At 71.5% G+C, this 110,719-nt stretch carries 110 protein-coding genes (2 of these 110 only partly in view); 52 read left to right on the top strand and 58 right to left on the bottom strand.

Annotated features, from left to right (window positions below):
* The 4 genes from DEJ48_RS14695 to DEJ48_RS14680 form a co-directional block, all read left to right on the top strand.
* Window positions 1-164 carry the end of a cytidine deaminase gene (locus DEJ48_RS14695; protein WP_150216552.1) on the top strand. 238 nt of this gene lie to the left of the window's left edge, so 164 of the gene's 402 nt are visible here — the last part of the coding sequence; its start codon lies off the left edge, out of view; it ends in the stop codon at window positions 162-164.
* A gap of 122 nt (window positions 165-286) precedes the next feature.
* A complete protein-coding gene (locus tag DEJ48_RS14690) occupies window positions 287-1,564 on the top strand; it encodes a thymidine phosphorylase (protein ID WP_150216551.1) in 1,278 nt (425 codons plus the stop codon).
* Between the two features lie 152 nt (window positions 1,565-1,716).
* Window positions 1,717-2,301: a Uma2 family endonuclease gene (locus tag DEJ48_RS14685; protein ID WP_150216550.1), complete on the top strand. Its 585-nt coding sequence runs from the start codon at window positions 1,717-1,719 to the stop codon at window positions 2,299-2,301.
* Window positions 2,302-2,365: 64 nt separating this feature from the next.
* Entirely contained in the window at window positions 2,366-2,737 is a 372-nt protein-coding gene (locus tag DEJ48_RS14680) for an STAS domain-containing protein (RefSeq protein WP_223832047.1), read from the top strand.
* Here DEJ48_RS14680 and DEJ48_RS14675 read toward each other — a convergent pair.
* Together DEJ48_RS14675 and DEJ48_RS14670 are read right to left on the bottom strand one after the other, a co-directional pair.
* Window positions 2,648-3,631, bottom strand: coding sequence for a sigma-70 family RNA polymerase sigma factor (locus DEJ48_RS14675; RefSeq protein ID WP_150216548.1), 984 nt, complete (start codon window positions 3,629-3,631; stop codon window positions 2,648-2,650). The genes DEJ48_RS14680 and DEJ48_RS14675 overlap by 90 nt on opposite strands.
* Window positions 3,632-3,759: 128 nt before the next feature.
* Entirely contained in the window at window positions 3,760-5,046 is a 1,287-nt protein-coding gene (locus DEJ48_RS14670) for an MFS transporter (protein ID WP_150216547.1), read from the bottom strand.
* Window positions 5,047-5,109: 63 nt separating this feature from the next.
* Here DEJ48_RS14670 and DEJ48_RS14665 point away from each other — a divergent pair, with 63 nt between their 5' ends.
* A complete protein-coding gene (locus DEJ48_RS14665) occupies window positions 5,110-6,105 on the top strand; it encodes a LysR family transcriptional regulator (RefSeq protein WP_150216546.1) in 996 nt (331 codons plus the stop codon).
* A gap of 46 nt (window positions 6,106-6,151) precedes the next feature.
* On the opposite strand, the gene DEJ48_RS14660 is transcribed toward DEJ48_RS14665, so the two are convergent.
* Window positions 6,152-6,916, bottom strand: a complete 765-nt coding sequence (locus DEJ48_RS14660) for an alpha/beta hydrolase (protein WP_150216545.1) — start codon at window positions 6,914-6,916, stop codon at window positions 6,152-6,154.
* Between the two features lie 102 nt (window positions 6,917-7,018).
* Here DEJ48_RS14660 and DEJ48_RS14655 point away from each other — a divergent pair, with 102 nt between their 5' ends.
* Window positions 7,019-8,188 carry an adenosine deaminase gene (locus tag DEJ48_RS14655; protein WP_150216544.1) on the top strand — a complete coding sequence of 390 codons (1,170 nt, stop codon included), beginning with the start codon at window positions 7,019-7,021 and terminating at the stop codon, window positions 8,186-8,188.
* A gap of 163 nt (window positions 8,189-8,351) precedes the next feature.
* Window positions 8,352-8,678 (top strand): ATP-binding protein, encoded by a 327-nt coding sequence (locus tag DEJ48_RS14650; protein ID WP_150216543.1) that lies wholly within the window; start codon window positions 8,352-8,354, stop codon window positions 8,676-8,678.
* An 89-nt stretch (window positions 8,679-8,767) separates the two neighbouring features.
* On the opposite strand, the gene DEJ48_RS14645 is transcribed toward DEJ48_RS14650, so the two are convergent.
* The 5 genes from DEJ48_RS14645 to afsQ1 all read right to left on the bottom strand — a co-directional run bounded on the left by DEJ48_RS14645 (window position 8,768) and on the right by afsQ1 (window position 12,495).
* Complete coding sequence (locus DEJ48_RS14645; protein WP_150216542.1) at window positions 8,768-8,968, bottom strand: PspC domain-containing protein; 201 nt, start codon at window positions 8,966-8,968, stop codon at window positions 8,768-8,770.
* Between the two features lie 90 nt (window positions 8,969-9,058).
* Entirely contained in the window at window positions 9,059-9,607 is a 549-nt protein-coding gene (locus tag DEJ48_RS14640) for a VanZ family protein (protein WP_223832046.1), read from the bottom strand.
* A 52-nt stretch (window positions 9,608-9,659) separates the two neighbouring features.
* Complete coding sequence (locus DEJ48_RS14635) at window positions 9,660-10,259, bottom strand: hypothetical protein (protein WP_150216540.1); 600 nt, start codon at window positions 10,257-10,259, stop codon at window positions 9,660-9,662.
* Window positions 10,256-11,920, bottom strand: coding sequence for an ATP-binding protein (locus DEJ48_RS14630; RefSeq protein ID WP_411757455.1), 1,665 nt, complete (start codon window positions 11,918-11,920; stop codon window positions 10,256-10,258). Before DEJ48_RS14630 ends, DEJ48_RS14635 begins: the two co-directional genes overlap by 4 nt.
* Window positions 11,818-12,495 carry a two-component system response regulator AfsQ1 gene (gene afsQ1, locus DEJ48_RS14625; protein WP_030779097.1) on the bottom strand — a complete coding sequence of 226 codons (678 nt, stop codon included), beginning with the start codon at window positions 12,493-12,495 and terminating at the stop codon, window positions 11,818-11,820. The genes DEJ48_RS14630 and afsQ1 overlap by 103 nt, the downstream gene beginning before the upstream one ends.
* Window positions 12,496-12,720: 225 nt before the next feature.
* Between afsQ1 and DEJ48_RS14620 the strand changes: the two genes are divergently transcribed.
* Complete coding sequence (locus DEJ48_RS14620) at window positions 12,721-13,452, top strand: SigE family RNA polymerase sigma factor (protein ID WP_150216538.1); 732 nt, start codon at window positions 12,721-12,723, stop codon at window positions 13,450-13,452.
* Window positions 13,453-13,611: 159 nt separating this feature from the next.
* On the opposite strand, the gene DEJ48_RS14615 is transcribed toward DEJ48_RS14620, so the two are convergent.
* The gene (locus DEJ48_RS14615) at window positions 13,612-14,253 is read right to left on the bottom strand and encodes an ATP-binding protein (protein WP_150216537.1); all 642 of its coding nucleotides are present in this window, start codon (window positions 14,251-14,253) and stop codon (window positions 13,612-13,614) included.
* Window positions 14,254-14,476: 223 nt separating this feature from the next.
* Here DEJ48_RS14615 and DEJ48_RS14610 point away from each other — a divergent pair, with 223 nt between their 5' ends.
* Window positions 14,477-14,866, top strand: coding sequence for a hypothetical protein (locus DEJ48_RS14610; RefSeq protein WP_150216536.1), 390 nt, complete (start codon window positions 14,477-14,479; stop codon window positions 14,864-14,866).
* Window positions 14,867-15,067: 201 nt separating this feature from the next.
* Here the strand turns inward: DEJ48_RS14610 and DEJ48_RS14605 are convergent, their stop codons facing one another.
* Together DEJ48_RS14605 and DEJ48_RS14600 are read right to left on the bottom strand one after the other, a co-directional pair.
* Complete coding sequence (locus DEJ48_RS14605; protein WP_150216535.1) at window positions 15,068-16,630, bottom strand: MDR family MFS transporter; 1,563 nt, start codon at window positions 16,628-16,630, stop codon at window positions 15,068-15,070.
* A gap of 27 nt (window positions 16,631-16,657) precedes the next feature.
* On the bottom strand, window positions 16,658-17,263 hold the full coding sequence (locus tag DEJ48_RS14600) for an NADPH-dependent FMN reductase (protein ID WP_150216534.1): 606 nt from the start codon (window positions 17,261-17,263) through the stop codon (window positions 16,658-16,660).
* A gap of 95 nt (window positions 17,264-17,358) precedes the next feature.
* On the opposite strand from DEJ48_RS14600, the gene DEJ48_RS14595 reads away from it, so the two are divergent.
* Window positions 17,359-18,099 (top strand): TetR/AcrR family transcriptional regulator, encoded by a 741-nt coding sequence (locus DEJ48_RS14595; protein ID WP_150216533.1) that lies wholly within the window; start codon window positions 17,359-17,361, stop codon window positions 18,097-18,099.
* Between the two features lie 240 nt (window positions 18,100-18,339).
* Here the strand turns inward: DEJ48_RS14595 and DEJ48_RS14585 are convergent, their stop codons facing one another.
* The 3 genes from DEJ48_RS14585 to deoC are packed head-to-tail and all read right to left on the bottom strand — an operon-like array spanning window position 18,340 to window position 21,597.
* Window positions 18,340-19,224 carry an aldehyde dehydrogenase family protein gene (locus tag DEJ48_RS14585; RefSeq protein ID WP_150216531.1) on the bottom strand — a complete coding sequence of 295 codons (885 nt, stop codon included), beginning with the start codon at window positions 19,222-19,224 and terminating at the stop codon, window positions 18,340-18,342.
* Window positions 19,217-20,653, bottom strand: coding sequence for an aldehyde dehydrogenase family protein (locus DEJ48_RS14580; RefSeq protein ID WP_150216530.1), 1,437 nt, complete (start codon window positions 20,651-20,653; stop codon window positions 19,217-19,219). Before DEJ48_RS14580 ends, DEJ48_RS14585 begins: the two co-directional genes overlap by 8 nt.
* A 5-nt stretch (window positions 20,654-20,658) precedes the next feature.
* Window positions 20,659-21,597: a deoxyribose-phosphate aldolase gene (gene deoC / locus DEJ48_RS14575; protein WP_150221182.1), complete on the bottom strand. Its 939-nt coding sequence runs from the start codon at window positions 21,595-21,597 to the stop codon at window positions 20,659-20,661.
* Between the two features lie 99 nt (window positions 21,598-21,696).
* Between deoC and DEJ48_RS14570 the strand changes: the two genes are divergently transcribed.
* Complete coding sequence (locus tag DEJ48_RS14570) at window positions 21,697-22,332, top strand: PH domain-containing protein (protein ID WP_150216529.1); 636 nt, start codon at window positions 21,697-21,699, stop codon at window positions 22,330-22,332.
* Window positions 22,333-22,532: 200 nt separating this feature from the next.
* On the opposite strand, the gene DEJ48_RS14565 is transcribed toward DEJ48_RS14570, so the two are convergent.
* The 4 genes from DEJ48_RS14565 to DEJ48_RS14545 all read right to left on the bottom strand — a co-directional run bounded on the left by DEJ48_RS14565 (window position 22,533) and on the right by DEJ48_RS14545 (window position 27,813).
* Window positions 22,533-23,756 carry a hypothetical protein gene (locus DEJ48_RS14565; protein WP_411757454.1) on the bottom strand — a complete coding sequence of 408 codons (1,224 nt, stop codon included), beginning with the start codon at window positions 23,754-23,756 and terminating at the stop codon, window positions 22,533-22,535.
* Window positions 23,757-23,963: 207 nt separating this feature from the next.
* Window positions 23,964-25,628, bottom strand: coding sequence for a phospho-sugar mutase (locus tag DEJ48_RS14560; protein WP_150216528.1), 1,665 nt, complete (start codon window positions 25,626-25,628; stop codon window positions 23,964-23,966).
* Window positions 25,629-26,438: 810 nt separating this feature from the next.
* Entirely contained in the window at window positions 26,439-27,263 is an 825-nt protein-coding gene (locus DEJ48_RS14550; RefSeq protein ID WP_150216527.1) for a purine-nucleoside phosphorylase, read from the bottom strand.
* A gap of 112 nt (window positions 27,264-27,375) precedes the next feature.
* Window positions 27,376-27,813 (bottom strand): gamma-glutamylcyclotransferase, encoded by a 438-nt coding sequence (locus DEJ48_RS14545; RefSeq protein WP_055568517.1) that lies wholly within the window; start codon window positions 27,811-27,813, stop codon window positions 27,376-27,378.
* A 121-nt stretch (window positions 27,814-27,934) separates the two neighbouring features.
* Between DEJ48_RS14545 and DEJ48_RS14540 the strand changes: the two genes are divergently transcribed.
* Both DEJ48_RS14540 and DEJ48_RS14535 read left to right on the top strand, forming a co-directional pair.
* A complete protein-coding gene (locus tag DEJ48_RS14540; protein WP_150216526.1) occupies window positions 27,935-29,383 on the top strand; it encodes an NAD(P)H-quinone dehydrogenase in 1,449 nt (482 codons plus the stop codon).
* A gap of 176 nt (window positions 29,384-29,559) precedes the next feature.
* On the top strand, window positions 29,560-30,531 hold the full coding sequence (locus tag DEJ48_RS14535; RefSeq protein ID WP_150216525.1) for a DeoR/GlpR family DNA-binding transcription regulator: 972 nt from the start codon (window positions 29,560-29,562) through the stop codon (window positions 30,529-30,531).
* Between the two features lie 105 nt (window positions 30,532-30,636).
* Here DEJ48_RS14535 and DEJ48_RS14530 read toward each other — a convergent pair whose 3' ends face one another.
* The 4 genes from DEJ48_RS14530 to DEJ48_RS14520 form a co-directional block, all read right to left on the bottom strand.
* The gene (locus DEJ48_RS14530) at window positions 30,637-31,254 is read right to left on the bottom strand and encodes a TetR/AcrR family transcriptional regulator (protein ID WP_150216524.1); all 618 of its coding nucleotides are present in this window, start codon (window positions 31,252-31,254) and stop codon (window positions 30,637-30,639) included.
* A 52-nt stretch (window positions 31,255-31,306) separates the two neighbouring features.
* Window positions 31,307-31,480, bottom strand: a complete 174-nt coding sequence (locus tag DEJ48_RS39725; protein ID WP_190537408.1) for a hypothetical protein — start codon at window positions 31,478-31,480, stop codon at window positions 31,307-31,309.
* A gap of 5 nt (window positions 31,481-31,485) precedes the next feature.
* A complete protein-coding gene (locus DEJ48_RS14525) occupies window positions 31,486-32,376 on the bottom strand; it encodes a hypothetical protein (RefSeq protein WP_150216523.1) in 891 nt (296 codons plus the stop codon).
* Window positions 32,377-33,214: 838 nt separating this feature from the next.
* Complete coding sequence (locus DEJ48_RS14520) at window positions 33,215-34,987, bottom strand: acetyl/propionyl/methylcrotonyl-CoA carboxylase subunit alpha (protein WP_150216522.1); 1,773 nt, start codon at window positions 34,985-34,987, stop codon at window positions 33,215-33,217.
* Window positions 34,988-35,360: 373 nt separating this feature from the next.
* Here DEJ48_RS14520 and DEJ48_RS14515 point away from each other — a divergent pair, with 373 nt between their 5' ends.
* Complete coding sequence (locus DEJ48_RS14515) at window positions 35,361-35,792, top strand: hypothetical protein (protein ID WP_223832045.1); 432 nt, start codon at window positions 35,361-35,363, stop codon at window positions 35,790-35,792.
* 1 nt (window position 35,793) lies between these two features.
* Here DEJ48_RS14515 and DEJ48_RS14510 read toward each other — a convergent pair whose 3' ends face one another.
* The 4 genes from DEJ48_RS14510 to DEJ48_RS14500 form a co-directional block, all read right to left on the bottom strand.
* Window positions 35,794-36,402 carry a nucleoside triphosphate pyrophosphatase gene (locus tag DEJ48_RS14510; RefSeq protein WP_150216521.1) on the bottom strand — a complete coding sequence of 203 codons (609 nt, stop codon included), beginning with the start codon at window positions 36,400-36,402 and terminating at the stop codon, window positions 35,794-35,796.
* A 94-nt stretch (window positions 36,403-36,496) separates the two neighbouring features.
* Window positions 36,497-36,625, bottom strand: a complete 129-nt coding sequence (gene mmpB, locus DEJ48_RS40760) for a morphogenic membrane protein MmpB (RefSeq protein WP_263399443.1) — start codon at window positions 36,623-36,625, stop codon at window positions 36,497-36,499.
* An 88-nt stretch (window positions 36,626-36,713) separates the two neighbouring features.
* The gene (locus tag DEJ48_RS14505) at window positions 36,714-36,920 is read right to left on the bottom strand and encodes an acyl-CoA carboxylase subunit epsilon (protein WP_150216520.1); all 207 of its coding nucleotides are present in this window, start codon (window positions 36,918-36,920) and stop codon (window positions 36,714-36,716) included.
* A 17-nt stretch (window positions 36,921-36,937) separates the two neighbouring features.
* On the bottom strand, window positions 36,938-38,566 hold the full coding sequence (locus tag DEJ48_RS14500; protein WP_190537405.1) for an acyl-CoA carboxylase subunit beta: 1,629 nt from the start codon (window positions 38,564-38,566) through the stop codon (window positions 36,938-36,940).
* A gap of 126 nt (window positions 38,567-38,692) precedes the next feature.
* On the opposite strand from DEJ48_RS14500, the gene DEJ48_RS14495 reads away from it, so the two are divergent.
* From DEJ48_RS14495 to hutH, 6 genes are all read left to right on the top strand, one after another.
* The gene (locus DEJ48_RS14495; RefSeq protein WP_150216519.1) at window positions 38,693-39,556 is read left to right on the top strand and encodes a biotin--[acetyl-CoA-carboxylase] ligase; all 864 of its coding nucleotides are present in this window, start codon (window positions 38,693-38,695) and stop codon (window positions 39,554-39,556) included.
* 244 nt (window positions 39,557-39,800) lie between these two features.
* Window positions 39,801-41,018, top strand: a complete 1,218-nt coding sequence (locus DEJ48_RS14490; protein ID WP_150216518.1) for an adenylate/guanylate cyclase domain-containing protein — start codon at window positions 39,801-39,803, stop codon at window positions 41,016-41,018.
* 76 nt (window positions 41,019-41,094) lie between these two features.
* Window positions 41,095-41,892 (top strand): enoyl-CoA hydratase/isomerase family protein, encoded by a 798-nt coding sequence (locus DEJ48_RS14485; RefSeq protein WP_150216517.1) that lies wholly within the window; start codon window positions 41,095-41,097, stop codon window positions 41,890-41,892.
* A gap of 85 nt (window positions 41,893-41,977) precedes the next feature.
* Window positions 41,978-43,144: a GGDEF domain-containing protein gene (locus tag DEJ48_RS14480; RefSeq protein ID WP_150216516.1), complete on the top strand. Its 1,167-nt coding sequence runs from the start codon at window positions 41,978-41,980 to the stop codon at window positions 43,142-43,144.
* Window positions 43,145-43,245: 101 nt separating this feature from the next.
* Entirely contained in the window at window positions 43,246-44,184 is a 939-nt protein-coding gene (locus DEJ48_RS14475) for a hypothetical protein (protein WP_150216515.1), read from the top strand.
* Window positions 44,185-44,268: 84 nt separating this feature from the next.
* Window positions 44,269-45,807: a histidine ammonia-lyase gene (gene hutH / locus DEJ48_RS14470; protein ID WP_411757538.1), complete on the top strand. Its 1,539-nt coding sequence runs from the start codon at window positions 44,269-44,271 to the stop codon at window positions 45,805-45,807.
* A 12-nt stretch (window positions 45,808-45,819) separates the two neighbouring features.
* Here the strand turns inward: hutH and DEJ48_RS14465 are convergent, their stop codons facing one another.
* Both DEJ48_RS14465 and DEJ48_RS14460 read right to left on the bottom strand, forming a co-directional pair.
* Window positions 45,820-46,593, bottom strand: coding sequence for a polysaccharide deacetylase family protein (locus DEJ48_RS14465; RefSeq protein WP_150216514.1), 774 nt, complete (start codon window positions 46,591-46,593; stop codon window positions 45,820-45,822).
* Between the two features lie 203 nt (window positions 46,594-46,796).
* Window positions 46,797-47,600, bottom strand: a complete 804-nt coding sequence (locus DEJ48_RS14460) for an inositol monophosphatase family protein (RefSeq protein ID WP_150216513.1) — start codon at window positions 47,598-47,600, stop codon at window positions 46,797-46,799.
* 55 nt (window positions 47,601-47,655) lie between these two features.
* On the opposite strand from DEJ48_RS14460, the gene DEJ48_RS14455 reads away from it, so the two are divergent.
* Window positions 47,656-48,066 (top strand): MepB family protein, encoded by a 411-nt coding sequence (locus DEJ48_RS14455; protein WP_150216512.1) that lies wholly within the window; start codon window positions 47,656-47,658, stop codon window positions 48,064-48,066.
* Here the strand turns inward: DEJ48_RS14455 and DEJ48_RS14450 are convergent.
* Complete coding sequence (locus tag DEJ48_RS14450; protein ID WP_190537403.1) at window positions 48,060-48,356, bottom strand: LPXTG cell wall anchor domain-containing protein; 297 nt, start codon at window positions 48,354-48,356, stop codon at window positions 48,060-48,062. The genes DEJ48_RS14455 and DEJ48_RS14450 overlap by 7 nt on opposite strands.
* 110 nt (window positions 48,357-48,466) lie before the next feature.
* On the opposite strand from DEJ48_RS14450, the gene DEJ48_RS14445 reads away from it, so the two are divergent.
* Both DEJ48_RS14445 and DEJ48_RS14440 read left to right on the top strand, forming a co-directional pair.
* Complete coding sequence (locus DEJ48_RS14445; protein WP_150216510.1) at window positions 48,467-48,796, top strand: hypothetical protein; 330 nt, start codon at window positions 48,467-48,469, stop codon at window positions 48,794-48,796.
* A gap of 250 nt (window positions 48,797-49,046) precedes the next feature.
* Window positions 49,047-50,309: an Ig-like domain-containing protein gene (locus DEJ48_RS14440; RefSeq protein ID WP_150216509.1), complete on the top strand. Its 1,263-nt coding sequence runs from the start codon at window positions 49,047-49,049 to the stop codon at window positions 50,307-50,309.
* Window positions 50,310-50,378: 69 nt separating this feature from the next.
* On the opposite strand, the gene DEJ48_RS14435 is transcribed toward DEJ48_RS14440, so the two are convergent.
* Window positions 50,379-51,977 (bottom strand): InlB B-repeat-containing protein, encoded by a 1,599-nt coding sequence (locus tag DEJ48_RS14435; protein WP_150216508.1) that lies wholly within the window; start codon window positions 51,975-51,977, stop codon window positions 50,379-50,381.
* Between the two features lie 300 nt (window positions 51,978-52,277).
* Between DEJ48_RS14435 and DEJ48_RS14430 the strand changes: the two genes are divergently transcribed.
* Complete coding sequence (locus DEJ48_RS14430; protein WP_223832044.1) at window positions 52,278-55,625, top strand: S8 family peptidase; 3,348 nt, start codon at window positions 52,278-52,280, stop codon at window positions 55,623-55,625.
* Here the strand turns inward: DEJ48_RS14430 and DEJ48_RS14425 are convergent.
* Window positions 55,613-56,020, bottom strand: coding sequence for a YybH family protein (locus DEJ48_RS14425; protein ID WP_150216507.1), 408 nt, complete (start codon window positions 56,018-56,020; stop codon window positions 55,613-55,615). The genes DEJ48_RS14430 and DEJ48_RS14425 overlap by 13 nt on opposite strands.
* Window positions 56,021-56,044: 24 nt before the next feature.
* On the opposite strand from DEJ48_RS14425, the gene DEJ48_RS14420 reads away from it, so the two are divergent.
* Complete coding sequence (locus tag DEJ48_RS14420; RefSeq protein WP_150216506.1) at window positions 56,045-56,431, top strand: winged helix-turn-helix transcriptional regulator; 387 nt, start codon at window positions 56,045-56,047, stop codon at window positions 56,429-56,431.
* Here the strand turns inward: DEJ48_RS14420 and DEJ48_RS14415 are convergent.
* Window positions 56,413-56,799 (bottom strand): VOC family protein, encoded by a 387-nt coding sequence (locus DEJ48_RS14415; RefSeq protein ID WP_150216505.1) that lies wholly within the window; start codon window positions 56,797-56,799, stop codon window positions 56,413-56,415. The two genes, DEJ48_RS14420 and DEJ48_RS14415, sit on opposite strands and share 19 nt — an antisense overlap.
* 149 nt (window positions 56,800-56,948) lie before the next feature.
* Window positions 56,949-58,001, bottom strand: a complete 1,053-nt coding sequence (locus DEJ48_RS14410) for an NAD(P)-dependent alcohol dehydrogenase (RefSeq protein ID WP_150216504.1) — start codon at window positions 57,999-58,001, stop codon at window positions 56,949-56,951.
* A gap of 138 nt (window positions 58,002-58,139) precedes the next feature.
* Here DEJ48_RS14410 and DEJ48_RS14405 point away from each other — a divergent pair, with 138 nt between their 5' ends.
* Complete coding sequence (locus DEJ48_RS14405) at window positions 58,140-59,024, top strand: helix-turn-helix transcriptional regulator (protein ID WP_150216503.1); 885 nt, start codon at window positions 58,140-58,142, stop codon at window positions 59,022-59,024.
* Window positions 59,025-59,109: 85 nt separating this feature from the next.
* Entirely contained in the window at window positions 59,110-59,496 is a 387-nt protein-coding gene (locus tag DEJ48_RS14400; RefSeq protein ID WP_150216502.1) for a helix-turn-helix domain-containing protein, read from the top strand.
* Here DEJ48_RS14400 and DEJ48_RS14395 read toward each other — a convergent pair whose 3' ends face one another.
* Together DEJ48_RS14395 and DEJ48_RS14390 are read right to left on the bottom strand one after the other, a co-directional pair.
* On the bottom strand, window positions 59,497-60,108 hold the full coding sequence (locus tag DEJ48_RS14395) for a ClpP family protease (protein WP_150216501.1): 612 nt from the start codon (window positions 60,106-60,108) through the stop codon (window positions 59,497-59,499).
* 18 nt (window positions 60,109-60,126) lie between these two features.
* Entirely contained in the window at window positions 60,127-60,774 is a 648-nt protein-coding gene (locus DEJ48_RS14390; protein WP_150216500.1) for a ClpP family protease, read from the bottom strand.
* Window positions 60,775-60,939: 165 nt separating this feature from the next.
* On the opposite strand from DEJ48_RS14390, the gene DEJ48_RS14385 reads away from it, so the two are divergent.
* Window positions 60,940-62,328 carry a CoA transferase gene (locus DEJ48_RS14385; protein ID WP_150216499.1) on the top strand — a complete coding sequence of 463 codons (1,389 nt, stop codon included), beginning with the start codon at window positions 60,940-60,942 and terminating at the stop codon, window positions 62,326-62,328.
* A gap of 66 nt (window positions 62,329-62,394) precedes the next feature.
* On the opposite strand, the gene DEJ48_RS14380 is transcribed toward DEJ48_RS14385, so the two are convergent.
* The 3 genes from DEJ48_RS14380 to ilvA form a co-directional block, all read right to left on the bottom strand.
* Window positions 62,395-63,258, bottom strand: a complete 864-nt coding sequence (locus DEJ48_RS14380; protein ID WP_190537401.1) for an ABC transporter permease — start codon at window positions 63,256-63,258, stop codon at window positions 62,395-62,397.
* Window positions 63,255-64,262, bottom strand: a complete 1,008-nt coding sequence (locus DEJ48_RS14375) for an ATP-binding cassette domain-containing protein (protein ID WP_150216498.1) — start codon at window positions 64,260-64,262, stop codon at window positions 63,255-63,257. Before DEJ48_RS14375 ends, DEJ48_RS14380 begins: the two co-directional genes overlap by 4 nt.
* Window positions 64,263-64,446: 184 nt before the next feature.
* Complete coding sequence (gene ilvA, locus DEJ48_RS14370; protein WP_150216497.1) at window positions 64,447-65,688, bottom strand: threonine ammonia-lyase; 1,242 nt, start codon at window positions 65,686-65,688, stop codon at window positions 64,447-64,449.
* Window positions 65,689-65,844: 156 nt separating this feature from the next.
* Between ilvA and DEJ48_RS14365 the strand changes: the two genes are divergently transcribed.
* The 3 genes from DEJ48_RS14365 (at window position 65,845) to DEJ48_RS14355 (ending at window position 67,158) form a co-directional block, all read left to right on the top strand.
* Entirely contained in the window at window positions 65,845-66,363 is a 519-nt protein-coding gene (locus tag DEJ48_RS14365; RefSeq protein WP_150216496.1) for a MarR family winged helix-turn-helix transcriptional regulator, read from the top strand.
* Between the two features lie 64 nt (window positions 66,364-66,427).
* Complete coding sequence (locus tag DEJ48_RS14360; RefSeq protein WP_150216495.1) at window positions 66,428-66,910, top strand: sigma factor-like helix-turn-helix DNA-binding protein; 483 nt, start codon at window positions 66,428-66,430, stop codon at window positions 66,908-66,910.
* Window positions 66,907-67,158: a hypothetical protein gene (locus tag DEJ48_RS14355; protein WP_150216494.1), complete on the top strand. Its 252-nt coding sequence runs from the start codon at window positions 66,907-66,909 to the stop codon at window positions 67,156-67,158. Before DEJ48_RS14360 ends, DEJ48_RS14355 begins: the two co-directional genes overlap by 4 nt.
* Window positions 67,159-67,171: 13 nt before the next feature.
* Here the strand turns inward: DEJ48_RS14355 and DEJ48_RS14350 are convergent, their stop codons facing one another.
* Window positions 67,172-68,326 carry a cystathionine gamma-synthase gene (locus DEJ48_RS14350; RefSeq protein WP_150216493.1) on the bottom strand — a complete coding sequence of 385 codons (1,155 nt, stop codon included), beginning with the start codon at window positions 68,324-68,326 and terminating at the stop codon, window positions 67,172-67,174.
* A gap of 101 nt (window positions 68,327-68,427) precedes the next feature.
* Here DEJ48_RS14350 and DEJ48_RS14345 point away from each other — a divergent pair, with 101 nt between their 5' ends.
* Together DEJ48_RS14345 and msrA are read left to right on the top strand one after the other, a co-directional pair.
* Entirely contained in the window at window positions 68,428-69,546 is a 1,119-nt protein-coding gene (locus DEJ48_RS14345; RefSeq protein ID WP_150216492.1) for a hypothetical protein, read from the top strand.
* Between the two features lie 66 nt (window positions 69,547-69,612).
* A complete protein-coding gene (msrA, locus tag DEJ48_RS14340; protein WP_150216491.1) occupies window positions 69,613-70,323 on the top strand; it encodes a peptide-methionine (S)-S-oxide reductase MsrA in 711 nt (236 codons plus the stop codon).
* 55 nt (window positions 70,324-70,378) lie between these two features.
* Here the strand turns inward: msrA and greA are convergent, their stop codons facing one another.
* Window positions 70,379-70,879 carry a transcription elongation factor GreA gene (greA, locus tag DEJ48_RS14335; RefSeq protein WP_150216490.1) on the bottom strand — a complete coding sequence of 167 codons (501 nt, stop codon included), beginning with the start codon at window positions 70,877-70,879 and terminating at the stop codon, window positions 70,379-70,381.
* A 177-nt stretch (window positions 70,880-71,056) separates the two neighbouring features.
* The gene (locus tag DEJ48_RS14330; protein WP_150216489.1) at window positions 71,057-71,500 is read right to left on the bottom strand and encodes a DUF4307 domain-containing protein; all 444 of its coding nucleotides are present in this window, start codon (window positions 71,498-71,500) and stop codon (window positions 71,057-71,059) included.
* A 116-nt stretch (window positions 71,501-71,616) separates the two neighbouring features.
* Here DEJ48_RS14330 and mca point away from each other — a divergent pair, with 116 nt between their 5' ends.
* Both mca and DEJ48_RS14320 read left to right on the top strand, forming a co-directional pair.
* A complete protein-coding gene (gene mca / locus DEJ48_RS14325) occupies window positions 71,617-72,498 on the top strand; it encodes a mycothiol conjugate amidase Mca (protein WP_150216488.1) in 882 nt (293 codons plus the stop codon).
* Window positions 72,499-72,517: 19 nt separating this feature from the next.
* Window positions 72,518-72,742, top strand: a complete 225-nt coding sequence (locus DEJ48_RS14320; protein WP_150221175.1) for a hypothetical protein — start codon at window positions 72,518-72,520, stop codon at window positions 72,740-72,742.
* 81 nt (window positions 72,743-72,823) lie between these two features.
* On the opposite strand, the gene DEJ48_RS39720 is transcribed toward DEJ48_RS14320, so the two are convergent.
* The 3 genes from DEJ48_RS39720 to DEJ48_RS14305 all read right to left on the bottom strand — a co-directional run bounded on the left by DEJ48_RS39720 (window position 72,824) and on the right by DEJ48_RS14305 (window position 76,818).
* On the bottom strand, window positions 72,824-73,012 hold the full coding sequence (locus DEJ48_RS39720; RefSeq protein ID WP_190537399.1) for a chaplin: 189 nt from the start codon (window positions 73,010-73,012) through the stop codon (window positions 72,824-72,826).
* Window positions 73,013-73,175: 163 nt separating this feature from the next.
* Window positions 73,176-73,421 carry a chaplin gene (locus tag DEJ48_RS14310; protein WP_150216487.1) on the bottom strand — a complete coding sequence of 82 codons (246 nt, stop codon included), beginning with the start codon at window positions 73,419-73,421 and terminating at the stop codon, window positions 73,176-73,178.
* 145 nt (window positions 73,422-73,566) lie between these two features.
* Complete coding sequence (locus tag DEJ48_RS14305) at window positions 73,567-76,818, bottom strand: tetratricopeptide repeat protein (RefSeq protein ID WP_150216486.1); 3,252 nt, start codon at window positions 76,816-76,818, stop codon at window positions 73,567-73,569.
* Window positions 76,819-76,932: 114 nt separating this feature from the next.
* Between DEJ48_RS14305 and DEJ48_RS14300 the strand changes: the two genes are divergently transcribed.
* The gene (locus tag DEJ48_RS14300; protein WP_190537397.1) at window positions 76,933-78,954 is read left to right on the top strand and encodes a thioredoxin domain-containing protein; all 2,022 of its coding nucleotides are present in this window, start codon (window positions 76,933-76,935) and stop codon (window positions 78,952-78,954) included.
* A gap of 21 nt (window positions 78,955-78,975) precedes the next feature.
* Window positions 78,976-79,293, top strand: coding sequence for a hypothetical protein (locus DEJ48_RS14295; protein ID WP_150216484.1), 318 nt, complete (start codon window positions 78,976-78,978; stop codon window positions 79,291-79,293).
* On the opposite strand, the gene DEJ48_RS14290 is transcribed toward DEJ48_RS14295, so the two are convergent.
* The 4 genes from DEJ48_RS14290 to trhA all read right to left on the bottom strand — a co-directional run bounded on the left by DEJ48_RS14290 (window position 79,265) and on the right by trhA (window position 83,094).
* Window positions 79,265-80,029, bottom strand: a complete 765-nt coding sequence (locus DEJ48_RS14290) for a Mut7-C RNAse domain-containing protein (protein WP_150221174.1) — start codon at window positions 80,027-80,029, stop codon at window positions 79,265-79,267. The two genes, DEJ48_RS14295 and DEJ48_RS14290, sit on opposite strands and share 29 nt — an antisense overlap.
* A 58-nt stretch (window positions 80,030-80,087) precedes the next feature.
* Window positions 80,088-80,732 (bottom strand): TetR/AcrR family transcriptional regulator, encoded by a 645-nt coding sequence (locus DEJ48_RS14285; protein WP_150216483.1) that lies wholly within the window; start codon window positions 80,730-80,732, stop codon window positions 80,088-80,090.
* 4 nt (window positions 80,733-80,736) lie between these two features.
* Window positions 80,737-82,254 (bottom strand): MFS transporter, encoded by a 1,518-nt coding sequence (locus DEJ48_RS14280; protein ID WP_150216482.1) that lies wholly within the window; start codon window positions 82,252-82,254, stop codon window positions 80,737-80,739.
* A gap of 123 nt (window positions 82,255-82,377) precedes the next feature.
* Entirely contained in the window at window positions 82,378-83,094 is a 717-nt protein-coding gene (gene trhA / locus DEJ48_RS14275; RefSeq protein WP_150216481.1) for a PAQR family membrane homeostasis protein TrhA, read from the bottom strand.
* A 253-nt stretch (window positions 83,095-83,347) separates the two neighbouring features.
* Between trhA and DEJ48_RS14270 the strand changes: the two genes are divergently transcribed.
* Both DEJ48_RS14270 and DEJ48_RS14265 read left to right on the top strand, forming a co-directional pair.
* A complete protein-coding gene (locus tag DEJ48_RS14270) occupies window positions 83,348-85,192 on the top strand; it encodes a phosphoenolpyruvate carboxykinase (GTP) (RefSeq protein ID WP_150216480.1) in 1,845 nt (614 codons plus the stop codon).
* Window positions 85,193-85,327: 135 nt separating this feature from the next.
* Entirely contained in the window at window positions 85,328-87,136 is a 1,809-nt protein-coding gene (locus tag DEJ48_RS14265; protein ID WP_223832043.1) for an Ig-like domain repeat protein, read from the top strand.
* A 76-nt stretch (window positions 87,137-87,212) separates the two neighbouring features.
* On the opposite strand, the gene DEJ48_RS14260 is transcribed toward DEJ48_RS14265, so the two are convergent.
* Together DEJ48_RS14260 and DEJ48_RS14255 are read right to left on the bottom strand one after the other, a co-directional pair.
* Window positions 87,213-87,623, bottom strand: a complete 411-nt coding sequence (locus tag DEJ48_RS14260) for a hypothetical protein (RefSeq protein ID WP_150216479.1) — start codon at window positions 87,621-87,623, stop codon at window positions 87,213-87,215.
* Between the two features lie 121 nt (window positions 87,624-87,744).
* Window positions 87,745-88,956, bottom strand: coding sequence for a pyridoxal phosphate-dependent aminotransferase (locus DEJ48_RS14255; protein ID WP_150216478.1), 1,212 nt, complete (start codon window positions 88,954-88,956; stop codon window positions 87,745-87,747).
* A 220-nt stretch (window positions 88,957-89,176) separates the two neighbouring features.
* On the opposite strand from DEJ48_RS14255, the gene DEJ48_RS14250 reads away from it, so the two are divergent.
* Window positions 89,177-90,028 carry a serine protease gene (locus DEJ48_RS14250; RefSeq protein WP_150216477.1) on the top strand — a complete coding sequence of 284 codons (852 nt, stop codon included), beginning with the start codon at window positions 89,177-89,179 and terminating at the stop codon, window positions 90,026-90,028.
* A gap of 89 nt (window positions 90,029-90,117) precedes the next feature.
* Here the strand turns inward: DEJ48_RS14250 and DEJ48_RS14245 are convergent, their stop codons facing one another.
* The 3 genes from DEJ48_RS14245 to DEJ48_RS14235 form a co-directional block, all read right to left on the bottom strand.
* Complete coding sequence (locus DEJ48_RS14245) at window positions 90,118-90,516, bottom strand: DUF2267 domain-containing protein (RefSeq protein WP_150216476.1); 399 nt, start codon at window positions 90,514-90,516, stop codon at window positions 90,118-90,120.
* A gap of 31 nt (window positions 90,517-90,547) precedes the next feature.
* The gene (locus tag DEJ48_RS14240) at window positions 90,548-90,967 is read right to left on the bottom strand and encodes an Hsp20/alpha crystallin family protein (protein WP_150216475.1); all 420 of its coding nucleotides are present in this window, start codon (window positions 90,965-90,967) and stop codon (window positions 90,548-90,550) included.
* Window positions 90,968-91,117: 150 nt separating this feature from the next.
* The gene (locus DEJ48_RS14235; protein WP_150216474.1) at window positions 91,118-91,495 is read right to left on the bottom strand and encodes a hypothetical protein; all 378 of its coding nucleotides are present in this window, start codon (window positions 91,493-91,495) and stop codon (window positions 91,118-91,120) included.
* A 409-nt stretch (window positions 91,496-91,904) separates the two neighbouring features.
* On the opposite strand from DEJ48_RS14235, the gene DEJ48_RS14230 reads away from it, so the two are divergent.
* The 3 genes from DEJ48_RS14230 to DEJ48_RS14220 all read left to right on the top strand — a co-directional run bounded on the left by DEJ48_RS14230 (window position 91,905) and on the right by DEJ48_RS14220 (window position 94,422).
* Window positions 91,905-92,252 (top strand): MerR family transcriptional regulator, encoded by a 348-nt coding sequence (locus DEJ48_RS14230; protein ID WP_150216473.1) that lies wholly within the window; start codon window positions 91,905-91,907, stop codon window positions 92,250-92,252.
* A gap of 305 nt (window positions 92,253-92,557) precedes the next feature.
* Complete coding sequence (locus DEJ48_RS14225; RefSeq protein ID WP_055568178.1) at window positions 92,558-92,761, top strand: cold-shock protein; 204 nt, start codon at window positions 92,558-92,560, stop codon at window positions 92,759-92,761.
* A 236-nt stretch (window positions 92,762-92,997) separates the two neighbouring features.
* Window positions 92,998-94,422, top strand: a complete 1,425-nt coding sequence (locus DEJ48_RS14220) for a DEAD/DEAH box helicase (RefSeq protein ID WP_150216472.1) — start codon at window positions 92,998-93,000, stop codon at window positions 94,420-94,422.
* 62 nt (window positions 94,423-94,484) lie between these two features.
* Here DEJ48_RS14220 and DEJ48_RS14215 read toward each other — a convergent pair whose 3' ends face one another.
* Window positions 94,485-95,024: a hypothetical protein gene (locus tag DEJ48_RS14215; RefSeq protein WP_150216471.1), complete on the bottom strand. Its 540-nt coding sequence runs from the start codon at window positions 95,022-95,024 to the stop codon at window positions 94,485-94,487.
* Between the two features lie 110 nt (window positions 95,025-95,134).
* Between DEJ48_RS14215 and DEJ48_RS14210 the strand changes: the two genes are divergently transcribed.
* Together DEJ48_RS14210 and DEJ48_RS14205 are read left to right on the top strand one after the other, a co-directional pair.
* Window positions 95,135-96,604 (top strand): cellulase family glycosylhydrolase, encoded by a 1,470-nt coding sequence (locus tag DEJ48_RS14210; protein WP_150216470.1) that lies wholly within the window; start codon window positions 95,135-95,137, stop codon window positions 96,602-96,604.
* A 99-nt stretch (window positions 96,605-96,703) separates the two neighbouring features.
* Window positions 96,704-97,588 (top strand): trypsin-like serine peptidase, encoded by an 885-nt coding sequence (locus tag DEJ48_RS14205; RefSeq protein WP_150216469.1) that lies wholly within the window; start codon window positions 96,704-96,706, stop codon window positions 97,586-97,588.
* Between the two features lie 18 nt (window positions 97,589-97,606).
* Here the strand turns inward: DEJ48_RS14205 and DEJ48_RS14200 are convergent, their stop codons facing one another.
* Window positions 97,607-99,808, bottom strand: coding sequence for an N-acyl-D-amino-acid deacylase family protein (locus DEJ48_RS14200; RefSeq protein WP_263399442.1), 2,202 nt, complete (start codon window positions 99,806-99,808; stop codon window positions 97,607-97,609).
* Complete coding sequence (locus DEJ48_RS14195; RefSeq protein ID WP_150216467.1) at window positions 99,771-101,048, bottom strand: amino acid deaminase; 1,278 nt, start codon at window positions 101,046-101,048, stop codon at window positions 99,771-99,773. Before DEJ48_RS14195 ends, DEJ48_RS14200 begins: the two co-directional genes overlap by 38 nt.
* Window positions 101,049-101,208: 160 nt before the next feature.
* Here DEJ48_RS14195 and DEJ48_RS14190 point away from each other — a divergent pair, with 160 nt between their 5' ends.
* The 4 genes from DEJ48_RS14190 (at window position 101,209) to DEJ48_RS14175 (ending at window position 105,041) form a co-directional block, all read left to right on the top strand.
* On the top strand, window positions 101,209-102,267 hold the full coding sequence (locus DEJ48_RS14190) for a sugar kinase (RefSeq protein WP_411757537.1): 1,059 nt from the start codon (window positions 101,209-101,211) through the stop codon (window positions 102,265-102,267).
* Entirely contained in the window at window positions 102,264-103,028 is a 765-nt protein-coding gene (locus tag DEJ48_RS14185) for an IclR family transcriptional regulator (protein ID WP_150216465.1), read from the top strand. Before DEJ48_RS14190 ends, DEJ48_RS14185 begins: the two co-directional genes overlap by 4 nt.
* Entirely contained in the window at window positions 103,025-103,435 is a 411-nt protein-coding gene (locus tag DEJ48_RS14180; protein WP_055570127.1) for a RidA family protein, read from the top strand. Before DEJ48_RS14185 ends, DEJ48_RS14180 begins: the two co-directional genes overlap by 4 nt.
* Window positions 103,436-103,550: 115 nt before the next feature.
* Window positions 103,551-105,041 (top strand): GntP family permease, encoded by a 1,491-nt coding sequence (locus tag DEJ48_RS14175; protein WP_150216464.1) that lies wholly within the window; start codon window positions 103,551-103,553, stop codon window positions 105,039-105,041.
* A 75-nt stretch (window positions 105,042-105,116) separates the two neighbouring features.
* Here DEJ48_RS14175 and DEJ48_RS14170 read toward each other — a convergent pair whose 3' ends face one another.
* On the bottom strand, window positions 105,117-106,460 hold the full coding sequence (locus DEJ48_RS14170) for a M14 family metallopeptidase (protein WP_150216463.1): 1,344 nt from the start codon (window positions 106,458-106,460) through the stop codon (window positions 105,117-105,119).
* Window positions 106,461-106,710: 250 nt separating this feature from the next.
* On the opposite strand from DEJ48_RS14170, the gene DEJ48_RS14165 reads away from it, so the two are divergent.
* Window positions 106,711-108,033, top strand: a complete 1,323-nt coding sequence (locus DEJ48_RS14165; protein ID WP_150216462.1) for an Nramp family divalent metal transporter — start codon at window positions 106,711-106,713, stop codon at window positions 108,031-108,033.
* Window positions 108,034-108,116: 83 nt separating this feature from the next.
* Here DEJ48_RS14165 and DEJ48_RS14160 read toward each other — a convergent pair whose 3' ends face one another.
* Window positions 108,117-109,127, bottom strand: a complete 1,011-nt coding sequence (locus tag DEJ48_RS14160; RefSeq protein WP_223832040.1) for a chitinase — start codon at window positions 109,125-109,127, stop codon at window positions 108,117-108,119.
* Window positions 109,128-109,377: 250 nt separating this feature from the next.
* On the opposite strand from DEJ48_RS14160, the gene DEJ48_RS14155 reads away from it, so the two are divergent.
* Window positions 109,378-110,349 (top strand): hypothetical protein, encoded by a 972-nt coding sequence (locus DEJ48_RS14155; RefSeq protein WP_317850914.1) that lies wholly within the window; start codon window positions 109,378-109,380, stop codon window positions 110,347-110,349.
* 105 nt (window positions 110,350-110,454) lie between these two features.
* Window positions 110,455-110,719 carry the start of a Flp pilus assembly protein CpaB gene (gene cpaB, locus DEJ48_RS14150; protein WP_150216461.1) on the top strand. 446 nt of this gene lie beyond the right edge of the window, so 265 of the gene's 711 nt are visible here — the first part of the coding sequence; it begins with the start codon at window positions 110,455-110,457; the stop codon falls past the right edge of the window.

Genomic DNA, 110,719 nt, shown 5'->3' with positions numbered 1-110,719 from the left:
TCACGTGCGTGGACGGCAAGGGCGAGATCCTGATGCCGTGCGGCCGCTGCCGCCAGCTCCTGTACGAGTTCGGGGGCGCCGACCTCGTCATGGAGACGCCATCGGGCGTGCGGACGCTCGGCGACATGCTCCCGGACGCGTTCGGCCCGCAGCACCTCAACTGACCGACGGCCCCGCCCCCTTGATGATCTCGGGTGCGGGGCCGCCTTCATCTCCCGGCTCTATGCGCGTAGAGTCGCCGCATATCCACGTACGTACGCTGTCGTACCGCCGGAAGGACATGCCAATGGACGTCATCTCCGTCATCCGCACCAAGCGCGACCGGGGCGAGCTGAGCGACGAACAGATCGACTGGGTCATCGACGCGTACACGCGTGGCACGGTCGCCGACGAACAGATGTCGTCCCTCGCGATGGCGATCCTCCTCAACGGCATGAACCGCAAGGAGATCGCCCGCTGGACCGCCGCGATGATCGCGTCCGGCGAGCGCATGGACTTCTCCTCGCTCTCCCGCCCCACCGCCGACAAGCACTCCACCGGCGGCGTCGGCGACAAGATCACGCTGCCGCTCGCCCCGCTGGTCGCCGCGTGCGGCGCGGCCGTACCGCAGCTCTCGGGCCGCGGCCTCGGCCACACCGGCGGCACGCTCGACAAGCTGGAGGCCATCCCCGGCTGGCGGGCGCTGCTCTCCAACGAGGAGATGCTCAACGTGCTGGAGGGCGTCGGCTCGGTCATCTGCGCGGCGGGCGACGGCCTGGCCCCGGCCGACAAGAAGCTGTACGCGCTCCGTGACGTGACCGGCACGGTGGAGGCGATCCCGCTCATCGCCTCCTCCATCATGTCCAAGAAGATCGCCGAGGGGACCGGCTCTCTCGTCCTCGACGTGAAGGTCGGCACCGGCGCCTTCATGAAGAACCTGGACGACGCGCGCGAGCTGGCCTCCACGATGGTCGAGCTCGGCACGGACAGCGGCGTCCGCACGGCGGCGCTCCTCACCGACATGTCGACGCCGCTCGGCCTGACGGCCGGCAACGCCCTTGAGGTCCGCGAGTCGGTGGAGGTCCTCGCGGGCGGCGGCCCGGCGGACGTCGTCGAGATCACCCTCGCCCTGGCCCGCGAGATGCTGGACGCGGCGGGCCTCAAGGACGCCGACCCCGCGAAGGCGCTCGCGGACGGTTCGGCGATGGACGTGTGGCGTCGCATGATCGCGGCGCAGGGCGGCGACCCGGACGCGGCGCTGCCGGTGGCACGCGAGACGCACGTGGTGACGGCTCCGTCGTCGGGCGTGCTCACCCGCCTCGACGCGTACGACATCGGCGTCGCCGCCTGGCGGCTCGGTGCGGGGCGTGCGCGGAAGGAGGACGTGGTCCAGGCGGGCGCGGGCGTCGAACTCCATGCCAAGCCGGGGGACTCCGTCGAGGCGGGCGCGCCGCTGCTCACCCTCCACACGGATACGCCGGAGCGGTTCGCGTACGCGCTCCAGTCCGTGGAGGGGTCGTTCGACATCGCCCCGGCGGGCACGGACTTCTCGGCGACGCCGATTGTCCTGGACCGCATCGGCTGATCCGTCTGATTCGTCTGCTGCGGGCGCGTGGGGGCTGGTCGCGCAGTCCCCGCGCCCCTGACGGGACTCGTACGGGTGAACGGGATCGGTGGACCGCCGCCGGTCCCGTTCGGCATGCTGGGATCGGCGACGCACCGAAAGAGGAGACCGCCATGAGCGCACTCACCGTCGGCCATGACTCCGGTCAGAGCTGGGACGACCTCGTCCGTCTCTGGGAAGAGATGGACTGGCCCGAGGGCAGCAAGGTGGAGATCGTCGAGGGGGTCGTCACCGTGTCGCCCAGCCCGTCGAATGAACACAACGTCATCGCGGAGAAGGTTCAGCGCTGCCTCTACTCCGTGCTCCCGGACGACTGGGGCATCTACCAGACGCTGTCCCTCGCCGTACCGTCCAGGCTGGGCATGTTCATCCCCGACCTGGTCGCCCTGCCCGTCGCGGAGGTCGAAGGCCCGGGTACACACGTCCCGGCCGGCGCCGCCGAACTCGTGGTCGAGGTGACTTCGCCGTCCAACGCCCGTCATGACCGCGTCAGCAAACCCGCCGCGTACGCCGCCGCAGGCATCCCCCTTTACCTGCTCATCGACCGGTGGGCCCCCGGCGGCCCGACCATCACGCTCTACGGCGAACCTCGCGGAGACGTCTACCGCACCCTGCGGGCCTGCAAGTTCGGCGAGCCGATCACCTTGCCCGCCCCCTTCGACCTGGACTTCGACACCAGCGCGTTCCCCTGCGACTGAGCCCCGGGCGCGTTGCTGAACCGCCCCACCGATGAGTTCTGGCCGCCCGGCCGGTCACCCTTGCGTGGCTGCTGACGAAGAGAACCTCATCCGCATCGCGGGCCCACTGGGCCCCGCAGACGTCCCGCACCTGAGCGAGCGCGTGGCCGCTGCCCGGCACGGGCCGCACGGGGGCGACGTGATCTGCGACGTCGCCGCCGTCACCACCGCCGACCTGCCGACCGTGGACGCCGTCGCCCGCCTGCACCTCGCCGCCCGCAGAGCCGGGGGCCGGATCCGCCTCAGGAACCCCACCCCCGCCCTGCTGGCCCTGCTCGGTCTCGTGGGTCTCGTCGAGCTCCTCGGTCTAGTCGTCGAGATGGAGGGGCATCCCGAACAGCGGGAACCACCGGGGCGTGTCCAGGAAGCAGTGGAAGCCGGTGATCCGGCCCTCTGAGATCTCGATGACCTGGATCGCCCAGGGAGCGAAACCGCCGTTGTCGGGGTCCGGCTTGTAGTGCGCGAAGCCCGGTGTGCCGTTCACGTTCACCGGGACCAGGCGGCTGTTGGCACACGACGCGCCGATCGTGGTCATGAAGCCCGTGATGTCGTCCGTGCCGCGCAGCCACAGGTCGAACGGCGGCATCGTCATGACGGCGTCCTCGGCGAGCAGCGCGGTCAGCGCCGCCATGTCATAGCCCTCGAACGCGGCGACGTACCGCTCCAGGAGCTTCTGCTGCTCCTCGTCGAGCGGGTCGGAGACGGCCGTGTCGTCCTCCGGCCGCTCGGCGAGGGTGGCGCGGGCCCGTTGCAGCGCGCTGTTCACCGAGGCGACGGACGTGTCGATCAGCTCGGCGACCTCGCTGGCCTTCCAGGCGAGGACCTCGCGCAGGATGAGCACGGCGCGCTGCTTGGGCGGCAGGCTCTGCAACGCGGCGACGAACGCGAGGCGCACCGACTCCTTGGCGACGGCCGCCTCCGCGGGGTCACCGACGGTCGGCAGGACACGGGCGTCCGGGATCGGCTCGAGCCAGGTGTTGTCCGGGCGCGGATTGAGCGCGGCCTGTGCCAGCGGCGCCGCGGCGGTCAGGTCCATGGGGCGGGCGCGGCGGTTGCCCGCGTTCAGCATGTCGAGGCAGACGTTCGTCGCGATGCGGTACAGCCAGGACCGGACGCTGGAGCGGCCCTCGAACTTCTCGAAGCTGCGCCAGGCCCGCACCATCGTGTCCTGCACGGCGTCCTCGGCCTCGAAGGCCGAGCCGAGCATGCGGTAGCAGTACCCGGTCAGTTCGACCCGGTGTTTCTCCAGCGTGACGTCCAGATCGGTCGTCGTCCCTGCGATGTCGCTCATCCCAACCCACCCCTGCGCTGCGAGAGAGCCCTATGTGAGGCCCAACACATCGGAAGCTACCGCAGCCCACTGACAACGGCCCCCGGAGTGGGAAAACCCGCAGGTGAAAACAGGGGGCGGGCCAGGAGTCAGCAGGAGCGGGCCACGAGCGTGCGCCGCTCCTGCGCCCGCGCCGCGCGCGACCCCCACACCGTCACCGACACGACGCCGAGCACCGCGAGGAGGCCGAGCCCGACCGTCCCGGCCCAGCCGCCCGCGTGGAAGGCGACCGCGCCGAGCGTGCCGCCGGCGCTGGAGCCCAGGTAGTACGCGGACTGGTAGAGCGCGGACGCCTGCGCGCGCCCGGCCGTCGCCGTCCGGCTCACCGACGAGGACGCGACCGCGTGCCCCGCGAAGAACCCGGCCGTGATCAGAACCAGCCCCAGCAGCACCAGGACCAGCGAAGGGGAGAGGGAGAGCAGCAGCCCGCCCGCCGTCGTGCTCACCGCCAGGTACAGCGCGCCGCGCCGCCCGAGTCGCGTCACGAGCCGCCCGGCGGCGGCCGACGAGACCGTGCCGACGAGGTAGACCAGGAAGATCGAGCCGATGACGCCCTGCGGCAGTGAGAACGGTGCCTCCGTGAGGCGGTACCCGATCACCGTGTAGACCGCGCCGAACACGGTCATGAACAGCGCCCCGATCGCGTACAGCCTGCACAGGAGCGGGTTCGACAGATGCGTGCGCACCGTGCGCGCGAGCGACCTGGGGCTGAGCGGGCCCGGGGCGAAGTGCCGGGGCGCGGGCAGCAGTACGCGGAAGGCGACCGCGCACAGCACCGCGACGACGCCGACCACACCGACGGCCGCGCGCCACCCCCAGGCCTGCGCCACCCAGCCCGTGACGATGCGCCCGCTCATCCCGCCGATGGAGTTGCCCGCCACGAACAGGCCGATCGCGGCGACCAGAGCCTTGGGCCGCACCTCTTCGGCGAGGAACGCCATGGCGGACGCGGGGAGCCCCGCGAGGGCCGCGCCCTGCACCGCGCGCAGCGCGATCAGCACCTCGACCGACGGGGAGAAGGGGACGAGGAGCCCGACGGCGACGGCGACGGTGAGGGAGGCGGTCATCATCGTGCGCCGCCCGTAGCGCTCGCTGAGCGCGCTCAGCGGCAGGACGAACAGGGCCAGTGCGCCCGTGGCACCCGACACCGTCCAGCTCGCCGTGCTCGCGCTCACGCCGAAGTCGGCGGAGACGAGGGGGAGGAGAGCCTGCGTGGAGTAGAGGAGGGCGAAAGTGGCGACGCCGGCGAGGAAGAGCGCGAAGCTCATCCGGCGGTAGCCGGGCCCGCCCGGGGTCAGTCGGGTATCGGCATCGGGGGACGGCGGGGCGGGGGCGACCGCATGGGTGACGGACGCCCCGCTACTGGCAGCAGGCATGTCCAGAAACGTACGACTGGATTTTTGATGCGTCCAATGCATGGAAACCCCATAATCGTTCCCATGCAGCATCAGCACAGGTCACAGCCGCATGTGTCACAGAACAGTGACGCGCAGGACATCGTGACGCTGCTCGCGCCACGCCTCGCGTACTTCGCGGGGGTCGCCCGCACCGAGCACGTGACACGCGCCGCCGAGCAGCTGCGGATCCCCCAGTCGACGCTGTCCCGCGCCCTCGTCCGGCTCGAACGCGACCTCGGCGTCGACCTGTTCGCGCGCCGCGGCCGCACGGTCTCGCTCACCCCGGCGGGCCGCACCTTCCTCACCTCGGTCGAGCGGGCCCTCGGCGAGGTGGAGCGCGCCGCCGAGTCCGTCCGCGCCGACGCCGACCCGGCCTCAGGCAAGGTCGCCTTCGGCTTCCTGCACACCATGGGCTCGGAGACGGTCCCGGGACTGATCCGCGCCTTCCGCGCCGACCACCCGCGCATCCGCTTCAGCCTCGTCCAGAACTACGGCGAGGCGATGCTGGAGCGGCTGCGCGCGGGCGAGCTCGACCTCTGCCTCACCTCACCCGTGCCCGACGCACCCGACCTGGTCGCCCGCCGCCTCGACGAGCAGCGCCTGCGCCTGGTCGTCCCCGACGACCACCGCCTCGCGTCCCGCAAGCGGGTCCGCCTCGCCGAGACCGCCGAGGAGGCGTTCGTGACCCTGGAGCCCGGGTACGGCCTGCGCCGCATCACGGACGACCTCTGCCGCGAGGCGGGCTTCAAGCCCCGTATCGCCTTCGAGGGCGAGGAGGCGGAGACGCTGCGCGGCCTGGTCGCGGCGGGCTTGGGCGTGGCCCTGCTGCCGCCGCCCGCGGTGCCGCGCCCGGGGGTGGTGGAGCTGACGGTGACGGGGCAGCGGGCGGTGCGCGAGATCGGCGTGGCCTGGCTGGACGGCCACCCGGACACGCCACCGGTGGCGGCGTTCAAGCAGTTCCTGCTGAGCAGGAAGGGCAAGCTGCTGCCGCAGATGGGATCGGACCCGGAGGCGGATGTCAGCCCGTCCGGCGCTTGAGGACGAACTCGGCGGAGCCGGTGATCGACGGAGCTCCGTCGCCGGGTCACCTTCGAAGCGACCGTCCAAAGCCGGAGGCCAACGGCATGCGCAGCCCCAGCGGCGGCGGAGCCGCCAACGCGTCCTCCAAGGGGCGGGCGAAGTCCGCACCGAACAGCGTCCCCATCACGAAGTCCGAGGCGAGCGCCAGGACTTCGGCCTGATGCTGGTGCAGCCGGTGCCCGTCCGAGTGCACCTCGAAGCGGCACACGTCCCGGTTCGCCTTCTTCGCCCGCTCCGCGAGCCGGAACGACAGCTCGGGATCGGTCCGTTCGTCGTTCGTGCCGTGCACGATGAGCACCCGCCGCCCCGCGAGCTGCTTCACCGGCTCGGGCGGTGCCGCCACATCGTCCTCGGGCAGCCAGGGCGCCATCGCCAGAACGGAGTTGACGGCCGCGTGCCCGCCCGCGCGCAGCGCCGCCCGGCCGCCCATGTCCACGCCGGCCAGGCAGACGGGGACGTCGCCGTAGAGACGTACGATTTCGTCGGCCGCCCAGGTCGTGTCGCGGGCCAGCTCCGCCTGCGCGCCGTTCCACCCCCGGCAGCGGTAGTGCACGACGTGCGTGACGAGCCCCGCCTCCCGGCCGTCCTGGGCCAGCCTGCGGCCCAGCGCGCGCACCCCGGTCCCCGCCAGCGGCGACGGCCTGCGGCTGGAGGACTCCGCGCCGCCGGGGAGCAGGAGCACCACTCCGCCCACCGCCGAAGGCGCCGTACCGATCACACGCCCGAGCCTGGCCGCGCCCGCCGGCCCCGCGGTCCCTTCCTGTGCCATGACAGAACAGTGTCAGAAGCCATGGTGTACGCCACCCTTCCGCAGGGTCACTGTTACGTATCGACCAGTGAGTTCTACGCGCGTAGGCGCTAGAGTGCCGAAATGACGAGCCAGACACACACGACCGGTCACACGGACCGTGAAACGCCCAGCGCCGAGCAGATCCGCCGCGCCCCCAAGGTGCTCCTCCACGACCACCTCGACGGCGGCCTGCGCCCCGGCACGATCGTCGACCTCGCCCGCGAGAACGGGTACGGGGGCCTGCCCGAGACCGACCCCGACAAGCTCGGGATCTGGTTCCGCGAGGCTGCCGACTCCGGCTCCCTGGAGCGGTACCTGGAAACCTTCGCCCACACCTGCGCGGTGATGCAGACGAAGGACGCCCTCAAGCGCGTGGCCGCCGAGTGCGCCGAGGACCTCGCCGAGGACGGCGTCGTCTACGCCGAGATCCGGTACGCCCCCGAGCAGCACCTGGAGCAGGGCCTCACCCTCGAAGAGGTCGTCGAGGCCGTCAACGAGGGCTTCCGCGAGGGCGAGCGCCGCGCGAAGGAGAACGGCCACCGCATCCGCGTGGGCGCCCTCCTCACCGCGATGCGGCACGCCGCCCGCGCCCTGGAGATCGCCGAACTCGCCAACCGCTACCGCGACTCGGGCGTCGTCGGCTTCGACATCGCGGGCGCCGAGGCCGGGTTCCCTCCCACCCGCCACCTCGACGCCTTCGAGTTCCTGAAGCGCGAGAACAACCACTTCACGATCCACGCGGGTGAGGCCTTCGGCCTGCCGTCGATCTGGCAGGCCCTGCAGTGGTGCGGCGCCGACCGCCTCGGCCACGGCGTGCGCATCATCGACGACATCCAGGTCGCCGACGACGGCACCGTCCGCCTCGGCCGCCTCGCGTCGTACGTACGGGACAAGCGCATCCCGCTGGAGCTCTGCCCCACCTCCAACCTGCAGACGGGCGCCGCCACTTCCTACGCGGAGCACCCCATCGGCCTGCTGCGCAAGCTGCACTTCCGCGCGACCGTGAACACCGACAACCGCCTGATGTCCGGCACCAGCATGAGCCGCGAATTCGAGCACCTGGTCGGCACGTTCGGCTACTCGCTCGACGACATGCAGTGGTTCACAGTCAATGCGATGAAATCAGCATTCATTCCTTTCGATGAACGACTGGCCATGATCAACGACGTGATCAAGCCCGGTTATGCCGAGCTGAAGTCCGAATGGCTGTTCCGCCAGACCGTCTCGACCAGCGCTTCTGTGGAGAGCTGACGGAATGACGTCCGCGTCGTACGACGCGTGAGCGGCCGGGGTGCGCACACCCCGGCCGCTCTCCTTTTTGCGCCCGGCCCGTGATTCGGACTGCTTACGGTCGTTGAACCGCTCAAACCCCCCTCCCCACATCCGTAAGCAAAGACGCAAGGACGCATTGAAGATGAAGCAGTCTGCCGCCAAGTCCCTCGGTGTCGCCGCTCTCGGCGCCGCTTTCGCCGCCGCGGGCGCCGGTGCCGCGAACGCCGCCCCCGCCGTCGCCGACCCCGCGGCCGCGCTCGGCCCCGTCTCCTCCGTGGTCCCGGCCGCCGGCGCCACCGAGTCCCTGTCCGCCGGACAGAACGCCATCGGCAGCGGCCTGAACGCCGCCCAGCCCGTGCTCGAGAACGTCTCGGGCCCCAAGCCGGGCGGCCCGACCTCGCCCGTCTCCGGCCTGCTCGGCGGCCTGCCCCTCGGCGGCAGCGGCGTCAACGGCCTGCCGCTCGGCTGACCGGACCCCGTCCGAACGCCCGATGGGGCGTCCCCTCCGCGGAGGGGACGCCCCATCGTCGTGTCGCGGTCATCCGGCCGCGGCCGAGGTCACCAGGCCTGACGGGCCTTATCCTCCGAGGGCAGCAGGAACCACAGCGCGATGTAGAGCAGGAACTGCGGGCCGGGCAGCAGGCACGAGACCACGAAGATCACGCGCATCGTCGCCGCGGACGTGCCGAAGCGCTTGGCGAGGGCTGCGCACACTCCGCCGATCATCCGGCCGTGGGTGGGGCGGGCAAGGGCGGTCATGTCGGGCTCCTTCGTGAACCGTAGGTCTGGGGACTTCCGTGTACCCCGATAGGACGACAGTACGTTCACGAACCGGGTCAAAGCATCGCTCTACGGTGCGATACCGACCCTGGGAATCGTCGGGGTCGGACCCTGAGACGTGTCCTCCCGGTGGAGGGCCACACAGGTCCTGCCGTCGCCACCGCGACGGAGCCGCGCCCTGGCCGCGGGCACGACCGCGACATGCGCGAGGGCCACCCCGAAGGTGTTCAGGAGCAGCGAGTCGATGTCGACGACCTGACCGGGCACCCCGGTCTGCAGCAGCTCGATGCCGAGCGACAGCATCGCCCCGGCCGCGACCGTGCGCACCAGCGAACCCCACGGCGATACCACGAGCCGGCCGCCGGCCAGCGGAAGCAGCACCCCGAGCGGGGCGAGCAGCAGCACGCTCTCGCCGATCCGGCGGGCCGCCTGCAGACCGCCCAGCGCCAGGTCCGCCTTGATCCCGGCGAGCGGCTCCATGTTCGCGGCGCTCACCCAGGGCACGTCCAGCGGGCGCAGCGTGATCCACCCGACGAGCAGAAGATGTGCGACGAGGAGGAGTCCCCCCGCCGCACGGAAGCGGATGGCGGCACCGTGGCCGCCCGAGCCTTGAAGCACGCCCCCCAAGACGCCGCGGGCGGCAGGATCGGTTCCGTGTACCCGGCGCCGGTTACTCGACGGTTTGCACAGGCGGAGCCACGGTCCCGGGCCGGGAGCGCACCTCCGGAGTGCACTCGTAGCGCCGCAGGGGGCTGTCTCCGGGGCCGCCCATGGCCACCGTGCCGTCGTCCGACGACGCGTTGTCGGCCAGCGTGCACACGGTCTGCGCGAGCGCGAACGTCGACAGGTTCTCCGGCGCCGTGCTCAGCCGCAGCGCCTCGGCCGGGTCGCCCTTGCGGGGCCCGGAGGCGGTGGTGCCGCGGCGCACGTCCGTGGCGAAGCCCGCCTGCTTCTCCTCGTCCGACGGGGCCTTCGCCAGCTCGTCGAGGAGCGCCTGCGCGATGCGCACCCGGTCGGTGGTCGCCTTGTCCGTGGGCAGCTGCACGGTGCGGTCGACGGTCACCAGCTGCGCCGCGCACACCAGGAAGACCTCCACCGGCACCCCGCTGCCCGCCTGCGACGCGATGGTCGAGCCCGACATCACACACGGCACCCGCGAAGGCGCCGCACCGTAGTCCGTCGGCACCTCGGTCGTCCTGATCCCGCACCCCGCGAGCACGGCGGCGAGCCCCACGACGGCGGCCGCGGCACGGATACGACGCCCCTTCACGCCTGGCCCCCTTCCGTACGCCCGTCCTCGTCGCCCGCCTCGTCCTCGGCCCGCTCCCCGTCGCGCGGCAGCCACAGCGTGAAGACCGCGCCGCCCTCCGGCGAGTTGGCGGCGGTGATCTCGCCGCCGTGGATGTGCGCGTTCTCCAGCGCGATGGACAGGCCGAGGCCACTGCCCTCGGACCGCGGCCGGGACGCGGACGCCTTGTAGAAGCGGTCGAAGACGTGCGGCAGCACGTCCTCCGGGATACCGGGGCCGTGGTCGCGTACGGCGATGACCAGCTGCGCGTCCTCCAGCCGGACCGACACCTCCACCGGGGAGCCGCCGTGCTTGAGGGCGTTGCCGATGAGGTTCGCCAGGATCACGTCGAGGCGTCGCGGGTCGAGGCGGACCATGATGCCGCGCTCGGCGTCCAGCTCGACCGCGTCCAGCCAGGCCCGCGCGTCGATGCACGCGGTGATCTGGTCGGCGATGTCCACGTCGTCCAGGACCAGGCGCGCGGTCCCCGCGTCGAAGCGGGTGACCTCCATGAGGTTCTCCACGAGGTCGTTCAGGCGGCGGGTCTCGCTCACCACGAGGCGTACGGCCGGCTCGATCATCGGGTCCACGGACCCCGTCTCCGCGTCGAGCTCCTCCTCCAGGACCTCCGTCACGGCGGTGATCGCGGTCAGCGGGGTGCGCAGCTCGTGCGACATGTCGGCGACGAAACGCCGGGACGCCTCGTCACGGGCGCTCATGTCGGCGACCTTCTTCTCCAGGTTCTCCGCGGTCCTGTTGAACGTACGGGACAGGTCGGCGAGCTCGTCGGTCCCGGACACCCGCAGCCGCGTGTCCAGCTTCCCCTCGCCGAGCCGCCGCGCCGCGACACCCAGCCGGTGCACGGGCTTCAGCACGGTCGTCGCGGCGGCCTGCGCGAGCAGCGCGGAGCCGATCAGCGCGAGGCCCGTGGCGATGGCCAGGGACCAGCCCAGCGAACTCAGATCCTTCGCCTCCGGCTCCAGGGACTTGAGCATGTAACCGGTCGGGCCGCCGCCGATGACCTTGGCGCCGCCCACCAGATGCGGGGTCCCGTGGTCGGCGGTCCGCTGCCAGTACAGGTGGTACGGGCTCTTGTTGCCGGAGGTCAGCGGCTGCTTCTTGTTCACCGCCTTCTGCAGCGAGGCCGGCACCTTGGCGAGGGTGAAGGCGTCCAGGTCGGAGTAGCCGACGAGCTGGCCGCCGCCCTTCTTCTCGGCGACCAGGAGCACGCTGTAGCGCTGGCTGCTGTTCGCCATCTGCTCGGCGGTCGCCTGCAGTTCGGCCTGCGATACGTCGGCGGGCAGCGCGCCCGCACGGTTCTGCATCTGCTGCCTGAAGTCCTTGAGCGCCGCGTCCTGCGCGCGCGTGAGCACCGCCTCGCGGTTGAGCCAGTACGCGATGCCGGACGCGGAGACCGCCGCGGTGAGCGCCACGAGCCCGAACACCACGACCAGCCGCAGCCGCAGACTCGTGAAGCGCAGACCCGCCAGTATCGCCTTGCGCGCCGCGGGCAGGCCGCGGAGCTTGTCGTGCGGTTTGGTCACTGAGGCGTGTCCAGCCGGTAGCCGACGCCGCGCACCGTACGGATCAGGGTCGGCGACGAGGGCACGTCCTCGACCTTGGCGCGCAGCCGCTGCACGCACGCGTCCACGAGCCGCGAGTCGCCGAGGTAGTCGTGCTCCCACACCAGCCGCAGCAACTGCTGCCGCGACAGGGCCTGGCCCGGCCTGCGGCTCAGCTCCAGGAGCAGCCGCAGCTCGGTGGGCGTGAGCTGCAGGTCCTCGCCGTTCTTCGTGACGGTCATCGCGGCCCGGTCGATGACCAGCGAACCGAACGTCGCCGCGTCGTTCGCCTCGCGCTCGCCGCGCCGCAGCACGGCACGGATGCGGGCGTCCAGGACCCGGCCCTGCACGGGCTTGACCACATAGTCGTCGGCACCGGACTCCAGGCCGACGACAACGTCGATGTCGTCGCTGCGCGCGGTGAGCAGGATGATCGGCAGCTGGTCGGTGCGCCGGATGCGACGGCACACCTCGAAGCCGTCGATGCCCGGCAGCATCACATCCAGCACGATCAGGTCGGGCCGCTGCTCGCCGAGCAGCTTCAGACCGTCCTCGCCGGTGGCAGCAGTGGCCACCCGATGCCCCTGGCGCGTGAGTGAAAGCTCCAGGGCCGTCCGGATGGCGTCGTCGTCCTCGATCAGCAACAGGGAAGGCACGGACGTCATTCTGTCCCATGCCATGGCTCCAGTTCGACTGCCGGAGCCTCCCCGCGTCCGTAATGAGCAGGTGAAGGCCCGCACCCACACGTGACCTTCACAGGTGGAAGACCTCCCCGACCCCTGTGACAGGCCTGTGACAGTCGACGGACAACGCCATGAAGTCACTGCGGCAGAGTTTTGGTCACACGGAAGAAGCCGGACTCCACCGACGGGGGGCGCAAGATGAATACGCTGCACAGCACCAGCTCGAGCGCAGTTGTCACGCGTCTCCACGACGTCGTGCGGGGGTCTGAGAAGTCCGGTGCCGTGAGCGGGCGGGGGTGCGCTCGCGGCACCGGGCGTCAGCACACCGGATTCATGACGGTGGTCGACGCCGGCAAGGCTCACGGGGGAGCCGCGTACGGGGAGGAATCGGGAGAGCGGAAGTCGCTGTCGGAGGCGGAGTTCACCGCCTACGTCCAGGAACGCCGCGCCTCCCTGTACGCAACCGCCTACCACCTGACCGGTGACCGTTTCGAGGCCGAGGACCTCCTCCAGAGCGCCCTCTTCTCGACGTACCGCGCCTGGGACCGGATCAGTGACAAGGCCGCGGTCGGGGGCTACCTCCGCCGCACCATGACGAATCTGCACATCAGCGCGTGGCGCCGCCGCAAGCTGAACGAGTACCCGACCGAGGAACTGCCGGAGACGGTGGGCGACACGGACGCGATGCGCGGCACGGAGCTGCGCGCGGTTCTCTGGCAGGCCCTGGCTCGCCTCCCCGAACTGCAGCGCACGATGCTCGTGCTCCGCTACTACGAGGGTCGTACGGACCCCGAGATCGCGGACATCCTCGACATCAGTGTCGGCACGGTGAAGTCGAGCATCTGGCGGTCGCTCCGCCGGCTGCGCGAGGACGAGGTCCTCAGCTTCGGCCGTGACGAGGAGGAGTCCTTCGGCGAGCTGGTGGCCTGAGGGGCGGGGGAAAACGGGGGAAGTACGGGGGCCGCCGCTCCGGGGGGTTGCGGCGGATGCACGGGGGACCCCACGGGGGAAACAAGTGGAGGACCGGAAGGCCGGGGGGTCTTTCCGGTCCCTCTGCTTTTTCCCCGCTGCCAAGAGGCCTGGGCCGCTCTACGAAGAGGCCTGGGCCCGCGCCTTCACGCACCGGCCCGCAGCCGCCGCCGCGACCCGGCCCAACGCCTCGTCCTTCGCGCAGGGATGGGCGCCCAGTGCGGTCTGCCGCGCCACGATGGCGCGCTCCGCCCGCATCAGCCGCCAGCCGCGCCGCAGCAGGAACGGCACCGACTTGCGCCCCTCCCGCAGATCCCGCAGCAGCCGCCGCCGGAACGTCGTCGAGGGCCGCCCCCGCAGACAGATCGCGTCGGCCAGCACGCCGATCTCCCTGCACCGCTCCACGATGTCCGCCGCGAAGATGCCCTCGGCGACGAAGAGCGGCGTGCGCTCGATGTCCAGGGCCTCCTGCCCGACGCGCGCACTGATCGAGATGTCGTACACCGGCACCTTCGTGCGCCCCGTCCGGCACAGTTCCGCGATCGCGGCGACGGCCACGTCGGCGTCCCAGGAGTCCGGGGAGTCCCAGTCGATGTCCGAACTGCCCGGCACCACCGGCAGCGTGGGGTCGCCGGCTTCCTTGTAGAAGTCGTCCAGACACAGCACGGGCAGCCCCGAGCGCGCGGCGAACGACGACTTCCCCGAGCCGGACGGGCCCGTCAGCAGCACGACGCGGGTCGGTATCGGGGGATGGGAACCCAATTCTCTGAGCCTTTGCAGCCGGAGTGGACCGCATCTCCCGACACGGCGCGTCCGTGTGGACGGGAGCCATTATCAACCGAGGCGTCGGGGATGAGGCTCCCCCGTCGCGTTCCTCGCCGCCGCACGCGCCGCCACGCCGGTGGGCCTTGGTTTCGACACGCCCCGTCAACTACGCTACGTGCTCGCTCGATTACCCTACGACGCACGGATGTGAGCGGTACCCATGGCACGACACGCAGTGAAGAAGCTCCCCCGGTCCGGCTCGCGCGCGTTGTTGCGGGCGGGGCTCACCGTGACGGCGGCGGGTGCGGCGCTCGGGGTGGGGGGCACGGCCGCTGCCGGTGCGGTGGAGCCGGGGCCCTCGGCTTCGCCGCTTCAGGGGTTGTCCACGGCGGTGCACCACTCGGCGGCGGGCGGGCTCGGTCCGGTCAAGGACCTGCAGCTGGACCCGCTGGCCAACACCAGCGCCGACCCGCTCGACAACACGCTCGGCACGCAGGTCGCGGACTTCAAGCCGGTGAACACGGGCTTCGTCACCGGGCCGCTGACCTCGGGCGGTTCGCTGGCCGACCTGCCGGTGGTGGGCGGGGCGACGAAGCTGCTGCCGAGCTAGGGCCTGTGTCGGAAGTCCCGCCTGTCCCGCGGCGCCCGGCACGCATTCCCCCACGCCTGAAGGGCGTGGGGGACCCCCAGCGGCGCTGTCGGGTCGTCCCGATACGACCAGTATCGGGGCGACCCTCCGCCTTGCGATCGCACGCACCGGACGCCGCGGGGTCCGCCCTCCGGGCGGACGACGGGACTTCCGGCACAGGCCCTAGTCGGCGGGCGCCGCGGCCTTCCGCTCGGTCCGCAGCGGCACTTCGCGGATCAGCCGGGCCGCCGCGAGCGCGAGGGCGCACAGCGCGGCTGTGCCGGCCATGACGCCGTGCAGCCCGCTGGTGACCCCGGCGCGGAAGGCGTCCCGTGCGGGCTCGGGGAGGCCGTGCAGGAGTGCGGGGGTCAGCTCGCCGCCCGCGAGGCGCTCGCCGTCCGGGCCGAGCCGATTCGTGAGGGTGCCGGTCAGGCGGCCGGTGTGGAGGGAGCCGAGGACCGCGACGCCGAGCGAGCCGCCGATGGTGCGCAGGAGCGCGTTGGTGCCGCTGGCGGCGCCCATGTCGCGCGGCTCCGCGCTGTTCATGGTGATGAGGAGCGAGGGCTGCAACAGGCAGCCGAGGCCCGCGCCGAGGACGAACGTCAGCGCGGACGCCACGGCCGCGGGGGTGTCCACGCCGACCGTCAGAAGGGCCAGGGCGCCCGCCGTGGCGACGGCGGCGCCCGCGATCGGATACGCCCGGTACCTGCCGCCCTTGCCGACCGCCCGGCCGATGTACAGCTGCGCGCCCATCATGCCCAGCATCAGCGGGAGCAGCAGCAGCCCGCTCTCCGTCGACGACATGCCGTGGACGAACTGCAGGTACTGCGGCAGGTAGCCGGCCGCCCCCAGCATCGCCGCGCCGGCCAGGAAGGTGAGCACCTGGGCGAGCGTGAAGTTGCGGTCGCGGAACAGGCGGGGCGGGACGACGGGTTCGGGGGCGCGCCGCTCCACGCGGGCGAACGCGGCGAGCGAGGCCGCGGCGAGCAGGGCGAGGCCGCCGATCTGCGGCGACAGCCAGTCGTACGTCGTGCCGCCCCAGGTTCCGAGCAGCGTCAGCGCCAGGATGCCCGCCGTCAGGAGTGCGGCGCCCGCGTAGTCGATCCGGGCCGTGCCGCGCTCGCCGCGCAGCCGGACGAGGAGGCCGACGAGCAGGAGCGCGACGGCGCCGACGGGCACGTTGACGTAGAAGACCCAGCGCCAGTCGAGGTGGTCGGTGAGGAAGCCGCCGAGGAGCGGGCCGCCGATCATCGCGACGGGCAGCATGACGCCGATCATCGACTGTGAGCGCCCTGCCTGCGCGGGCGTCAGGAGTGTCCCCATGAGGGCCATCGCGCCGACGAACAGGCCGCCCGCGCCGAGTCCCTGGAGGGCGCGGAACGCGATCAACTGCTCCATGTTCCGGGCGAGTCCGCAGAGCACGGAGCCCGCGAGGAAGACCGTGATCGAGGTGAGGTAGCTGCCCTTGCGGCCGTAGAGGTCGCCGATCTTGCCCCAGATGGGGGTGGAGACGGCGGCGGTGAGCAGGTAGGCCGTCACCACCCATGAGAAGTGTCCGAGGCCGCCGAGTTCGCCGACGATCGTCGGGAGCGCGGTGCCGACGATGGTGCCGTCGAGCGTGGCCAGGACGATGCCGAGCAGGAGGCCGAGGACGGCGAGCCGGGAGGGCGGGGGCGGGCTCTCCTGGGGTGCGGGCGGCGGGGCCGCTGGGGTGGTGGGCGGGGTGGTCTCCGTGCGCTGTTTCATGGCGTCCTCGCTGTGGGTGACGTGACGTCAGGCGGCGTACGGGCGGGCCGTCCTGGCCTTGCGCAGGGCCTGCGCCCACCAGGCGAGCTGGTCGAGCATGGTCTTGACCGCGGAGTCGCTCGCCGGTGCCGTCATCTCCTGCTTCTCGTCGAAGAGGCCCCAGGCGTCGTGCAGGCTGACGGTGTTGCGGATCGTCATGGTGTTCAACTCGGCCATGACGACGCGGAGATGCTCGACCGCGCGGAGGCCGCCGGAGACGCCGCCGTAGGAGACGAAGCCGATCGGCTTGGCGTGCCACTGCTCGTTGTGCCAGTCGATGGCGTTCTTCAGGGACGCCGGATAGCTGTGGTTGTACTCCGGCGTGATGAAGACGAACGCGTCGGCCGCGGCCAGGCGCGGGCTGACCAGCGCGAGCGCCTCGGTCGTGTCGGGTGCGGGCGGCTGCCCGAAGGCGGGCAGGACCGTGGGCAGCGGGGTCTCGGCCAGATCGACGACGTCCACCTCCATGTCGTCGCGCTGGTCGAGGTGGCCCTTGATCCAGCGGGTGACGACGGGTGCGAAGCGGCCCTCGCGGGTGGAGCCGACGAGGATCGCGACGCGGAGTGCGGTGGGACGAGGTGCGGGTGTGGGCATGAGGTTCCCCCGGAGTGCGGAATGTGTACGGCGTATCGTTCGCGTACAACGTACACATCGATGTGTACGGCGTCTACAAGGGATACGGTGTACGCATGGCAGCACAGAAGAAGGCCGAGCCCGAGGTCACGCTCTGGGAGCGCATGGAGCGCCCCGCGGCAGCGCAGCGCACCGCCCTGACGCCGCAGAAGATCGCGGAGGTCGCGGTGAAGGTCGCCGACGCCGAGGGCTTCGCGGCCGTCACCATGCGCCGCCTCGCCACCGAGCTGGGCGTCGCGCCCATGGCCGCGTACCGCCACGTCTCCGGCAAGGACGACCTGTGGGCGCTGATGGTCGACCGGGTCACCGCCGAGGTCGTCGTCCCCGAGGACGTGACCGGCTGGCGCGAGGTGCTGCGCGCGTACGCCGTCGGGAGCCGCGGCCTGATGCTGGCGCACCCCTGGCTCGCCCAGCTCCCCACGCCGCACTTCGCCCTGACGCCGAACCGGATGGCCATGGCTGAACGGCAGCTCGCGGCGCTGGAGAGCAACGGACTCGACGCCGACACGATCATGACGGCCTTCCGCACCGTCGGCGCCTATGTCCACGGCGTCGGCCAGTCGGAGGTGGCGCTGAGCCAGTTCATGGAAGACAACGGCTGGACCAGCGGCGACGAGACGCGCGCCGGACTCGCGCCGCAGATGATGTACCTGATGGGCACGGGCCGCTACCCGGCCTACCGGCGCTACGCCCTCGGGGCGGGCCGCAAGGACGACGCCGCCTGGCAGTTCGAGACGGGACTCGACTGTGTCCTGGACGGCATCGCGGTCCGGCTCGGCCTCGAACCGCGGGAATGAAGAAGCCCCGCGCCCCATAAGGGGCGCGGGGAACAGCGCGACCAGTTACGGCACACCCCGCGGGCGCCCGACGGCGTGGTGTGGCAAGCCCGGTGAAGCGCCTGGGGCCTGCGTCGGAAGTCCCGCCTGCCCCGCGACGCCCGGCACGCACGCCCGCGGCGTTGTCGGGTCGCGATCGCACGCACCGGACGCCGCGGGGCCCGCCCTCCGGGCGGACGACGGGACTTCCGGCACCAGGCCCTAGTAGGCGGAGCCGGACGCGCCCAGCGAACCCGTGGGGTGCCAGACCGTCTTCGTTTCCAGGAAGGCCGTCAGGCGGTGCGTGCCGGGGTCGGCCGCGAAGTCCACAGGCTGTGGACGCAGCACGCGCTTGAGGTTGTCCGCGGCCGCGATCTCCAGATCGCGGGCCAGCTCCGCGTCCGTGCCCGTCAGGTCGATCGCGTTGACGTCCTGGTGGGCGGCGAGCGGCGCCGCGATCTCGGCGGTCTTCCCGGTGAGGATGTTGACCACGCCGCCGGGGACGTCCGACGTCGCGAGGACCTCACTGAGCGAGAGCGCGGGCAGCGGCGACTTCTCGGAGGCGATCACCACGGCCGTGCTGCCCGTCGCGATGACCGGGGCGATCACCGAGACGAGGCCGAGGAACGACGACTCCTGGGGCGCGACGACCGCGACCACACCGGTCGGCTCCGGCGTCGACAGGTTGAAGAACGGGCCCGCGACCGGGTTCGCCCCGCCCACGATCTGGGCGATCTTGTCGGTCCAGCCCGCGTACCAGACCCAGCGGTCGATCGCCGCGTCCACCTGGGTGGCGGCCTTCGACTTGGAGATGCCCTCCGCGTCCGCCACCTCCCGCACGAACTGGTCCTTGCGGCCCTCCAGCATCTCCGCGACGCGGTAGAGGACCTGGCCGCGGTTGTACGCGGTCGCGCCCGACCAGCCGCCGAACGCCTTGCGCGCGGCGACGACCGCGTCACGGGCGTCCTTGCGGGAGGAAAGGGGCGCGTTCGCCAGCCACTTGCCCTTGGAGTCGGTCACCTCGTACACCCGGCCGCTCTCGGAACGCGGGAACTTCCCGCCCACGTACAGCTTGTAGGTCTTGAAGACACTGAGTCGGTCAGACATCGAGGTACGCCTCCAGGCCGTGCCGGCCGCCCTCGCGGCCGTGGCCCGACTCCTTGTAGCCGCCGAACGGCGAGGTCGGGTCGAACTTGTTGAATGTGTTGGCCCAGACGACGCCCGCCCGGAGCTTGTTCGCGACCGCGAGGATGCGCGAGCCCTTCTCCGTCCAGATGCCCGCCGAGAGCCCGTACTGCGTGTTGTTGGCCTTCGCGACCGCCTCGTCCGGCGTACGGAACGTGAGGACGGACAGCACCGGGCCGAAGATCTCGTCACGGGCGACGGTGTGCGCCTGCGTGACGTTGGTGAACAGCGTCGGCGCGAACCAGTAGCCGGACGAGGGGAGCTCGCACGGGGCCGACCAGCGCTCGGCGCCCTCCGCCTCGCCGGTCTCGGCGAGCGCGGTGATGCGGGCGAGCTGCTCGGCGGAGTTGATGGCGCCGATGTCGGTGTTCTTGTCCAGCGGGTCGCCGAGGCGGAGGGTGGAAAGGCGGCGCTTCAGGGCGTCGAGCACCTCGTCCTGGACCGACTCCTGTACGAGGAGACGCGAGCCCGCGCAGCAGACCTGGCCCTGGTTGAAGAAGATGCCGGTGACGATGCCCTCGACGGCCTGGTCGATGGGCGCGTCGTCGAAGACGATGTTGGCGCCCTTGCCGCCCAGTTCGAGCGTGACCTTCTTGTCCGTGCCCGCGACCTGGCGCGCGATGGCCTTGCCGACGGCGGTCGAGCCGGTGAAGGCGACCTTGTTCACGTCCGGGTGGGCGGTCAGGGCCGCGCCCGCGTCGCCGTACCCGGGCAGGATGTTGACGACGCCCTTGGGCAGGCCCGCCTGGCGGCAGATGTCCGCGAAGAACAGGGCGCTCAGGGGGGTCGTCTCGGCGGGCTTGAGGACGACCGTGTTGCCGGTCGCGAGCGCCGGAGCGATCTTCCAGGCCAGCATCAGGAGCGGGAAGTTCCAGGGGATGACCTGGCCCGCGACGCCGAGCGGGGCCGGGTTCGGCCCGTACCCGGCGTGGTCGAGCTTGTCGGCCCAGCCCGCGTAGTAGAAGAAGTGCGCGGCGACCAGGGGGAGGTCGGCGTCGCGCGTCTCCTTGATGGGCTTTCCGTTGTCCAGCGTCTCCAGGACGGCCAGTTCGCGGCTGCGCTCCTGGATGATCCGGGCGATGCGGAAGAGGTACTTGGCGCGCTCGGCGCCCGGCAGCGCCGACCACTTCTCGAAGGCCTTGCGGGCGGCCTTCACCGCGCGGTCCACGTCTTCGGAGGACGCCTGCGCGACCTCGGAGAGGACCTCTTCGGTGGACGGGGAGACCGTCTTGAAGACCTTGCCGTCGGCGGCATCGGTGAACTCGCCGTCGATGAACAGGCCGTAGCTCGGCGCGATGTCGACGACGGAGCGCGACTCGGGCGCCGGAGCGTACTCGAAGGGGGAAGTCATGGTGATCAGTCCACCGTCACGTAGTCAGGGCCGGAGTAGCGGCCGGTGGCCAGCTTCTGACGCTGCATGAGCAGGTCGTTGAGGAGCGAAGAGGCACCGAAGCGGAACCAGTGGTTGTCCAGCCAGTCGGGACCGGCCGTCTCGTTCACCAGGACGAGGAACTTCACCGCGTCCTTGGTGGAGCGGATGCCGCCCGCGGGCTTCACGCCGATCTGCACCCCGGTCTGCGCACGGAAGTCGCGGACGGCCTCCAGCATGAGCAGGGTGTTGGCCGGGGTGGCGTTGACGCCGACCTTGCCGGTCGAGGTCTTGATGAAGTCGGCGCCCGCGATCATGCCGATCCAGCTGGCGCGCTTGATGTTGTCGTACGTCGAGAGCTCGCCGGTCTCGAAGATGACCTTCAGGCGGGCGGTGCCGCAGGCCTCCTTCACGGCGCGGATCTGCTCGAACACCGTCATGTAGTCACCCGACAGGAACGCACCCCGGTCGATGACCATGTCGATCTCGTCGGCGCCCGCCGCGACGGCCTCGCGCACGTCGCCGAGCTTCACCTCGATCGCCGCGCGGCCCGCGGGGAAGGCGGTCGCGACGGACGCGACCTTCACGCCGCTGGTCCCGACGGCCTCCTTGGCGGTGGCGACCATGTCCGGATAGACGCAGACGGCCGCGGTGCGGGGGGTCTCACGGTCGGTCGGGTCCGGGTTCACGGCCTTCGCGCCGAGCGCCCGGACCTTGCCCGGGGTGTCGGCGCCCTCCAAGGTCGTCAGGTCGATCATCGAGATGGCCAGGTCGATGGCGTACGCCTTCGCCGTGGTCTTGATCGAACGGGTACCGAGCGAGGCGGCACGCGCCTCCAGGCCGACCGCGTCGACGCCGGGCAGCCCGTGAAGGAAGCGGCGGAGCGTGCTGTCGGACGCTGTCACGTCAGCGAATGCAGTGGGCATGGTCACGAGGGGAGCATATCTACGCGCGTAGCTGCTGTACAGGGGGAGTGCGGGGGGAGGGGCCGGGGCGCCCGGCCGGGCTTCAGGCAGAATCAGGGTATGAGCGACCCTCGAGACCCCGTGGCGGAGCCCGCCTACAAGGACCGCACCTTCCGGTCCCCGGCCGGCATCGCGGGCGGCGTCCTGCTGCTCGCCCTGGGCGCCTGGCTCGGCATCGACGCGGCGATCCGCGGCGAGGGCCGCACCCCGTGGCTCGCGCTCGCCGGACTGCTCTTCGCGGTGCCGCTGGTCGTCGCGTTCACCGTACGGCCCGTCGTGTACGCCAACGACGACCGCCTCCGGGTCCGCAACCCCTTCCGGACCATCACGCTGCCGTGGGCGTCCGTCGCGACGCTCCGCTCCGGCTACTCCAACGAGGTCCTCACCAACGACGGCACCAAGTTCCAGCTCTGGGCGATCCCCGTCTCGCTGCGCGGCCGCAAGAAGGCGGCGCGCAGGCAGTCGCAGGCCGCCGCCTCCGGCGACCCGACGGGCGGCCGCCCTTTCCTCGACCCCACCGCCCCGCCCACCCGCGCGTCGGGCGATCACTCCATGGACGAGCTCCGCGAACTCGCCGAACGGCAGGCCGCCGCGGAGTCCGCGCAGGGTGAGCCCGCGGTGCGCTGGGCGTACGAGATCGTGGCGCCGTGCGTGGCGGGAGCCGTGCTGCTCGCCGTGCTGCTGGCGGTGACCTGAGCGGTGACCTGAGGGTCGCTCGAAACGGGGGCGGGCGACCGGGGAGGCCGCCCGGCGTCGCTGCGCAGGCGGGGGTTCGAAGACAGGCTCTTACGGGGGCCGTGCCGGCCCATGAGCATGTGGCCGTCGCGTACCGCTGACATGAGTGCTGCTGTGGTCGGCAGCGTCGTGGGCGGGTGCGCCTTCGCGCGGTGGTGTCTTTATGGGGGGCCGTGCCAGCCCAGGAGCATGTGGCCGCCGCACACCGCCGACATGAGCGCCGCCGTGGTCAGCAGCGTCACGAGTACGTGTGACCTCGCGCGCGCCAGCGCCACGGCGATCGGCAGCAGCAGCGGGAAGCCGGGCAGCAGGAAACGGGCCCGTGGGAAGTAGACGCCGCTGCTGCCGAGCACGATCACGAGCAGCAGACCGCTGAAGACCAGCAGGGGCAGCGGCTGCCGGTCGCCCGCCGACAGCACGAACAGCACGACCGCGCCCAGCAGGACGACCGTCACCATCGCCACGAACAGCGCGGGCCGCTCGGTGACGAACAGGTCCCGCATCCGCCGGTACGTCGCGACGCCGCCGTCCCACTCGTTGCGCCACAGCTTCTGTACGGCGAAGTAGCCGTCCCAGCGGCCGAGGCGCAGGCCCACCCAGCCGACGTAGGCGAGCCAGCCGAGGGGGGCGACGAGGGCGCCGAGGAGGGGCCGGAGCGGCCGGGTGGCGGACGGGCGGCGCAGGGCGAGCAGCGCCGTCAGGGAGACCGCCGCGGCCACCGCCACCCCCGTGGGGCGCGTCAGGCCCGCCAGCGCGGCGAGGGAGCCCGCCCACAGCCAGCGCCCGCTGAGTACCGCGTACAGCGACCAGGCGCACAACGCCGTGAACAGGGACTCCGTGTAGCCCATCCACTGCACGAGCGCCACGGGCAGGCTGCCCCAGAGGACGGCGAGGACGACACCTGTCCTGCGGCCGTACAGCCGGTCGCCCACCGCGAAGATCCCCCACGCCGCGAGCAGCGAGGCGGCGACCGACACCGAGAGGCCCGCCGCGCCCCGCGGCAGCCACGGCGCGAGGGCGTCGCCCGCCCTGACGAGCAGCGGGTAGAGCGGGAAGAAGGCGAGGTTGTTGCCGTCGATGCGGGTGCCGAGCTCGTCGGCGTAGCCGTTCTGGGCGATCTTCAGGTACCAGTCGCAGTCCCACGACTCCATCAGCAGGTGCCGCACGCCGCGGTGGTCGCGGTGCGCCCACACGGTGAACACCAGCAGGCCGAGCGCGCGGACGGCCATGTACGCGGCCAGGGCGGGCCAGGCGTGGCGGAGGGCGTCGGCGGTGCGGGCCCGCAGGCGCGGGGGCGTGGGCGCGGTGCCGTGCGGGGTTCTGGACGCGGGTGCGGGGACGCGGGTGGGGGCGGCGGTCGAGGGCTCGGAGAATCCGTACGGCACTGCGGCGGCTCCCGGAACGTGAAAGTGCGCTACCGGTCGTCCCTTCCTGGGAAGACCGGCAGCGCACCGGGTCACTGCGGCAGTCGCTTCGCGGAACCACTCGGACGGGTGGTCCGAGGGGGCGGGTCCGGGTCCGAGCCCCGGGTCCGGGGCCGGGTCAGGGTCCGAGGTCCGGGTCCGGGGGCCGGGCGGCCGTGGTGGGGCGCGTCAGATGCCCGCTGCCGCGGAGAGGTCGCGCTTGAGCGCCGCGAGCAGCTCCGTCGCGCGGGCGTGGGACTCGGGCAGCGCGGCCTTGTCCGGCACCGGGACGACCACTTCGAGGTAGCACTTGAGCTTCGGCTCGGTGCCGCTCGGGCGGACGATGACGCGGGCGCCGTCGAGCGTGTAGCGCAGGCCGTCGGTGGGCGGCAGCGCCTCCGTGCCGCGCGTCAGGTCCTCCGCCTTCGACACGGCGAGGCCCGCGAGCTCCGTCGGCGGCTGCTCGCGCAGGCGGCGCATCGCGTCCGCGATCACGGACAGGTCCTCCACGCGCACCGACAGCTGGTCGGTGGCGTGCAGGCCGTGCTCCACGGCGAGGTCGTCGAGGAGGTCGAGGAACGTACGGCCCTCCTCCTTGAGCTCGGACGCGAGCTCCGCGAGCAGGAGCGCGGCGGTGATGCCGTCCTTGTCGCGGACGCCCTCGGGGTCCACGCAGTAGCCGAGCGCCTCCTCGTAGCCGTAGCGGAGGCCGTCGACGCGGGCGATCCACTTGAAGCCGGTGAGGGTCTCCTCGTACGGGAGACCCGCCTTCCCGGCGATCCGGCCGAGGAGGGAGGAGGAGACGATCGACTCGGCGAACGTGCCTTGGGCGCCGCGGTTGACCAGGTGGGCGGCGAGGAGTGCGCCCACCTCGTCGCCGCGGAGCATCCGCCAGTCGGTCTCGTCGGGACCGGTCTTGACCGCCGCCGCGCAGCGGTCCGCGTCCGGGTCGTTGGCGATGATCAGGTCGGGGGCGGGGGTGGTGCGGGCCGCCGTCGCGAAGGCCAGGTCCATCGCGCCCGGCTCCTCCGGGTTCGGGAACGCGACCGTGGGGAAGTCCGGGTCCGGCTCGGCCTGCTCGGCGACGAGGGTCGGCGCGGGGAAGCCGGCGCGGGCGAACGCGGCGAGGAGGGTGTCCTTGCCGACGCCGTGCATGGCCGTGTAGACGGCGCGGGCGGTGCGGGGGGAGCCCGGGGACAGGACGGCGTCCGTGCGGGCCAGGTAGGCCTCCAGGACGGCCTCGTCGAGGGTCTCCCAGCCGGAGTCGGGGCGGGGCACGTCGTGGAGGCTCGCGATCGCGTCGATCTCCGCCGCGATCTCCGCGTCGGCAGGCGGGACGATCTGGGAGCCGTCGCCGAGGTACACCTTGTAGCCGTTGTCGCGCGGGGGGTTGTGGCTGGCCGTGACCTCCACGCCCGCCGCGGCGCCCAGGTGCCTTATGGCGAAGGCGAGGACGGGGGTGGGGAGGGGGCGGGGGAGGACGGCGGCGCGGAGGCCGGCGCCGGTCATCACGGCGGCGGTGTCGCGGGCGAAGTCGGCGGACTTGTGACGGGCGTCGTAGCCGATGACGACGAGGCCGTCGGTCTGGCCCTTGCCCTTCAGGTACGCGGCGAGGCCGGCGGCGGCGCGGATGACCACGGAGCGGTTCATGCGCATGGGGCCTGCGCCGAGCTCGCCGCGGAGGCCGGCGGTGCCGAACTGGAGGGTGCCGGCGAAGCGGGTCTTCAGTTCGGTGATGTCTTCGGCGTCGATGAGCTTGCCGAGCTCTTCGCGGGTCTCCGGGTCCGGGTCCTCGGCGAGCCAGGACTGGGCCTGTGCGATGAGCTCTGAGGTGGCGGGGGTGTCGTCCTGCACGAGTTCTTCAGCCTCTCCTGTACGCGGTGTCTGGCGGGGCGCCTTGGGTTTTCGGTGGGTGCGGTGGGTGCGGTGGGTGCGGTGGGTGCGGTGGGTGCGGTGGGTGCGGTGGCTGTGCGGCGGCTGTGCGGGGTGCGGGGTGCGGGGTGTGAGGGCGAGGTGCGGGGCGGTGGGGGCTGGTGCGCCTGCGGCCGTCGGTGGGTGCGGGGCCGCGGGGGTATGTACGTACTCGCTATCCCTGCGCCGCGTCGACCGTTTCTGAACGTGGTGGTGTGCTCGGTGCTCCGTGCGCACATACCCCCACGTCCCCTCGCGTCTCATGCGCGGCTGCCGGCCGGTGGCCGCCGAGCGGGCTCTGCCGGCGTGCGCCGGCCGGTCCCGTCCCGCCCCGCGGTTGGTGCCCGGATGCCACTACCCGGCAGGTGCGGATGCCCTCGTGGGGGGGCATCCTGTGTGGCGTGGAGCTGGGAGTCGCCCCGCCGGTCCCTCCCGTGTGCGTGGAGCTGGGAGTCGCCTGCCGGTTCCTCCTGTGTGGCGTGGAGCCGGGAGTCGCCTGCGGCCCCTCGTCCGCCCGCCGCCCACCCCTGCACAGCGGGAGGCGCCCACTCGCCCGCCCCTGCCCCGCCTCGCGGTGCGGGGTGAACGGGTGGGTGGGTGGGAGTGATCCGCCGCGGAGCGGCGGGGGTGTTCGGGCCCGCGGCCGGGAGGCGGGAGGAACACCCACCCACCCCCGCGGCGCGGGGACGCGCAGGGTGCCCCCCCGCCGCGCGGGGACGCGCAGGGTGCCCGCCCAGTCCGTCCCGCGGAGCGTCAGACGCGGCCGAGGACCTGGCCCAGGAGCTCGCCCATGCGGGTCGCGCTGTCGCGGCCCGCCTGGAGGACCTCCTCGTGGTTGAGGGGCTCGCCCGTCATGCCCGCGGCGAGGTTCGTGACCAGGGAGATGCCGAGGACCTCGGCGCCGGCCTCGCGGGCCGCGATGGCCTCCAGGACCGTGGACATGCCGACCAGGTCCGCACCGATGGTGCGGGCCATGCGGATCTCCGCCGGGGTCTCGTAGTGCGGGCCGGGGAACTGCGCGTAGACACCCTCTTCGAGGGAGGGGTCGATCTCCTTGCAGAGGGCGCGCAGGCGGGGGGAGTACAGGTCCGTCAGGTCGACGAAGTTGGCCCCGATGATCGGGGACGTCGCCGTGAGGTTGAGGTGGTCGCTGATCAGCACCGGCTGACCGGGACGCATGCCCTCGCGCAGGCCGCCGCAGCCGTTGGTGAGCACGATCGTCTTGCAGCCGGCGGCGACGGCCGTACGGACGCCGTGCGAGACGGCGGCCACACCACGGCCCTCGTAGTAGTGGGTGCGGCCCAGGAAGACCAGCACGCGCTTGTCGCCGATCTTGAAGGAGCGGATGCGCCCGCCGTGCCCCTCGACCGCCGGCGGCGGGAAGCCGGGCAGCTCGGTGACGGCCAAGTCCGCCTCGGGCTCGCCCAGCGCGTCGACGGCCGGCGCCCAGCCGGAGCCCATCACGAGGGCGACGTCGTGGGTCTCGGCGCCCGTGAGCTCGCGGAGGCGCGCGGCGGCGGCGTCGGCGGCGGCGTACGGGTCGCCCTGGATGTCGTCCGGAATAACTGAAGCGTTCACGCGGACGAGAGTAGCCGCTCATGGCCTACGCGCGTAGATGACGATGCCCACGGGATTGCGATCGTTGTCTTGTCGTTTCCGACGAGAGGGGAGGCGGGCAGGGACGGGAGCGTCAGCAGGGGCGCTTGCGGAGTTCCATCACGTAGTCGTGGGGGGCACCCGCCGATTCCGCCGCGTCCGCCAGTTCGCCCAGGTAGCGGGCCGAGGGGAGGCCTCCCTCGTAACCGTTGAGGACGTACACCCAAGCGGGTTCCTCGCCCTCCAGGGTGTCCACGCGGACCCGCATGCGCCGGTAGATGTCGAGACCGACGCCTTCCCAGCGGTCCATGGAGTCCTCGTCCATGGGGGCGATGTCGTAGAGCGTGACGAAGACCTGGGACCGCGGCGCCTCCACGAGCGTGGCGAGCGCGCCCTCCCAGCCCATGTGTTCCCCGCCGAACGTGAGCCGCCAGCCCGTCAGCCACCCGGTCGCGCGCAGCGGTGAGTGCGGTGCGCGGCGTGACATGAGCCGCGGATCCAGATTGCCGGCGTACGCGGCGTAGAGCGACATGTGGTCGAGGGTACGGCAGCAATCAAGTGCGCCCCTCCTGGAGCGGGTGGACCGCCCGGACGGGGGGTGGTTCCACGGACGGAGGCCCCCCGGGAGTGAGCACCTTGAAGCGTGCGGGACAATGGAGTACGTGACTCGGATCGTGATCATTGGCGGCGGACCCGGCGGATACGAGGCGGCTCTTGTGGCCGCCCAGCTCGGCGCGGAGGTGACCGTCGTCGACTGCGACGGTCTGGGCGGGGCGTCGGTGCTCACCGACTGTGTGCCGTCCAAGACTCTGATCGCCACGGCCGAGGTGATGACCACCTTCGACTCCTCGTACGAGGAGCTGGGGATCATCGTCGCGGACGACACCCCGCACATCGACACCCCCGCGCGCGTGGTGGGCGTCGACCTGGGGAAGGTCAACCGCCGTGTGAAGCGGCTCGCGCTCGCCCAGTCCCACGACATCACCGCGTCGGTGACGCGGGCCGGTGCGCGCGTGCTGCGCGGCCGCGGGCGCCTGGAGGGGCAGCAGGACGTCGACGGGTCGCGGAAGGTCGTCGTGCGCGCCGCCGACGGGAGTGAGGAGACTCTGGTCGCCGATGCCGTGCTGATCGCGACCGGCGGCCATCCGCGCGAGGTGCCGGACGCGCAGCCCGACGGCGAGCGCATCCTGAACTGGACCCAGGTGTACGACCTCGACGAGCTGCCCGAGGAGCTCATCGTGGTCGGTTCGGGTGTGACCGGTGCCGAGTTCGCCGGCGCCTATCAGGCGCTCGGGTCGAATGTGACCTTGGTGTCGAGTCGTGACCGGGTGCTTCCCGGTGAGGACCCGGACGCCGCCGCCGTTCTCGAGGACGTCTTCCGCCGCCGCGGCATGAACGTCATGTCCCGCTCCCGCGCCGCTTCCGCCAAGCGCGTGGGCGACCGGGTCGAGGTCACGCTCGACGACGGCCGCGTCATCTCCGGCTCGCACTGCCTGATGGCCGTCGGCGCCATCCCGAACAGCAGCGGCATGGGTCTGGAGGAGGCCGGGGTCAGGCTGAAGGACTCCGGGCACATCTGGACCGACAAGGTGTCGCGGACGTCGGCCCCCGGCGTGTACGCGGCCGGTGACGTGACCGGGATCTTCGCGCTTGCCTCCGTCGCCGCCATGCAGGGCCGCATCGCGATGTACCACTTCCTTGGCGACGCGGTGCAGCCGCTGAACCTGAAGGCCGTGTCGGCGAACGTCTTCACCGACCCGGAGATCGCGACCGTCGGCTACAGCCAGGCCGACGTCGACGGCGGAAAGATCGACGCCCGCGTCGTGAAGCTGCCGCTGCTGCGCAATCCGCGCGCGAAGATGCAGGGCATCCGCGACGGTTTCGTCAAGATCTTCTGCCGTCCGGGCACGGGCATCGTGGTCGGTGGTGTGGTCGTCGCACCGCGTGCTTCGGAACTGATCCACCCCATCTCGATCGCGGTCGACAACAATCTGACGGTCGAGCAGATCGCGAATGCGTTCACCGTGTACCCGTCTCTTTCGGGGTCGATCGCGGAGGTGGCGCGTCAGCTGCACACCCGGAAGACGGCGGACGAAGGCTGATCCTGTCGGCGGCCTGAATCAACTCTCTGCAGGTCACGCACTGTTGTCGCCCATTCGCGCGGCATAGGCGGGGAGAGTAAGCACCTATACCACTTCCCACCCTGCCGTGCGAACAACTTCTGTAATTCGGCGCAAACTGCTGAAAGCAGACGGTCGTTGGGGTTACTGTCAGTTTCGTGTTCGCTGCAGAACGTCGCCAATTGATCCTCGAAATGGTGCGGGCCAACGGGGCGGTATCGCTCCGTGAGCTCGCCCGCGTCGTCCAGACCTCCGAAGTGACCGTACGGCGGGACGTGCGCGCGCTGGAGGCAGAAGGACTCCTCGACCGCCGACATGGCGGTGCGGTATTGCCGGGCGGATTCACGCGGGAGTCCGGCTTTCCGCAGAAATCACATCTCGCGACCGCCGAGAAGACGGCTATCGCCGATCTCGCGGCGGGCCTCGTCGAAGAAGGCGAAGCCATCGTCGTCGGGGCGGGTACGACCACGCAGGAGCTGGCCCGACGGCTCGCGCGGGTACCCGGCCTGACCGTCGTCACCAACTCCCTCCTGGTGGCACAGGCGCTGGCACACGCCAACAGGGTGGAAGTCGTCATGACCGGCGGCACCCTGCGCGGCTCGAACTACGCACTCGTGGGCAGCGGGGCCGAGCAGTCCCTCCAGGGGCTGCGGGTGTCACGGGCCTTCCTGTCGGGCAGTGGTCTGACCGCCGAGCGCGGCCTGTCCACGTCCAACATGCTCTCCGCGAGCGTGGACCGCGCGCTGGTCCAGGCGGCGGCCGAGGTCGTGGTCCTCGCCGACCACACCAAGCTCGGCACCGACACGATGTTCCAGACGGTGCCGACCGACGTCATCACCCGCCTGGTCACGGACGAACCGCCGGGGCACGACGACCGTGCCGCGACGGAACTGCAGGCCCTGGCCGACCAGGGCGTGCAGATCACGGTGGCGGGCGATGCCGCAGGCCCTAGCTCCGCGCCCGGTGTCGACTCCGTTCCGGCGGGGCGCCAGCCGCGTCGGGACGTGCCCCTGCCGGGTCAGCGTCGCAACCACGGGGCGGGCCCGGGCCAGCAGTTGCGCAGCGCGCTCCTCGGGGAGCAGCCTCCCGGGGAGCGGGCGGCGCGGGTCGCGGACCTGCGCCGCCGCTGACATCCGGCGGCCGCGGGGCCGCCGGGCGGGGTAGTCACACCGTCACGGAAAGTGATGGCGCCGTGGGTGGGCGCCGGTGCCACGCCGGTGCCTGCCCGTCGGTCTTCAGCCGCCGTCGGCCTTCAGCCCCCGCAGGGTCAGCGTGAGCAGGCGGTCGGCCAGCTCCGGATCGTCCGGAGTCTCCTCGGCCGCCAGGGAGATCGCGTTGGTCAGCTGGAGCAGGTCGCCGATGGAGACGTCGGGCCGCACGGCCCCCGCCTCCTGCGCCCGGAGCAGCAGGGCCGCGCCGGCCTCGCGCATGGGCATGCTGCACTGCGCGAGCGCCGAAGTGTCGTCGTGCGACGCCGACATGAGCGCGCTCGACAGGCCGCGATACTCACCCGCATGAGTGATGATGTCGCGCAGCCACGCCACCAGCGCGGAGCACGGCTGCGGGTCGTCGAGCAGCGCGTGCGACCGCGCGAGCAGGTCGCACACCGCGTCCTTCCAGACCGCGCTCATCAGCGCGTGCCGGTTGGGGAAGTGCCGGTAGAGCGTGCCGATGCCGACGCCCGCGCGGCGCGCCACGTCCTCCAGGGACGCGCCCGTGCCGTGCTCGGCGAAGGCGGAGCGTGCCTCGGCGAGCAGCCGGTCGTAGTTGCGGCGGGCGTCGGCCCGCATGGTGCGCGCCGACTGTGCCGCCTGCTGCGGCGCTCTCGCCTGCTGGCCCGTGCCGGTCGTCATCCCCGCACCCTTCGTGAACGTACGCGTCCCCCAAGGATGCCACTGCCCGTGGTCACGGATCCTGGCGGGCGAAGAAGGCGTCCAGCTCCGCGCGGGCCCTGCGCTCGCGGCGGTGCGGCGGCAGGGAGCCCCCGCTCAGGTTCCGGGTCAGCCACAGGGCCAGCGGATACGTGACACAGGTGCCGAGGGCGAGGCCGCTCAGCACACCGGTGACCAGGTCACTCATGATCATCAACTCACCTTCGTACGAAACTTCTTGAGGCCGCCCCCGGAGGGCGCCGCGGGCCCCGGGTCGCGGAAGCCGTCCCGCGCGGTGGCGATCATCGTGGCGCCGTTGTCCGGGACCACCGCGCCGTAGCCGAGCAGGCGCCAGCGCGCGTCGACGGCGTCGCTGTCGTAGTACGGCACCGGGCCGCCCTCGGAGGGCACCAGGAGCGGCTCCGGGCCCTTGGCGCAGCCGTGGCAGGCGGCGACCTCCTCGGGGCCGTCAGGGGCGCCGGGGAGTGCCACGCGCGCGTGGCCGCGGTCGTGCAGCGGGTTGAAGTAGCAGGGCGGATCGGGGCGCAGCGGCCGCTCCGACACCAGGGCCTCCAGGGCGCGCATCCCGATGCGGCTGAACTCGACCGCCGCGACGAGCTCGCCGACGGCGTGGGCGGCGTCGTACGCCGGGTCGGGGCTGCGCGGTCCTTCGCCGGCCGGGGCGATCACCGAGTTGCTCGCCTGGATCGACGCGGTGACCGCGAACGAGGCGAGTTCCGCGCGCAGTTGCGGCGCGAGCGTGCAGGTGTGGCGGAGCGTGTCGCCGAGCGCGGACGCGTCGCTGAGCAGCGCGGCCTGCCGCTCGGCGTACGGGCGCAGGGCCTCCGGGTCGCCGCCCGGGTCCGGCGGCGGGGCCGACCAGTCGGGCGCGGGGAGGGGCAGCGCGAAGGTGTAGGGGCGGCGTCTGCCCAGTGGCAGGTGGGTGAAGCGGCGCAGCAGTGCGACGGACAGGGCCGTGGACAGGCCGAGGACGAGACCGGCCTCGTACCGCTCCCCGGCGCCCGCGACGCCTGCGAACCATCCGGTCGTACCGACGACGACTGCCGCTGCGAGCAGCCCGACGACATCCCCCGTGCGTTTCACTGAAGTCCCCCCGTGGCCTTCGGCTCTACGCGGGAGAGGACGCGGGGCGGGCCGGGAGCGGTTGCGCTTGCCCCGACCGGAGTGCAAGTTCCCCGCGCCCCTTGGGCTGGTTGCTCATGGTGCGTACCTGCGGGCCGGTGGGGGCTCGTCGCGCAGTTCCCCGCGCCCCTGACTGGTCCTCCGTGACGCCTCACCGAACGCGCCCTGCACGCAGCGGTGTCGGGTGCGGTGGGCGACTTAGGGGCGTGGGGAACTGCGCGATCAGCCCCCGCCGGGCTGCGGCGGGCGAGGGGCCGGGCCTCCCGGACGCGTCACCGAATGTGCCGTGTGCGCAGCGGTGTCGGGTGCGGTGGGCGACTTAGGGGCGTGGGGAACTGCGCGATCAGCCCCCGCCGGGCTGCGGCGGGCGAGGGGCTGGGCCTCCCGGATGCCTCACCGAATGTGCCCTGCACGCAGCGGTGTCGGGTGCGGTGGACGACTTAGGGGCGCGGGGAACTGCGCGATCAGCCCCCGCCGGGCCGCGGCGGGCAAGGGGCTGGGCCTCCCGGACGCCTCACCGAATGCGCCCTGCACGCAGCGGTGTCGGGTGCGGTGGACGACTTAGGGGCGCGGGGAACTGCGCGATCAGCCCCCGCCGGGCCGCGGCGGGCGAGGGACCGGGCCTCTCGGACGCTCCACCGAATGTGCCCTGTGCGCAGCGGTGTCGGGTGCGGGGGACTGCTCATGGGCGTGGGGAACTGCGCGGCAAGCCCCCGCCGGGCCGCAGGGGACGGAACGCCGATGGGCCGGGCTGGAAGAGTTCCAGTCCGGCCCATCGGCGTATGCGTCTGCTGCGGGATCAGTCCTTGATCTCGCAGATCACCGCGCCGGACGTCAGGCTCCCGCCGACCTCCGCGGTGAGGCCCTTGATCGTGCCCGAACGGTGCGCGTTCAGGGGCTGTTCCATCTTCATGGCCTCCAGGACGACGACCAGGTCGCCCTCCTTGACCTCCTGGCCCTCCTCGACCGCGACCTTGACGATCGTGCCCTGCATGGGCGAGGCGAGGGTGTCACCGGACGCCGCGGGGCCCGACTTCTTGGCCGCACGGCGCTTTGGACGGGCGCCGCCCGCCGCCGCGGTGCGCGCGATCGTCATGCCCAGCGAGGACGGCAGCGAGACCTCGAGGCGCTTGCCGCCGACCTCGACGACGACCGTCTCGCGGCCCGGCTCCTCGTCCGTCTCGGCGTCACCCGTCCCAGTGAACGGCGGGATCTCGTTGACGAACTCGGTCTCGATCCACCGGGTGTGGACCGTGAACGGGTCGCTGGAGCCGGTCAGTTCGGGACCGAACGCCGGGTCCTTGACGACGGCACGGTGGAACGGGATGGCGGTCGCCATGCCCTCGACGTTGAACTCCGCGAGCGCGCGGGCGGCGCGCTGCAGCGCCTGCTCGCGGGTCGCGCCGGTGACGATCAGCTTGGCGAGGAGCGAGTCCCAGGCCGGGCCGATGACCGAGCCGGACTCGACACCCGCGTCCAGGCGGACGCCGGGTCCCGACGGAGGCGCGAACGTGGTGACGGTGCCGGGCGCGGGCAGGAAGTTGCGGCCCGGGTCCTCGCCGTTGATGCGGAACTCGAAGGAATGGCCCCGGAGTTCCGGGTCTCCGTAGCCGAGCTCCTCGCCGTCGGCGATGCGGAACATCTCCCGGACGAGGTCGATGCCGGCGACCTCTTCGGTGACCGGGTGCTCGACCTGCAGACGGGTGTTGACCTCCAGGAAGGAGATCGTGCCGTCGACGCCGACGAGGAACTCGACGGTGCCCGCGCCGACGTAGCCGGCCTCCTTGAGGATCGCCTTGGAGGCGGCGTACAGCTCGGCGTTCTGCTCGGCGGTCAGGAACGGCGCGGGCGCCTCCTCGACGAGCTTCTGGTGGCGGCGCTGCAGCGAGCAGTCACGGGTCGAGACGACCACGACGTTGCCGTGCTTGTCGGCGAGGCACTGGGTCTCGACGTGCCGCGGCTTGTCGAGGTAGCGCTCCACGAAGCACTCGCCGCGGCCGAAGGCCGCCACGGCCTCGCGCACCGCGGAGTCGTAAAGCTCCGGGACCTCTTCGAGCGTGCGGGCCACCTTCAGACCGCGCCCGCCACCGCCGAACGCCGCCTTGATGGCGATCGGCAGGCCGTTCGCCTCGGCGAAGGCGACGACCTCGTCGGCGCCGGACACCGGGTCGGGCGTGCCCGCGACCAGCGGGGCGCCCGCACGCTGCGCGATGTGCCGCGCGGCGACCTTGTCGCCGAGGTCACGGATGGCCTGCGGCGGCGGGCCGATCCAGTTCAGGCCCGCGTCGATGACGGCCTGCGCGAAGTCGGCGTTCTCCGAAAGGAAGCCGTAGCCGGGGTGGATGGCGTCCGCCCCCGCGTCCTTGGCCGCGGCCAGCACCTTGGAGATGTCCAGGTAGCTGGTGGCCGGAGTGTCACCGCCCAGCGCGAACGCCTCATCGGCTGCCCGTACATGCAGAGCGTCCCTGTCAGGGTCTGCGTAGACGGCTACGCTCGCGATCCCTGCATCCCGGCATGCCCGGGCAACGCGGACAGCGATTTCGCCACGGTTGGCGATGAGCACCTTGCGCACGATGGCTCCCTCCTTGAAACAAGCCGAGTTTAGGGACTGCCGACACGGCCTTACGACCCGTCCCCAATGGTGAGCTTGCCCACACGGAGTGTCACTCGAGACCGGCTAGGTTCGCGAAAACCCTTGTCGCACCGCGGTACGCAGGGTCCCTCCACGGCAGCGTAGCCCTCCGATGTGGTCAAGGTCTCTGTGAGTCAGCGCTGCGGACACGGGGCTTTCTTTGTGGAGTCCCTACGAATGGCCCAATGATTCTTTGCCTGCGGCACAGCTCTTGTCCCTGGGTTTACCGGTTAGTAGCGTTCGCGATGGCTCGAACGTACTAGGGGTAACAGCAACAGCTTGAGCAACAGCAGAGGGAAGTGGGTGGGGCGCCGTGGCGCGCAGACCGGTGGCCTGGGTGGGTGCGATCGTGCTTCTCGTGGAGGCGGTCGGCATCGCGCTCCTCAACTGGTTCCTCGGCCTCGTCGTCGACAAGCAGGACATGTCGCTCGCGGGCCTGGACCCGCACGCGATGACCGTGTCCACCTGGATCGCGGGCGGCCTCTTCGGCGGCTATCTCGCCCTGTGCGCCATCGTCCTGGCCCGCACCGCCGTGCGCGACCGCGCCCCGGGCACCTTCGGCCGCATCCTGCTGATCAGCTGCGCCGTCCTGCACGCGCTCCTGGGGGCGTTCTGCGTCGGCCTGGTTGGCTGGGCCGCGTTCGCGTTCATGATGGTCGTGCTCGGCCTGATCGTCCTGCCGCTCGTGGCGTACGAGAGGAAGGCGCAGCAGGACGCCGCGGTGGCGGCCCCACAGGCCGCCTGACCTACTTCCCCCACAACTCCGTGATGCCCACGCCCAGTTCCGCGAGGAGGCGGCGCAGCAGCGGCAGCGAGAGGCCGATGACGTTGCCGTGGTCGCCCTCGATGCCGTCGATGAACGGCGCCGAGCGGCCGTCCAGCGTGAAGGCCCCCGCCACGTGCAGCGGTTCGCCGCTCGCCACGTACGCGGCGATCTCGGCGTCGGAGGGCTCGCCGAAGCGGACGACGGTGGACGCCGTCGCCGACGCGTACCGCCCGGAGACGGTGTCGCGGACGCAGTGACCGGTCTGCAGGACGCCCGCGCGGCCGCGCATGTCCTTCCAGCGGGCGGTGGCCTCCTCGGCGTCCGCGGGCTTGCCGAGCGCCCGGCCGTCCAGCTCCAGGACGGAATCACAGCCGATGACCAGCGCGTCCTTGGCGTCGGGGCGCGCTGCGACCACGGACGCCTTGGCCTCGGCCAGGGCGAGGGCGAGCTCTGCGGGGGTCGGCGCGGACACCTTGTCCTCGTCGACGCCGCTGACGATCACCTCGGGGGCGAGGCCCGCCTGCCGGAGCAGGCCGAGCCTGGCGGGCGACTGGGAGGCGAGGACGAGACGGCGGGGCTGATCACTCATGCGGGTCAGCGTAGGCGCTGTGCCGGGCGGCGTGTTGCGCTCCAGCGGGTACGTGGTGGCTGTTCGCGCAGTTCCCCGCGCCCCTTCAGGGCGCTCAGTGGACGCCGAGCACGAACATCGCGACGACCATCGCCAGGGCGAGGACGAGGCCCGCGCGGCGCATCCTCGCCTGCAGGTCCCGCATGTCCTTCGGAGGGTTGTTCTCCGGGTCCGACCACAGCATGCAATCGATACTGCGGCCGGACGGGCCGGGACGCCTGAGTACGCGTACTCAAGTTCTCCCGGCCCGGGCCCGGACCGGCTTCCCGGCTCTAGCCGGGCCAGTAGCTGCGGCCCCACGCCGTCGGCGAGGGGGCGGGCAGCCGGTGGCGGGCCACCCGTGCGGGGTCCGCCCAGGAGTCGGGCGGCGCGGGCGCGCCGGACGGTCCGTCCGCCACCGCCGCGGCGCGCACCTGGACCACCGCCAGGGCGGCGGCGAGCTCCTCCGGGGTCGGGTTTCCGCGTACGACCTTGATCATGAGCCCTCCCTGAGGGACTAGAGGGGGATGTTGCCGTGCTTCTTCGGAGGGAGGGATTCCCGCTTCGTACGCAGCTGACGCAGGCCCCGCACGAGGTGGGAGCGGGTTTCGGACGGCATGATCACCGCGTCGACGTACCCGCGCTCGGCCGCCGTGTACGGGTTCAGCAGCGCGTCCTCGTACTCCTGGATGAGCCGCGCCCTGACCTCCTCGACCTCGTCCCCGGCCTCGGCGATCGTGCGGCGGTGCAGGATGTTGACCGCGCCCTGCGCGCCCATCACCGCGATCTGCGCGGTCGGCCAGGCCAGGTTCAGGTCGGCGCCCAGGTGCTTGGAGCCCATCACGTCGTACGCGCCGCCGAACGCCTTGCGCGTGATGATCGTGATCAGCGGGACGGTGGCCTCCGCGTACGCGTAGATGAGCTTCGCGCCGCGGCGGATGATGCCCGTGTGCTCCTGCTCGACGCCCGGCAGGAAGCCCGGCACGTCGACGAAGGTGATGACCGGGATATTGAACGCGTCGCAGGTGCGGACGAAGCGGGCGCCCTTCTCCGAGGCGTCGATGTTCAGGCAGCCGGCGAACTGCGTCGGCTGGTTGGCGACGATGCCCACCGGGTGGCCCTCGATCCGGCCGAAGCCGGTGAGGATGTTCGGCGCGAACAGCGGCTGCGTCTCGAAGAACTCGGCGTCGTCCAGGACGTGTTCGATGACGCCGTGCATGTCGTACGGCTGGTTCGCGCTGTCCGGGATCAGCGTGTCCAGCGCCAGGTCCTCGTCCGTGGGCGCGAGGTCCGCCTCCTCGGGGAAGGCGGGCGGCTCGCTGAGGTTGTTCGAAGGCAGGTACGACAGGAGCGACTTGACGTACTCGATCGCGTCCTTCTCGTCGCCCGCCATGTGGTGCGCCACACCCGACGTGGAGTTGTGGGTGCGGGCGCCGCCCAGCTCCTCGAAGCCCACGTCCTCGCCGGTGACGGTCTTGATGACGTCGGGTCCCGTGATGAACATGTGCGAGGTCTGGTCGACCATGACCGTGAAGTCGGTGATCGCGGGGGAGTAGACGGCACCGCCCGCGCACGGCCCGACGACCAGGGAGATCTGCGGGATCACACCGGACGCGTGGGTGTTCCGGCGGAAGATCTCGCCGTACATCCCGAGGGCCATGACGCCCTCCTGGATGCGGGCGCCGCCGGAGTCGTTGATGCCGACGACCGGGCAGCCCGTCTTCAGCGCGAAGTCCATGACCTTGACGATCTTCTGTCCGAAGACCTCGCCGAGCGCGCCGCCGAAGACGGTGAAGTCCTGGGAGAACACGGCGATCGGGCGGCCGTCGACGGTGCCGTATCCGGTCACCACGCCGTCGCCGTACGGCCGGTTCTTCTCCAGGCCGAAGTTGGTCGACCGGTGCTGGGCGAACTCGTCGAGCTCGACGAAGGAGCCTTCGTCGAGCAGTAGTTCAATGCGTTCGCGCGCCGTCAGCTTGCCCTTGGCGTGCTGCTTCTCGACCGCTCGGGCCGAGCCCGCGTGCTTGGCCTCCTCGATGCGGCGCTGCAGGTCGGCAAGTTTCCCCGCGGTCGTATGGATGTCGACGGCGCCGTCTTCGGCGGTGCGGTCTGACGCGGGCACGTTGGGCTGTTCCGGCTCGGACATCGGGATGCGGCTCCCTGCCTGCTCAAAGGTGCTTGTCTACGGCTGTGCGGCTGGCTACTGACCCGTAGCGTATCGGCGCCGATACCGTTCGGCAGTGCGGCGTTTGCCACACCTAAGGTGGCTTGCATGACGCCGTCAGATGCTGAAGACAACCGCTGGTCCGACCTCGACAGGCCGCCCCTGAACGCGGCCTCGCTCCGTAAGACCCTCCTCAGGGACGGCGGCCTGTGGTCCTCCCTCGACGTGGTGCCCGTGACCGGTTCCACCAACTCCGACCTCGCGGCGCGGGCGGACGAGCTTTCCGAGGGCGCGGTCCTCGTCGCCGAGGAGCAGAGCGCGGCGCGGGGGCGCCTCGACCGCCGCTGGTCCGCGCCCGCGCGCTCGGGCCTCTTCTTCTCCGTGCTGCTCAAGCCCGCCGAGGTGCCGGTCGAGCGGTGGGGCTGGCTGCCGCTGCTCACGGGCGTGGCGGTGGCGACGGGCCTCTCCCGTGTCGCCGGCGTCGACACGGCACTCAAGTGGCCGAACGACCTCCTGGTCACGGTCGGTGACCAGGAGCGGAAGGCGGGCGGCATCCTCGCGGAGCGAGCGGGCTCCGCGGCCGACGGGGGCATCGTGATCGGCGTCGGCCTCAACGTCACCCTGCGCGAGGACGAGCTGCCCGTGCCGACGGCGGGCTCGCTCGCCCTGGCCGGCGCGAAGGTCACGGACCGTGACCCGTTGCTCCGGGCCGTTCTCCGCTCCCTGGAGCACTGGTACGTCACCTGGCGCGACGCGTCGGGCGACCCGACCTCCACCCGCCTCCAGGAGACCTACGCGGCCGGCTGCGCGACGCTGGGCCGCCAGGTCCGGGCGGAACTCCCCGGCGACCGCTCCCTGGAGGGCGAAGCGGTGGCCCTGGACACGGACGGCCGCCTGATCCTGGCCACGGGGGAGGGCGTACAGCACCCGGTATCAGCAGCCGACATCATCCACTTGCGCCCCGCGGGCTGAGGCGGGGCTTGCGGGGCGCGGGGCGACGGATGCGCTTTGGGCGCGGGGCGACGGATGTGCTTTTGGGGGCGCGGGGAACTGCGCGACAAGCCACGACGCACCCGCACCCGCCGGACGGCGCGACGCACCCGATCCCCCGCCGTCAAGGAGCGCGTCCCGGGAGTCGGGAGTGAGCTGCGGCACACCTGCCGTAAAGTTGGCGCCGGTCGATACCTGACCGCGGCAGATCGGAAGGGCAGCAGGCGTGACCGTCGACGACACGGGCTCGGGCGAGGGCGAGCACCCCGCCCCCGACGGCGGGGACGGCCGTACCGCCGCCCCCGCGGCCGGCCGTGCGAGGGACGGCTCCGGCGCACCCGGAGTACACGGCGTACCCGCCGTACCCGACGTCGACGAGAAGAGCGAGGACGACGCGGAGAAGGACCCGCTCGCCCTCCGCCTCGAACAGCTCATCCTCGGCGCGGACCGCCGCTACACCCCCTTCCAGGCCGCCCGCAGCGCGGGCGTCTCCATGGAGCTGGCGTCCCGCTTCTGGCGGGCCATGGGCTTTCCGGACATCGGCCAGGCCAAGGCGCTCACCGAAGCGGACGTACTCGCCCTGCGCCGCCTCGCGGGCCTCGTCGAGGCGGGCCTGCTGAGCGAGGCCATGGCCGTACAGGTCGCGCGGTCCACGGGCCAGACCACCGCCCGCCTCGCCGAGTGGCAGATCGACTCCTTCCTTGAGGGGCTCACCGAGCCTCCGGAGCCGGGCATGACGCGGACCGAGGTCACGTACCCGCTGATCGAGCTGCTCCTGCCCGAGCTGGAGGAGTTCCTCGTCTACGTGTGGCGCCGCCAGCTCGCCGCCGCCACCGGCCGCGTCGTGCAGGCCGCGGACGACGAGGAGATGGTGGACCGGCGCCTGGCCGTCGGCTTCGCCGACCTCGTCGGGTTCACCCGGCTCACCCGGCGCATGGAGGAGGAGGAGCTCGGGGAGCTCGTCGAGGCCTTCGAGACGACGGCGGCGGATCTCGTCGCCGCGCACGGCGGCCGGCTCATCAAGACCCTCGGCGACGAGGTCCTCTACGCCGCGGACGACGCCGGCGTCGCCGCCGAGATCGCACTCCGCCTCATCGAGACGATGGCCAACGACGAGACGATGCCGGAGCTGCGCGTCGGCATCGCCTTCGGGACGGTCACGACCCGCATGGGCGACGTCTTCGGCACGACCGTGAACCTCGCGAGCCGCCTCACGTCGATAGCGCCGCGGGACGCCGTCCTCGTGGACGGCGCGTTCGCGGAGGAGCTGACCCGCACGGGCGACGCGCCCGCGTCCGAGACGAAGGCCGCGGAGGAGGCCGCCGCGGCCGAGAAGGAGGGCGAGGAGCCGCCCTCGTACCGCTTCGCGCTCCAGCCGATGTGGCAGCGCCCGGTCCGCGGACTCGGCGTCGTCGAGCCCTGGCTCCTGGCGCGAAGGGGCTGAGGAGTCCCTTCCCCCGGGACCGGCCCGGTGACATGATCCCCGGGTAACGGTCGTTAACCGGAGGTGGAGGAGCGTCATGGGCGACGAGCAGCGGTACGGGGAGTACGTGGCGGTCAGGCGGCACGGCCACGTCGTCGAGCTCGTCCTGGACCGTCCCAAGGCGATGAACGCCGTCTCCTCGGAGATGGCCCGTTCCATCGCCACCGCCTGCGCCGCCCTGTCCGAGGACCACGACGCCCGCGTCGTCGTCCTCACCTCCACCCACGAGCGGGCCTTCTGCGTGGGTGCCGACCTGAAGGAGCGGAACTCCTTCAGCGACGACGAGCTGCGCCGCCAGCGCCCCACGACCCGCGCCTCGTACACCGGCGTCCTGGAGCTGCCGATGCCCACCGTCGCCGCCGTGCACGGCTTCGCGCTCGGCGGCGGGTTCGAGCTCGCGCTCTCCTGCGACATGATCGTCGCCGACCCGACCGCGGTCGTCGGCCTCCCCGAGGTGTCCGTCGGCGTCATCCCCGGCGGTGGCGGCACCCAGCTCCTGCCGCGCCGCGTGGGCGCCGCCCGCGCCGCCGAGCTGATCTTCTCCGCGCGCCGCGTGGAGGCCGCGGAGGCACGGGAGTTGGGCCTGGTGGACCTGCTGGTGGGGGAGGGCGAGGCCCGCACGGAGGCGCTGGCGCTCGGCGCCCGCATCGCGGCCAACTCGCCGGTCGGCCTGCGCGCCGCCAAGCGCGCCCTGCGCCTCGGGCACGGCCTGGACCTGCGGGCGGGCCTGGAGGTCGAGGACGCGGCCTGGCGCACGGTGGCGTTCTCGGCCGACCGCGCGGAGGGCGTCGCGGCCTTCAACGAGAAGCGGAAGCCGCAGTGGCCCGGTGAGTAGCCGAGCGGGGGGCTCGGCGGTGCGAGCAGGGAGGTTTCCCTTGCGCCGAGGTTCCAAAACGCCGTAAACCTCCTAATCTGGTGAAATGGGTGAGGATGTCCGGCTGCGGGCCGTGGTCGAGCTGGCGCAGGGAATGGCCGCCGCGCACACTCCGCGCGAGTCCTGGCGGGCGGCGGCTCTCGGCACCTGCCGCGCGCTGAGCGGAAGCTTCGCCGCGCTGTCCGTGTGGGAGCGGGACATGGGCCGGCTGCGGGTCCTGGTGAACGCCGGAGAACGCGTCCACGGTGAGGAGGAGTTCCCGGAGAGCGAGGCGTACCCCGTCCACCAGTTCCCCGAGATCACCGAGTTCCTGCACGAGCACTGGGCGGGCGGCGGCGAACCGCACGCCTGGGTCGAGACCGCCGAGGGCCCCGCCGACGCCCGCGAGCCCGGCTACTGCCATCAGCGCGTCGCCGCCCTGCGCCGCCGGGGCCGCGGCTGCTGCGTGGTCGCGCCGGTCGTGCTGCACGGGCGCGCGTGGGGCGAGCTGTATGTGGCGCGGCCGCCGGGCGCGCCGGTCTTCGAGCGGGCCGACGCGGACTTCGCGACGGTCCTCGCGGCGGTCGTGGCCGCCGGGATCGCGCAGACCGAGCGCCTGGAGGAGGCGCGCCGCCTCGCCTTCACGGACGCGCTGACGGGGCTCGCCAACCGCCGCGCGGTCGACCTGCGCCTCGACGAGGCGGTGGAACGGCACCTCGCCGAAGGGGCCGTGGTGAGCCTGGTCGTCTGCGACGTCAACGGGCTCAAGCGGGTCAACGACACCCGGGGCCACGCGGTCGGCGACCGCCTCCTCGAACGCTTCGGCTCGGTCCTCTCGCTCTGCGGCGCGATGCTGCCGGGGACGCTCGCGGCGCGCCTGGGCGGCGACGAGTTCTGCCTCGTCGCGGTCGGGCACACCGCCGACGAGGTGGTGCGGGTCGCCGACGAACTCTGTGTCCGTGCCTCTGAGTTGGAGATCGGCGACGGGGTCGCGTGCGGGGTGGCGTCGACCGGGGACCCGATCGGCGCGGTGCGTTCGGCCCGCCGCCTCTTCCGGCTCGCCGACGCGGCGCAGTACCGCGCGAAGGCCGCGCGCGCCCTGAAGCCGGTGGTGGCGGGGCGCGAGGGCGTGGACGACCCGGTGGTGCGGCTCGCGGACGCGCCCGCGGGGGCCCGCCGGACGGGGGAGCGGCGCAGGTTCAGGGGGCGCGGGCCGCGGCCCGCCGGTGGCTGACCGCGGCATGAGCATGATCATGATCGGTTAGGGTGTGCCGCGACCGCGAACAGGGCCGCGCGGTACGCGGGACCGCTGAAGCCCGCACGGGGGAGCGGGCGTTGAGCGATCAGCGGTACGGAGACGGGTACGGGCCGGGGGCCGGCACCGACGGGGACGGCGGATACGGCTACGGGTACGGGCACGTGACGTACGGCGGCGACTCGCTCCCGTACGACCCGTACAACCCGACGTACCCCCAGCCCGCCCCCACGCCCCCGCCCGCCCGCGGCGTGCGGGGCGCCGCCTCCCAGCCCCTGAATCTGGCCCGCCGCTTCGGCACCCCCGACCGCCCCGGCGCCGTCGAGGACCGCACCATCACCGCGCTGCAGTCCGGCCGTACGCTCCTCGGGCTCGGCGCGACCGTGTGGCTCGTCTTCGCCTACCCGCTGCGTCAGGGGCGGGAGGAGTTCGTCATGGGCAAGGTCGAGGACCTCCTCGTCGCGGCGGGCTTCGCGGTCGTCGCGATCCTCGTCGCCGCCACGCTCTTCATCGGCCTCGCCGACGCCTCGCTGCGCGGTCTCTACCTGCGCCGGGCCGTCCAGCCCCTCGGCACGCTGCTCGCGCTCGCGGTCGGCGCGGGCGTGGTGTGGCTCTGCTGGTACGTGCTGCGCGAAGGCCTCGGACTCACCGACAACCAGGGCGCGTTCCTCGAAGTCCTCTTCTACTACGTGCTCTCCTTCGCCGCCGGTCTCGCGGCTCTCGTCGGTGTCCTGGTCGGCCTGCTCTACACGATCGCCCTGCTCGTGTACGCGGTGAACAGCTGCTTCCGCGCCGGGGCGATCCACGAGCTCCTGCCGCCGGTCCTCTCGCCCGTCCTGCTGTGGGGCCTCGCGGTCCTGCAGTACTTCGACGACGCGGCGGTGGCCGCGCCTCCCGCCGTGCTCCACGCCTTCATGCTCGGGGCGCCGCTCTCGGTGACCGCGCTGTCGGTGTGGGAGCTCCGCAGGCTCCGTACCCGCCACGGCATGACGTTCCGGGGAGCGCTCGGGCGCGGCTGACCTCGCGGTAAGTGGCTCCCGTCAATTCCACCCGTGACACCTGGCGATTCAGTCCGTACGCTGCTGAATATGGATATGCACAGCGTGGGCACCGTGGCCCTTGGGACCTCCGGGACGACCGCGGCGGACGTCATCGCCGTCGCGCGCGGCAACGCACGGATCGAACTCTCCGCCGACGCGCTGGCGGCGCTCGCCGCCGCCCGCGAGATCGTCGACGCGCTCGCGGCCAAGCCCGAGCCCGTCTACGGCGTCTCGACCGGCTTCGGCGCCCTGGCCTCCCGGCACATCGGCCCGGACCTCCGAGCCCAGCTGCAGCGCAACATCGTCCGCTCGCACGCGGCAGGCATGGGCCCGCGCGTGGAGCGTGAAGTGGTGCGCGCGCTGATGTTCCTGCGCCTCAAGACGGTCTGCTCCGGCCACACGGGCGTACGCCCCGAGGTCGCGCAGACCATGGCCGACGTGCTCAACGCGGGCATCACGCCCGTCGTCCACGAGTACGGCTCGCTCGGCTGCTCCGGCGACCTCGCGCCGCTCAGCCACTGCGCGCTGACGCTGATGGGCGAGGGCGACGCGGAGGGCCCCGACGGCGAGGTGCGGCCCGCGGGCGAGCTGCTCGCCGCGCACGGCATCACACCCGTCGAGCTGCGCGAGAAGGAGGGCCTCGCCCTCCTGAACGGCACCGACGGCATGCTCGGCATGCTCGTGATGGCCCTCGCCGACCTGGACACCCTCTACAAGTCGGCCGACATCACCGCGGCCCTCACGCTGGAGGCGCTGCTCGGCACGGACAAGGTCCTCGCGCCCGAGCTGCACGCCATCCGCCCCCACCCGGGCCAGGCCGCCTCCGCCGCCAACATGCTCGCCGTACTCGCCGGGTCCGGCCTCACCGGCCACCACCAGGACGACGCGCCGCGCGTCCAGGACGCCTACTCCGTGCGGTGCGCGCCGCAGGTCGCGGGCGCGGGCCGGGACACGATGGCCCACGCGCGCCTCGTCGCCGAACGCGAGCTGGCCGCCGCCGTCGACAACCCCGTCGTGCTGCCCGACGGGCGGGTCGAGTCCAACGGCAACTTCCACGGCGCCCCGGTCGCGTACGTCCTGGACTTCCTCGCCATCGCCGCAGCCGACCTCGGCTCGATCGCCGAGCGCCGCACCGACCGGTTGCTCGACAAGAACCGCTCGCACGGCCTGCCGCCGTTCCTCGCGGACGACGCGGGCGTCGACTCCGGCCTGATGATCGCCCAGTACACGCAGGCCGCCCTGGTCAGCGAGATGAAGCGGCTCGCCGTCCCGGCCTCCGCCGACTCCATCCCGTCCTCCGCGATGCAGGAGGACCACGTCTCCATGGGCTGGTCCGCGGCCCGCAAGCTGCGCACCGCGGTCGACAACCTCACCCGCATCGTCGCGGTCGAGCTGTACGCAGCCACGCGCGCCGTCGAGCTCCGCGAGGGACTCACCCCCGCGCCCGCGACGCAGGCGGTCATCGAGGCCGTCCGCAAGGCGGGCGTCGAGGGTCCGGGGCCGGATCGTTTCCTCGCGCCGGACCTGGCGGCGGCGGACGCGTTCGTCAGGTCGGGCGCGCTGGTGACGGCGGTCGAGCCGGTGACGGGGCCGCTGGCCTAGCGGACGGGTCGTCTAGCGGACGGGGAAGCCGAAGGTGTAGCCCTGCGCCTTCAGCCGGGGGAGGAGCCGGCGCAGGGCCTCGACGGTCTGGGTGCGGTCACCGCCCGCGTCATGGAAGAGGAGCGTCGGACCGTTGGGCAGCTCCCGCTCGACGGTCGCGACGATGGCGTCCGTGCCCGGCAGCTCGAAGTCCTTGGTGTCCACGTTCCAGCCCAGCGGACGCATCCCGCGGTCGGCGGCGAGCTTGCGGCTGTACGGGGTGAACGCGCCGCCGGGCGCGCGGTAGTACATGGGGCGGACGCCGCCGGACGCCTTGGTGATCATGCGTTCGGCGTCGAGTATCTGCTTCGACTGGTAGGCCTCGGACTCCTTGTCCATGCCGGTGTTGTGCGAGATCGAGTGGTCGCAGAGGCGGTGCCCGTCCGCGACGACCTTCTTCACGACGTCGGGGTGGGCCTGCGCCTGCGTCCCGACCATGCAGAAGGTGGCCTTCACTCCGTTCTGCCGCAGCAGGTCGAGCATGTGGGGCGTCCACTTGGGGTCGGGGCCGTCGTCAATGGTGATGTTGATGCCGCGCTTGCCCTGCTCCGAGGCGTGCGCGATGGTCCTCGACACCGGCTTGACGTCCTGGCCGGGCCGGGCGGGCGCGGTCGCCTCCGGCGACGCGTCGTCCGCGTCGCCGGCCTGCGCGGTCCATACGGAAGCGCCGGTGGCGAGCATCGTCACCCCGAGTGCCGCCCCGATCAACTTGCCGTACCAGCCCCGCCCGCCGCCGTGCCGTGCCATGCCCGCCCCTCTCACCAAGACCTCGTCGTTTCCCCCGGTCGCCGCCGTGCGGCCACCCGGCAGGACGAGTCGGGGAGGCGGGAGGATGCGTCTGTTACGGATCACGGACAATTCCGCAGGAGATCGCTGACAATTGCGCACGGGATCGCTGACGATCCCGCACGCGATCGCGGACGACTCGCGGGCGCCGACCGCTCCTCCCGTCAGCCGCGGATCATCGACATCAGCAGCTCATGCGTCCTTGCGTCGGCCGCCGCCACGAGCCCCCGGCCCCCGCGCCCCACCGGGGCGCCGTCAACTCCGGTGACCACACAGCCCGCTGCCCGGCACAGGGCGATGCCGGCGGCGAAGTGCACGCTCCCCGAGAGGTCGCCGCCGTCGGTGACGTACGCGGCGCGGCGGCCCGCGGCGACCCAGGCCAGCGCCAGCGTCGTGGACACGACCCGCGGCCGGAACCGTGCGCCGAACTCGGGGTGGGCCAGCAGGTCCACGCCGCGGAAGCCCGGCGCGCTCGGGAACGGCGGATCGAGGTTGACGTCCACGAGCCGGGTGTCGGCGGACGGGAGCAGCGGCGTGTCACCGGCCCCTTCCCGCACCCACGCGGCCGTCCCGTCCGTGTGGAACACCTCGTCGCCGAAGGGGTCCGCCGTCGCCGCGGCGCCGCCGCGCAGCGCCACGTTGACGGCCACGAGCATGTTGCCCACGGCGTAGTTCAGGGTTCCGCACAGCGGATCCACCAGCCACTGGCGCGCGGCATCGGCGTCGCCCCGCCTGCCGCCCTCCTCGCCGAGCACGGTGTCGTCGGGCCGCGCGGCCCGTATGACGTCGAGGATCGCCTTCTCGGCCGCCACGTCGGCCTCGGTGGCGAAGTCCCCCGCGCCCTTGTCGATCCGGTCGAGCCGTCGGCCGTACATTCCGCGGACGACGTCCGCGCCCGCACGCGCCGCGGTGATGGCGACGTCCGAGTCGGTGCCGCCGGAGCCGGAGTACGTCTCTGAGGTGATCATCGGCGCAGAGTAGCGGCCCGCCGGGCGGGGGCACCGCCCGTGGCAGGGTGAGCGCATGACACCGAATCGGGCGCACCCGCCGTCCGACCTCTCGACGGCGAAGGCCCTGGTCCACGCCCCCTGCGGATTCACCTGGTCACAGCCGGAGCCCGAGCCGGAGGGCGCCGACTACGCCGCCCACACGTTCACCCTCGACGGTCTGCGCGTCCGCTACCGCGAGGCCAGGACGACACCGACCAAGGCCGGCCAGTTCGTCTTCCCTCTGGAGGCGCTGCGCGCGCAAGGTGTCGTGTCGACGGGCGGCTCCGGCGGCAAGCGCGCCTTCCGCGTCTGTCCGCCGTGGGTGACCACCGCCAACCGTCAGGCGGAGAAGGCGCAGTCGTGGCAGGTGGAGTTCTTGCTGCCGTCGCACGGCACCGTGGATCCGGCCCGTGCCCGGGCCCTCTATCTGCGGACCGCTCAGTAGGAGACCTTGCCGCCGGTCGTGCGCTCTCTGCGGGCCGAGAACACCACGAAGCCCGCGCCGAGGCCCAGGAACGCGGTGCCGCCGACGACGTACGGGGTCGTGTCGAAGGAGCCCGTATCCGCGAGGTGGCCGGAGGCCTCGGTGGTGGTCTCGTGCTGCGACGGGGAGCTCTCGCCGCGGGGGGCCTCGTGCGTCGCCGGTGACGTCGCGTTGGCGGAGGGGACGAAGCACAGGGCGCCCAGAAGGGCTCCGGCGGCGGCGGTGGTCAGCAGTGATCGGCGTGCGGACACGGAATCGGATCCCCCTTGTGGCGCTGGCGAATTGGCCGTGTGGGGCGATGCTAATGAAAGGTGCGGGTCGCGGGAAAGTCGCGAGCTCCGGGGGCCGTACCCTCCGTCGTATGAGTGGAGACGAGACATCACGGTTTGTACGGCTCAGGGTCGAAATGGTCGTGGAGGTGGGCGACGCGGAGAAGCTGACCGGCGCCGCCCTCGGTCACATCGCCGAGGACGAGCAGATGCCCGCCGAGGAGCGGGCGCACGCCGAGACCGCGGTCCAGGAGGACGTCGCCGAGGCGCTCGCCTACCTCGTGGACCCCTTCGACCTGGTCAGCCAGGTGCCGGGCACCGAACTCACCCAGGCTTCGTGGAGCAGTGAGTCGGTCGACTACGACCCCGACGCACCGGACTGGGACCCGGACGGGGATGATGACGAGGACGACGAGTTGTAGTCCGGATTGAAGAATGCGGAATCGGGAACCCCGGGCAGCAACCGCCGCCCGGGGTTCCGTCGTCTCACCCCCGCACGGTTCGCCTCGTCCGCCCGAGGGGCGACGAGAGACAATTCCAGTACCGGGAACGTGGTGTTCCCCACACTCTTCGCGGTAGTGGAACGGGACGAACCGGGCAGGACGTTATGCGGGATTACGGGGGACTCTCGGGGTTGATTCTGGGGATTCGGCAACTATGGAGATGCGTGTGATGACGGACAGTAGGCGTCGCGGGCTCGGACGCGGGCGCAAGAGCGCCGCGGCCGTGTCCGCCCTGGTGAGCGGCGTGCTCGTGCTCTCGGCGTGCAGCAGCGACGACGGCGACAAGGCCTCGGGCGGCAAGGAGTCGCAGAACCAGGTCGACGAGGCGGCGGCGAAGAAGACCTCCGCGGCCCAGATCAAGATCGCCCCCAAGAACGGCTCCGACAACGCAAGCATCAACAGCGCGGCCGCCGTCACGGTGAGCGAGGGAACGCTCACGGACGTGACGATGAAGTCCGACGACGGCACCGCCGTCGCCGGGAAGATATCCGCGGACCAGAAGAGCTGGAAGCCCAGCGTCCAGCTGGAGCGCGCCACGAAGTACAAGATCTCGGCGACCGCCAAGGACTCCGAGGGCCGCAAGGCGCACGAGAACTCGGCGTTCACGACGGTCTCGAAGGCCAACAGCTTCATCGGCAATTTCACGCCCGAGGACGGCTCGACCGTCGGTGTCGGCATGCCCGTGTCGATCAACTTCGACAAGGCGATCACCAACAAGAAGGAAGTCCAGTCCGCCGTCAAGGTCTCGTCCAGCAGCGGACAGGAGATCTCCGGCCACTGGTTCGGCGCGAACCGCCTGGACTTCCGGCCCGAGCAGTACTGGAAGGGCAACTCCACGGTCACCCTGAAGCTGAACCTCGACGGCGTCGAGGGCGCCGACGGGGTCTACGGCGTGCAGCAGAAGACCGTCCAGTTCAAGATCGGCCGCAACCAGGTCTCCGTCGTCGACGCCAAGACGAAGCAGATGAAGGTGATGCGGGACGGCAAGGTCGTCAAGACCATCCCGATCTCCGCGGGCTCGCCCGAGAACAAGACGTACAACGGCAAGATGGTGATCTCCGAGAAGTTCAAGGAGACCCGGATGGACGGCGCGACCGTCGGCTTCAAGGACGGCGACGGCAAGGGCGAGTACGACATCAAGGACGTCCCGCACGCCATGCGCCTGTCGAACTCCGGCACGTTCATCCACGGCAACTACTGGGGCTCGCCGTCCATCTTCGGCGGCGCCAACACCAGCCACGGCTGCATCGGCCTCCAGGACGCCAAGGGCGCGGGCGACAAGAGCACGCCGGGCTCCTGGTTCTACGAGAACTCGATCACCGGTGACGTCGTCGACGTCCGGAACACCGGCGACAAGACCATCGCCCCGGACAACGGCCTCAACGGCTGGAACATGGACTGGGCGCAGTGGAAGGCCGGCTCGGCGGTCTGAGCCCCGGCTGTCGCGTACGGAAGCGGCCCGCACCCCGTGAGGGGTGCGGGCCGCTTCCACGTCCGGCTGTCACGCCCCGGTCGGCGTGAAGACCGCGCTGACCTTGTACGGGCGGTCCATCGTCATCGTCACGTTCTCGTCCGTGATCGCGTGGCGCCTGCCGTCGACGATCCACGCGCTGACGCGGTACCCGGCCGCGGGCTTCGCCGTGACGCCCACCGTGGTCCCCGGGGTGTAGGGCCCGTAGACGGCGGGGCGGACCGTGCCGTTCGGGGCCGCGTCGAGCGTGAGCCGGTGCCGGGCGCGGGTCGCCTTCAGCGTGCGGTAGCCCGCGACGACGGGGGCGGACCTGCGGGCCAGCGCGGCGTTGTTGTTGTTCTCGTCGCCCAGGGGCTGGCCCTCGACGGTGTTCTCGGTGTTCGAGTACTGGTTGACGGGCTTGCAGGGCTGCCCGCAGCTCTTCGCGTACGCCATCACGGTGTGGTGGTCACGGCGCGGCGTGATCCATCCGGTGCCGCCTGGGGAGTTGAGGAGCTCGCGGTAGCCCTCGGGGCCCGCCTGCCGGTCGAGGGTCGCGCGATCGTGGAAGAGGCCCAGGTTGTGGCCGAGCTCGTGCCCGAGGTTGTACCACTCGCTGAGGGACTGGACGTCCACGGCCGAGTACGCCAGCTCGTCGTCGAACTGGCCCTTCGTGGGCAGGCTGGCCTGGCCCGACGAGCCGACGGGCACGTCGTTGATGACGGTGACCAGGTCGACGCCGAGCTCCTCGCGCTTGCGGTGCGCGGTCGCGCCCAGCTCGCGGTCCTGCGGGTCGGAGAGCTTCTCCAGCATCTCGGCGGCCGTCTGGTCGCCGGTGTACCCGGTGTCGTACGTGTCGATGATGTCGATCCGGGCCGCGACGTCGCTGTCCGCGAGGGCCTGGTTCATATAGGACTCGGCCATGCCCATGCGGGCCGCCATCGCCTGCTCGCCGCCCACCCGGCGCACCGCGGGGGGTGTGTATCCGGCGAGCACGTCGATGACGACGGGGTCGGCCGGGTCGGCCGGGGCGCGGTGCGCGAGGGAGTCGTGCAGGTCGCGGGCCGCGCGGTCGTCGAGGGCTCCGTTGTCGGCCGCGGGGCGGCGGCGCGCGCCGGGGTCCTCCTCCGTGATCCGCAGGCGCGGGCGCTCGCCGGGCAGGGTGGTGAGGTGGTACGTGCGGGTGCCCAGGTCGACCAGGGCGTCGACGACGGGCCTGCGCTGGACGGGGCGGGTCTCCACGGCGGGCCGGCTGCCCTTCGCGGGGCCGCACACATGGGTCGCCGAGAACACCGCCTGCTGGTCCGGGGCGCCCTTGACGTGGCCGGACCACGTGACGGTGTCCTCGTGCGCCGAGCGGCCGTCCTGGACGAGGGTGATCCGCACGCCGGGGAAGAGGTCGAGGGCGTGCTCGGCGGCCCGCCCGAAGCCGCCGGACGCGCACAGCCACCGGTAGTCGGCGACGTCCAGGGCGACGGTGCGCTCCCGCAGGACGTCCTTCTCGTTCGCGGACGGGCGGGGGCCCGACGGGTGCGGGTCCGACGGGTGGGGTTCGGCCACCGCTGCGGCCGTGGACAGGGTGAGGGCGGCAGCGCAGAGGCAGGCCAGCCGGATCGAGCCGCGGGGGCGCGAAGAGGGCGTCGGGATCATGGCGCTTGTCGTTCCACTGCGGGGGCGGGCGGCAACCGCGGGCCCGGGTACGTCACCCGAGCGCGCGGCCGCGGCACTCACACGGCCGCGTCCATTCCGGCACGGGGAAACCGAGAGGGCGACGGTCCGTATTCCCGAATTGGCCGGATCAGGCCAATTGCCGTTAAGGCGTCATGAAATTCGGACAGCCTCAACTCTGTACTTCTGTCCCGCTATTGAGCGCGTGTTCGCCCCTCGGCATACTTCGTCGTCCGAGGGGCCGTAGCCCCTTTACCTCCAGGGGGAGACTTGCACAGACAAGTGAAGAGAGCGTGCGGGGCCAGTGTCGCCGCGGCGGTCGCCGTGGCACTCGCGGCGGGCATGACCAGCCCCGCGGCCGCGGACCCGGCCACCGCAGGACAGACGGCAGCGGCGGGGGGCGTGCTCGGCAATGGCGCGGCCAAGGACCGCGTCACGCTGATCACCGGTGACCGTGCCGTCCTCGACGCCGACGGACGCGTGGTCGGCCTGGACCGCGCCAAGGGCCGGGAACACATACCCGTACAGGTGCGGCACAGCGGCGGTCACACGCTGCTGATACCCGCCGACGCGCAGCGCCTGATCGCCGACGGCACCGTCGACCGGCGCCTTTTCGACGTCACGGAGCTGAACAAGAAGCGCAACCGTGCGGCACAGAAGAAGGCCCTCAAGGTCATCGTCGGCTACAAGGGCTCGGCGGCCGCAGCCAAGGCCGACGTCCGGGGCGCCGGAGACACCACCGTCCGCAGGAGCCTGAAGGCGCTGAACGCCGACGCGGTCAGCACGCCGAAGCAGGACGCGGGCGACCTGTGGGCCGCGCTCACCAGCGGCAAGGGCACCGACCGCACCGCGGCGTCCGGCATCGACCACGTCTGGTTCGACGGCGTCCGCAAGGCGAGCCTCGACAAGAGCGTCAAGCAGATCGGCGCCGACAAGGCGTGGGCCGCCGGGTACGACGGCAAGGGCGTCAAGATCGCCGTCCTGGACACCGGCGTCGACACCAGGCACGACGACCTCAAGGACCAGGTGATCGCGGAGAAGAACTTCACGGACTCCGCCGACGCCAAGGACCGCTACGGCCACGGCACGCACGTCGCGTCCATCGCGGCCGGCACGGGCGCCAAGTCCGGCGGGAAGTTCAAGGGCGTCGCACCCGGCGCCAAGCTCCTCAACGCCAAGGTCCTCGACGACGACGGCTACGGCGACGACTCCGGCATCCTCGCCGGCATGGACTGGGCGGCCGAGCAGGGCGCCGACGTCGTCAACCTGAGCCTCGGCGGCCCCGACGCCCCCGGCATCGACCCGCTCGAAGCGCAGGTCGACAAGCTCTCCAAGGACAAGGGCATCCTCTTCGCGATCGCCGCGGGCAACGACGGCGAGCCCGGCTCGGTCGGCTCCCCGGGCAGCGCGGACGCCGCCCTCACCGTGGGCGCCGTCGACGACAACGACAAGCTGGCGGACTTCTCCAGCCAGGGCCCGCGGGTCGGCGACGGCGCGATCAAGCCCGACGTGACCGCGCCCGGCGTGGACATCACGGCCGCCGCCGCGGACGACTCCGTCATCGACAAGGAAGTCGGCCAGAACCCTCCGGGCTACCTGACGATCTCCGGTACGTCGATGGCGACCCCGCACGCCGCGGGCGCCGCCGCCCTGCTCAAGCAGCAGCACCCGGACTGGAAGTACACGGAGCTGAAGGGCGCGCTCGCCGGCTCCACCAAGGGCGGCAACTACACCGCCTTCCAGCAGGGTTCGGGACGTATCGCCGTCGACAGGGCCATCAAGCAGACCGTCATCGCCGACCCGTCGTCGGTGAGCTTCGGCACGCAGCAGTGGCCGCACACCGACGACAAGCCCGTCACCAAGAAGGTCACCTACCGGAACCTCGGCAAGGACGAGGTCACCCTCGACCTGACGGTGTCCGCGACCGACCCGAAGGGCCGCCCGGCCCCGGCCGGCTTCTTCACCCTCGGCGCGAAGAAGGTCACCGTCCCCGCGGGCGGCACCGCCTCCGTGGACCTGACGGCGGACTCCAAGCTCGGAGGCACGGTCGACGGCGCGTACTCCGCGTTCGTCGTGGCGGAGGGCGGCGGCCAGTCCGTGCGCACCGCGGCCGCGGTCGACCGCGAGGTGGAGTCGTACGACGTCACCGTGAAGCACCTCGGGCGTGACGGACAGCCGACGAAGCACTACATGGACTCGTTCGTCGGCCTCACCGGCGGCGCCAGGGGCACCGACCGCAGCTCGTACGACCCGTCGGGCACCGTCAAGCTCCGCGTCCCCAAGGGCAGTTACGTCCTCGACTCGAACGTCGCGGTCGACCTGGCGGACCTCTCCAAGGGCATCGACTGGCTCGCCCAGCCGAAGGTCGACGTCACCAAGAACACCACGGTGACGGTGGACGCGCGGACGGCGAAGCCGGTCGACGTCACCGTGCCCGCGACCGACCTCAAGGGCGTCCTCGCCGCACCCGACTACACGGTCGAGACGCCCGACTTCAGCGCGGGCTTCGGCTGGCTGATGGACGAGTACAAGAACTTCCGCACCGGTGCCATCGGCGCCGCCCCGACCGGCGTCACGCTCAGCCAGTCGTGGCCCGCCGTCTGGACCAAGGGTGACAACACCGAGTACAACGTCACCTCCGGCGGCAAGGTGAAGCAGCTCGCCACCGGCTACACCAAGCACTACAAGGCGACCGACCTGGCCACGCTCAAGGTCGGGCTCGGCGCGGCCGCGAGCGGCAAGACGGGCTCGCTGCGCGCTGCCGCCGAGCTGCCCGACGTCGACGGCGGCTGGTCCGTCTCCGTCCCGACGAAGCTGCCGACCGAGCGCAGGCTGTACGTCTCCACGGGCGACAAGGTCAAGTGGGGCCTGGAGTTCGAGCAGAACGGCCCGCCCGACCCGAACGACCCGGACGGCTGGCCGACCCTGGAGACCGCCTACACGCTGGGTGCCTCGCAGACCTTCAAGCCGGGCGCGACCTACGAGAAGACGTTCAACACGGCCGTCTTCGGGCCGCGCATCGGCGGCGTGTACGGCGTCTACCGGCGCGGCAACGAGATCGTGGGCGACCTGCCCGTCTTCGCCGACGGCCAGACCCACGCGGGCTACTCGCTGTACACGTCGGTCAAGACGACGCTGACCCGCAACGGCACGCAGATCGGCGAGAACACGGACCCGCTGACCGGCCAGAAGTCGTTCAAGGTTCCGTCGGGCGACGCCGCGTACAAGCTGTCGACGTCCGTGAAGCGCAGCGTCAAGGTGGGCGCGGCCTCCACGCGCATCGACGCGAGCTTCAGCTTCCGCTCCAAGAAGGTCGACGAGGCGAAGCTGCCGGTCTCCACGGTGCGGTTCAGCCCGAAGGTCGGCCTGGACAGCCGGGCGAAGGCGGACGAGAAGCAGTCCGTACCGGTCACGGTCCAGGGCGCGGCCGCGGGCTCGAACCTCAAGTCCCTTGCCGTGTACGTCTCCTACGACTACGGCCAGACCTGGAAGAAGGTCACGGTCACGGGCGGCAAGATCTCCGTGAAGAACCCCGCGAAGAACAAGGCGATCTCGTTCCACGCCAAGATCGCGGACAAGAAGGGCAACAAGTCGACGCTGTCGATCTACAACGCGTTCTACGCGAAGTAGTCCTGCCCCGGCGCGGCACCGAAGGGACTGTCGATCACGTATCGCCAGCACCCGTCGGTGCCGCGCCGCACTACGTCGGTGGCCGTGGACCGCGCCTCGCCCGCGCCGATCTCCCAGTCGACGATCAGGAGCGCGATGTCTCCGGCGACGTGGATGTGCCGGGGGCGCACGGTGATCGGGAGGCCGAGGGCGAGGAACGGGGCGTTCGCCGCGGCGATCTCCGCATCGCCGTGCACGGCGTCCCCCGATTCGGGCACGAAGGCGGCCCGCTCCTCGTAGAGCTCGCGCACGGCCCCGGCGTCGCCGCTGTTGAAGCGTGCGGCGAACGCGGCGGGGACGTCCTCGGGCCGTGTGGGCAGGCCGGGCGTCGTCGTGTTACTCCTGCTGTCGGTCATGGCTGAACCGTAGGAGGCCCTCTCGTGACTCACCGAACGGTAAGCGCCGCACGCCCCGGGCTGCCGGATGACGCGTCGGCGGAGGTCACCGCCCCGAGCCCCGACTGCCCCGTGGAGATCACGCTCGCCGCGCTGCGCGGCCGCTGGACCACGCTCGTCGTCCGCGAACTGCTGCGCCGCGACACGGCCGCGTACGGTGAACTCGCCTCGGCGCTGCCGCAGTTGTCCGACAAGACCCTGACCGAGCGCCTCGCGCAGCTGGTCGCCGCCGGTGCGGTCCACCGGACCCGCACCCCGGGCTGGCCCACCACGGTGACGTACGGGCTCACCCCGCGCGGCCGTGCGCTGGGCCCGGTCCTGCAAGCCCTGTGGGACTGGGGCGCGGTGCCCGCTCAGCCCTCGGAGCCGTAGGGCCGCGTGATGATCTCCAGGCTGTGGCCGTCCGGGTCGTCCCAGTAGACGCCGCGGCCGCCGTCGTTCGTGTTGGTCTCGTTGACGCGCCGGTGGTACGGGTCCGCCCAGTACGTGAGACCGCGGCTCTTGATGCGGCCGAAGATCTCGTCGAACTCGTCCTCGGAGACGAGGAAGGCGTAGTGCTGGGGCACGAACGGGCCGCCGTCGCGCTCGTAGTAGTCGAGGGTCACGCCGTTGGGGATCGCCACCGGGACGAAGGGGCCGTACTCGGGGCCCACCTCCAGGCCGAGGATGTCCGCGAGGAACTGGGCGGACGCCTTCTTGTCCCGTGCCGCGACGATGGTGTGGTTGAGTTCGATCGACATCGTGTGACCTCCCGGTCCGCCGGTCCTGCCGTTGTCCGTGCCGTTGTCCGGTCCGGGAACCACCGTAGGACCGGCGGGCCCGGCGACACATCGGTCGCCGGGCCCGCCGTGGTGCGCCGCAGGGCCTAGGACCAGGCCGCGCGGACGCGTCAGATCGTCGCGGTGTCGATCACGAAGCGGTAGCGCACGTCGCTGGCGAGGACCCGCTCGTACGCCTCGTTGATCTGGTCGGCGCGGATCAGCTCGATCTCCGCACCGAGCCCGTGCACCGCGCAGAAGTCCAGCATCTCCTGCGTCTCCTGGATGCCGCCGATGCCGGAGCCCGCGAGGGTCTTGCGGCCCCCGATCACGGAGAACAGGTTGAGGGAGACCGGCTCCTCGGGCGCGCCGACGTTCACGAAGGCGCCGTCCGTGCGCAGCAGACCCAGGTACTTGTCCAGGGGGAGCGGCGCGGAGACCGTCGAGAGGATCAGGTCGAAGGAGCCCGCGAGCTGCTCGAACGTGGCGTCGTCGCTGGTCGCGTAGTAGTGGTCGGCGCCCAGCTTCAGGCCGTCGTCCTTCTTGCGCAGGGTCTGGGAGAGGACGGTGACCTCGGCGCCCATGGCGTGCGCGATCTTGACGGCCATGTGGCCGAGACCGCCGAGGCCGACGATGGCGACCTTCTTGCCGGGGCCCGCGTGCCAGTGGGCGAGCGGGGAGTACGTGGTGATGCCGGCGCAGAGCAGCGGCGCGGCCACGTCGAGCGAGAGCCCGTCGGGGATGCGGAGGGTGTACGCCTCGTCGACGACGATGTGCGTGGAGTAGCCGCCGTAGGTCGGCTCGCCGTCCTTGCCGATCCCGTTGTACGTCTGGACGTTGCCCTGGGCGCAGTACTGCTCCAGGCCCGCCTTGCAGTTCTCGCACTCGCGGCAGGAGTCGACCATGCAGCCGACGCCGACGCGGTCACCCACGGTGAACTTGGTGACACCGGGGCCGACCTCGGCGACGACACCGGCGATCTCGTGGCCGGGCACCATCGGGTAGATGCCCTCGCCCCAGCCGTCGCGGGCCTGGTGGATGTCCGAGTGGCAGATACCGGCGTACTTGATGTCGATCAGGACGTCGAACTCGCCGACGGCGCGGCGCGGCACGGTGGTCCGCTCCAGGGGCGCCTCGGGGGCGGGAGCGGCGTAGGCGGAAACGGTGGTGATCTGCTCAGTCATGTCATCGAGGCTGCCACTGACCTGCGGTGCCACCCAGACACCCGTTCTGCCTACGACCACTGTGCCTACCACTGGCGGGGACAGGCTCCCGGGCGTACGCCCCTGGATACCGGACGGCGACCCTGGATACTGGACAGCATGGACGAGAACCCCGCGCTCCTCGACAGTCGGGCGGAGCTGAGCGAATTCCTGCGCACCCGCAGGGCGCGGCTGCAGCCCCAGGACGTCGGCCTGCCGAACTTCGGACGGCACCGCAGGGTGCCCGGCCTGCGCCGCGAGGAGCTCGCCCAGCTCGCCGGGGTCTCCGTCGCGTACTACACCCGGCTCGAACAGGGCAACGGCCGCAACGTCTCCGGCGAGGTGCTCGACGCCATCGCGCGCGCCCTGCGCCTGACCGACGCCGAGCACGCCCACCTGACGCGGCTCGCGAAGCCGAAGACGCTCAAGAAGAAGCGGGCGGTGCGCCAGCAGCACATGCGGCCCGCGCTGCAGCAGCTCCTCGACTCCGTCCAGTCCGTGCCCGCGTACGTGGTGGGCCGCCGCACGGACATCCTCGGCTGGAACGCGCTCGCCGCGGCGCTCTTCGGTGACTGGGGCGAGCTCGCGCCGGCCGACCGGAACTGGGCGCGCGTCTGCTTCCTCGACCCGCGCTCGCGCGACCTCTTCGTGGACTGGGAGCAGAAGGCGTCGGACATCGTCAGCTACCTGCGCATGGACGCGGGCTGCTATCCCAACGACCCCGAGCTCTCCTCCCTCGTCGGCGAACTCTCCGTGAAGAGCGAGGAGTTCAGGGGTCTGTGGGCCACGCACGACGTCCGCGAGAAGGGGCACGGCGTCAAGCGCCTGCACCATCCGCTGGTGGGCGAACTGACGCTGTCCTTCGAGACGCTGCGGCTGCCCGACGACTGCGACCAGTCCCTGATGATGTACCACGCGGAGCCGGACTCGGCGTCGGCACAGGGCCTGCGGCTGCTCGCGAGCTGGGGCAGGGACGCGTCGGCCGTGGGTTCGCCGCAGAAGTGACGGCCTGCTGCCGTACGGTCCGATTTCGCGGGAGGCGGAACCCGCCACGCTGCGCCGACGGCCGTATCGCTCCTACGCTGAGCGAGTGAGCAGCCAAGAGCGCCCGAAGGCGAACGAAGCCCGCGTCATCCCTCTGCGCCCGGTCAAGGCGGCGCCGACCCCTGCCCGGCCCGCGGGGGAGAAGGAACCCCTCTGGCGCGACGTCGTCGGCGACGTCCTGCGCGGTGAGCGCCTCGCGCAGGAGCGCACGCTCAAGGACGTGGCGGAGGCCGCCCGGATCTCCATGCCCTACCTCTCCGAGCTGGAGCGCGGCCGCAAGGAGGCCTCGTCCGAGGTCCTCGCGGCCGCCGCCCACGCGCTGGGCCTCGGCCTGCCCGATCTGCTCTCCCTGGCCCAGACGCGGCTGGCCGGCCTTCCCCGCGCGAGGCCGGCCAGGGCGTCGTACCAGGGCGAGGTCCGCCTGGCCGCCTGATCAGGCCGCGGCCGGCAGGGCCCGCCTGCTGAGCACCTGGTCCGCGAGCCCGTACGCCACCGCCTCCTGCGCGGTGAAGACCTTGTCGCGGTCCATGTCGGCGCGGAGCGTCGCGATGTCGTGGTGCGTGTGGTGGGCGAGCACCTCCTCCACCTGCGACCGGATCCGGAGCATCTCCTTGGCCTGGAGGCTGAGGTCGGACACGGTTCCCTGCTGGCCGCGGCTCGCGGGCTGCCCGAGCAGCACGCGCGCGTGGTCCAGCACGAGCCGCCGTCCCGGGTCGCCGCCGGCGAGCAGCACGGCGGCCGTCGACGCGGCTTGGCCGACGCAGAACGTCGAGATCGGTGTGGTGATGAAGCTCATCGTGTCGTAGATGGCCATGAGCGAAGTGAAGGATCCGCCGGGCGAGTTGATGTAGATGGAGACCTCGCGCTCCGGCGCGGACGACTCCAGATGCAGGAGCTGCGCGATGACGACGTTGGCGACGCCGTCGTCGATCTCCGTCCCGAGGAAGATGATCCGCTCGGAGAGCAGCCGGCTGTAGACGTCGTAGGCGCGCTCGCCACCTTGCGGGGTGCGCTCGACGACGGTGGGAATCGTGTACTGACTCACTGTCTTCCTCCCTCTCCCTCAGATCCCGAGCCCGATACGGCGCTTCGACCCCGCGGGCCGCACGTCGTCCAGGGAGGCGACCACGTGGTCGACCATCCCGTACTCCTTGGCCTGCTCGGCGGTGAACCACCGGTCGCGGTCGCCGTCCCGCGAGATCGTCTCCTCGCTCTGCCCGGTGTGCTCGGCGGTGAGCCGCTCGATGGTCCGCTTCGTGAACTCCAGGTTCTCGGCCTGGATGGCGATGTCCGCGGTGGTGCCGCCGATGCCGGCGGAGGGCTGGTGCATCATGATCCGCGCGTTGGGCAGCGCGAACCGCTTGCCCGCGGTGCCGACGCTGAGCAGGAACTGCCCCATGCTGGCGGCGAATCCCATGGCGAGGGTCGCCACGTCGTTCGGGATGAGCCGCATGGTGTCGTAGATGGCGAGCCCGGCGGTGACGGACCCGCCCGGGCTGTTGATGTACAGACTGATGTCGGTCTTCGGATCCTCCGCCGACAGCAACAGCATCTGCGCGCACACGCGGTTGGCGGACACCTCGTCGACCTGCGTCCCGAGGAACACGATCCGCTGGTTGAGCAGTTGCGCGGCGAGGTGATCGTCGAACCGCGACGGCGCGGTCTCCCCCTCCTCGCCCCGCATGTCCCGCTCCCTGTCCCGCACTCCCATGACGCCTCCCAGGTCCCTCGAAGCGAAGCCCAACGCCCCGCTCCGCCTTCACTGTTGCCCGCACCGACGCCCCCTGTCAGAAATCTCGGCCCGTGGCAGATTCGCTGAGGGCAGAGGGGCGGGGAGGGGTTCCCCGCAGTGGCACTCGGTGCCACAGTGGGGGGCATGGACACTTCCATCGGCTCGGGCACCTCGCAGGCCTGGGCGGCACTGAGTGCCGACGCTTCGCTGCTCGGCCGGGTGTCCTACGGCGGCTCGTCCGGAGGGCTTCCGGCGCGGCTGCCCGTCATGGAGCTGGCTCGGGCCACCGTCGCGGTGTGCTCGCTCGCGGCCGCCGAGCTCACTTCCGTACGCACGGGGCGCCCCGTGCCCCGTGTGCGGGTCGATGACGAGGCGGTCGCGACGGCGTTCGTCAGCGACCGGTTGGTACGGGTCGACGGGCGGGCGTGGTCGACCTTCGCCCCGCTGTCACGGTTCTGGCGGGCGACCGACGGATGGGTCCGCACGCACGCCAACTACCCGCACCACCGGGCGCGGTTGCTCGCCGCCCTCGGGGTGCCGGAGTGCGCCGGCGAGGAGGCGGTGGACGCGGTGGCCCGGGCGATCGCCGGGCGCACGGCGTCAGAGGTGGAGGAGACCGTGTACGCGGCGGGCGGCCTGGCCGTCGCGGCACGCGGCCCCGAGGCCTGGGCCAGGAGTGAGCAGGGGCTCGTGGTCGCGGGGCAGCCGCTGCTGACGACGGCGCGCATCGATGATGCCCCGGTTCGAGTGCCGGGCCGTGCCGCACTGCCTTGTGCGGGGCTGCGCGTCCTGGATCTGACCCGGGTGCTGGCCGGGCCGGTCGCCACCCGGACGCTCGCGTTGCTCGGTGCCGACGTACTGCGGATCGACGCCCCTCAGCTGCCGGAGAGTCAGGAGGCCCACAACGACACGGGGATGGGGAAGCGCTCGACCACCCTGGACCTGCGGCAGGCCGCCGACCGCAGGCTCTTCGAGGGACTGCTCGATGCGGCGGACGTGGTGGTCACCGGTTACCGGCCGGGCGCGCTGGAACGGTTCGGTCTGACGCCCGAGGAGCTCGCCGAGCGCCATCCGGGTCTCGTGATCGCCCAGCTCTCCGCGTGGGGCCGCTACGGGCCGTGGCGCGAGCGGCGCGGCTTCGACAGCCTGGTCCAGGTGGCCACCGGCGTCGCCGAGCTGGAGGGCTCGCCGGACGCGCCCGGAACTCTGCCCGCTCAGGCACTCGACCACGGCACCGGGTATCTGCTCGCGGCCGGTGTCCTTCGCGCGCTCACCGAGCAGCACGGTACGGGCGGCACCCGGCTGGTCCGCCTGGCGCTGGCGCGGACCGCGCACTGGCTGATCAACGACCTGGCGCCCGCGCCGGGCGAGGACGAGCCCTTCGACGCCGAACACTGGCTGACCGAGACCGACAGTCCCATGGGCCGCCTGCGGCACGCGCTGCCGCCGGTGTCGTACGACGGAGGCCCGGCGAACTGGGACCGTCCGCCGGGCATATGGGGAGCGGATGCCCCGCAATGGAGCGACACCTGACGTCACGACCGCCCCCGTCCCCGCGCCGCGGGACAGGGGCTCTCGTGCTTCGTGCGTGCTCGCCGCTCAGCCGTGCGCCGAGCGGTACTTGCGGACCGCCAGCGTGCGGAAGATCAGGACGATCAGGATGGAGTAGAGCAGCGAGGCCCAGACCGGGTGCTGCATGGGCCAGGCGTTGGACGGTGAGACCCCTGGGTTGCCGAAGAGCTGGCGGCAGGCCTGGACGATGGCGCTGAAGGGGTTCCAGTCGGCGACGTGCCGCAGCCACGGGGTCATCTGGCTGGAGTCCACGAACGCGTTCGAGATGAAGGTGACGGGGAAGAGCCAGATGATGCCTCCCGACGTGGCCGCTTCGGGCGTGCGGACGGAGAGGCCGATGAGCGCGCCGATCCACGTGAACGCGTACCCGAGCAGGAGCAGGAGTCCGAAGCCCGCCAGGATCCTGCCCGCGTTGGTCGGTTCCGCCGAGCCCGTCCGCCAGCCGACGAGGAGCGCCACGACCGCGAGGACCACGAGGGTGATCGCCGTCTGGACGAGGTCGGCGACCGTGCGTCCGGTGAGGACCGCGCCGCGCGCCATCGGCAGCGAGCGGAAGCGATCGACCAGACCCTTCTGCATGTCGTCGGCGATGCCCGCCGCCGAGCCCGCCGTGGCGAAGGTGACGGTCTGCGCGAAGATGCCCGCCATCAGGAAGTCTTTGTAGACATCGGGATCGGTGCTGTTGCCGATCTTCATGGACCCGCCGAAGACGTACGTGAACAGGACCACGAACATCACCGGCTGGATGACCCCGAACAGGACCATCTCGGGGATGCGGGACATCCGGATCAGGTTCCTGCGGGCGATGACCAGGGAGTCCCGCACGGACTGACCCACGCCGCCCGTGGGCCGGGGCGCCAGGGACTGCCTCGCTTCGGTTGCGGTGCTCACTTGTCGGCCTCCTTCTTGCGCTTGGACTTGGCGTCGGCGCCGTCTCCCTTGGTCTCGTCCGCGACCTCGGCGGCGTGTCCGGTGAGGGAGATGAAGACGTCGTCGAGGGTCGGGCGGCGCAGGCCGATGTCGTCGATCTCTATGCCGCGGGCGTCCAGTTCGCGGATGACCTCGGCGAGCAGCTTCGCGCCGCCGGTGACGGGGACGGTCAGCTTGCGGGTGTGCTCGGCGACGGCGACCTCGCCCTTGCCGAAGCCGCGCAGGACCTCGGAGGCGGTGGCGATGTGCTCGCGCTCGTGCACCACGACCTCGACGCGCTCGCCGCCGGTCTGGGCCTTGAGCTGGTCGGAGGTGCCGCGGGCGATGACGCGGCCGTGGTCGACGACGCAGATGTCGTGCGCGAGGTGGTCGGCCTCTTCGAGGTACTGCGTGGTGAGGAGCAGTGTCGTGCCGCCCGCGACCAACTCCTGGATGACCTCCCACAGTTGCTGGCGGTTGCGCGGGTCCAGGCCGGTGGTCGGCTCGTCCATGAACATCACGGGGGGCGACACGACGAGCGCCGCGGCGAGGTCGAGACGGCGGCGCATGCCTCCGGAGTACGTCTTGGAGGGGCGGTCGGCCGCGTCGGCGAGGTTGAACCGGTCGAGCAGTTCGGCCGCTCTGACCTTCGCCTCCTTGGCCCGCATCTGGTAGAGCTGGCCGACCATCTGGAGGTTCTCACGCCCCGTCAGGTACTCGTCCACGGCCGCGAACTGGCCGGAGAGTCCGATGGAGCGCCGGACCTCGTTGGGGTGCTTCAGTACGTCGATGCCCGCGACGACGGCCTTGCCGCTGTCGGGCGTGAGCAGCGTCGTCAGGCAGCGGACCGCCGTGGTCTTCCCCGCGCCGTTCGGCCCGAGCAGGCCGAGCACGGTACCTTCCGGGACATCCAGATCGACGCCGTCCAGAGCCCGTACGTCGCCGAAGGTCTTCACCAGACCTTCGGCGTAGATGGCGCCTGGCATGTGGGTTCTCCCCTGGTGTGGATCGCTCCGGTGAAATTCCGGTGCTTCTGGTGGATTTCCTGCGCAAAAGCTTAGTTTTGCCGGACTTCCGACGCCCGGCGACAGGTGACGAGGAGCACACCATAACGCGATACATCGCGTTCGCTCAGCTGTTTTTCCAAAGTCCTCGCGCGACAGCGCCGCCTCAGTCGATGACCGTGTAACCCGCCGCCCGCAGCGCCGCGCCCACCTCGACGCAGTGCTCCGGGCCCTTCGTCTCCAGCTGCAGCTCCACCTCGGCCTCGGTGAGCCCGAGCCGGGGGTCCGTGCGCACGTGGCTCACGTCGAGGACGTTCGCGTCCACCTCCGACAGGACGCCGAGGAGCGTGGCCAGGGCGCCCGGCCGGTCGGTGAGGCGCAGCCGCAGCGAGAGGTAGCGGCCCGCCGCCGCCATGCCGTGGCGCAGGATCCGCTGCATCAGGAGCGGGTCCACGTTGCCGCCCGAGAGCAGCGCCACCACCGGGCCCTCGAACGCCCCGGGATCGCTCATCAGGGCCGCGACCGGGCTGGCGCCGGCCGGCTCGACGACCATCTTGGCCCGCTCCAGGCAGAGCAGCAGGGCACTGGAGAGCGCGTCCTCGGAGACCGTGACGACGTCGTCGACGAGGTCCTCGACCAGCTGAAACGGTACGTCGCCGGGGCGGCCCACCTTGATGCCGTCGGCCATCGTCGCCGGGTTCTTGATCGACACCGGGTGGCCCGCGGCGAGCGAGGGCGGATAGGCCGCGGCCCCGGCCGCCTGCACGCCGACCACCTTCACGTCCGGGCGCAGCGCCTTCACCGCGACCGCGATGCCCGCCACGAGCCCGCCGCCCCCGATGCCCACGACGAGGGTGCGCACCTCCGGGCACTGCTCCAGGATCTCCAGGCCGACCGTGCCCTGCCCCGCGATGATGTCGGCGTGATCGAAGGGGTGGATGAAGACCGCGCCCGTCCGGTACGCGTACTCCTGCGCGGCGGCCAGCGTCTCGTCCACCACCTGCCCGTGCAGTCGCACCTCCGCTCCGTAGTCACGCGTCGCCGCCACCTTGGGCAGTGGCGCACCGGCGGGCATGAACACCGTGGAGCGCACGCCGAGGAGCGAGGAGGCCAGCGCCACGCCCTGGGCGTGGTTGCCCGCGCTGGCGGCGACCACTCCGGCGGCGCGCTCCTCGGGGAGCAGACCCGCGATCCGTACGTACGCGCCGCGCAGCTTGAACGAACCCGTCCGCTGCAGGTTCTCGCACTTGAGGTGCACAGGGGCCCCGACCAGGCCGGACAGGTACCTGCTGCCCTCCATCGCCGTCATCCGGGCCACTCCGGAGAGCATCTTCTGCGCGCCGCGCACGTCGTCGAGGGTCACCGTGGCGAGGGACTTCGGCAAGGAGTGCGGCGTGCGGTAGCTCATGACGGCAAGTCTTGCAGCCGACGCCCGAGTCCTCCTGGGATGACCAAGGAACGAGACCGTTATCGCGTGGGTTTGCGCAGCGCAGGTACGGTACGCGCCGCGGCCGCGTACCCTGGCCCCCAACCCATCGCCCTCGCATGAAGTGAGCCCCCGGCCATGCCCACAACTCCGGACATGACGACCGCCAGCGATCCCGCCCTCCTGGACAGCCTGCAACACCAGGTGGCGGTCTTCGCCCGCCGCGCGGAGCAGACCCGTCTCGGCGGCGTCGGCCAGGTCCGCAACTCCATGGACCGCGCCGCGTATCTGCTGCTCAACCGCCTCGACAAGGAGGGGCCGATGGGCGTCAAGGCGCTCGCGGCGAGCATGGGCATCGACTCCTCGACGGTGACCCGGCAGGTCGCGCCGCTCGTCGACACCGGCCTCGTCAAGCGCACCTCGCACCCCGAGGACGGGCGTGCCGTGGTGCTCCAGCTGTCGCCGCGCGGCCAGGCCCGACTCGACGAGGTCCGCTCCTCGCGGCGCGAGCTGATGGCCGAGCTGACGCAGGACTGGGACCCGGCGGAGCGCGAGAGCTTCTGTGCGCTCCTCACACGCTTCAATTCCGCCCTCTCCGCGCGCCAGACGTCACACACGGCACCCGGAGGAGAGGTTTCGGCCACTCCGGAGTCTTGACCCCGGCCCTGCCTCTGGCCTCATATGAGACCGGGATCCCCCTTCCTTCCGGCCGGGAGGCGCGGTGCGAGAACGGCAGGCGCTCCAGAGCGCCCGCCGTGCCCGGGAGTTCGAGGCGTTCGTCGCGGGCGCGGCAGGGCGGCTCCTGCATGCCGCGACGCTGCTCACCGCAGAGCCCCCCGACGACAACCCACGCGCGCGTGCGCTGCTGACCGCGGCGCTCGCGCACACGTACGCGTCGTGGGACCGGCTGCGCGGCGAGGATCCGTACGACCGCACCCGCCAGCAGGTCGCCCTGCGCTTCGGACGTGCGGCCTGGCGCCGACACCGCGGCCACGGCGGTGTCCTGGGCCGGCTGAGCCCCCAGGAGCGGCTGATTCTCGTCCTGCGCATGTACGAGGGTGTGGCGGAGGAGCAGACAGCGGCGCTCCTCGGGCTGCCCGCCGAGCGGGTCCGGGTGATCTGTGCCCGCGCGATCGCGACGGTGCTGCATCCGCCGCGCGGGCCCGCGCCGACCAGGGCGCTGAGCGGGGCGGCGCCGTCATGAGCCAGTACGAGCGCAAGGAGGAGGCGATCCGGCGCCTCCTGGAGGGCGCGACGCCCGTCGTGCCGCCCGAACTCCTCGACGACGCGGTACGGCGCGGCAGCCGGGCGCTGCGGCGCCGTACGGCGGTGCGGCGGGCCTTGTGGACGCTGCTGTTCGTCGCCGCGGTGGCGTTCGTCGTGTGGGCGTCCGTGGCCCGGCCGTGGGTGGAGCCGCCGACGGACACGACCCCACCCCTGACCCGCTGGTGACGGCTCCTGGCGGCTAGCCCAGCGCCTGCTGGAGGTCGGCGACGAGGTCGTCCGCCGACTCGATGCCCACGGAGAGCCGCACGAGGTCGCCGGGGACCTCCAGGGCGGAGCCCACCACGGAGGCGTGCGTCATCCGGCCCGGGTGCTCGATCAGGGACTCGACGCCGCCCAGGGACTCGCCCAGAGTGAACAGCTCGGCCCGGTTGCAGACCTCGACGGCCGCCGCCTCGCCGCCCTCGACGCGGAACGACACCATGCCGCCGAAGGACCGCATCTGCTTGGCGGCGACCTCGTGACCGGGGTGCTCGGGAAGGCCCGGGTAGAGAACGCTGCTCACGCGCGCGTGCCGGGTCAGCATCTCGGTGACCTTGGTGGCGTTCTCGCTGTGCCGGTCCATGCGCACCGCGAGCGTCTTGATGCCGCGCAGCACCAGCCAGGCGTCGAAGGGCCCGGCGACGGCGCCCATCGCGTTCTGGTGGTACGCCAGCTCCTCGCCGAGCTCCGCGTCGTCGACGACCAGCGCGCCGCCGACGACGTCCGAGTGACCGCCCATGTACTTCGTCATGGAGTGCACGACGACGTCCGCGCCGAGCGCGAGCGGCTGCTGGAGGTAGGGGCTCGCGAAGGTGTTGTCGACGACGAGCCGCACGCCGGCCTCGCGGGCGATCTGCGCGACCGCGGCGATGTCGGTGATGCCGAGCAGCGGGTTGGAGGGGGTCTCCACCCAGATCGCCTTGGTGCGGTCGGTCAGCGCGGCGCGCACGGCCTCCGGGTCGGAGGTGTCGGCGACGGACCACTCCACGCCCCACCGCGAGACGACCTTGGCGAAGAGCCGGAAGGTGCCGCCGTACGCGTCGTTGGGGATGACGACGTGGTCACCGGGGCTGAGCAGCGTACGGAGAAGGCAGTCCTCGGCGGCGAGCCCCGACGCGAAGGCGAGTCCACGGCGGCCGCCCTCCAGTGCGGCCAGGTTCTCTTCGAGGGCGGTCCTGGTCGGGTTGGCGCTGCGGCTGTACTCGTAGCCGCCGCGCAGCCCGCCGACGCCGTCCTGCTTGTAGGTGGAGACCTGGTAAATGGGCGGGACGACGGCGCCGGTGAGCGGGTCGGCGGTGTTGCCCGCGTGGATGGCCACGGTCTCGAAGCTCTGCGTGCTGTGCGAGTCACTCATGCGGCCTGAGCGTAGTGCGCGCACGGACCCTTCCGCCGGGTCGGTCCGGGTACGTCCCGGCAGGTTGGCCAATTGTCCGACGCGTCTGGTTCGCTTGTCCCATGGAGATTCTCTGGTTCCTGTTCGCGGTGATCATGATCGGTGCGGTCCTGGGGCCCGTACTGCTGCGCAGGCGCGGCGGAATCCGGCAGGTGGCACCCGGTTCGCCGGACGCCGCGGACCCGGCTGATTACGGCTTCCTCCGGCAGGAGGAGCTGGACATCCGCATGCCGGGGCCGGACGCGGATCTCCTCGAAGTGCTCGACCTGGTGCAGCGCACGCAGGAGTGGAAGGCCGCCTCGCAGCTGCTGGCCGGCACCGAGACGCACGGCGAGCGGCGCTGGCAGCGCGTGCAGGCCTTCGCGGGCGCGGCCTCGCTGGAGCTGCAGCGGCGGCCCGGCGGCGTCAGCGACAGCCCGGGCGGGCAGTGGCTGCGGGTGTGGCGTGCCGAGACGCCCAAGGACGCGGGCGGCGCGGCGGTGCACGCGGAGTTCCTCGTGCAGCAGGCGTGGCGCACGGCGGAGCAGGGGACGGACGAGTTCCGGATCATCCTGGAGGAGGCGAAGGACGCGTGCGCGCAGGCGGCGCTGCTCTCTCCCGGCGACCCCGTTCCGTACATCATCGAGCTCTCCATCGCGCGCGGACTCGCGTACTCCCGCGAGGAGTTCGAGCAGCTGTGGCTGAAGATCCTGGACCGCGCGCCCGCCCACATGGGCGCGCACCTCGCGGCGCTGCACTACTGGTGCGAGAAGTGGCACGGCTCCAGGGACCTGGCGTACGGCTTCGCGGAGGCCGCGGCCGCCCGCGCGCCCCGCGGCTCCCTGCTCGCGGCGCTGCCTCTCTTCGCGGTGTACGAGCACCTGCCCGAGGTCAACCTGGTGCGCGGGTTCTACGAGAGCGAGGTCGTCACCAAGGCCGTCGAGGGTGCGCTGTTCGCGGTGCACTCCGCGCGCGCGGACGACCCGATGCTGGCGCACGTCCGGCACCTCCTGGTCTTCTTCCTGGTGCGCTGTCAGCGCTGGTCGGAGGCGATGAACCAGCTGGTGCACGTGGACGGCCACGTGGGCGCGCTGCCGTGGACGCTCTCCGAGGACCCCGCTTCGGACTACGCGGTGTACCGCGCGCTGGCGGTCGCGGGGTACGAGGCGAACGGCGGCAGCCCGGCGACGCTCCCGCACTGACCGGAATGCGCCGTCGTCTCCGTACGTTGACGGGGTAGACCCCTGTCACGCACGAGGAGAGACCGCATGATCTTCGGCCGCACGCCCGAGCTCCCCACCGCCGAGCAGGCCCTCAAGGGCCGGGCGACCCCGGAATTCGAGGTCCCCTCGCGCCACACGGTCCTCGGCAACCCGCTCCTCGGTCCCTACCCCGACGGTCTGGAGGTGGCGGACTTCGGGCTCGGCTGCTTCTGGGGCGCGGAGCGCAAGTTCTGGCAGACCGACGGCGTCTGGACGACGTACGTCGGCTACCAGGGCGGTTTCACGGAGAACCCCTCCTACGAAGAGGTGTGCTCCGGTCTGACCGGCCACACGGAAGCGGTCCGTGTCGTCTTCGACCCGGCCACGGTCACGTACGCCGAGCTCCTGAAGCTGTTCTGGGAGTCGCACAACCCCACGCAGGGCTTCCGCCAGGGCAACGACGTCGGTACGCAGTACCGCTCGGCGATCTACACGCACTCTCCCGAGCAGGAGGAGACGGCGAAGGCGTCCCTGGCGGCGTACCAGCAGGTCCTGACGGCAGCCGACTACGGCACGATCACGACGACGGTGCTCCCGGCGGCCGGCCGCACGTTCTGGCCCGCCGAGGCGTACCACCAGCAGTACCTGGACAAGAACCCCGACGGATACTGCGGCATCGGCGGGACGGGCGCGACGCTCGACGCACCGTCCGAGACCAACTGGGGCCGCGCCTGCCCGACCGGGATCGCGCCCGCGCCGGGGACGGCAGGACAGTAGGCAAAGGCCCCGGCGCAGTAAGCGCCGGGGCCCTGTCAGGTCCGAGAAGCCGGGGTCAGGCCGCGGCGTACGGCTTGGCCGCGAGGATCTTGACCGACGCGAACTTGCCGTTCGGCAGCTCGTACTGCGCGTCGTCGCCCACCCGCTTGCCGTTCACGCCCGTGCCCAGCGGGGACTGCGGCGAGTACGTCTCGATGTCGGCGCTCGCGTACTCACGGGAGGCGAGCAGGAACGTCAACGTGTCGTCCTCGTCGCCGTCGAAGGCGATGGTGACGACCATGCCGGGCTCCACCACGCCGTCGTCGGCCGGGGCCTCGCCGACCCGCGCGTGCTCCAGGAGCTGGGTCAGCTGGCGGACGCGGAGCTCCTGCTTGCCCTGCTCCTCCTTGGCCGCGTGGTACCCGCCGTTCTCACGCAGGTCGCCCTCCTCACGCGCTGCCGCGATCTTCGCCGCGATCTCGGTGCGCGCGGGACCAGACAGGTACTCAAGCTCTTCCTTGAGCTTGTCGTACGCCTCCTGGGTCAGCCAGGTGACGTTGTCGCTGGTCTGGGTCACAGGTGCTCCTCGTAGGTACTGGGAATACAAAGCATCGCCCTACCCAGAAGAATGTTCCTTCTCGGGTGGGCGAAACCACGAGCCTAACAATTCAGGCGCCGAAGGGGGAGGACATAAGCCGTCAGATTTGCGTCAACGCAGGTGAGCGCGGTAAAGCCGCGCGATGTCAGACGGATGTCAGTCGGAGTGGCAGCCCAGCAGCTCGACGCTGGTGGCCTTCTTCGTCGTACGGAGGGTGACGACGCGGTCGACGCGGTCCGTGCGGTCGTCGAAGCGGAAGTCCTTGCGGCCCACCTCGTCGCCGGACTCGGCCTGCGAGCGCAGGGTGCAGTAGCCCTTCGCGTCGGAGTCCTTGCGGACCTCCAGATGGGCCTCGACCGCGTGGTCCGAGACGACGTCGAACTTGATGACCTCGCCGCTGAGCTTCGCGCCGTTGACGTAGTCGTAGCCGAACCAGCCGACGACGCCGAGCAGCACCACGCCGAGCACCGAGCCGACGATCTTCAGCTTGCGGTCGGCGGCTTCGTCGGCCGTGCGCGAGCGGCCGTACCGCCCTTCGGGAAGCCCGCCGGGAAGCCCCTCGGGTGGTCCCTCAGGGAGCTTCGAGCCCGCCGCCGCCATGATCGTCCTCCAGGAACAGGGGATGCCGGAATTTTCCGCCCCCCGGTTCCGTCACTATAGAAGCCGCCTGATGCGCCGGAATCACGAGGGCGCCCAATACCTTGAGGATCGAAGTCTTGACTGAGCAGCTGCGACTGATGGCCGTACACGCCCACCCCGACGACGAGTCGAGCAAGGGCGCGGCCACCATGGCCAAGTACGTGGCCGAAGGGGTGGACGTGCATGTCGTGACCTGCACGGGCGGGGAGCGCGGCGACATCCTCAACCCGAAGCTCCAGGGTGACGCCTACATCCAGGCGAACATCCACGAGGTGCGCAGGAAGGAGATGGACAAGGCCCGCGAGATCCTCGGCGTCAAGCAGGACTGGCTCGGCTTCGTCGACTCCGGCCTGCCCGAGGGCGACCCGCTGCCGCCGCTGCCTGAGGGCTGCTTCGCCCTGGAGGACGTGGACAAGGCGGCCGGCGAGCTGGTCCGGCAGATCCGTTCCTTCCGTCCGCAGGTCATCACGACCTACGACGAGAACGGCGGGTACCCGCACCCCGACCACATCATGACCCACAAGATCACGATGGTGGCGTTCGACGGCGCGGCGGACCCCGAGAAGTACCCCGAGAGCGAGTTCGGCCCGGTCTTCCAGCCGCAGAAGCTCTACTACAACCAGGGCTTCAACCGCCCGCGCACCGAGGCGCTGCACCACGCGATGCTCGACGCGGGCCTGGAGTCGCCCTACGGGGACTGGCTCAAGCGCTGGGACGAGTTCGAGCGGGTCGAGCGCACGCTGACCACGCACGTCCCGTGCGCCGACTACTTCGAGACCCGTGACAGGGCGCTGATCGCGCACGCCACGCAGATCGACCCCGACGGCGGCTGGTTCCGGGTGCCGATGGAGATCCAGAAGGAGGTCTGGCCCACGGAGGAGTACGAGCTCGCGAAGTCGCTCGTGGATACTTCCCTCCCCGAGGACGACCTCTTTGCGGGCATCCGCGACAATGCCTAGCGTGAACGTACATCTGGCAATGACGCATCTCGTCCCTCTTGCCAAGGAGGTCGACGACGACAAGGTGACGCCCGGCGTGCTCGGCTTCATCGTCTTCGCGGTGATGGCGCTGGCCGTCTGGGGGCTCATGAAGTCGATGAACAAGCACATGCGCAAGGTCGACTTCAAGGACCCGGAGAGCGACGCGGAGGCGGAGTCCGGGACGTCCGCGAAGTCGGAGCAGGCGTCGGCCGGCGGTAAGTAGCCCCCAGGACAACCCGGACCCCTCCCGCCCGCAGGCGAGAGGGGACTGAGTTCTGTGCTGGTGCTGCTGTGGTGGTTCCGGTCAGTCCAGGACCATGTCACCAAAGGCGGCGACGTTGACCTCGTGGTGGACCGAGTTGATGTCGTCGCGCTCGACGCCGACGCCCGTGCCGTCGTTCCCGTCGTGGCCGTCGGCGGAGGCGATGCCCGCGCCACCGAGAACGGTGACGGCGGCCAGGACGGTGGTGGCTACAGCAGTACGGATACGCATGAAGCGTCCTTTCTTGTGGGTGTGAAGATCGCAGGAAGGCTTATCCGGCCGGTTCCGGCCGCACACGGCCTTCCCGGGAAGCCCACCCGTCCGCATGGCTCGTGCGTCCGATACGCGGAGCGCGTCCGGGGGGCGCATAGGGGGTGTCAGGCCGCGGGGGCCGTCAGCCGTCGGTCTTGCACTGGTTGCCCATGGCCGGGTTCAGCAGGCCGATCACGTCGATGCTGTTGCCGCAGACGTTGAGGCCCAGGTCGACGGGGACCTGGACGTTGTTGCCGCTGAGGACGCCGGGCGAGTTGCCCGTCGTGCCCACGGCGTCGGGGCCGGGGTCGGCGATCGCGGCGCCGGCGCCACCGAGCACGGTGACGAACGTGAGAGCGGCTGCGGTGACGATGCTGCGCGTACGCATGGATACCTCTTCGCTGAAGGAGAAGCCGGTCCATGCGAGCGTCACCCGGGACGGCCGCGCGCGCTCACGGCCGTAGCCCGTCGGTGGTGACAACACCTCGTTTGGGGGAAAGCAGAGCCCACCCCCCCGGGTCGGCAGCGGCGGTTCAGCGCCGCTCCGGTACGTCCACCCCCATGACCTCCCGCGCATGCCGGCTCGGCACCATCCCCAGACGCCACGCCTGCCAGCCCGTCTCCAGATCCGCGCCGCGCTCCAGGAGCAGGGCGTACGCCTGCACGCACTCGGTGAGCTTGCCGTCGCGCGTCGGATGGTCCTCGCGGGACAACTGGATCAGCTCCTCCTGGGCCACCGCCGTGCCGATCTCCCAGCCGCCCGGCGAGGCGTACGGCAGCAGGGTGCAGCGCAGGAAGCGCGCCCAGTCGCCGCCGCGCCGGTCGCCGTACGAGGCGAAGAGCTCGATGGCCTCGTCGCACAGGGCGAGCGCCTGCTGGCTGCGGTTGTTGCCCGCGTCCACGACCACCAGCTCCAGGCACGTCCACGCCTCGCCGTGCGCGACGCCGATGCGCTGGAAGTCGGCGCGGGCGTCCACCAGGAGCTGCCGCGCGAAGCCGGAGTTGCGCAGCGAACCCGTCTGCGCGGCGCGCTGGTCGCGGGTGGCGCGCGCCGAGTGGTGCCGGGCGCACGCCAGGCCGTACACGTCCCGCATCCGGGAGAACATCGTGCGGGCCCGCTCCAGGTCGCGGACGGCCTGGTCGAGGCTGCCCGCCTCCTCCAGGGCCTGGCCCAGGTAGTACAGGGACCACGCCTCGCCGCGCGCGTCGTCGTTGTCGCGGTGCCGGGACACCGCCTGGCGCAGCCCGTCGACCGCCGGTGAGGGGTCGCCGTCGACGAGGCGGGCGCGCGCCAGCTGGGTCATGGCCCAGGCCTCGCCGCGCGGGTCGCGGGTGCGGCCGTACAGGTCGAGGGCGTCGCGCAGCTCGCCCTCCGCGCGCGGTACGTCGCCCATGCGCAGGCAGAGCTGGCCGAGCTGGAAGTGCGTCCAGGCCTCGCCGTGCACCGAGCCGCTCCGGCGGTGCAGGGCGAGCGCCGTCTCCAGCATGTCGAGGGCGTGCGCGAGATGGGCGCGGTCCCGTTCGACCGCCGCGAGCGCGTGCAGCGTCCAGGCGCGGTCGCCCGCCAGCTCGTCGGCGGCCTGCAGTTCGAGCGCCTCCGTGAGCCGTGCCGCGGCCTCGGTCAGGTTGCCCTGGTGGTGGAGGGTGATGCCGAGGGAGCCGAGCGCGCGGGCGGCTGCGGCGTCCTGGTGGGCCTCGAAGTACAGGTCGACGACGGAGTTCAGCGTCGTACGCGACTGGTCGAGCTCGCCCAGCTGGCGGGCGGCGATGCCGGTGCGCCACTGGACGCTGCGGCCGAGGAGGCCCTGGTCGATGGCCTGGGTGAGCTCGTTGATCTCGCCGAGGCGGTAGAGGTCGCCGCGCAGCAGGCAGTAGTCGCACAGGGCGCCGAGCAGGTTGAGCACGGCCGTCTGGTCGACGCCCTCCGCGTGCCGCAGCGCCGCAGTGATGAAGGTCGACTCGTCGTCGAGCCAGCGCAGTGCCGCGTCCAGGGAGGCGAACCCGTGCTGCCCGAACTGGTCCGCGCGCGTCGACGTCTTGCCGTCGACCAGGCGGATCACGGTGTCGGCGAGCTCGCCGTAGCTGGCGATCAGGCGTTCCTGGGCGGCCGTGCGCTCGGCGGGCTCCTCCTCGTCGAGGAGGCGGGTGCGGGCGAAGGAACGGACGACGTCGTGCAGGCGGTAGCGGGCGCCGGGCGGGGCGTCGGTGCCTTCGCGGTCGCGGGGGCGGGGGACCTCGACGAGCCCGGCGTGGGCCAGGGCCGTCAGCCGGCTGGCCGCCTCCTGCTCGTCCGTGCCGAGCAGCGCCGCCGCGGCGGCCGCACCCAATGAGGCCCGCCCGGCGAGTGCCAGACGGCGCAGCAGCCGCCTGGCCTGCTCCGACTGGTCGGCGTAGCGCAACCACAGAACGCGCTCGACGGGGCCGACCTTCTCTGCCGGGCCGTACGCCTCCAGATCCGATACAAGGCGGCTCGGCGTCCGCGGCCCGAGCGAGGAGCCCGCGGCACGCAGCGCGAGCGGCAGCCCGCCGCACAACTCCCTGATCGCGTCGCCCGATTCGGCGTCGTAGGGCCCGGAGAGATCCTCCGCGGACTCGCGGAGCAGCTCCTCGGCGCCCGCCTCGTCCAGCGCCTCGACCGGCAGCGAGTGCACCCACGCGGGCAGGTCGCCGGGGAGCTCCAGGGGCTCCCTGGAGGTGACGAGGACGAGGCTGTCGGAGCGCTCGGGGACGAGCGTGCGGATCTGCTCGACATCACTGGCGTCGTCGAGCACGATCGTCACCGCGAGACCGGTCAGATACTGGTGGTAGAGCTCGCTGAGCCGCTTGAGCTGCTGCTCCTGCGAGGCGCGCTCGCGGAAGAGGAGCTGCTCGCGCGGGGCGCCCAATCGATTCAGCAGGTGCAGCAGCGCGTCGCGGGTGGACATCGGGGACTCCTGCGGGGTGTCGCCGCGCAGGTCCACGACGCACGCGCCGCGGAACTGGTCCCGCAGGTCGTGCGCCGCGCGCACCGCGAGCGAGGTCCGCCCCGAGCCCGGCACGCCGTGCAGCACGACGACGGTGGGCCGGGTGTCGGTGCTGGCGCGCGCCGCGTGCACCCACTGCGCGATCCGCCCCAGCTCGGTCCTGCGCCCCACGAAGGGCGCCGCCGTCTCCGTGAGTTGGCCGAAGGACTGCTGCAGGACGCTGCGCCTGCGCGCCGCCGCGCTCTTGTCCGTGCCGCGCAGCTGGGGCGCCGGCTTCTTCGCCGCGTGCGCGCCGGTCGACGCGGCGAGGACGCGCTGCTGGTCGAGGAAGGGCCGGATGCCGCGCACCTCCAGCGCCGTCAGCCACTGCAGCCGCAGCTGCTCGGGCCCGCCCGGCCTGCTGAGCTCGCCCGCGCGGCGGCTGGCCGCGGGGACGTGGGAGGCCGTCACCTTCAGGACGGTGGCCGCCGCGCCCGCCACGGCGACGACCGCGCCGGTGCCGAGGGCGGTGCCGACGCTGGTCCCGAACGACAGGTCGGACACGCCTGCCGCGAGCGCCGCAACCACCGCGACGAGCAGCGGAGTTCCCGCCCCCTCCTTCGCGTACCGCTGCCCGAAGGTGAGCCGTCCCGCGTCCGCCTCGTCGAGCGCACCGGTGTACGCGCCGTACTCCTCCGCCGCCGTCTGCGCCATGGCGTCCAGCGCGCCGCGCGCCCGCGACAGCAGCACGCCCCCGTCGACGCGCCCGCCCGAACGGCGGACCTCCTCCTCCACGGCCCGTGCCAACAGCCGCTCGGCCTCGGCCCGATGGCTGTCCCGCATATGGGTTCCCCCTCCGAGAGCAACAGTTCCCTGCGGCCACAAGTGTCCTGCGTACGGGGCGCGGAAGCGAGGGCGTCCGCGGATCAGGGCCCGGTGTGCGCGAGGATGGGGGGTATGCCGAACCGACTGGCCCAAGAGACGTCCCCCTACCTTCTGCAGCACGCCGACAACCCCGTCGACTGGTGGCCCTGGTCGGCCGAGGCCTTCGATCAGGCGCGTGAGCGGGGTGTGCCGGTGCTGCTGAGCGTCGGATACAGCAGCTGCCACTGGTGCCACGTCATGGCGCACGAGTCCTTCGAGGACGAGGCGACGGCCGCGCTCATGAACCGGGACTTCGTGAACATCAAGGTCGACCGTGAGGAGCGGCCCGACGTCGACGCCGTCTACATGGAGGCCGTGCAGGCCGCGACGGGGCAGGGCGGCTGGCCCATGACCGTCTTCCTGACCCCGGACGCCGAGCCGTTCTACTTCGGTACGTACTTCCCGCCGGAGCCGCGGCACGGCATGCCCTCCTTCCCGCAGGTCCTCGACGGGGTCCACCGGGCGTGGACGGACCGGCGCGGCGAGGTCGACGAGGTGGCGGCGAAGATCGTGCGGGAGCTGGGGGAGCGGCAGCTCACCCACAACACCGACGAGAAGCCCGGCGAGGACGAGCTCGCGCAGGCGCTGCTCGGCCTGACCCGGGACTACGACGCGACGCACGGCGGTTTCGGCGGCGCCCCGAAGTTCCCGCCGTCCATGGCGATCGAGTTCCTGCTGCGGCACTACGCGCGCGTGGGCGCCGAGGGCGCGCTGCAGATGGCGGCCGACACGTGTGAGCGGATGGCGCGCGGCGGCATCTACGACCAGCTCGGCGGCGGCTTCGCGCGGTACTCCGTGGACCGCGAGTGGGTCGTGCCGCACTTCGAGAAGATGCTGTACGACAACGCGCTGCTGTGCCGTGCGTACGCGCATTTGTGGCGGGCCACCGGATCCGAGCTCGCGCGCCGTGTCGCCTTGGAGACGGCGGACTTCGTGGTCCGCGAACTCCGCACGAACGAGGGCGGGTTCGCCTCCGCGCTCGACGCGGACAGCGAGGATTTGGCGACGGGTGAGCACGTCGAGGGTGCGTATTACGTGTGGACGCCTCAGCAGTTGCGTGACGTGCTGGGCGAGGACGACGCGGCGCTGGCCATGGACTGCTTCGGCGTGACGGAGGAGGGCACCTTCGAGAAGGGCGCTTCCGTGTTGCAACTGCCGCGCCCGGAGGGGCCGGTGGCGGACGCCTCACGGCTCGCTTCGATCCGGGAGCGGCTGCTCGCAGCGCGTGCCGAGCGGCCCGCCCCCGGCCGCGACGACAAGGTGGTCGCCGCGTGGAACGGCCTCGCCGTCGCCGCGCTCGCCGAGGTCGGCGCGTACTTCGACCGGCCGGACCTGATCGCGGCCGCGGTGGGCGCGGGCGACCTCCTCGTACGCCTCCACATGGACCCGCGCGCCCGCCTGGCCCGCACCTCCAAGGACGGCAGGGCGGGCACCAACGCGGGCGTCCTGGAGGACTACGCCGACGTGTCGGAGGGCTTCCTCGCGCTGGCCGCGGTCACCGGCGAGGGCGTGTGGCTGGAGTTCGCCGGGTTCCTCCTCGACCACGTCCTCGCGCAGTTCGTGGACGCGCAGACCGGCGCGCTGTACGACACGGCGGCCGACGCGGAGCAGCTCATCCGCCGCCCGCAGGACCCCACCGACAACGCGGCGCCCTCCGGCTGGACGGCGGCCGCCGGGGCGCTCCTCTCCTACGCGGCGCACACGGGCGCCGAGCCCCACCGCACCGCGGCGGAGCGCGCACTCGGCATCGTGAAGGCGCTCGGCCCCCGCGTGCCGCGCTTCATCGGCCACGGCCTCGCGGTCGCGGAGGCGGCGCTCGACGGGCCGCGCGAGGTCGCGGTCATCGGCGACGTGCTGGGAGACCTGCACCGCACGGCACTGCTCGGCACGGCCCCGGGAGCGGTCGTCGCCGCGGGCCCGGAGGGCAGCACCGAGCTTCCGCTGCTCGCCGACCGCCCGCTGATCGACGGCGTCCCCGCGGCGTACGTCTGCCGGGGCTTCGTCTGCGGCGCGCCGACGACGGATCCGGCGGTGCTGGCCGAACAGCTGTCCTAGGCCGCCCGTTAGGGTCCCGGCATGGTGCGTCTGAAGATAGAGATAGCCGTCCCGGAGAGCCATGTGGAGCAGGTCATCGACGCGCTCCACTCCGCCGGTGCGGGGCGGGTCGGGGACTATGCGCGGTGTGCCAGTTGGTGGCCCGTCAACGGGACCTGGCTGCCGTTGCCCGGCGCGGACCCCTACGACGGGGAAGTGGGCGTCGTGCAGCGGGGTGCGGAGTGCCGGGTGGAATCCGTGTGCGGGGAGGAGCAGGCCCGCGCCGTGCTCGACGCGGTGCGGGCCGCTCATCCCTATGAGGAGGCCGTGATCAACTTCCTGCCGTTGTACGAGCCGTGAGGCGCTCGTCCGCGGAGCCGAACTCCTCCAGCGCCCGTTCCACGATGCCTTCGAGGCGGTCGTGGTGGGCGCCCCGCCAGAACACGCGGTCGCAGGACCCGCACTGCGCGAACACGTCGTACGTGCCGCGCGTGCCGCCCTCCAGGCGGTCCGCCACCTCGTCCTTCGTGGCGGCGCGCAGCGTGCCGTTGCAGGCGCTGCAGCGGGTCCAGGGGCGCAGTTCGGGGGCGAAGCGGCCGAGGATGTCGCGGAGTTGGTCGTCGGGGCGGTCGCTGTAGACGTACGCCCCCGCCCACAGCTCCCGGCGCCGGAGCAGGCCGCGGTCGCGGCTCAGCAGGACGCGCCGCTCGGCCGCCGAACGCGCGGCGAGGGCCGGGTCGCCGATGTCCGTGCTCTCGTACGCCGCGTCGACGCCCAGGAGGCGCAGGCGGCGCGCCAGCGTGCCGAGGTGGACGTCGAGGAGGAAGCGGAGCGGGGCGCCCGGCACCTCCTGGGGGCGGGTCACCGCGCGGACCGTGACGTTCTCGCCCGCCGCGGGAACGTGCCCGGCGGCCACCTCGCGGCCGTCGACCACCAGCGCGCCGACCTCGGTGAGCGGAACGCCGAGCGACTCGACGACGTGCTCGAGCGTGGACGCGCCGTCCGTGACGGCCGACGTGGGGCCGCCCCTTCGCTCGTGCGGGACGAAGATCCCCAGCTCGGGGGCGAAGTCGAGGAGGATCTCCGGGCCGTTCATCATGCGGTCAGGATGGCATGCCGGGGCCCGTGACCACGCGGGGTTTTCCGCCGGGCCCTCACGCGCGCCCTCCCACATCGGCCGGCCCCGCGAACCCGGCCGTCAGCACGTCCAGCGTCCGGTCGACCAGCGCGGGCAGGTCGTCCTCGTGGTCGCGCTCCGCCCAGTACGCCGCCGTCTCGGTGAGTGCGCCGATCAGGCCCATGGCGAAGGCCCGCACCTCCAGGTCGCCGGGGTCGCGGCCGGTGCGTTCGGCGATGACCCGGCATAGGATGCCGCCGGTGACCGACATGCTCTCCAGCATCCGGGAGCGCACGGCTGGCACCTCGGTCATCAGCTTCGTCCGCAGCCTGGAGATCTCCGGCTCCTCCGCGAAGCCGAAGGACACGGCCCGGCGCAGAACGATCCGCAGCGACTCCACGATCGGCTCGTCGGCGGGCCGCTCGCGCAACTGTGTCTCCAGGAGCGGGTCGAACTCATCCGTGAGGACGATGTCCTCCTTGGTCGGGAAGTAGCGGAAGACGGTGGACGGGGAGACCTCCGCCGCCTCCGCGATCTGCTCGACCGTCGTCGCCTCGTACCCCTGCTCGCGGATCAGCCGGTACGTCGCGTCCCGGATCGTGAGGCGGGTCTTGAGCTTCTTGCGCTCGCGCAGGCCCGGCTGGGGCGCGCTCGCCGGGGCGGAGATCCGTGCGGCCGTCATGACATCATTGTCGGTCATCGGCCTGCCGCCCGGGCAGCAGTGCCGCCACGAACAGCGCCGTCACCAGCGCGGCGACACCGCTGACCAGCAGGACGAGGCCCATGCCGTCGAGGTACGCGGAGTCCGCGGACGCCACGAGCCCCGGCACGTCCAGCCGTTCGGCGACCCCGTGCCCGGCGACCACCGATTCACCGGCCGCGTCGGCCGCGGGTCCCGGCAGGCCCCCGGTGTCGAGGCGGCTCGCGTAGGTGCTCGCGAGGAGCGAGCCGAGCAGCGCGATTCCGAGGGCGCTGCCCACCTGCCGTACCGTCATGAGCAGTCCCGAGCCGGATCCCGCCCGTTCCACGGGCAGTGCGCCCAGCGCCGAGTCCATGGACGGAACGATCGCGAAGCCGAAGCCGAGGCCGGCCACCGAGAGCCACAGCGCGGTGAAGCCGTAGCCGCTGTCGACATCGGTGCGGCTGCCGAGGATCGCTGCGAAGGCGAGGACCACGAGCCCGCCGCTGATCACCGCCCGCGCCCCGAACCGGCGCACGACGGGCTCCGCCCCTTTCGCGGCGACAAGCAGCCCGCCCATCATCGGCAGCATGCGCAGGCCGGTGCCGAACGCGTCATTGCCGAGGATGGTCTGGAGGTACTGCGGCAGCACGAACATCAGGCCCGACAGCACGAACATGACCAGCGTCGCCGACACCGTGTTGAGGAAGAACACGCGGTCGCGCAGCAGCGACATGTCGAGCATCGGGCGCGTCATGCGGCGCTCGCGCAGGACGAGCGCGGTGAGCAGCAGGGCGGCGCCGGCGAGCATGGAGAGGACCAGGGGGTCGCTCCAGCCGCGTCCGGGTGCCTCGATGATGCCGTAGACGAGCGCGCCGAGTCCGGCGGCGGTCAGGGCCGTGGAGACGGAGTCGACCTTGGGGGGCGAGGGGTCGCGGGTCTCCGGCAGGAGGAACAGACAGGCGGTGAGGCCGATCGCGACCATGGGGACGTTGATCAGGAAGATCGAGCCCCACCAGAAGTGGTCGAGCAGCCAGCCGCCGATGATCGGTCCGAGCGGGGCGCCGAGCGCGGAGGCGGCGGAGACGATGCCCACGGCCTTGGTCCGCTCGCCGGGCCCGAACAGCGCGGGCAGCACGGCCAGTGCGAGCGGCATGACGAGTGCGCCGCCGACGCCCATGACGGCGCGCGCCACGACGACGAGGGAGACGTCGTCGGCGAGGGTGCCGATGACGGAGCCCGCCAGGAATATCCCCAGGCCGGTCATCAGCATCCGGCGCCGTCCGAACCGGTCGCCGAGCAGCCCGGCCGGGAGCATCAGCGCGGCGAAGACGACGACGTACGCGTCGGCCATCCACTGCTGTTCGCCCGTGCTCGCGCCGAGTTGCGCGGCCACCGTCGGCAGCGCGACGTTCAGGATCGTCATGTCGAAGCCGAGCACGAGCATGCTCGCGACCAGGGCGCCGAGCGCCCACCAGCGGCGGGGGTCCTGCCGCGCGACACCTGCAATCGTGACAGTGGCCATGAAATGAGAGTAACTCTCAAAAGAAGGTAACTGTCAATGCTTCGCAGTCCTGGCGACGGGCCCCGTGCATGAAAAAAGTGGCCACGGTCGGACCGCGGCCACTCGGGTGGAAAGGGGGGGGCGTCAGCCGTGCTGGTAGGCCACGAGGGAGATGCCGACGTAGTGGATGACGAAGGCCGCGAGCGTCAGCGAGTGGAAGACCTCGTGGAAGCCGAAGAACCGGGGGGAGGGGTTCGGGCGCTTGATTCCGTAGATCACGCCGCCCACGCTGTAGAGCACGCCGCCGACGATGACGAGGACCAGGACGGCGATGCCGCCGGTCCGCATGAAGTCCGGCAGGAAGAAGACCGCGGCCCAGCCCATCGCGATGTAGCACGGCGTGTAGAGCCAGCGCGGGGCGCCGACCCAGAAGACGCGGAAGGCGATGCCGGCCAGCGCCGCGCCCCAGATGCCCCACAGCAGCCACTGGCCCTTCGCCTCGGGCAGGAGCAGCAGGGTGAGCGGGGTGTACGTGCCCGCGATGATCAGGAAGATGTTGGAGTGGTCGAGGCGGCGCAGCACCGCGTCGGCTCTGGGGCTCCAGTTGCCGCGGTGGTAGAGCGCGCTGACGCCGAAGAGCAGGCAGGCGCTGAGGGCGAAGATGCCGCAGGCGATCCGGCCGCGGGGGGAGTCCGCGAGGGCGGTGAGCACCAGGCCCGCGATGACTACGGCGGGGAACATGCCCGCGTGCAGCCAGCCGCGCATCGCCGGCTTCACCGGCAGCGGCATGTCTTCCGGGGCCGGAACGAGAGACGGGTTGTCCGCGGAGTGCGGCGTCGCTTCGGGGACAGGGGCGGTCATGACGGCATCGTACCTACGGCCCCGTAAGTCCAACGTCAAACGGACGGATAGGCGCCCATGCCCCCGTATACGTACAAGTGGCGATGCTCACGCCGCTCAAGTGTGAAGCCCTCTGGACAGATGCGCAAAGGCATCGGATGATCAAATGAGTGCGGTCGGCACCGGATGAGCGCCAAAGTGAGTACACGTGAAGCGTCCGGGTCGCAGCCCCCACGGGGCATACATCCCAAAAACCCCTCGATTAGGAGCAATCGTGGCGCGCGACATCGCGGCTCCCCTTCTCGCAGAGCCCCTGGGCACTGCCCCGACCAACCACCAGGAGCTCGCCTCCTGGGTGAACGAGATCGCGGAACTGACGCAGCCGGACCGTGTGGTCTGGTGCGACGGGTCCGAGGCCGAGTACGAGCGCCTGTGCGAGGAGCTCGTCGCCAAGGGCACCTTCAAGAAGCTCGACCCGGTGAAGCGCCCGAACTCGTACTACGCGGCCTCCGACCCCACCGACGTCGCGCGCGTCGAGGACCGCACCTTCATCTGCTCCGAGAAGGAGGAGGACGCGGGCCCGACCAACCACTGGAAGGCCCCCGCCGAGATGCGGGAGATCTTCCAGGGGGAGAACGGTGTCTTCCGCGGCTCCATGCGCGGCCGCACCATGTACGTCGTGCCCTTCTGCATGGGCCCCGTCGGCTCGCCGCTCTCCGCCATCGGCGTCGAGATCACCGACTCCGCGTACGTCGCCGTCTCCATGCGCACCATGACCCGCATGGGCCAGGCCGTCCTGGACGAGCTCGGCGACGACGGCTTCTTCGTGAAGGCCGTCCACACGCTCGGCGCCCCGCTCGCCGACGGCGAGGCCGACGTGCCGTGGCCCTGCAACTCCACCAAGTACATCTCGCACTTCCCCGAGGACCGCGAGATCTGGTCCTACGGCTCGGGCTACGGCGGCAACGCCCTGCTGGGCAAGAAGTGCTACGCCCTGCGCATCGCCTCCGTCATGGCGCGCGACGAGGGCTGGCTCGCCGAGCACATGCTGATCCTCAAGCTCACCCCGCCGCAGGGCGAGTCGAAGTACGTGGCCGCCGCGTTCCCGAGCGCCTGCGGCAAGACCAACCTCGCCATGCTGGAGCCCACGATCTCCGGCTGGACCGTCGAGACCATCGGCGACGACATCGCCTGGATGCGGTTCGGCGAGGACGGCCGCCTCTACGCGATCAACCCCGAGGCCGGCTTCTTCGGCGTCGCGCCCGGCACCGGCGAGCACACCAACGCCAACGCCATGAAGACGCTGTGGGGCAACTCCGTCTTCACGAACGTCGCGCTGACCGATGACGGCGACGTCTGGTGGGAGGGCATGACGGAGGAGACTCCGGCGCACCTCACCGACTGGAAGGGCAACAGCTGGACCCCCGAGTCGGGCGTCCCGGCGGCCCACCCGAACGCCCGCTTCACCACGCCCGCCTCGCAGTGCCCGATCATCGCGCCCGAGTGGGAGGACCCCAAGGGCGTGCCGATCTCGGCGATCCTCTTCGGCGGCCGCCGCGCCTCGGCCGTGCCGCTGGTGACCGAGTCCTTCGACTGGCAGCACGGCGTCTTCCTCGGCGCGAACGTGGCGAGCGAGAAGACCGCCGCCGCCGAGGGCAAGGTCGGCGAGCTGCGCCGCGACCCGTTCGCCATGCTGCCGTTCTGCGGCTACAACATGGGCGACTACATGGCGCACTGGGTGAAGGTCGGCGCGGACAAGCCCGACCAGTCCAAGCTGCCGAAGATCTACTACGTCAACTGGTTCCGGAAGAACGCCGACGGCAAGTTCGTCTGGCCCGGGTTCGGCGAGAACTCCCGTGTCCTGAAGTGGATCGTGGAGCGCCTCGACGGCCGCGCCGAGGGCGTCGAGACCCCGATCGGCATCCTGCCGACCGTCGACTCGCTGGACACCGAAGGGCTCGACCTGGCCAAGGACGACCTGGAGTTCCTGCTCACGGTCGACAAGGAGGTCTGGCGCGACGAGGCCTCCCTGGTCCCCGAGCACCTCAACACCTTCGGTGAGCACACGCCCAAGGAGCTGTGGGACGAGTACCGCGCGCTGGTGCGGCGCCTCGGCTGACCCGCGACCCGTTCCGTTTCCGGCCGGGCCCCCGCACAACGGTGTGCGGGGGCCCGGCCGTGGGCGTTCGGGGCCCCGCCGTGTGACACACCCGCATCTTGAACACCTTGCCTTCACATCCCACACACATGTTTCATGGGTCCGCATGTCGGCCCGCTGATCTCGGCGGGCCGTCGATCGATCCTGTGGGGGGACGAGTTGAAGAGATCTCTGGGCTTACGACGGGTGACGGGCGCCGCGCTCGCGGTGGCCCTCGGCTCGGCAGGACTGGTCGCCCTCGGAGCGCCCGCGGCATCCGCGGCGACACCCTCCGACGAGGCGGCGAAGCTGCCCATCGCGTCCTTCGGGGCGATGGTGGTCGACGACGCGCACGAGCGGGTCTACGTCACCGACGGGCGCAGGAGCGGTTCCGGGGCGAGCGAGGTCCTCGTCTACAACTTCCAGGGCCAGCGCGTCGGTTCGCTCGCCACCGACCAGCCGGCGTCCGGTATGGCGCTCAGCGCGGACGGCGCGACCCTGCACGTGTCGCAGTCCAACCGCATCCTGACGTTCGACACGGCGACGCAGACCAGGACCGGCGCCGCGGGCACGCCCTACGACGTGACCTGTGGCCGCGAGGTGGCGGTCGCGGGCGGCAAGACGTGGTTCACGGAGACGCCGTACTCCGGCTCCTCGTACTGCGACCGGCCCGACAACATGGCCCTGCTGTACGGGGTCAAGGGCACGTCGCCCGTCAACACCGGGTGGAACAGCCAGGGACGGCTGCGCCTGGAGGCGGGCCCCGGCAACCCCGACCGGCTCGTGATGGGGCAGGCGGGCGCGGGTCCGACGACCGACGCGTTCCTCACTACGTTCGATGCGAGCGGCGACAGTCTCGTGCGGGGCCCCTCGCGTCGGTTCGCCGACGCCGAGGGCAAGGGCGCGCTCGACCTGAAGGACATCGCGCAGAGCGCCGACGGCAGGCGCATCGCCGTGGCGGACGCGGCATACGGCACGCGGCTGCTCGACGCCGGTGACCTGGCGGACGCCCCGACGGGCTACCAGCCGCTGCCGGAGGGCGCGAAGGCGTCGGCGGTGGCGTTCAGCGGCGACGGGAAGTACGTGGCGCGGGGCGCGGCCGCCACCGGCAGCGCGGCGGACCTGCTGATCCAGCCCGCCGACCCGAAGGACGGCACCACGCCGCTGGAGTTCGCCTTCGAGGGCGACCTGGACGGGACGCGGGTCGTGCCGCAGGGGCTCGGCTGGGCCAAGGACGGCTCGCGGCTCTTCGCGGTGACCTCCGACGGCGGCAGCGGTCATTGGCTGCACGTCATCAAGCCGCCGGCCGCCCAGTACGACTCGCGCTTCACCGGCACCCTCACCACCACGCCCTCGAAGCCCGTCGTCGGCGAACCCGTCGGCATCCGCGGCAAGTTGGAGCTCGACGGGCCCGCACCCGCCGAGCCCGTGAAGGTCGCCGCGGTCCGCAAGGACGCCGACGGCACGCAGGAGGTGGCGGCCGCCAGGGTCGCGGCCGACGGCAGCTTCACCGTCCTCGACGTGCCGGACCGGGTCGGCGAGGCGACGTACACGCTGCGTTTCCTCGGCGACGTCACGCACCGCCCGGCCGAGGACGTCACGCTCACGGTGGACGTGGCCAAGGCCTCGACGGGGATCGAGCTGACCGCGCCCGCGGAGGCGACCCGCGCGGGCGGCGTCTCGATCACCGGCAAGCTGACCGGGCAGGGGCGCGCGCTGCCGTCCGGGATCGATCTGAAGGTGACGCGGACCGACCGGTTCGGCACGACGGGCGAGCTGACGTCGGCGGCGGTCGCGGCGGACGGCACGTTCAGCGTCAAGGACCTGCCCGGCAAGCGGGGCAAGACGCTCTACACGGTGAGCTACGCGGGTGACGCCCTGCACGAGGGTTCGTCCGCGACGGCGACCGTCAAGATCACCGCCTAGGCGGCCGGCACCCCCAGCTGTCGCCGTGGTGGGTGGCACCCGGTCCGTGGCCTCCCCGGCCGCGGACCGGGGCCGATCAGGAGGCGCCGACGAGGCGCGAGGCGTCCGCGTGGGCGTCCATGCGCTCGGCGGCCAGGATCGCCGCCGCGGTGTCGGCGCGGGACGCCGCCACCACCAGGGCGCGGCCCGCGAGGGCGTGGGCGCGCTGGTGCAGGGCGGAGATGTGGGGCTCGTGGACCGCGGCCGCGACGGCGGACCGTGGCGGGAGCGCGCCTCCGCGCAGCCGTGCCACCTGGAGCGCGAGGCGCTCGGCGGCGTCGTCGAGGGCGGCCGACGGGGACAGGGCGCGCAGCTCGTCGGTGAGGGCGAGCAGCGCCGCGAGGTGTCCGGCGAGCTGGATGTCCAGCTCCTCCTCGCGGGTGCGGTGCGGATAGCTCGCGTCGTCGGCCATCGTGTGGACCGACTTGGTGCGGATCGGCTCGTACATGGGATGGCCTCCAAACGGTTGCTTGAAAACCATCCTAGCTTAGATTCTGTCTAAAGTTGAGTCGGGGCCAGTCCTGGGCGATCGGTGCTGGTCAGAGCCGGTCAGGGCCGGATGTGGTCGTTCAGGGCTGGCTGTAGCCGTCCAGGAAGTTCCCGATCCGGGTGACCGCCTCCGCGAGGTCCGTCGCCGTCGGCAGTGTCACGACGCGGAAGTGGTCGGGCTCGGGCCAGTTGAAGCCCGTGCCGTGCACGACCATGATCTTCTCGGCCCGGAGCAGGTCGAGGACCATCTGCCGGTCGTCCTTGATCTTGAAGACCTTCGGGTCGAGCCGCGGGAAGAGGTACAGCGACCCCTTCGGCTTCACACAGCTCACGCCGGGGATCTGTGTCAGCAGGTCGTACGCCGTGTCGCGCTGCTCAAGGAGCCGGCCGCCCGGCAGCACGAGGTCGTTGATCGTCTGCCGCCCGCTGAGCGCCGCGACGACGCCGTGCTGGCCCGGCATGTTGGCGCACAGGCGCATGTTGGCGAGGATCGTCAGGCCCTCGATGTACGAGGACGCGTGCGCCTTCGGCCCCGAGATCGCCATCCAGCCGACGCGGTAGCCCGCCACGCGGTACGCCTTCGACATGCCGTTGAAGGTGAGGGTCAGCAGGTCCGGCGCGACGGAGGCGGTCGGCGTGTGCGTCGCGCCGTCGTAGAGGATCTTGTCGTAGATCTCGTCCGAGCAGACCAGCAGGTTGTGGCGGCGCGCGATGTCGGTGAGGCCGCGCAGCATCGCTTCGTCGTAGACGGCGCCGGTCGGGTTGTTCGGGTTGATGATCACGAGCGCCTTGGTGCGGTCGGTGATCTTGCGCTCGATGTCGGCGAGGTCCGGCATCCAGTCCGACTGCTCGTCGCAGCGGTAGTGGACGGCGGTGCCGCCGGACAGGGAGACGGCCGCGGTCCACAGGGGATAGTCCGGTGCCGGTACGAGGACCTCGTCGCCGTCGTCCAGGAGGCCCTGCATGGCCATCACGATGAGCTCGGAGACGCCGTTGCCGATGAAGACGTGCTCGACGTCGGTCTCGATGCCCAGGGTCTGGTTGTGCATGACGACCGCGCGGCGGGCGGCGAGGAGGCCCTTCGCGTCGCCATACCCGTGTGCGGTGCCGACGTTGCGGAGGATGTCCTCGAGGATCTCGGGCGGGCACTCGAAGCCGAAGGCGGCGGGGTTGCCGGTGTTGAGCTTCAGGATGCGGTGACCGGCCGCCTCCAGCCGCATCGCCTCCTCGAGCACCGGGCCCCGGATCTCGTAACAGACGTTGGAGAGCTTCGTCGACTGGATGACCTGCATGTCCGCGAGCTTACGGGCGGGTATCGCGTGCCGCCTCGTGTTTTCGGACACAAGGGATGTTCCGTGGGGCCTGGCGGAGCGTTCTGTTCCGCTCCATGGCGTCCTGTCAGCGGTCAGTTGTGTCCGTTTGTGGTCTTGTCCTGGCGGCGTGGCGCCCCAACAATGCGCATGACAACGCCGAAGGAACTTCGGTCACTTAGTCATCTGAGGGGACCCCCACATGAACAAGCCTCTCGTCGGTGCGTGCTTCGCGGCTCTGCTCATCGGAGCAACCGCGGCGCCCGCGACAGCCGTCGGCGACGAAGCGCCCGCACAGCCCAGGATCAAGGCCGTCACCCTCGCCGGAACGGTGGCGCTCAGCAACTGTTCCGGCTCCGTGGTCCGCGTGCCGAACTCCAAGCCCACCGACCCGGCCCTCGTCCTGTCCAACGGACACTGCCTGGAGAGCGGCTTCCCCGCACCGGGCGAAGTCATCGTCAACAAGGCCTCGTCCCGCAGCTTCACGCTGCTCAACGCCTCGGGCGGCCGTCTCGGGACCATCAGGGCCAGCAAGGTCGCGTACGGCACGATGACCGACACGGACATGTCGATCTATCAGACCACCAGCACCTACCAGGACATCGAGAGCCGGTACGGGATCAAGGCGCTGGAGCTGAACGCGGCGCGGCCCGAGCAGGGACGGAAGATCACCGTCGCGTCCGGGTACTGGAAGAAGCTGTACAAGTGCAGCGTCGACGGCTTCGCGTACCGCCTCAAGGAGGGGAACTGGACCTGGAAGGACTCGGTCCGCTACACCCCCGACTGCAAGACGATCGGCGGCACCTCCGGCTCCCCGGTGATCGACGACGAGACCGGCAAGGTCGTCGCCGTCAACAACACCGGCAACGAGAGCGGCGAGCGCTGCACGGACAACAACCCGTGCGAGGTCGACGAGAACGGCAAGGTCACCGTGCGCGAAGGCATCAACTACGCGCAGCAGACCTACTGGATCGTGCCGTGCGTCGGCGCCGGCAACAAGATCGACCTGAGCCGCGCGGGCTGCCAGCTGCCGAAGCCCTCCGTCAGGCGGTAGTCACCGGTCACTGCTGCGGGTGCTGGCCGGGAGTCGTTGCTCGAATTCTCGGACAGCACCCGCGTGTCAGGCCCTTCGCCGGGCGCCCCTCAGGCCGCCCGCACCAGCTCCGCCCTGCCGAACAGCAGGGCGTAGCCGGACGGCAGCAGGCCCAGCAGGCGGTCGACGAGCTCCTCGTCCACCGCCTGGGTCAGGGCGGTGAGGACGGAGCTGACGTCCCATCGGGCGGTGGCCGGGGTCGCACCCGGCAGGCACCGCGCCACGCTCTCCACGAACTCCGCGGCCGTGAGCGGCCGGGCGGCGGGGATGCGGTCCGCGACGAGCCGTGCGGCCTCCGGCGGCAACTGCCGTGCCAGCTCGGCCCGTACGTCCCCGACGACGTGGCCGCCGAGGGCGGACAGGACGACGCGTGTCACGCGCTCCGCGTCCGCCGGGCCGTCGTACCGGCCGGTCTCCCGCACCGTCTCGATGAGTTCGCTCCACCTCATCGTGCCGTTCTCCTCCGTCTCGTCCGTCGCGTCAGCCGTCGATCTGCCTGCGGTCGCCGCCGCCGCTGATGTGGATCTTCCGGGGCTTGGCCCGCTCGGCCACCGGGATGCGGAGCGTCAGGACGCCGGCCTCGTACGAGGCGTCGATGCGCTCGGTGTCCAGGGTGTCGCCGAGGAACAGCTGGCGGGCGTAGCTTCCGGTGGACCGCTCGGCCGCGATCATCTCCACGCCCTCGGGGGCGGGGGAGCGGCGCTCGGCCCGCACGTTCAGCACGTGGCGCTCGACGTCGAGGTCGATCGACTCGGGGTCGACGCCCGGCAGGTCGAAGTGGACGACGAATTCGTCGCCCTCGCGGTAGGCGTCCATCTGCATTCCCGCGGGGCGGGAACTGCTGAAGACCTGCTGGGCGAGTCGGTCGAATTCGCGGAACGGGTCGGTACGCATGAGCATCACGGGTCACTCCTCTCCTCGAAAGTTGGGTGCGATGCCCTACGCCTTTTTATATAGCTCACGGGGAGGAAAGTTGACAAGCCCCGACTCAAGGCGAGCCGGGGCCTGTCGTGGGGGACCCGTCGGCCACCCGGGTGGGAAGGGTCGGGGTCAGGAGTCGGAGTAGCTGAGGTCGCCCACGGTCCAGGCGCTCACGTCCGCCAGGGCGATGCGGTACATCCCGCCGGTCTCCGGCAGGCCCAGGCTGCCCTGGAGGATCCGGGCCAGGTGGAAGTGGAGATGGGTGGGCGACTTGGATTCCGGGGGCGGGCCGGAATCCGCCTCGGGGGACACGAACGCGGCGGCGAAGGGGCCGAGCCGGTCGGAGTCCTTCAGGACTTCGGCGACGCGCCGCCGCCACAGGGCCTCGGGGGCCAGCCGCCCCGTGATGACGGCACCGCCGACGACCACGGTGAGGGACATCTGATTGCTGTGCTCGGACTCGACCAGGGCGGCGATGTCGACGAGCAGCTCGTCAGGGATCGACATGACTGGTCAGTTTACCGAGGTGCGGACGGGTGGGGCGGGTCGGATACCTCTTCTTCGGGCACCGAAAATCTATCGTGGCTGAGGTAGACATGCGCGATCCCCGTGGTTAGAGTTCCTCATGTAGCCAGTGATGGTGCCCGCGACGAGAGAAACGGGTGCCGGGAGAGATGAGTGAGAGGAGTGGACGCCATCTGGATCGCCCGGGCGGGCACGCCGCAGTCCGGGTACCGCAGGCCCCGGATTGGAAGGTGGTCCCCGGTCACGCAACCGCGATCCCCGCAGCACCTGCCGAACGGGTGTTCCTGCGGAAACAGATAGCCGGCACGCAAGGTCGGTAGATGGTGAAAACCCCTCGGGGCCTGGTGCCGCACGGCACCAGGCCCCTCGACGCGTTCCAGAAAAGGTGCAGATGCCCCCAGAGAGTCCCTCGCGCGGCCACGACCGGTTCGACGACGACGACTACCCCGCCTACACGATGGGCCGGGCGGCCGAGATGATCGGCGCCACGCCCGGCTTCCTCCGGGCGGTCGGCGAAGCCCGTCTCATCACGCCCCTGCGGTCCGAGGGCGGTCACCGCCGCTACTCCCGCTATCAGCTGCGCGTCGCGGCGCGTGCCCGTGAGCTCGTCGACCAGGGCACGCCGATCGATGCCGCCTGCCGCATCGTCATCCTCGAGGACCAGCTGGAGGACGCGCTGCGGATCAACGAGGAGCTGCGTGGTTCCGCCGCCGGGTCCGAGGGGGCGCCCGCGCCCTGAGGCGACGCTGCGCCTGGCGCCACCAGATATCTGTGACGGCAAATGCAGAATTTCGGGTGACACGCTATGAGGGTTTATCCGTCGACCGGCGGAGTGATATGGAAAACCCTGCGGCGGCGGCCGGTGCGTGCTAGTGTCGTTATCAGTTGCAGTTGTGGTTTCCAAAGACTTCAAGTGCTCGGCCGGCATTCTGCGTCGGCGGGGCACTTTGTTTTGCCGGTCATGTCCGGACAGGGTAATCATCGCGGCGACGTGGAGTCCGCACAGTGTGGGCTTCCGGGCAAATGCCCCGAAGGAGATATGACATGGCTACTGGCACCGTGAAGTGGTTCAACTCGGAAAAGGGCTTCGGCTTCATCGAGCAGGAGGGTGGCGGCGCCGACGTCTTCGCCCACTACTCGAACATCGCCACCCAGGGCTTCCGTGAGCTGCAGGAGGGCCAGAAGGTGACCTTCGACGTCACGCAGGGCCAGAAGGGCCCGCAGGCCGAGAACATCGTTCCCGCCTGACGCTGACGCTCGCGCGTACTTCGTAGCTGGGGCCCGCACCTTGGGTGCGGGCCCCAGCTCGTTGTTTTTTCGGGGGTGACTCTCCCCGACGTATTTCCTGGCCGAATCCGGAATGATTTCCCGACGGCCGGGGATGCTTTTCATTTTCCCCGGCCGTTCCTGCGGTTCTCGGCACCGGACGGTGCCCGCTGAGAATTCCTCGACACGCGCCGCATCGAGGAAGGTTCGAGGTTTACATGAACCGCTCAACTCGCACGAACAGCCGGTACTCCCAGAACTTCAGGGGCTCCGGCGGCGGCCGGAGCCGTCGTCCCGCCGCGCCCCAGGGAGAGTTCACGCTGCCGGTCACCGTCACCCCGGCCCTGCCGCCCGTCGAGGACTTCGCCGCGCTCGGCCTGCCGGACGGCATGCTCTCGACCCTCACCGGACTCGGCGTCACCGCGCCCTTCCCGATCCAGGCGGCCACGCTGCCCAACACCCTCGCGGGCCGCGACGTCCTCGGCCGCGGGCGCACCGGATCCGGCAAGACCCTCGCCTTCGGCCTCGCGACGCTCGCCCGCACGGCGGGACAGCGCGCCGAGCCGCGCCGCCCGCTCGCCCTCATCCTCGTCCCCACCCGCGAGCTCGCCCAGCAGGTGACCGACGCCCTCACCCCGTACGCCAGGTCGGTACGGCTCCGTATGGCCACCGTCGTCGGCGGCATGTCCATCGGGCGGCAGGCCGGGGCGCTGCGCGCCGGTGCCGAGGTCGTCGTCGCGACGCCGGGACGGCTCAAGGACCTCATCGAGCGGCGCGACTGCCGCCTGGACCAGGTTGCCGTCACCGTCCTCGACGAGGCCGACCAGATGACCGACATGGGCTTCCTGCCCCAGGTCACCGAACTCCTCGACCAGGTGCGGCCCGACGGGCAGCGCATGCTGTTCTCGGCCACGCTGGACCGCAACGTCGACCTGCTGGTCCGCCGCTACCTCCAGGACCCCGTCGTCCACTCCGTCGACCCGTCCGCGGGCGCGGTCACCACGATGGAACACCACGTGCTGCACGTGCACGGCGCCGACAAGACCGCCGCCACGACGGAGATCGCCGCCCGCGACGGCCGGGTCATCCTCTTCCTCGACACCAAGCACGCGGTCGACCGGCTCACCACGCACCTGCTCAACAGCGGGGTGCGGGCGGCGGCGCTGCACGGCGGCAAGTCCCAGCCCCAACGCACCCGCACCCTCGCCCAGTTCAAGTCCGGCCAGGTCACCGCGCTCGTCGCCACGAACGTCGCGGCCCGCGGCATCCACGTCGACGACCTCGACCTCGTCGTCAACGTCGACCCGCCCGCCGACCACAAGGACTACCTGCACCGCGGCGGCCGCACCGCGCGCGCCGGCGGCTCCGGCAGCGTCGTCACCCTGGTCACGTCGGCGCAGCGGCGCGGCATGACCCGGCTGATGGCCGCGGCGGGCATCCGTCCGCACACCGCCGACGTGCGCTCGGGCGAGGCGGAGCTGGCGCGCATCACGGGCGCGCAGACCCCCTCGGGCACGCCGGTCACCATCCCGGCGCCGCCGAAGCCGACCTCCGACCGAGGCGGCCCCCGAGGCCGCCGCCCCCGCGAGGGCCGCGCCCGCCGCGCGTACGCGGCCCGCACCCGGACCGACACGGCGGCCTGAGGCCTAGGAGACGGGCCGGGCGGCACGGCAGCCTGAATCAGGACCCCGCCCGTGCCACCCGTCTAGAGCGCTGTCCGCAGCGGCCCGGGCCTCGTGAGGGCCGCGACGCCCGGCAGCCAGCCGAGTGCCACGCCCCACAGCGCGCCGAACAGGGCGCCGGTCAGGGGGAGCAGCAGCCATCCCCACAGGCCCGCCTCGACCATGCGGGCCGCGACCGTGCCGCGCCAGGCGCCTGCCACCGCCGTGCCCGCCATCAGCGCCGTCCAGCCCGCGAACAGGCGGCGGGCCCGGCCCGCTTCGGGGTGTATGCGCAGGTGGCAGCGCATACGGGCGGCGGCGGTCGCGATCAGGAGCAGGGCCGCGAAGTTCTCGCAGAGCTGCCAGGTCCAGTCCGTCGCGCCCAGTGGCGTCGCCCGCAGGCCGGGCAGGGCGAAGGGCACGCCGAGGGCGCTCGGGACCACCGACAGGCCCGCCCGTGCCGTGAACGCGGTCAGCAGGGTCTCGCTGCCGTGCGCGAGGACGAGCAGCAGGCAGACGCACACCACCACGGCCGAGGCATCCGTCCGGGCCCGCAACGCGTCGATCACCCTCGTCGTCCGCATGGCGCGCCACTGTAGGGCGCATCGGTTGCCGCGGACAGAGGTCCGCCCGGAAAAAGTGAACAAGCCTCAGGTCTGTTGCGGGACGGGTCCGGCGATCTACCATCCCGGCCATGAAGTCCCCTGCGAAACGGCGCACTTGGGCGCGCGGCGCGGTCGGCGCGGTCGTGCTCGCCGTCGCGGCGGGGCTGCTGGTCGCCGTCGGGCCGCAGGGTGCGGGCGCCGCGCCCGCCGACACCGCGAGCGGTCACCGCTGGATCACCGACCGGCAGGGGCGCGCCCTGGTCCTGCGCGGCCTGTCCACGGCGAGCAGCGCCAAGCAGGCGCCCGACGGCCTGCCGTGGATCGAGGAGAAGGACGTCGTACGCGAACGGCGCGAGCTGGGCACGAACTTCGTCCGCTTCCTGCTCCAGTGGCGCAAGGTCGAGCCGTCACCGGGAACGTACGACAGGACGTATCTGCGGCAGGTCGCCGAGCGGGTGCGCTGGTACGGCGAGCGGGGACACCACGTCCTGCTCGACATGCATCAGGACCTGTACGGGCCGCGTGTCGGCGGCAACGGAGCCCCGGCGTGGGCGACCGAGACCGACGGGCTGACCTCGGCACCCACCGACCCCTGGGAACTCGGCTACGCCGAACCGGGGACCGTCCGCGCCTTCGACCGTTTCTGGGGGACGGTCGAAGGCGGCGGGCGTGATCTGCGCGGGTACTACGTGGGCGCGCTGCGGGAAGTCGCCCGGTACTTCGCCGACGACGACACGGTCATCGGGTACGACCTGATGAACGAGCCCTGGGGCGGCAGCGTGCAGGGCCCCGCCTTCGAGGCAGGACCGCTCGCGCGGCTCTACCAGGACGCCATCGACGCGATCCGCACCGTCGACCGCGACCACTGGCTCTTCGTCGAACCGTCCGCCATCGGCTCCAACTGGGGCTTCGCGACCGGCCTTCCGCGCCTGGACGACCCGCGCGCCGACGGTGAGGGCGGCCGTGACGGTGACGCGGCGCGCATCGCTTATGCGCCACATCTCTACCCCCTCCCCATGGACCTCGGCGGCGGCTACACCGGCAGCACCAAGGGGCAGGTCGACAGGTCGCTGCGGGCGTGGCGCGACCAGACCGAGAAGACCGCGCGGCGCCTCGGGGCGCCCGTCGTCATCGGCGAGTTCGGACTCGACGTGGGGCTGCCGGGTGCCATGGAGTACGTCGAGAAGGTGCAGCGCATGGCCGACGACATGGGGGCGGGCTTCGCCTACTGGTCCAACGACCCGGGCACGTGGGCGCCGTGGGACGCGAAGCTGAGGCCGACGCGGCTGCTCCCCGTCCTCGATCGCCCCGCGCCCCTTGCCATCGCGGGGGACCCGATCGCGTACCGCTGGGACGCGAAGCGGAAGGCGCTGACGGTGCGCTGGCGCGGAAAGACGGGTGTGCGGGGCGGAACGGAGGTGCGGCTGCCCGCCCGGCACTTCCCGAAGGGCGGTCGCGTGCAGGGCGGGGTGCGGCAGTCCTGGGACCCCAAGTCCCGTACCTTGACCCTCGGTTCGGGGCCCGGCACGCACTCTGTCCGCATCACACCACATGCGTGAAAGGGAAGAGTTCCCACCCCTTGTCCGCCCGCAACAGGGCCCCCAAGAATGCCCCTGACAATCGCACGACTGGCGTACGTCACGAGGGGGGCTCCACAGATGGGACAGAAGAGCAGAGCGGTCGCGGGCGGACTGCTGGCCCTCGCACTGGCCGGTGCGGGAGCGACACCGGCCGTCGCGGGAAACGCACAGGGGGCGGATGGCACCCCGGCGAAGGCGGGACCCAAGACCAAGGCCGTCGACTTCGCGGGGACGGTGGCGCTCAGCAACTGTTCCGGCTCGGTGGTCCGCATGCCGAAGTCCAAGGCGGGCGACCCGGCGCTCGTCCTCACCAACGGCCACTGCATAGAGACGGGTTTCCCCGGTGCCGGTGAGGTCATCGTCGACCAGCCGTCCACCCGTACCTTCAAGCTGCTGGACGCGAAGGCCAACGACGTCGCCACGCTCAAGGCGTCGAAGGTGTCCTACGCGACCATGACGGACACCGACATCACGATCTACCAGCTCACCGAGACCTACGGCGACATCACGAAGAAGTACGGCATCAAGCCGCTGGAGCTGGAGGACGACCACCCGGTCAAGGGGCGCGCCATCACGGTCGTCTCCGGCTACTGGAAGAAGACCTACAGCTGCAACATCGACGGTTTCGTGTACCGGATGAAGGAGGGGGAGTGGACCTGGAAGGACTCCGTCCGCTACACCCCCGCCTGCCAGACCATCGGCGGCACGTCCGGGTCGCCCGTCATCGACCACAAGACCGGGAAGGTCACCGCGGTCAACAACACGGGCAACGAGGACGGTGAGCGCTGCACCCTGAACAACCCCTGTGAGATCGACCGCAAGGGCAAGGTGACGGTGCGGCAGGGCATCAACTACGCGCAGGAGACGTACGGGATCGTGCCGTGCGTCGGCAAGGCGAGCAAGATCGACCTGGGCCGCAAGGGCTGCAAGCTGCCGCGGCCGGCGGCCACGGCCACGAAGTAGCCGCCGGGCGGGTTCCGGTCAGTGGGTCCGGCGTACGGAACGTCCCGCGAGGACGTCCGTGCGCCGGCCGTCCCGCATCACGAACCGGCCGTCGATCAGCACGTGGGGGATGCCGGTCGGCAGCGTACGAGGAGCGTCGAAGGTGGACCCCGCCGCGACCGTGTCCGGGTCGAAGAGGACGAGGTCGGCGCGGTAGCCCTCACGGACGACGCCCCGGTCGGGCAGGCGGAGCCGGGCGGCGGGCCGGGACGTGAGGTGCGCGACGGTCTCCTCCAGGGACATCACGCCGAGCTCCCTTGCGTACTTTCCGAGGTACTGCGGGAACGTGCCGTACGCGCGCGGGTGCGGCTTGAACCCCTGCAGGATGCCGTCGCTGCCGCCCGTGTGCACGCGGTGCCGCATGATCTCCTGCACGTTCTCCTCGTGACCCACGTGCTGGAGAATCGTCGACCCGAGATTGTCGTTGAGCAGCAGCCGGCGGGCCGTGACCCACGGCTCCTCGCCGCGCTGGGCCGCGGACTCGGCGATGGTCTTGCCGACGCAGGAGGCGAGCCCGGGGTCGCTCACGCCCGAGATCTCGATGGTGTCCCACTCGATGGGCACGCCGTGGCAGCCGTCCGCGCCGATGACCTCCATATGGTGGCGGATCTTCTCGGCGGTCGAGTCGTCCAGGAGCCGGGCGCGGATCGCGTCCGGGCCGCCCTCGCTCGCCCAGCTGGGCAGCATCGCCACGAGGGTGGTGCAGCCGGGGGTGTAGGGATACGTGTCGAGGGTGATGTCGGCGCCGTCGGCGAGGGCGGCGTCGAGGAGGGTGAGGAGGTCGGGGGCCTTCCCCTTGTTCACACCGAAGTTCATGGTGGCGTGGGCGAGGTGGAGGGGGCAGTGCGCGGTGCGGGTGAGGCGCACCATCTCCTCGTACGCCTGGAGGGCCCCGGCTCCGTAGCTGCGGTGGTGGGGGCAGTAGTACCCGTTGTGCGCCGCGACGACCCTGCACAGTTCGGTGAGCTCGGAGTCGTCGGCGTACATGCCGGGCGTGTACGTGAGCCCCGACGACATGCCGACGGCGCCCTCCCGCATGCCGTCCGCCACGAGCTGCCGCATGCGGTCCAGCTCGGCGGGGGTCGCCGGGCGGTCCTCCCAGCCCATCGCGTACATGCGGACGGTGCCCTGCGGGATGAGGTACGCGGCGTTCACCGCGATGCCGCGGCCGCCGTGGGCGGAGTCGAGGGCGTCGAGATATCCGCCGACGGTGCGCCAGGTGAAGTCGATGTCGCCGCCGTCGCCGTTCCAGCCGGTGATGGCCTGGCGGACCTGGGCGAGCGTGCGGTCGTCGACGGGGGCGTAGGAGAGGCCGTCCTGTCCGATGACTTCCAGGGTGACGCCCTGGGCCGCCTTCGCGGAGTGGTCGGGGTCGCGGAGGAGGGCGAGGTCGCTGTGGGCGTGCATGTCGATGAAGCCGGGGGCCAGTGCGAGGCCTTGGGCGTCGAGGTTGGCCTGCCCCGTGAGGCGGGGGCCTCTCTCCTCCCCCTCGCGGTGGATCGCGGTGATCCTTCCGTCCTGTACGCCGACGTCGGCGCGGTACGAGGCACCTCCGGTGCCGTCTATGACGCGTGCGTTCCGGATCACCAGGTCCATGGGGGGTGCCTTTCCTCTACGTCTGCGTTGGACTGCGGCTGGTCGGTGGTGCACCCGGCCTCCGGCCGGGTTTTCCGTTCCCACCCGCACCACCCGTGCGACTTTCGTCGTCGGCTGCGGGTGGCCCCGGTGGGACGGACCCGCCGCGGGCGGCGAACGGTGGCGGGGCGACGCCTGTGCCCACCCCGCGGTGCGGGGTGAACGGGCGGGTGGGCGGGTGCGATCCGCCGCGGAGCGGCGGTTCAGGGCCCACCCGCTGCCAGCGGGAGACACCCGGAGCCGACCGCCCCCGGCTCCCACGCCCACCCCGCGATGCGGGCTGAACGGACGGGCCCGCCCCGGGCCCCTACGTCCACCGCGTGGTGCGGGGTAAACGGGTGGGTGGGGATCCGCCGCGGAGCGGCGGGCTGGGGATGCCCGCCCCGGGCCGCAGCACGGGGCGAACGGCTGGGTGTGGATCCGCCGCGGAGCGGCGGGGCAGGGGCGCCCCCCACGGGTGTGATCCGCCGCGGAGCGGCGGGACAGGGGGCCGCCCAAGACCCCCCGGTCAGAAATACGTTCGGATGTAGTCCACGACCGTCCCATCCCCCTCCACCAGAGGAATCAACTGCCACTTGTCGAACGCCGTGCAGGGATGCGAGAGCCCCATGCCCAGCCAGTCGCCGACGGCGAGGTCCGCCTCCGGTGACGTGCGGAGCCAGCCGTGCTGGTCGGACAGGCCGGTGACCGAGATCCCCGTCGCCGCCCGCTCCACGCCGTCCCGGCGGACGACCTGCGCCTCGGGCAGGTCGAGGTCGTACGCCGCGTCCCGCTTGCCCGCGTTGGTGAACGCCTGCTCCGCGGAGGGCCGCGACACGACCTGCGCCCAGAGCCGGAACGCGGGTTCGAGGGCGCCCTCCTCAGGGACCCGGTTGAACGGGGTCAGGTGCTTGTAGTGGCCGTCGTCATGTGACACGTACGCGCCGGAGCGCAGGAGCTTCAGGACGGGCCGCGACAGTTCGGGGATCTCCGCGAAGACCGACGCGACCGCGTCGAACCACGCGCTGCCGCCCGCGCTGACCACGACCTCCGGAAGATCGGCGAACCGCCCGGACTTGTCGAACTCGACGAGCAACGAAACAAGCCGGCGCAGCCACGCCGTCACCGTCTCGCTCGACGCCTCCGGCACCTCCCCCTCGTACCCCGCGACGCCCACCAGCCGCAGCGTGTCCGCGGCGGCGACCGCGTTGGCGATGTCGAAGCGCTCGGCCTCGGTCCGCGCTCCGGTCCGCGCGCCGTCACCCGCGGCGAGCTCCACGACCACGTCCACCGGACGGCTCGCGCCCGCCTCGCCGAGGGCGGCGTGCATGAGCTCGACGCCGCGTACGGAGTCGACGTAACACACGAAGCGGAAGGAGGGATCCGAGTTCAGCTCGCCCGCGAGCCAGCGCAGCGCCGCCGCGTCGACGAGTTCGTTGGCGAGGAAGATCCGCTCCACCCCGAACTTCCGTGCCACGCGCACCTGGTGGGGCACGGCGAGCGTGATGCCCCAGGCGCCGCGCTCCAGCTGGCGGGCGAAGAGCTGCGGGGCCATCGAGGTCTTGCCGTGGGGTGCGAACGCGAGGCCGTGGCGTTCGGCGTACGTCTCCATGAGGGCGAGGTTGTGCTCGAGGCGTTCGGCGGAGAGCGCGAGGACGGGTGTGGTGAAGCCGCCCGTGAAGAGGTTCCGCCGCTGGGCGGTGAGCTCGCCGACCGTCAGTCCTTCGGCGTCCGGAGGAAGCCCCTTGAAGCGGTGGTCCACTCGCTCGTCCGCGAGGGCGGTGTCGACGACGTTGTCGGCGGCCATGGGCGCCTCCTCCAGGAGTGCATTCAATTCAATGCGTTCAGTGCATTCAAGAGCTCGTTGCAACATGTGCAACGCTCATTGCGTATGTCGCTTACTGCTGTCTAACATCCGAGCCAACGCCGGGTCAACGGATCCGGAGAGCCGGTTAAGGGGTTGGAAGATCGTGACCGCACAGGCACCCGTGGACGTCATCGACGTCATCGCGCTCGGCGAGTCCATGGTCACCTTCCTGCCCGCCCGGCCGGGACGCCTCGCCGACGTGCCGTCCTTCGACCGCGGGATCGGCGGCGCCGAGTCCAACGTCGTGTGCGCGCTCGCCGCCGCCGGGCACACCACTCGCTGGGTCAGCCGCGTCGGCGCCGACGGCTTCGGCGACCACCTCGTCGAGACGATCGCCCGCTACGGAGTGGACACCTCCGCCGTCGGCCGCGACCCGCACCGACCCACCGGCGTCTACTTCCGTACCGCTGACGACCGCGACACCGACGCCCACGAGGTCGTCTACTACCGCGCGGGCTCCGCGGCCTCCGCCATGGCGCCGGGCTCCGTCGACGAGGACGCCCTCGCGTCGGGCCGCATCCTGCACCTGTCGGGCATCACCCCCGCGCTCTCCGCCGACTGCCTGGCACTCGTACGCCACCTCTGCACCCGGCGCGCGGACCGCGGCCCGCTCGTCTCCTTCGACATCAACCACCGCCCCGGCCTGTGGAAGGGCGCGGCGGCGGGCCCGGACGTCCTCCTCGACCTCGCGCGCGGCGCCGACCTCGTCTTCGTCGGCGAGGACGAGGCCGCCGCGGCCTGGGGCATCACCGGCGGTTCCGACGCCATCCGCGCCGCCCTGCCCGAGCCCGCCACCCTCGTCGTCAAACAGGGCAGCCGCGGCGCCACCGTCCACCGCCACGGCGAGGACCCCGTCTTCCAGGCCGCCCTGCGCGTCGACGTCGTCGCGCCCGTCGGCGCCGGCGACGCCTTCGCCGCCGGCTTCCTCTCCGCCACCCTGCGCGGCCTGCCCGCCGCGCAGTGCCTGCGGCACGGCCACCTCATGGCCGCCGCCGCCCTCACCGTTCCCGGTGATCTCGCACCGCCCCCCGCCCGCGCACATGCCGACCGCCTCGCCGCCCTGGACGACGCAGCCTGGGAGACACTTCGTCTCGGCCCCGGCTGGACGGAACGCGTCCCGGAGGACACCGAGGCCGAGGAGGAGGTACGTACCCCATGAGCCAGACCGTCGACCGCGCGCTCTCGATCCTGCCGCTGCTCGCCGAGGGCCCCGCCGACCTGGGACAGGTGGCCGACCGGCTCGACGTCCACAAGTCGACCGCGCTCCGGCTCCTGCGCACCCTCCACGAGCACGGCCTGGTCTTCCGCCAGTCCGACCAGCGCTACCGTCTCGGCGCGCGCCTCTTCGCGCTCGCCCAGGAAGCCGTCGAGAATCTCGACGTGCGCGAGATCGCCCACCCCCACCTCCTCGCCCTCAACGAGAAGTGCGGCCACACGGTCCACCTCGCCGTGTACGAGGAGCAGGAGGTGCTGTACATCGACAAGGTCGAGAGCCGCTATCCGGTGCGGATGTACTCCCGTATCGGAAAGCCGGTGGCGATCACCGTCGCCGCCGTCGCGAAGCTGCTGCTCTCCGACTTCCCGGAGGCCGAGCGCCGCGCCATCGCGGAGAAGCTCGACTACCCCACCTACACGTCCCGTTCGACGCCGAACGCCGCCGCGTTCCTCAAGGAGCTGGCGGCCGTGCGCGAACAGGGCTGGGCCACCGACCTCGGTGGCCACGAGGAGTCCATCAACTGCATCGGGGCCCCCATCCGCGGTGCGGACGGACGCGTCGTCGCCGCCATGTCGGTGTCCGCACCGAATGTCGTCGTCACCGCCGAGGAACTCCTCTCCCTGCTCCCGCTGGTGCGCCGCACCGCGGACGCCATCAGCCGCGAGTACTCCGGCAACGCCCCTCTGAAGGAAGCAAGTTCATGACCGAGAAGACCGCCCTCACCCCGGCCACCCACACCACCCCGCCCGCGAAGTTCTCCCACGGCGTGAAGAAGGGCAACATCCTTCAGGTCGCCGGTCAGGTCGGCTTCCTGCCCGCCGAGGAGGGCAAGGCCCCCACCCCCGCGGGCCCGACCCTGCGCGAGCAGACCCTCCAGACGTTCGCCAACGTCAAGGCGATCCTCGAAGAGGGCGGCGCGACCTGGGACGACGTGATGATGATGCGCGTCTACCTCACGGACGTGGACCACTTCGCCGAGATGAACGAGATCTACAACGCGTACTTCGAGGAGCAGGGCCTGAAGGCCCCCGCCTCGGCGCGCACCACGGTCTACGTCGGTCTCCCGGCGGGCCTCCTCATCGAGATCGACGCGCTCGCCGTTCTCGGCTGACGCACATCCCTCTCCACCAGCAAGCCGTACGTCGTCACGGCACGGCGCCCACCCCCGGGGCGCCGTGCCGCGATCCCCCCTGCCCCGAAAGCCCCATGCACTTACGAGGTCAACGATGTCCCCGTTCCACACCGCCGTGCTCGCGGCCGCCCCCGCCGCCGAGGCACCGCCTCACACCGGCGGCCTGCTCGCCCTGATCGACGGCACGGCAGGCCTGCTGACCGTAGCCGCGCTGGGCATCCTGCTGCTCCTCTTCCTGATCATCAAGGTCAGGCTGCAGCCGTTCGTGGCGCTCCTGGCGGTCTCCATAGCCGTCGGCCTCGCGGCCGGTCTCTCCGTCACCGAACTCTTCGGCACCGTCCAGAAGTCCGACGCCGTCTCGGTCATCGAATCGGGCATGGGCGGGATCCTCGGCCATGTGGCGATCATCATCGGCCTCGGCACGATGCTGGGCGCGATCCTGGAGGTCTCGGGTGGAGCGGAGGTCCTCGCCTCGCGCTTGCTGGGCCTCTTCGGCGAGAAGCGCGCACCCCTGGCCATGGGCCTGACGGGTCTGATCTTCGGTGTCCCCGTCTTCTTCGACGTCGGCATCTTCGTCCTCGCGCCGATCGTGTACGCCGCCGCCAAGCGCAGCGGCAAGTCGATCCTCCTCTACTGCCTCCCCCTGCTCGCGGGTCTCTCCATGACCCACGCGTTCCTGCCCCCGCACCCCGGCCCGGTGGCCGCCGCGGGACTCCTCAAGGTGGACCTCGGCTGGGTCATCCTCATGGGCATCGTCTGTGGCATCCCCGCGGTGCTCGCCGCCTGGGTGTTCTCCGCGTGGGTCGGCAAGCGCATCTTCGTGCCCGTGCCGCAGGACATGGTCGAGGCGGCCGACGAGGCGAAGGCGGCGGTCATCGCGGAACAGAGCGCGGCGGGCGTCGCCCCGCAGGAGAAGCCGGTCCCGCTGGGCATCGTCTTCACGATCATCGGCACGCCGCTGGTCCTGATCCTCCTGGCAACCTTCTCCTCGATCGCCTTCGACCCCTCGACCTTCCGCTCGGTCATCGAGTTCTTCGGCAGCCCGTTCGTAGCCCTGACGATCGCGCTCCTCATGGCCTACTACCTGCTGGGCATCCGGCGCGGCTGGTCCCGCAAGTCCCTGGAGACGGTGTCGACCTCGTCCCTGAAGCCGGTCGGCAACATCCTCCTGGTCGTCGGCGCGGGCGGGATCTTCGGCGCGGTCCTGAAGGCGAGCGGCGTGGCCGGCGCGATCTCGGACACGTTCCAGGACGTGGGCCTGCCCATCATCGTCCTCGCCTACCTGCTCTCCCTGATCCTGCGCGTCGCGCAGGGCTCGGCGACGGTGGCGATCGTCACGACGGCGGGCATCGTCGCCCCCCTCCTCTCCGAGGGCGACTACTCCCAGGCGTTCGTGGCCCTGGTCATCATGGCGATCTCGGCGGGTTCGATCTTCGCCTCGCACGTCAACGACGGCGGCTTCTGGATGGTCGCGAAGTACTTCGGCATCTCGGAGCGGGACACGCTGAAGACGTGGACGGTCCTGGAGTCGGTGCTGTCGATCGCGGGGTTCGCGGTGGCGGCGGTCGTCAGCTTGTTCGTGTAGCTCTCCGTGCGGCGGGGACGTCTTCCCGTACGCGGGCGGGGCACCGGATGGTTCACCGGTGTCCCGCCCCTTGCGTCAGCCCGTGCAGTACTGCTGCTCCTTCCCGATCGACCGGTACATGCAGTCCGAGTTCTCCAGGAGCTGCAGCACCGCGTCACGGTTGCGGCTGGTCTCGCGCTCGATCACCTCGTCGGGCGGGTAGAAACCGCCGCCGCCGGCGGACGACGGGTACATCTCGAAGGTGTAGCTGAAGATCTTCTGGTTGCCCCACAGCCAGTCGTTGATCGACCCGTCGGTGATGTAGAGGTCGCTGGACTGCTGGGGTGTGTAGCCGTTGCTCGCGGCCATCTTCCTGCCGATCGCGGCGTGCGCGTCGCGGTCGTCCTGGGTGAGGCCGGGGCCCGTGTCGCTGTACGTGTAGCCGTACGGCCACAGGACCAGCTCGCTGTACGTGTGGAAGTCGATGGACGCCTTGATCTGCTGCTTGCCGCCGACGACGCGGCTGCGCACGAAGTTGGCGACGACCTGCGTCTCGGGCGCCGACTCGGCGCTGCGGCCGCGGTACGTCTCGGAGCCCGTGGACCCGGACGAGCCGCCGCAGCATCCCCACCGGTAGGCCCAGTTGCGGTTCAGGTCGGTGCCGACGTTCGACGAGCCGCTGTTGGGCTGGCGGTTCTTGCGCCAGCTGCGGTACGAGCCGGTCGCGATGTCGTACTCGCCGCCGTCCGGGTTCACGTCCGGGACGATCCAGATCTCGCGCTCGTCGACCATCTTCTTGATCCGCGCGTCCGTGGCGTAGTCGTCGCCCAGTTCGCGCAGCAGGTAGAGCGCCATCTCCACCGTCAGGTGCTCGCGCGCGTGCTGGTGGTGGGTGAAGAGGACCTCGGGCTCGGCCTCGTCGGTGCCCACGTTGTCGCTGATCTTGATGGCGATGATGTCCCGGCCCGAGTAGGACTTGCCGATGACCTTCTTGCTGAACAGGTCCGGGTGGGCCGCGATGCGCTGGTCGATCTCCGCGTTCATCTCGGCGTAGTTGTGGTACCTCGCGTCGGCGGGCGGGAAGTCCTTGACCTTCACTTCCTCACCGTTCGCGCGCTTCGGGGGCCCGGCGAGCGGCCTGAGTTCGTAGCCCGCCTTCCGGAGCGCCGCCGCCTCGGCCGCGTCCGCCGAGACGACCACCGCGCGGGCGTCGACCTCGTCGATGGCGACGCCGGTGCGGGCGAGCGCGGTGCGCGCGGCGCGGTCGTCGCGCAGGGGGATCTCGTACTGGCGCGTTTCTTCGTCGGCGGCGGTCGCCGCGCTGCGGGGGGCCGGGTCGGCCTGTCCTGTCGAGGCGTTGGCGGTCAGGGGGGCCGCCACGGCCAGGGCGAGAAGCGCCGCGAGGGCCGCGGATCTCCTGCCGCGTATGCGGAGTCGCATGAAGTCTCCTCAGGGGTGGGGGGTTGTTCAGTGCGACGTGCGGGGTTGCTGTCACGTGCGGGGTGCGCGACGAGCGGGCGATGCGGTGCGCGACGCGCGGGTGTTGCGGTGCGCGACGAGCCGGCGTGCGGTGCGCGACGTTCGGGTTGCCGGTCGCGCGGGCCCATCGTCGACGCATGGCATGAACCGGTCAACGCTGTCTTTGGCCAACCTCTTGTGTCCGGGACCGCGATGCGCTTTCTTGATCGGCATGGCTGAAAGCACAGGCAGTGGCACCGCCGCCGGCGAAGCGGAACCTCGGCTCCGCAAGGCGAGCTGGAAGTACGTCGGGCCCGGCATCGTCGTCGCGGCCACCGGAGTCGGCGCGGGCGACCTCGTCGCGACCCTCATCGCGGGCAGCAAATTCGGCTACACCCTGCTGTGGGCCGCGATCATCGGCTGTCTGGTGAAGATCTCCCTCGCGGAGGCGACGGGCCGCTGGCACCTGGCCACCGGACGCACCCTCTTCGAGGGCTGGCGCAGCCTCGGCCAGTGGACCACGTACTACTTCGCGGTCTACGTCGTCATCTGGGGGTTCGTCTACGGCGCCACGGCGATGTCGTCCAGCGCCCTGCCGCTCGTCGCGCTCTTCCCGGACGGGCCGAGCCTGAAGACCTGGGCGGTCCTCTGCGGTCTGCTGGGCCTCGCCTTCGTCTGGTTCAACCGGTACGCGGTCTTCGAGAAGGCCATGACGATCGTCATCGGCATGAAGTTCCTGATCGTCGTGTACGTCGCGATCCGCGTCGCCCCCGACCTCGGCAACGCCGTCGCGGGCCTCGTGCCCGCCCTGCCCGACGGCTCGCTGCTCTACACGCTCGGCCTGATCGGCGGCGTCGGCGGCACCATCACCATGGCCGCGTACGGCTACTGGGTGAACTCCAAGGGCTGGACCGACATCAGCTGGCTCAAGGTGATGCGGCTCGACAACCGCGTCGCGTACATCACGACCGGCGTCTTCGTCGTCGCCATGATGATCATCGGCGCCGAGCTCCTGCACTCCACGAACATCGCCCTCACCTCCGGCGACCGGGGCCTCATCGACCTCGGCAAGGTCCTGGAGGACAAGTTCGGCGCGGTCACCGCCAACCTCTTCCTCATCGGCTTCTTCGCCACCTCCTTCGGCGCCCTCATGGGCGTGTGGCACGGCGTGAGCCTGATGTTCGCGGACTTCGTGGAGCGGCTGCGGCGCGAGCGCGCCGGTGCCGGGGGCGGTGCCGCGGAGGGGGACATGGTCGAGGAGGTCGCGGCGGGCAAGCGCGAGAAGTCGGTGCCGTTCCGCGCGTACCTGCTCTGGCTGACGTTCCCTCCGATGGGCCTGCTCTTCCTCGACGAGCCGTTCGGCCTCGTCATCGCCTACGGCGTGCTCGGCGCGTTCTTCATGCCGTTCCTGGCCCTCACCCTGCTGTGGCTGCTCAACTCCTCGCGCACGCCGAAGCAGTGGCGCAACGGCATCGTCAGCAACGTGATGCTCGCCGGAGCGGGGCTGCTCTTCCTGATCCTGTGCGTGCAGCAGGTGCGCGACCTGCCCTGGTGACGGGTGTGGGGCCCGGAACGCACGCAGCGCCGCCGGGGGAGCGGCGGCGCTGCGGTTCTTGAGGGGGGACATGGGGAGTACGGCTACGGCAGGCCGTGCACGTGGGCGCCCACGGACTTGGACCAGGCGCTGCCCGCCGTCGCGTCCCAGTTGGTGGACCAGGTCATCGCGCCCCGGATGTCGGGGTACGTCCTGGACGGCTTGAAGGAGCCGCAGCCCGTGCCCTTCGCCAGACAGTCCAGGGCGTTGTTCACGACCTCCGGCGCGACGTATCCGCCGCCGGCCGCCCGCGAGGACGCCGGGACGCCGATGCCGACCTGCGACGGCGCGAGGCCGTTCTCCAGCTGGATGCAGGCGAGCCCGGTGAGGAAGTCGACCGTGCCCTGGCTGTAGACCTTGCCGTCGCAGCCGAGCATCGAACCGCTGTTGTAGTACTGCATGTTGACCACCGTGAGGATGTCCTTCACGGCGAGCGCGGTCTTGAAGTACTCGGTCGACGGGGACTGCATGTCGATCGTCTGCGGGGCCATCGTCAGGACGAGGCCCGAACCGGCCTTGCCCGCGAGCGACTTGAGCGCCTGCGTCATGTACGTGGAGTTGAGGCCGTTCTCCAGGTCGATGTCGACGCCGTCGAATCCGTACTCCTGCATGAGCTCGTGCACGGAGTCGGCGAACGCGTTCGCGGACGCCGCGTCGTTGACCGCCACCGCGCCCTTCTCGCCGCCGACCGAGACGATCACGGACTTGCCCGCGGCCTGCTTGGCCTTGATGTCGGCCTTGAACTGGTCGACGGTGTAGCCGCCGAGACCCGCCGAGTCGAGGTTGAAGGTCACCTCGCCGGGCGTGCCGGTGGCGTCGGCGAACGAGACGGCGATGATGTCGTACTCGTCCTGCACGTCGCCCAGCTTCTGCACCTGGGCGCCGTTGTCGAAGTTCTGCCAGTAGCCGGTCACGGCGTGCTTGGGCACGGCGCGGGCCCCGGTGTCGGCCGCGCTCGCGGCGGTGCCGGTGAAGAGGCCGCCCGTCAGGGTGAGGGCGAGGGCGGCGACGGCGCCGGTGAGAGCACCGGTCCTTCTCCTGCGTGTGCGGTCCACTGCTGCCTCCGGTGGGGGGAGAGGTACGTCGGAACGTGGGGGAGAGGTACGTCGGAACGGTGGCCACCGCCGTCTGCTGGGTCGTGCTTGGTCGTAAAAGCTGGTCCAGACCAATTGAGTTGTCAAGGGATCAAACATCACTTGGTGCACAGGAGTACGCGCCCACCTCCACATGAACAGTGCGAAGTTGGGTGTTGGGGCGACCATGACGTGGATATGGTGCTGAGGCAGGAGTGCACGACCACCGGGGGTGTACGCGTTGCCGACCGCCATAGCCGTCACCGGCCCCGACCTCGTGCTGCCGTCACCCGACCGGCACACCCCGTCGGCCGCCGTCCTCCAGTCGGCCGTGCAGTCCCCGCGGACGTACTCCCTGGACCAGGCGCTCACGGAGATGCACACCCTCATCGAGCACCACGGCTACGTGATCGCGCTGTGCCCGTCCTCCGCTCCCGCGTCCGTCGCCCGGCGCCTGCACGCCGTCCGCTCGGTCCTGGAGAGCGACCGCATCGCCATCGTCCGCTCCGACCTGCCGCCGCTCGGCCTCGCCGTACTCGCGCTGCAACTGCGGCAGTTGTCGGTCTGCGACTTCAGCCCCGGCGTCCTGGCCTCCGCGGCCCGCCTCCTGTCCCACTACATCCACGCGGGCGCCCTCCTCGGCTCCGTCGCCCGCCTCGACCGCGGCAGGATCGACGTCAGCCTGGAGTCGCACGCCAAGTCGTGGCTCCCCGGCAGCCAGTTCGCCGCCCTCGCCGCCCCGCAGCCCGAACTCGTGAAGCTGACGGGCGGCGGTGAGGAGGCCGACCTCCCAGGACCCGGCTTCGCCACGAGACTCCTCTACGCCCCCGGCCGCCTCGCCCCCGACTGGGTGACCGGTACCCTCGCCCCCGCCTGGAAGTCCCAGGAGGTCACCGAGGTCCAGCTGCCCGCGGAGTCCGAACGCTGGTGGGCCACCGCGAAACTCGTCGAGTTCGCCGCCGCCATCCCTGACATCTCCGTCCTCTACCAGCTGGTGTCCTCCGTCCGGCGCGACGACTGTCACTGGTGCGGCCTCGAACTCATCGGCGACCGCTGCGCGTTCTGCGCCGCGCCCCTGCCGCCGCCCGGCGAGCGCCCCGCGCAGCCGACCCGCACCCTCGTCCCCGCGAGCCACCGACTCCGCCCGGCCGCGGGCCCGGCCCCCGCGCCGGGAACCTCGGCCCTGCCCCGCGGCGCCACGTAGCCCGCTCCCGCTCTCCCTCGCCCCTCGTACGCGACCGACGACCGCACGTGCGCCACCCCGCTCACTGTCCGTAGCCAACCGCACTCGATCGAGGTAGTCCGGCCCATGAACTCACGCCAGCGCCGCGGCGTCATCCTGCTGGTCCTTTCGGTCCTGTGCGCGTTCGGCGCGTTCGCGGGCGTCCTCTCGGTGATCCGCGACGCGAACTCGAAGGTCGGGCCCGAGGTCCCCGCGTACAAGCTCAAGGGCGACATCGCGCCCTACAAGGAGCTGACCGCCGACCAGTTCGAGAAGATCGAGATGCCCGAGCGGTGGCTGTCCGACAACGCCGTCACCGATCTGCGCGAGATCCGCGGCAAGATCGCCGTCA

The organism is Streptomyces venezuelae (genome assembly GCF_008642315.1).
Taxonomy (GTDB): domain Bacteria; phylum Actinomycetota; class Actinomycetes; order Streptomycetales; family Streptomycetaceae; genus Streptomyces; species Streptomyces venezuelae_D.
Note: the sequence above shows the minus strand (reverse complement) of the source record. Positions and strands in the feature narration are given on the sequence as shown.

Coding starts and splice junctions, on each gene's coding strand:
- DEJ48_RS14690 (WP_150216551.1), top strand. CDS start 287: ATGGACGTCATCTCCGTCATCCGCACCAAGCGCGACCGGGGCGAGCTG.
- DEJ48_RS14685 (WP_150216550.1), top strand. CDS start 1,717: ATGAGCGCACTCACCGTCGGCCATGACTCCGGTCAGAGCTGGGACGAC.
- DEJ48_RS14675 (WP_150216548.1), bottom strand. CDS start 3,631: ATGAGCGACATCGCAGGGACGACGACCGATCTGGACGTCACGCTGGAG.
- DEJ48_RS14670 (WP_150216547.1), bottom strand. CDS start 5,046: ATGCCTGCTGCCAGTAGCGGGGCGTCCGTCACCCATGCGGTCGCCCCC.
- DEJ48_RS14665 (WP_150216546.1), top strand. CDS start 5,110: ATGCAGCATCAGCACAGGTCACAGCCGCATGTGTCACAGAACAGTGAC.
- DEJ48_RS14660 (WP_150216545.1), bottom strand. CDS start 6,916: ATGGCACAGGAAGGGACCGCGGGGCCGGCGGGCGCGGCCAGGCTCGGG.
- DEJ48_RS14655 (WP_150216544.1), top strand. CDS start 7,019: ATGACGAGCCAGACACACACGACCGGTCACACGGACCGTGAAACGCCC.
- DEJ48_RS14650 (WP_150216543.1), top strand. CDS start 8,352: ATGAAGCAGTCTGCCGCCAAGTCCCTCGGTGTCGCCGCTCTCGGCGCC.
- DEJ48_RS14645 (WP_150216542.1), bottom strand. CDS start 8,968: ATGACCGCCCTTGCCCGCCCCACCCACGGCCGGATGATCGGCGGAGTG.
- DEJ48_RS14620 (WP_150216538.1), top strand. CDS start 12,721: ATGAATACGCTGCACAGCACCAGCTCGAGCGCAGTTGTCACGCGTCTC.
- DEJ48_RS14610 (WP_150216536.1), top strand. CDS start 14,477: ATGGCACGACACGCAGTGAAGAAGCTCCCCCGGTCCGGCTCGCGCGCG.
- DEJ48_RS14605 (WP_150216535.1), bottom strand. CDS start 16,630: ATGAAACAGCGCACGGAGACCACCCCGCCCACCACCCCAGCGGCCCCG.
- DEJ48_RS14600 (WP_150216534.1), bottom strand. CDS start 17,263: ATGCCCACACCCGCACCTCGTCCCACCGCACTCCGCGTCGCGATCCTC.
- DEJ48_RS14595 (WP_150216533.1), top strand. CDS start 17,359: ATGGCAGCACAGAAGAAGGCCGAGCCCGAGGTCACGCTCTGGGAGCGC.
- DEJ48_RS14585 (WP_150216531.1), bottom strand. CDS start 19,224: ATGTCTGACCGACTCAGTGTCTTCAAGACCTACAAGCTGTACGTGGGC.
- DEJ48_RS14580 (WP_150216530.1), bottom strand. CDS start 20,653: ATGACTTCCCCCTTCGAGTACGCTCCGGCGCCCGAGTCGCGCTCCGTC.
- deoC (WP_150221182.1), bottom strand. CDS start 21,597: ATGCCCACTGCATTCGCTGACGTGACAGCGTCCGACAGCACGCTCCGC.
- DEJ48_RS14570 (WP_150216529.1), top strand. CDS start 21,697: ATGAGCGACCCTCGAGACCCCGTGGCGGAGCCCGCCTACAAGGACCGC.
- DEJ48_RS14545 (WP_055568517.1), bottom strand. CDS start 27,813: ATGTCGCTCTACGCCGCGTACGCCGGCAATCTGGATCCGCGGCTCATG.
- DEJ48_RS14540 (WP_150216526.1), top strand. CDS start 27,935: ATGGAGTACGTGACTCGGATCGTGATCATTGGCGGCGGACCCGGCGGA.
- DEJ48_RS14530 (WP_150216524.1), bottom strand. CDS start 31,254: ATGACGACCGGCACGGGCCAGCAGGCGAGAGCGCCGCAGCAGGCGGCA.
- DEJ48_RS39725 (WP_190537408.1), bottom strand. CDS start 31,480: ATGAGTGACCTGGTCACCGGTGTGCTGAGCGGCCTCGCCCTCGGCACC.
- DEJ48_RS14510 (WP_150216521.1), bottom strand. CDS start 36,402: ATGAGTGATCAGCCCCGCCGTCTCGTCCTCGCCTCCCAGTCGCCCGCC.
- mmpB (WP_263399443.1), bottom strand. CDS start 36,625: ATGCTGTGGTCGGACCCGGAGAACAACCCTCCGAAGGACATGCGGGAC.
- DEJ48_RS14505 (WP_150216520.1), bottom strand. CDS start 36,920: ATGATCAAGGTCGTACGCGGAAACCCGACCCCGGAGGAGCTCGCCGCC.
- DEJ48_RS14500 (WP_190537405.1), bottom strand. CDS start 38,566: ATGTCCGAGCCGGAACAGCCCAACGTGCCCGCGTCAGACCGCACCGCC.
- DEJ48_RS14495 (WP_150216519.1), top strand. CDS start 38,693: ATGACGCCGTCAGATGCTGAAGACAACCGCTGGTCCGACCTCGACAGG.
- DEJ48_RS14485 (WP_150216517.1), top strand. CDS start 41,095: ATGGGCGACGAGCAGCGGTACGGGGAGTACGTGGCGGTCAGGCGGCAC.
- DEJ48_RS14480 (WP_150216516.1), top strand. CDS start 41,978: ATGGGTGAGGATGTCCGGCTGCGGGCCGTGGTCGAGCTGGCGCAGGGA.
- DEJ48_RS14465 (WP_150216514.1), bottom strand. CDS start 46,593: ATGGCACGGCACGGCGGCGGGCGGGGCTGGTACGGCAAGTTGATCGGG.
- DEJ48_RS14460 (WP_150216513.1), bottom strand. CDS start 47,600: ATGATCACCTCAGAGACGTACTCCGGCTCCGGCGGCACCGACTCGGAC.
- DEJ48_RS14455 (WP_150216512.1), top strand. CDS start 47,656: ATGACACCGAATCGGGCGCACCCGCCGTCCGACCTCTCGACGGCGAAG.
- DEJ48_RS14445 (WP_150216510.1), top strand. CDS start 48,467: ATGAGTGGAGACGAGACATCACGGTTTGTACGGCTCAGGGTCGAAATG.
- DEJ48_RS14440 (WP_150216509.1), top strand. CDS start 49,047: ATGACGGACAGTAGGCGTCGCGGGCTCGGACGCGGGCGCAAGAGCGCC.
- DEJ48_RS14435 (WP_150216508.1), bottom strand. CDS start 51,977: ATGATCCCGACGCCCTCTTCGCGCCCCCGCGGCTCGATCCGGCTGGCC.
- DEJ48_RS14425 (WP_150216507.1), bottom strand. CDS start 56,020: ATGACCGACAGCAGGAGTAACACGACGACGCCCGGCCTGCCCACACGG.
- DEJ48_RS14415 (WP_150216505.1), bottom strand. CDS start 56,799: ATGTCGATCGAACTCAACCACACCATCGTCGCGGCACGGGACAAGAAG.
- DEJ48_RS14410 (WP_150216504.1), bottom strand. CDS start 58,001: ATGACTGAGCAGATCACCACCGTTTCCGCCTACGCCGCTCCCGCCCCC.
- DEJ48_RS14405 (WP_150216503.1), top strand. CDS start 58,140: ATGGACGAGAACCCCGCGCTCCTCGACAGTCGGGCGGAGCTGAGCGAA.
- DEJ48_RS14390 (WP_150216500.1), bottom strand. CDS start 60,774: ATGGGAGTGCGGGACAGGGAGCGGGACATGCGGGGCGAGGAGGGGGAG.
- DEJ48_RS14385 (WP_150216499.1), top strand. CDS start 60,940: ATGGACACTTCCATCGGCTCGGGCACCTCGCAGGCCTGGGCGGCACTG.
- DEJ48_RS14375 (WP_150216498.1), bottom strand. CDS start 64,262: ATGCCAGGCGCCATCTACGCCGAAGGTCTGGTGAAGACCTTCGGCGAC.
- ilvA (WP_150216497.1), bottom strand. CDS start 65,688: ATGAGCTACCGCACGCCGCACTCCTTGCCGAAGTCCCTCGCCACGGTG.
- DEJ48_RS14365 (WP_150216496.1), top strand. CDS start 65,845: ATGCCCACAACTCCGGACATGACGACCGCCAGCGATCCCGCCCTCCTG.
- DEJ48_RS14355 (WP_150216494.1), top strand. CDS start 66,907: ATGAGCCAGTACGAGCGCAAGGAGGAGGCGATCCGGCGCCTCCTGGAG.
- DEJ48_RS14350 (WP_150216493.1), bottom strand. CDS start 68,326: ATGAGTGACTCGCACAGCACGCAGAGCTTCGAGACCGTGGCCATCCAC.
- DEJ48_RS14345 (WP_150216492.1), top strand. CDS start 68,428: ATGGAGATTCTCTGGTTCCTGTTCGCGGTGATCATGATCGGTGCGGTC.
- msrA (WP_150216491.1), top strand. CDS start 69,613: ATGATCTTCGGCCGCACGCCCGAGCTCCCCACCGCCGAGCAGGCCCTC.
- DEJ48_RS14330 (WP_150216489.1), bottom strand. CDS start 71,500: ATGGCGGCGGCGGGCTCGAAGCTCCCTGAGGGACCACCCGAGGGGCTT.
- DEJ48_RS14320 (WP_150221175.1), top strand. CDS start 72,518: ATGACGCATCTCGTCCCTCTTGCCAAGGAGGTCGACGACGACAAGGTG.
- DEJ48_RS39720 (WP_190537399.1), bottom strand. CDS start 73,012: ATGCGTATCCGTACTGCTGTAGCCACCACCGTCCTGGCCGCCGTCACC.
- DEJ48_RS14310 (WP_150216487.1), bottom strand. CDS start 73,421: ATGCGTACGCGCAGCATCGTCACCGCAGCCGCTCTCACGTTCGTCACC.
- DEJ48_RS14305 (WP_150216486.1), bottom strand. CDS start 76,818: ATGCGGGACAGCCATCGGGCCGAGGCCGAGCGGCTGTTGGCACGGGCC.
- DEJ48_RS14300 (WP_190537397.1), top strand. CDS start 76,933: ATGCCGAACCGACTGGCCCAAGAGACGTCCCCCTACCTTCTGCAGCAC.
- DEJ48_RS14295 (WP_150216484.1), top strand. CDS start 78,976: ATGGTGCGTCTGAAGATAGAGATAGCCGTCCCGGAGAGCCATGTGGAG.
- DEJ48_RS14290 (WP_150221174.1), bottom strand. CDS start 80,029: ATGAACGGCCCGGAGATCCTCCTCGACTTCGCCCCCGAGCTGGGGATC.
- DEJ48_RS14285 (WP_150216483.1), bottom strand. CDS start 80,732: ATGACGGCCGCACGGATCTCCGCCCCGGCGAGCGCGCCCCAGCCGGGC.
- DEJ48_RS14280 (WP_150216482.1), bottom strand. CDS start 82,254: ATGGCCACTGTCACGATTGCAGGTGTCGCGCGGCAGGACCCCCGCCGC.
- trhA (WP_150216481.1), bottom strand. CDS start 83,094: ATGACCGCCCCTGTCCCCGAAGCGACGCCGCACTCCGCGGACAACCCG.
- DEJ48_RS14265 (WP_223832043.1), top strand. CDS start 85,328: ATGGGTCCGCATGTCGGCCCGCTGATCTCGGCGGGCCGTCGATCGATC.
- DEJ48_RS14260 (WP_150216479.1), bottom strand. CDS start 87,623: ATGTACGAGCCGATCCGCACCAAGTCGGTCCACACGATGGCCGACGAC.
- DEJ48_RS14255 (WP_150216478.1), bottom strand. CDS start 88,956: ATGCAGGTCATCCAGTCGACGAAGCTCTCCAACGTCTGTTACGAGATC.
- DEJ48_RS14250 (WP_150216477.1), top strand. CDS start 89,177: ATGAACAAGCCTCTCGTCGGTGCGTGCTTCGCGGCTCTGCTCATCGGA.
- DEJ48_RS14245 (WP_150216476.1), bottom strand. CDS start 90,516: ATGAGGTGGAGCGAACTCATCGAGACGGTGCGGGAGACCGGCCGGTAC.
- DEJ48_RS14240 (WP_150216475.1), bottom strand. CDS start 90,967: ATGCTCATGCGTACCGACCCGTTCCGCGAATTCGACCGACTCGCCCAG.
- DEJ48_RS14235 (WP_150216474.1), bottom strand. CDS start 91,495: ATGTCGATCCCTGACGAGCTGCTCGTCGACATCGCCGCCCTGGTCGAG.
- DEJ48_RS14230 (WP_150216473.1), top strand. CDS start 91,905: ATGCCCCCAGAGAGTCCCTCGCGCGGCCACGACCGGTTCGACGACGAC.
- DEJ48_RS14225 (WP_055568178.1), top strand. CDS start 92,558: ATGGCTACTGGCACCGTGAAGTGGTTCAACTCGGAAAAGGGCTTCGGC.
- DEJ48_RS14220 (WP_150216472.1), top strand. CDS start 92,998: ATGAACCGCTCAACTCGCACGAACAGCCGGTACTCCCAGAACTTCAGG.
- DEJ48_RS14215 (WP_150216471.1), bottom strand. CDS start 95,024: ATGCGGACGACGAGGGTGATCGACGCGTTGCGGGCCCGGACGGATGCC.
- DEJ48_RS14210 (WP_150216470.1), top strand. CDS start 95,135: ATGAAGTCCCCTGCGAAACGGCGCACTTGGGCGCGCGGCGCGGTCGGC.
- DEJ48_RS14205 (WP_150216469.1), top strand. CDS start 96,704: ATGGGACAGAAGAGCAGAGCGGTCGCGGGCGGACTGCTGGCCCTCGCA.
- DEJ48_RS14200 (WP_263399442.1), bottom strand. CDS start 99,808: ATGGGACGGTCGTGGACTACATCCGAACGTATTTCTGACCGGGGGGTC.
- DEJ48_RS14195 (WP_150216467.1), bottom strand. CDS start 101,048: ATGGCCGCCGACAACGTCGTCGACACCGCCCTCGCGGACGAGCGAGTG.
- DEJ48_RS14185 (WP_150216465.1), top strand. CDS start 102,264: ATGAGCCAGACCGTCGACCGCGCGCTCTCGATCCTGCCGCTGCTCGCC.
- DEJ48_RS14180 (WP_055570127.1), top strand. CDS start 103,025: ATGACCGAGAAGACCGCCCTCACCCCGGCCACCCACACCACCCCGCCC.
- DEJ48_RS14175 (WP_150216464.1), top strand. CDS start 103,551: ATGTCCCCGTTCCACACCGCCGTGCTCGCGGCCGCCCCCGCCGCCGAG.
- DEJ48_RS14170 (WP_150216463.1), bottom strand. CDS start 106,460: ATGCGACTCCGCATACGCGGCAGGAGATCCGCGGCCCTCGCGGCGCTT.
- DEJ48_RS14165 (WP_150216462.1), top strand. CDS start 106,711: ATGGCTGAAAGCACAGGCAGTGGCACCGCCGCCGGCGAAGCGGAACCT.